We start from the raw sequence: 112,473 nt of genomic DNA on the forward strand, positions 1-112,473 counted from the left end.
TGAGAAGCGACATTTACTGAGCCTGGAAAGTGTCTAAGAAATCCGGGGCGATTCAGGGCTCGTTCATTGCTGTCGTAGATCACCGTATTGGCATAAACGATTACGGGTTGGCGCCGGGTTTTTCTTAGCGCTTCGAGTTGTTCGGCGGACACGTCTAGATCAATCCAGATCCAATCTCGGACAATGCAGTAATCAGGGTATCGAAAGCGCTCACGTACGATCCTGAGGGCTTCGTCTTCGGTTACCTGTGAGCCAGGCATGGGTACGCCCTCGCCGTAAAGAAGGTCGGTTATTTCTTGTAATTCGCTCACGTCATTAGTTCCCGAAATATCGTTGTATTGGGGCGGGGGCGGTGTAGATGACCACGTCAGAGCCACGCTCCACCTGATTCGCCATGAGCTCGATGGGGCCGCCGAATCTGAACACCCCGAACTTTGTATAAAGGCGGTGGAACAACTCTCCGCTCTTGGTTCGCTCTTCGGTGAGCTTGAAGACGTCCGCGATACCGACCCCCACGTTGTCAGGAAAATCGCAAGAGAACACGGTCTGAAAGCTCCTCACGTAAAGCCCCTCACCTGGCGCGGCGAGTGTCCGCTTAACGAGCTCGGAGTCGTTGGTTGAAATGGTGCTTACGACCGATCTCTCGGTTGAGCACGCGAGAGTGATATGCATCCAGGGCTCATTACCTTTCTTGGTGAGACTCCATCTGCCCGGCGCGTCAGAGCTGAACGCGAAGTCAGCATTGCCTTTTTGAGATCCCATTGTTCTGCTTCCCTCAGCTTCAAATTTCCGTCGTATCTCAAAGAAATCCCTTAAGGCAATCCTGCTCATCTGGATAAAGCGGAGCAAAAGTTGTGGCTCGATCTTTTTCGGGGCGCATATAGCAGGGCCTCTGGTTGGCATCTGGACTTAGGGGGTGACAGCTTGCTCTCGTCACTCCAAATGGATTTCTATTGGCATTTATTGACAGAGGTGCTAAGCAGTCTTTTGCGAAACAAGGTAATGCTATGACGACAGGATATGTCGCGTCAAAGCTGGCTTTATGCTTCCTTTTCTCGGCGCGATGAAGATGAGCTACGAAAAGGTGTTAGGAGGGGTGATTAGGGACATAAGATTACGTTCGGGCCTTACACACGACGCGTGTGCCGAAGTCATCAACGCAACTTACTTGCGTCAGATCGAGAAGGGCTTCAGCGTCATCAGAATCGACACTCTGGTTGCTCTCTGTGATGTGCTTGACGTTTCTCCAAGTCAGGTGCTGTTGATTGTCGAAGCACGTCGCGCTGGCAAGGGGGTTGAAGAGCATCTTGCTGCGAGCAGCAAACGACTTCTCACACTGCTTGATGCTGGGCGCTTTGAGCCTTTTGGCCAGGAGGACGTAGCTAGAGGAATTCGAGGTCAGAAAGCGGATGCTACTCGCGACGAGACGCGACGCTTGCAAGCTGACGGTCTGTCCAAGGCGGAGATTGCACGGAAGCTGGGCGTTACCGTCAGAACGGTTGAGCGATATTGGATAAAGCCGGCAGAGAGTGACTAAGACTCCCGCCCGGCTGCCTCGCGACTTCAACGCAAAATGGGCACTGTGCTTTCCAATGTGTGTGTTCCAGAGATGCGTACAGCCAATCCCTGCGAATGTGGCTCTGCCGATGCCGGCGAGGCCCTGTCCCCTCCACGGGTTGTGATCCCTCGTATTGGCGATTCGGGCCTCGCCTCGGAACCAATGATTTGAATTAATTTGTTACAAGTGTTTGGGGCCCAGCATTCACGCGGGATTGCGCTGATTTGAGCAAAATTCTGCGCACTAGATTCCTGCTACTTTCTCGCGCGACTCCCAAGGAATGCCACCTTCACTGCCCGCAGAGCCTGACTCGGTAGTTCAGCACGCATACTTGGCCCTTATTCACTCTTTGCAGGGATATGCACCATGAGTGGAAAACCCGCCGCCCGTCTTTCCGACCCAACAGCCTGTCCAGTACCTGGGCATGGCACCAATCCGATAGTCCAAGGGTCGCCCAACGTCATTTTCGACGGCCTGTCTGCGGCACGGCAGGGCGATAGTTCTGCATGTGGAAGTCCCATTGCTTCCGCTGTTTCATCGACTGTATTCATTAATGGCCAGCCTGCTGCAACTCTTGGCAGCGTTGGTGCGCACGGCAACGTGATCATCGGTGGTTCAGGCACGGTCATCATCGGCGATGTGTTCGCACCAGCTGCCTTCTCTTCAGTTGCGTCACTTGTCAGTAGCAAAGCGCCTTACTCTGGGCGCTTTCAACTTATCGATCAGGAAACAGGTAAGCCAGTTACCGGACGCAAAGTAAAAGTCTGGTCGAGCGGTGGTTGGAGTGTGCTTGACATCACTGATGCCGAAGGCCTGACATCGTGGGTCAATCACGATGCTTCGGAGTCCATCCATATCGATCTGGTGCTGGGGCGTGGAGCATGAGCGATCAGCCTAGCCTCTCGCAGGGTGGAATGAGCCCCAACGGCAAGATCAACCCTGTCGGCATCCTTGAGCCAAAGCTCGACCCGCAGGACAAGAAAGTGCTGTGCTCGGCAATCTGCTATTGCAGCACCACACCCAACGTCAGCCAGAATGGCAGGAATCTCAAGCAGTCCTGCGTGGCCCAGCGCTTGGGTGAGCTCGATGAAATTGTTCAGGGGCGCAGCCCTTACAAGCCCGAGGTCAGTTACGACATGACCAAGAATCCGCCGCAGCCAATCCTCGACAGCCAGACCGGTAATAACCCCCATGGCTGGATTCCAGGCTGGATCAGCAAGTACTGGGATGAAGACCCAGAGCATCCACCTTTTAAACCTGGGCGAGGGATGATTCGTCGGCCCGACGTGGTTATCGTCAAGGATCCCAATAAGCCGCCGACTCAAGACAACATCAAACAGGTAGTGGAGATGAAGTTTCCACCGGATCAGCGAAACGCGAGGCAGAGTGACGCCTACGGCACCATTGCCGGCAGTAAGAATAAGGTTGTTGAAATGCAGCCCTCCGATTGTGACTGCAACCAGGAAAATCAAGACTCCAAGATACCTGTGGAGAATCTCGGATGGGCTGCGGCTATTGCAGGCGCGGTAATGTATATCGTGACACGCGGTCGTTCTCCGAGACCGCCTATCCCCGCACCAGTCCCAGCCTATTAAATTGAAGGAAAATCTCATGGAGCAGGAATTTGACCTGGTCGAGGAACTGGCCAAGCAACCTCATTTGCTGGAGATGCCCGGCAACCTGCTGATGAAAGGTGGGGCCGAGGACTATATCGGTGCCGTGCTTTGCTTGCGGGGAACACTCTATTTTAAAGAGGCTCATACCCCCTTGGTGCGCGAGGCACTTTGTCAGTGCTTCGACGAGTTCAAGCGTATAGCCGAGCCCCATCTCACTTGGCTTTGGCGCGAGGAGCCGCCAGAGGGTAAGCCGTTGATGGCTTATGCTGATGCAAAGCCACTGCGTGAAATGCTGTCCAGCATGGATGAGGATTATCCGCTCAGCTTCTACTACGGCAGTGGCAAGCAGTCTATTGATGCCTGCGGCTGGCACTTTGAGATTTTTGGCCAATCTGCCTGGGAATCAAGGATCGGACGTGATCTAAGTGTGTTGGAGTTTTCCGTACCACTTCTGCATCAAGAGCAGCAGCCTCTGGATTTCCTACGTTTATTTTTGGATTTTGCACAGCGGCTGAGTCCGCAACAGGGCTATGCAGGTCATGCTTTAAACCTGTCGCCAACTAGGCGTGATAGCAACGAGCCAACCGAAGCCTTTATGGCGGAACGCATGCCGGGTTTGGATGTGGGAACAGCAGGCCTCCTGGCGAATACCCCAGAGTTCAAACCCACTAAGATCAAAACGGTTAGTTGGCTGACGCTGCTCGATCATGAGCGCTTGGGTCTGGTAGGTGGCCTGGGCGTGTTGCGTACACAACTGCCGTCGAGCCATTTCGCATTCTACGAATACGGTAACGGAGTGGTGATCCAGGCCGGAGCCTATCCGTACCTTGGCGGAGATGCCGAAGACCCAAAGCCTGCCTCTTACGTATTGCTGAATCATGTGCTCAAGGGCATCCGCTATGAGACGGTCGGCTCTCTACATGGCGGTTCCCATGACGGCGAATTGCGTCTGGTTGGCTGGTCGGCGGATCAGTGGCTGAAGCGTCTGGATGTGGATGAGAGTGAGATACCCGTCTGGCATGCCAAGTTGCTCAGCAACGAGCCTTACTTGGACACTGCCAATACATTAGTGAAGCGAATATAACTGTGGGTGGCTTTGCCACCCCTTAACCCATCGGTTGTCGACGTCTCCACTTCGGCCCTATTCTAGGCGCACGATCAGGGGGATTACCTCAAGACTAACTGCGGGGCGCTGGCGTGGAAGACACAGAGCAGCTGTACACGCTATTGGCCCAAAAGGACTGGGAAGCGATTGGTAAAATCATCTACAAGCACAAGAAGGCCAAGACGCAAGACCCCTTCTTGGCCCAGGTCACTACATACTTTGAGGCTGAGTTTTTCGCCTTCGCAGAGCCTTTGCAGGCGGCTGAGCGCGCAAAGCAGTTTGAGTTCACTAGCTTAATCATCGAGCTAGGTCAGCACGGCTTTAGCCAAGGCTTCGTGGATCGTTTTATAGATGAGCGTCTGAAGCTGATGCAGGAAACCAAGCACGCTGCACTCCTCAACTACGCCCAGTCGTATCAACACCGTCCCCTGGCCAAGCAGATCATCCAGTCTTTTTTGCAGACAAAGCCAGAAACGGTTGCCGCCAGTCTGCGTGAGAACATGACTATTCGCGCCACAGAAGTGGGAGTCGGCAAGGCAAAAACCATTCGCCTGTTCAAGTCTCGGCAGGAAGAGCACTTCTATGAGGCGGTGCGTCGGGTTTTTCCGACCTATCACCCTTACCCTAATGTCGCCTTAAGCTGTGTACTGGATTACCCGGCCATCAAAGATCAATTGTCCGAAGAGGCGAGGTCATAGTTCTTCCGGGCCATTATCGACAGCGTGGTGTTTGATGTGGGCAGTGGCTATGAGCCTAGGTACTTCATTGAGCTGGATAGCAGCTTCCATGATAAGGCTAGGGCTCAGGCCAATGACCAGTTAAAGGACTCCATTTTCCGAGCCGCAAACACCAAGCTCATTCGTATCCGGCCCTTAAATGCCAAGGCCTCGTCGGTCGAAGAGTTTGAAAAACTGGTACGTGAAGTGATGCGCCTGCTTTAAACGAAAAGCATTGAAAGGCCGGGAGCAGGCATGCGGCAAGCGACAATGATACGGGTTTGCAGATTGACGCCTTACTTTAAACCTCTGCTATGGCTGAAAGTAGGCGCTGGCGATGGGCTGGTAGTGGCCCAACGCGTCTCATCTCTTTCGACCAGCTCTCGCTGAGCTCAGTGGGTGCCAGAGTAATTTGTTAGAACTCATCTTGGGAGTGTCAGCATGAAGTTCTCAACAATTAAAAAAAGGCAGTCTGTAGGGTCTTCACCATGCTCGTTCAGGTGGTGCATCTCGCATACCTTTTCATCGTTAACGATAAGCATCAACTTGTCCTGGTAGCGCATGGCTCCCTTCGTCATTGCAGCCGCATGAGGTCTGCACCCATAGGCCGGAGATGTCTACGGGAGCGGGGGGAGTCCATTGCACTCGTGCAGCTGTCATTGCCTTGCAGGCAGAGGGACTGAGCAAAGAAGAGATTGCCCGGAAGCTCGGCGCGGGGCTTCGAACGGTGCACAGATACTGGATCAAGGCTGAGTAAAGGCAGAACCCTCGCGCGGGGTGTTCGGCGGGTTGATCATTCACGAATCCTCCCTGTTTCTTATGGCCGGCGAACAGAGGAGGTCAAAGCGACCGCTCGAAGGTGTATACGCATCTATGGCTGATTCGGCCAGTGGGGTTGACAAGGCTGTCTAATTGACTTAATCGCGCGTACTCTGTACCCTGAACTTATACGTTATGTAGGAACAAAAGAAATGAGCTACGCCCTGAAACCAACTGTCGTTGTGGGTTCTGCGCATGCAGGACAGGGTTACTCTGTTCCTGTGAAGCCCGTTAACCACGATCAGACACGCGAAGCGATGCGCGCAGCAATGTCCTCTGCAATGGCCTCGCTTTCCGCTCTCCAAGCGTCCCGCGTCGTACCGTCAGAGTCTCTAGATCGTCCCCTGAGCACCATTTAATCTGGGGCGCGATGTTTGAGCTTCGAACTACTGCCGTATTCCAGCGAAAACCTTCTTAGCTGTCTGCTTGATGGCTCCCAATATACGACTGACAATACCATTAGAGGCAGGCGCCACTTTGGTTACTTTCAGCAGTACTTTGATGAGTTGAAGGCTTGCACGATTGTGGTGGAAAACTACTACGTTGATCGTGACTATCTCCAAGACTACGCAGAATACTACGATAGATGTTTTTCTGATTATCCTCGTCGAACGCGTCGCCTGCACTTTTTCAGCTTGGACTTCTCGGCTGATGAGTTTGAGAGCGCTGTTATCAATACATCTGATAACGACATGCCTCTCAAGCTTTCTGAACATTACCTAGGCTTCATCGTAGTCAAGCCCCTACCTCAGACGATCATTGGGCGCACCTGCCTAAAAACATACTGCGATGATCTAGGGCGACGTAATTTCCCTTGTTTGCGCAGCTATCCGGTAAATCTCTATGGCCTTGAATTAGAGGTCAGCAGCCTAGCCTATCAAGAGCAGGATCAAGTTGTCGCAGCATGCGCTACTAGTGCCCTGTGGACATGTCTGCAAGGTACTGGGAAGCTGTTTCAGCACTCTATTCCTGCTCCGGTTGAGATCACAAAGTGGGCAAGCGACCAAATCCCTGACAATGTATTAGCTGTTGGTGCAAGGGCATTTCCAAGCAACGGATTGACCGCAAGACAGATGGCTCATGCGATCCGTCGGGTAGATCTTGAGCCGCAGATCATTCGGGCAAATGTTAAATATAATCTTGATAGCGCGCTCTATGCCTATCTAAAAGGGAAGATACCCTCGATTCTTTCTGCCCGATTGGTTCGCTATACTGACGGACAGCAGACTACCGTGGGAATGCATGCGGTAGCTATTACTGGATATTCACTTCGTGAAGATGCCAACTATGATTATTCATCTGACGACTTTAAGCTACGCGCATCAAAAATCGATAAGATTTATGTTCATGATGATCAGCTTGGGCCGTTTTGTCGTTTGGAGTGGGGGGCTCTCCCTTCTCCCGAGCGGATCGGTCAAGAAGAGCACTATTCAGGCCTGAGAACATCTCGGGGGGATTCGCACTATTACATTCCCGACTTCATCCTGCTGCCCCTGTACCACAAGATTCGGATACCTTTTTCGTTGATACATGACGAGATGCTCGCACTGAACTCGGTCATGACCGCATGGCGCAGTAACTTGAGGGCGGATACTACTTCGCCCGAGTGGGACATTTATCTCACTACTGTGAATGAGTACAAGGCCTCCATTCGAAAGGATTATCTGGAGCTCGGGGTTGACTACCGAGATTGCTTGTACGCCCGTATGCCCCGTTTTATGTGGCGTGTAACTGTCCGTAGGGATGCGGTCATCCAGATGGACTTTTTGTTTGATGCCACTGGCGTGGCTCAGCATAGCTTGCTGGTGAATGTCTTCTCTACAGCATGCGAGGACAAAGATATTCTTATCGGCATGGCTCAGCCTGAATATAAAGACGATATTGCAAACTACCCGCTACAGATGAAGGCTGTTATTGAGGCTTTTGCGTCTAGCAGCATGCGCTGAGAAGTTTCCCGGCAAGCCTAGGGAAGCACGCTCATAGGATATCTAAACAGGGTCAGCTAAAGCCAACCAGAGGTCGATTTCTTATTAACGATTCTTGGATGGGTTTGTCGCGAGCGTCAGCAGTGCATTGAGGTCAGAGTTATCTACGCCTGAGTAGCCATACGCTCCGGCTCCAGGACAGTGACTGTAGACTGCATTCTGCCAATCGGAGTGCGAGGGGCGAATCCCCTGATCACGAAGTGCCTGTATATCTCGCTTGATGGCGGCTAGTTGGTCGCCCGTAGGTTCGTAAGGCCCTAAGCCAAACTGCATCTTTAAGCTATGAGCAAGTTTCTGGTCATCTGTCATTTATATGTTCCTGGATCATTCGGGGATACATGCGCACAAATCTGCTGCTCGCAGCGAGCAGGGATTGCCGAATCATAGCTAGCAGGCCCTGCTTCTAGATCAATCACTGGCTTTGGGTCTGCTCAGTGGTCTGATGGCTCGACTGAGGCCCGGCGGCGGCAAAACCCTCTGGAGGATTGATCAGCCATACAAGGATGAATATGGCAACCGAACCACCAGCCACCAAGGTAAAGAGCTGTCCTAAGCTGGAAATCCTAACTTTCATCGACATGAAGCCAGGCACGCTGACAATCAATGATGATAGGCCCAATGCAAAGATCCCTCGGAAAATAAAGCCTTGGAATTCGGTTGGGTGCGGGAAGAAAATTGCAATAACGGCCATGCCGAACAATATAAAAATCCCGATAACCGTGCAGAGAACAATTTGCCAGGTGGGCAGTTTTTCTTTATTTGCGTGCGCAGCCACAGTAAACCCCTTTGTGGGTAAATTAGCGTCTCGAAACGCTTTGAATAGTTTTTTGAATTCTTCTTTAGTGCAGTAGGCTTTTACCATTCGCTGCATTCCAGCCATTGCAGTGTGGCCCGGTTCTACATCAACTCTGGTCAGGTAGGCGGCGTGATAGCGCAGGGTTGTAATATGGAATATATAACTTTCGAGAACAGCATGGCAATTCTCGGCAAAGTTGGTAATCCAGTTTCCCGTCTCATGCGCGCCCAGTAAATCGCTACTAGCGACATAGTTCTCGTAGTGATTAAAATAAGAATTTCCAAGCCGCTGACATTCTAGAAGTTCGTCCACTGTAAATTTTTGCCCGGTTGTATCGTGCGCAAGGGCTAAAGGACGAATGTAAGCCATGTAGGCTTGTTTTAGCTTCTCTGCCGCTTGCTCGGCCTCAACTACGGACTGTTCGTTGGTCATTTGGTTTTTGGCGGTTGCGCTGCCATAGCCAGAACAGCATTGAGGTCGGAGTTGTCTATCCCCTCTAGAGATATTCCCTCTTCGATCTCGCAAGCCTGGTAAATAATGGCCTTAAAGTCGTCTAGTGTTGACGGTGGGGTCTCATTAATGAGGCGTCGCACCTCAGCCACTTGGGAGGCTGTGGGCTCCCACCCAGAAATACCTACAAACTCAATGACTAATTGTTTAAGCCGCTCAAATTCCATTTTTGACTCCAGAGATGAGGCTAATCGGCAGTCATGATACCGATATGCTATCACCTATGTCGATTTTGATGTGCCGCTATTGCTGATCATCTTTGGGGCCGACCGGTGCGTGTGGTGCACGCGCCTGATCGGTGCCCGTCCAGTGCACAGCGGGTCTGATTACGTGTGCGGGGGGGGGGAGTCGTTCATCCAGTCGAGAGATGAAATCGCGTATGTGATCGTTGAAAAACCACAGAATGGAGTCGACCTGGTTTTCGCCGAAAGTGATCGGCTCGCCAGCTTCCAGGTTTTTCCACACATTAATCATGTGTTCCTTATATGCCGGGTTGAATGAGCCTTTGTCGTGCACGAACATATGCCGAAGGTTGATGATGCAGTTGATCCATCTCGATGAGTAATAGTCACAGATTCGCGAATCAAGATTGAGAGTGTTATTGGCGAGATGAGCAATTTTCAATGCGGCAGGCTTAACGACTACATCAGGCATGTGATTTTGTCTGATGATAACGGCCTTTTTTAACGCCTGATCATTTAGCTGCAAAAGTCGCCTTATCCCATCAAAGCAATCACCCAGCGCCGTAACCATGCTGACCACGATGAATGAACGTGACAGCTGATCATATCTCCCATCATGAATAAGTGCATGGATTTGGCTAATGGTTCGGATTGAAGTGGCGCTATCTTCAAAGTTGTCGCTCGCTCTAATGGTTGTGTCCTGATGTTCGTCAGAAAAGTTTGCATGTTTGCTAAGGACTACGGAGCTTAAATAGAAGATAAGTGATCTTTCTTGACTATGGAGGTATTCGTCATAGATTTTGGCCAGCTCTTGGCTTTTGAGGTCAACTTTCCAGCGATTCATAACGCTCCTGGCTGTAGGTTTACGTGTTTACGTGTTTACGTAGTTACGCATTCTGGTTGGTTTTTGTGAGCCATCGATAAATGGGTAGTGTCTCTTGCTGTGAGTGCTTGAGTTTTTATGGTGATTTTTATTCACTGGGAGATAGCTTTACTGTTTAAGGTAAAGTCCGCGTGTTTCGGGAGCTCGGACTAAGGTCATACTCGATATAATAATATCGTATCGTATACAACTTGAGCAGGATTCATGAGCGAGGCTGAGGGATCGCGTGGGCTGGGGTGTAGCGGGCTTTGGGTGGTTGCAATGCCTGGCGGGCTCTGTGTTGAATAGATCAGTCCTTTTCCTGGCTAACCTACGAGGCGGGTGATGAAGAAGTGGAGTCCAACGGAAAGCAAAGGGGTTGCGGCAGTTGCGACGGCTTGCGCTGAAGAGCTGGAGTGGATATTCAGGCCGACATCCTTGGCGGACGTGGGAATTGATGGGCAAATAGAGTTAGTTGGAGAGCGTGGGGCCACCGGAAAACTTATCGGCGTTCAGATAAAAGCAGGTGCTTCATATTTGAGGGAGACTACCAGGGGACTTGTGTACCATGGCAGGCAAAGCGACTTGGACTATTGGGCCGAGTACTCTCTACCCGTAATCATGGTTTTTCATATTCCCAATGAGAGAGTTACGTTTTGGGTGAATATAGATGATTCATCGATAACGCGTACCTCTGATGGCTGGAGCATCGTGATTCCAGCCGAGAATATCTTTGATCGAAGGTGTAAGGGCGAGCTTGAGAAAATATTCCGGTTAGGCTCCAACCATCTGCCCCTCAAACGCTCATATCGGGTAGGCCAGGATTCTTCTGATGCAGAGGATGTTCTCGATCTTGCTGATGACGTTGCTAGGAGCCTGGGGCTTAATTCTTGGTATGAGTGGATCGAGGGCGCTTGTTCCACACATATAGTTGTACTGCCTGAGACCTTCGTGGATGGTTTGAAGGTGGCGAGATTCAAAGCCCTGAAATCAATAATCCCAGTGGAGTATCTGCGCACCAAATACGCAATTATTAACTTGATTGAGCGCGCATCTGATTTAATCGATGAGTTCATGCCAAGGGCGGAATATATAAGGATTCAGAAGTCCTACCAAGGGAGTCACGCTTACAAGCGATTTGAAAATCCTAATTACGCACAGGATCGTGCAGAGCACGAAGCGTGGACGTTGGAGTGTGTGGCGTTGGTTCATGAGCTCGCAAAGGCAGCGAATCTCTTTGCCGATGTAGTCCGGGAGGAGATGGATAGAGGGTTCCTTCGGAGGTGCGGGCGTTTCTTGGTGAGTGAGGATTTCCAGTACGAGGGCTTTCCTCCCCAGTATTTGAGAAGCCAGAAATCTCAGATACTGAAAGAGCGGTCGAACCGTTCGCGAGTCCGTGATTAGGCCTGCCCAGCTCTCGGTAGGTGAGCTTCCTGTGATCTCCAAAGGCGCGGGTGCGCGGGGTTCTGGGGTGTTACGAGGCCGTAAGAATTCGCTGGTATCTCTGGCCGGCTATGGCATGAACGATGTTTCGGGGGGGGCGAGAAGCGGATGAGTGGATTTGTCGTCAAAGGTTGAAAAAAGAGCTTGCATAGGTTATGTGCATGTTTGATAATGCACACATAGATTATTCCAGTGAAGGCGTTCGCTCTTCACGTACTGTGCGAAAATCCGGGGCGGTGAAAGTGTTCGGGGTGCCCTTCAATATTGCCAGCTACGCCTTGTTGACCCTGATGGTGGCGCAGGTCTGCGATCTGCAGCCCGGTGAGTTCATCTGGAGCGGCGGCGACTGCCATCTGTATGCCAATCATCTGGAGCAGGCCGATCTGCAGATGACACGCGAGCCGCTTCCGTTGCCGACAATGAAGCTCAACCCGGCGGTGAAAGACCTGTTCGCCTTCCGTTTTGAAGATTTCGAGCTGGTCGGTTACGAAGCCCATCCGCTCATCAAGGCTCCCGTCGCGGTGTAAGGGCGGCCGGACGCCGCCTTCCGATCGTTTAACGCCAGCGTCATTTGCCGGACTCCGGGTTTAGGGGCTACGGAATGCGCAGGATGCAGGAAGGCCACAACGGAGCGCTCGAGGTCGACGGGATAGTGGTCAACCAGTTCTTGCCGAGGGCGGCGTTACAGCAACAGATGATCGATGAGCTATTTGACGAGGGCTTGCCCGTGTTGCCGGTGCACCTGATGAGTTCGGTGCGGATGCGCGAGTCGCATCAGGTCTGCCTCCGCTGATCCATTTCGACTCGCGGCATAAGTTGAGCCAGCAATTCGTTGCGCTGCACGGATGTCTCGAGGGCAGTGCCTGAGGTCACTCGGCCCTCGCGCGTTCGATCTTGCGGCCCAGGCGGGATGCATACAGCTCGCCGATGATGCCGCGGCGGAAGATCAATACGCAGACCATGAAGATGATTCCGGTGACCAGTGTGACCGGCAGCGACGAGGTTGCGAAGTAGTTGCCGAGACTGGTGACCAGCGCCGCGCCGAAAACCGGCCCCACCAGCGTGCCGATACCGCCAAGCAGCGTCATCAATACCACCTCGCCGGACATCTGCCAGCTGACGTCGGTAAGCGTGGCGAATTGAAAAACCAGAGCTTTCAGACCTCCTGCCAGCCCCGCCAGAGCCGCCGACATGACGAAGGCACCTAGCTTGTAGCGTGACACCGAATAGCCGAGCGAAATGGCACGGTTTTCGTTTTCACGGATGGACTTGAGGATCATGCCGTAGGGTGAGTTGATGATCCGCCAGATCGCCAACATGCCGATGAGAAACACACTCAGCACGAAGAAATACATGTGCAACGGCTCTTTGAGGTCGATCAATCCGAACAGGTGGCCGCGCGGAATGCCCTGAATGCCGTCCTCGCCATGGGTAAAAGACGCCTGTAGGCAGAAAAAGAAGAACATCTGCGACAGCGCCAGCGTGATCATCGTGGAGTAGATGCCTTGCCGGCGGATGGCCAGAAAACCTATCACTAAACCGAGAAACGCGGCGCCGACCACGCCAACGAGAATCCCCAGTTCCGGTGTCAGTCCCCACTCTTTGACGGCATGGGCGGTGAAGTAGGCGGCGCCACCGAAGAAGGCCGCATGGCCGAACGAAAGGATGCCGGTATAGCCGAGCAGTAAATTGAATGCGCAAGCGAACAGGGCGAAACACATCACCTTCATCAGAAACACGGGATAGAAATGCAGAGGCGCCAGTACCAGCGCGACGACACCAATGAGGATCAGGATCGTCTCTGCATTCCAGCGTTTGCGGGTTGCGGTTGCTTGCTGCATATCAGCCATCCTTTCCCATCAAGCCCGCCGGACGTACGAGCAGCACGATCGCCATGACCACGAAGATCACGATATTAGAGGCCTCGGGGTAAAACACTTTGGTCAACCCCTCGAGAATGCCGAGCATGTAGCCAGTGATGATCGCGCCCATGATCGAACCCATACCGCCGACCACCACCACGGCGAACACCACGATGATCAGGTTCGAGCCCATCAGCGGGCTGACCTGATAAATCGGTGCGGCAAGGATTCCGGCCAGTCCCGCCAGACCGGAACCGAGGCCGTAAGTGAACGTCAGCAGCAGCGGCACGTTGATGCCGAAGGTACGTACCAGCGTGGGGTTTTCGGTGGCGGCGCGCAGATAGGCACCGAGTTTGGTTTTCTCGATCAGCAGCCAAGTGCCCAGGCAAATCAGCAGGGACGCCAGCACCACCCAGGCGCGGTACTTGGGCAGAAACATGAAGCCGAGGTTGTAGCCGCCTGACAGCAGACTCGGCACCGCGTAGGGCTGGCCGGACGAGCCGTAGTAGTAGCGGAACGCGCCTTCCAGCGCGAGGGCCAGGCCGAACGTGAATAGCAGGCCGTAGAGGTGATCGAGGTTGTACAGCCGTGACAGCGCCAGCCGCTCGATTACCGCCCCGACGAGGCCAACGATCAACGGTGCCAGAATCAACGCCGGCCAATAACCGATGCCCAGCATCGCCAGCAGCAGGTAACCAGCGAAGGCGCCCATCATGTACTGCGCGCCGTGGGCGAAGTTGATCACTTTGATCAAGCCAAAAATGATCGCCAGACCAAGGCTGAGCATGGCGTAGAAGGAGCCATTGATCAGGCCGATCAACAATTGCCCGAGAAAGGCCTGGATGGGTACGCCGAAGATCTCCGTCATCAGACCCCCAGGGTTTCGTTGAGTATCGTCATGCGGTCTGGAAGTTCGCTGACGTGGAAGTTGTCGACGATCCGTCCGTGATCGACCAGATAAAAGCGGTCGGCGACTTTGCTGGCGAAACGGAAATTCTGTTCGACCAGCAGAATGGTCATGCCACGCTGTTTGAGCGTCAACAGCACATCGCCGATGCGCTGGACGATCACCGGTGCCAAGCCTTCGGTGGGCTCGTCGAGCAACAATAGCTTCGCTCCGGTACGCAAGATGCGCGCGATGGCCAGCATCTGCTGTTCGCCGCCGGAGAGCTTGGTCCCGGCGCTGTTACGGCGTTCCTTGAGGTTGGGGAACAACTGATAGATCTCGTCGGTGGACATACCGCCCTTGGCGATGATCGGCGGCAGAGTCAGATTCTCATCTACCGTCAGGGTGGCGAAAATGCCGCGCTCTTCCGGCACGAAACCCATCCCGGTGTGCGCGGTTCGATGCAAGGGCACGCGCATCATGTCGCGGCCATCGAACGCAATGGTTCCGCTGCGCTTGCGGATGATGCCCATGATCGAGCGCAGCGCCGTGGTTTTGCCGACCCCGTTACGCCCGAGCAGGGTGACGGTTTCGCCCTGATGAACATCCAGATCGATCCCATGTAGAGCGTGGCTCTCGCCATACCAGGCGTTGAGCTCACGAACACTCAGCAGCGGCGTCGCTTCACTCATCATCCGTCCCCATATAAGCCTCACGAACACGTGCATCCTGGCTCACGCTGCCGTAGTCGCCGGAAGTAAGAATCTCCCCTCGTTGCAGAACGGTGACCTGATCGCAGAGATCTGCCACGACCTTCAGGTTGTGCTCGACCATCAGAATGGCGCGGTCGCGAGCGACTTCGCGAATGATCTCGGAAACGATATGCACGTCCTCGTGGCCCATGCCCGCCATCGGCTCGTCGAGCAATAACACCTTGGGTTCCAGCGCCAGGGTGGTGGCGATTTCCAGCACCCGCTTGCGCCCGTAGGACAAATCCGCGGCTGGGCTGTGGCAAGCGTCCTGCAGTCCTACCGACTCGATCAGCGCCATGGCGCGCTCATTGAGCCGGTTAAGCGAACGCAGCGGCAGCCAGAACTGAGTGGCTAGCCCGCCGGGACGCTGCAGGGCGACTCGCACGTTCTCCAATACGCTCAGGTGCGGAAACACCGCTGAAATCTGAAACGAACGAACCAACCCCATGCGGGCCACCTTGGCCGGATCGGTACGGGTAATGTCTTGGTCGAGCAGCCGGATGCTGCCGCTCGACGGCTGCAGAAATTTGGTCAGCAAATTAAATACCGTGGTTTTACCCGCGCCGTTGGGCCCGATCAGGGCGTGGACGCGAGCGTGATGAACGTCCAGATCGACATTGTTCACCGCTACGAAACCACCAAAATCGCGGCGCAGCCCGCGCGCCGAAAGCACGACGCGCGGTTGCGATTCATCGCCGATGCCCGGCGAAGCCGCCGCTTCCCCGGGCACATTGCCGACGCTGGTCGCCATGCTTATTGCTTGACCAGATCGCAGCCGCTCTCGGCTGGTTTGATATAGGCCTCGTCACCCGGCACGGTGGCGAGCACCTTGTAGTAGTCCCAGGGCTCCTTGCTTTCTTCGGGTGTCTTCACTTCCATCAGATAAACATCGCTGATCAGCCGACCGTTGGCGCCCACCTTGGCATTGCGTGCGAAAAGGTCATTCACAGGCATCTCATGCATGGCCTTGGCCACCGCTTCCGTTTCGTCGGTGCCGACCTTGTCGATGGCCTTGAGATACTGCAGTACACCTGAGTATGTGCCTGCGTGAACCATGTTCGGCATGCGGCCGGTGCGTTCAAAGAAGCGTTTGCCGAATTCGCGAGATTGATCGTCACGATCCCAGTAGAAGCTTTCGGTCAGGGTCAGGCCTTGTGCCGCTTCCAGTCCTAGGCCGTGCACCTCCGACAGGGTGAACAGCAGCGCTGCAAGGCGTTGACCGCTGGCGACGATCCCGAACTCCGCCGCTTGTTTGATTGCATTGGCCGTGTCCATACCGGCGTTGGCCAGGCCGATGACTTCGGCGCCGGAGGCCTGTGCCTGTAGCAGGAAGGATGAGTAATCGTTGGTGGCCAATGGATGGCGCACCGCGCCCTTGATCTCGCCGCCCTTGGCTTTGACGAATGCGCTGGTCTGCTCTTCCAGTGAGTAGCCGAAGGCGTAGTCGGCGGTGAGGAAATACCAGCTATCCCCACCTTGGGAAACCAATGCGCCACCGGTACCGACCGCCAATGCATGGGTGTCATAGGCCCAGTGGAAGCCGTAGGGCGAGCATTGCTTGCCGGTCAGCTCCGCGGTCGCGGCACCGGTTACCAGGTCGATCTTCTTCTTTTCCTTGGAGATGCCCTGCACCGCGAGCGCAACGGACGAGGTGGTCAGCTCCATGATTGAGTCGACCTGCTCGCGGTCATACCACTGACGCGCGATATTGGAGGCGATATCCGGCTTGTTCTGATGGTCGGCCGTGACGATTTCGATCGGCATGCCCTGAACTTTCCCGCCGAAATCTTCAGCCGCCATTTTGGCCGCCTCAAAGGACCACTTGCCACCGAAGTCGGCATAGACGCCGGATTGGTCGTTGAGAATTCCGATTTTCACTTTTCCATCGGATATTTCCGCGGCCGACGCGGGGATCGCCGCTGCCGCACTCAGTACTGCCGTTGCAATTGCCAGAAGCTTCATCGCCTATCTCCTTGCAGGGGTTGACCGCTTACAGGACGGCCCATACGGGCTGCCACGGACTGGACGGTTCGGTGGGTAACGGGAAGCGGCAGACGAGGCTGCCGACGCTCACGATCTGACGCCGAAGTGCGCTGCGGTAATGATTCCGGGCGCGTTTCATGGGGCGTGTCGATTGCAAAAAATAAATATGGGCTGGTGCAGCAATTGGGATCGCGCCGGATGAAATAGTCTGTCGTCGTGCCGGTCAGGTACGAATAATCGATGGGCACCGGGGTTGTGTTCATTCGGCCTGACATATGACTTTTCTAGTTATTGTTTAGAACTAAACGTAGCAGGGGTTCGGCCAGACGCAACTGACCATTTCGGATGAATCGGTCAGGTTTGGCCGTGCCATTCGGCGCAGTGCGCGAGCTTGACGCAGCCGTTAAGGTTCGGCAGGCGAGAAAAAACAGACGCAACGCTGGTGCCGAGTGGCCGAGCCCATCCGAACAGGGCGCTGGCACCTGTGGTTTGAACTCGGCGAGGGGACCTTGGCTGCTGTTGGTGCTCGCCATTTGCAAGTTTCGGAGCCAACCGAGCGTCTTTCTCAGAAGGGAGCGCCAGATAAATGACAATCACCTGGCCAGGCGGAGTTAAAGTGCCACCCTGGCCGGCTGTGCTTTTTTCATCCGGCGGCTACCGCTATGCTGGCGGCCATTCAAGCAGGAGCGAGTGATGAGCAAGGTCAGTGTGCTGGTGGTGGATGATGCGCCCTTCATCCGTGATCTGGTCAAGAAGGGGTTGCGCAGCCACTTTCCTGGCATCCGCATCGAGGAAGCGGTAAACGGGCGCAAGGCCCAGCAGATGCTCGATCGCGAACGCTTCGACCTGATTCTCTGCGATTGGGAAATGCCAGAGATGTCCGGGCTCGAGTTGCTCACTTGGTGCCGCGCCCACGAGAAACTGAAGACCACGCCGTTCATCATGGTCACCAGCCGTGGCGACAAGGAAAACGTCGTGCAGGCGATCCAGTCCGGTGTGTCCGACTTCATCGGCAAGCCGTTCTCCAACGAACAGCTGACCACCAAGGTGCGCAAGGCCCTGGGCCGAGCCGGCAAGCTCGACGCACTGGCTGCCGGCGCACCGGCACGGCCGACGAACACCGGCATGGCGAACGATTCGCTGGCCGCGCTCACCGGCGGCAAGGCAGAGGTGGTAAGGCCTGCGTCCACCGCACCGGCCAGCTCTTCAGCGCCAACAGCCGCCGCACCGTTGATCCAGCCGAACGCGCCCAAACCCTCTGCGTCGAGCGGCGGGCGGGGTCAGGGCCAGTTGCGCCTGGCTTCCGGGACGCTCGCCTGTGTCATCAAGGCGCTGAGCCTCAAAGAAGGTCTGTTGGTGGTCAAGCGCAGCGAAACCCTGCCGCAGGTGTTGGAAAGTGCCGTGCTCGATCTGGAGCAGGGTGAGGGTGGCGAAGTGGCCCGCCTGAACGGCTACCTGCACGCTGTCGCGGCGCTAGAGCCGAAGCCCGACAGCGAGTGGCTGCAGCTGACCTTCCGTTTTGTCGACCGCGACCCGCAAAAGCTCGATTACCTGTCGCGGCTGATCGCCCGCGGCACCGCGCAGCGGCATTTCGTTCCGGGCGCCTGAGTCCGGCTCGGTCGGCCGTTGGCGACTCGATTCGGAGTAAAGCGTGTCCGTCCGTCCGGAAAAAACTTTATAGAAGGAACAATTTCACAGGCCGACGGTCGGTGGCTCGCGCCTGTCCCGTTGCGCTGCTAGTCTGCAGCCCTCTACGCACATAACCACATGAAGTCTGCCGTTATGTTGGGGCGCATCATTCTCTGTCTCGGGCTGTTCTGGCTGGCATCGCCCGCCTCGGCCTTGACCATTTACAAATACACCGACGCCAACGGCGTAGTCACCTATACCGACCAGGCCGCACCGGGCGCTGCCGTGTTCACGTTCAACGACCGCATGGTCGAGAAGCTCGATACCCAGGTGAAACTGGAAACCCGCAAACATGCGGGTGGTGAGACGCTGCTGGTGCGCAATGATCTGTTTGCACCGGTGGACATCGAACTCAAGCTGACCGGCGTGCAGAACGCCGTTGGGGTGCCGGACAAGCCGATTCGCTGGGTACTGCCACCGCGCAGTCAGATCCGCCTGGCGACCTTGGCTCCGCTCGATCCTTCCAAACCGCTGAAGTACACCCCCAAGCTGCGCCATGCCCTGGGCGACCCGCGTCTGCTGCCCAAGCCCTACAAATACCCGTTGCCCTGGCGCGGTGGGCCGTTCCGGCTGACCCAGGGCGCCAATGGCAAATACAGTCACTTCACTCCCAAAGGTCGCTATGCCGCAGATATCGCCATGCCGGAAGGCACATCGATCGTGGCGGCGCGCGGCGGCATGGTGGTCAAGATCGAGAACAGCCAGAGCGGGCGCGGTAACAACCCATCGGGCAACTTTGTGCGAATCATGCACGACGACGGCACCATGGGCGTCTACCTGCACCTGATGAAGGGGTCTGTGAGCGTCCGCGAGGGTCAGCGCGTCGAGACCGGCGCCCGCATTGCGCGTTCCGGCAATACCGGAAACAGCACCGGCCCGCACCTGCACTTCGTGGTGCAGCGCAACGTCGGACTAGCGATCGAGTCGATTCCCTTCGACTTCTCTCAGCCGGTCAACAGCCTGCCGAATTTCGCGGTTGGCGGGGATTAGGGCGGCTTCAGGCCTCAGGCTTCAGGCTTCAGGCTTCAGGAAAAAGCGGAAAAGCGGAAAAAGCGTTTGACGGCACCAGACGCCACACTAGGCTGATCCGCCTGCCGCCTGCCGCCTGCCGCCTGCCGCCTGCCGCCTGCCGCCTGCCGCCTTCTTATTCCTGCTTCAACACCTTGGCCAATACGATCTTCGGCCCGCGCATCTTCTTGATGACGATCTGCAAGCTCTCGATAACCAGCACTTCGTTTTCTTCCGGCACCCGCTTTAGCGTTTCGTAGATCAGGCCCGCAAGCGTGTCTGCCTCGATGTGGTCGAGGTCGATGTTCAGCAGGCGCTCGACCTTGAACAGCGGCGTGTCGCCCCGCACCAACAGTTTGCCGGGCTGATAGGCGAGGATGCCCCGCTCGGTTTTGCGATGCTCGTCCTGGATATCGCCCACCAGCACTTCGAGCACGTCCTCCATGGTCAAGAAGCCCACCACTTTATGGTCGCCTTCCTCCACCAGCACGAAATGCGCGCCGCCTTGACGGAACTGATCCAGCAACGCGTTCAGTGGCAGGTGTCGGGGCACCCGTTCCAGCGGTCGCAGCAGGGCGGTGAGGTCGAAATGCAGCGCCAGTTGCTCGTCGCCGGCCAGCGCCAGTAGCAGATCCTTGATATGCAGCAGACCGATGTAATCGCCCTGCTCGGCATCGTATACCGGGTAACGGCTGTATTTATGGCGACGAATCAGGTCGAGGATTTCCGACAGCGATGCGCTGTGTTCAAGCTGCAACAGGTCCTCGCGCGAGTTGGCCCAGTCGGCGACTTCCAGCTCGCTCATCTCAACGGCCGAGGCGAGCACCTTGATGTCCTGGTTGGCCGGGTCCAGCGCACGATTGGAATGCAGGATCAGCTTCAGCTCGTCGCGGCTGTAGTGGTGTTCGTAATGATCTCCCGGCTCACCTTGCCCGGCGATACGCAGAATCGCGTTGGCGCTGGCGTTGAGCAGGTAAATTGCCGGGTACATGGCCCAGTAGAACAGGTACAACGGCGCGGCCGTCCACAGCGACAGCAGCTCGGGTTTGCGGATCGCCCAGGATTTCGGCGCCAGTTCGCCAACGACGATGTGCAGATAGGAAATGATGAAAAACGCAGTGAAGAACGCGACGCCATGAACCACGGCCTGCGATTGCACGCCAACGGCTGCCAGCAGCGGTTCGAGCAGATGAGCGAAGGCTGGCTCGCCGACCCAGCCGAGGCCCAGGGATGCGAGTGTGATACCCAGCTGGCAGGCGGACAGGTAGGCGTCCAGCTGATTGTGAACCTTGCGCAGGATATGCCCGCGCCAGCCGTGTTCCTTGGCGATGGCTTCGACCTTGGTCGCGCGTAGCTTGACCATGGCGAACTCCGCCGCCACGAAGAAGCCGTTGAGCAGAACCAGGAACAGGGCAAAAAGAATCAGGCCGAAATCGGCGAAGTAGGAAGGTGCAACGTAGCTGGGGGAAGGGTCCATGAAGGTTTCGGATAGTTGATGACGGCCACAGGATGGGGCTCGACTCGGGTTATTTCAAGGAGCCGGTGATGGCGTTGGTCGGCAGTCGATTGGCAGCGCTTACTGCACCGAAGCCTGGGACAGCGGGAAATGGCAGGTAAATATGCTGCCTTTGCCCGGCGTGCTGTTCACGTCCAGGCGGCCTTGATGGCGCAACAGCACGTGCTTGACGATGGCCAGACCCAGTCCGGTGCCGCCAGTGTTGCTGGCGCGACTAGAATCGACCCGGTAGAAACGTTCGGTCAGGCGAGGCAGGTGCTTGGATTCGATTCCGATCCCGGAATCCTGCACGGCCAGATGCGCGCCGTGCTCGTTACACCACCAGCGGATCTGGATCTCGCCGCCAGCCGGGGTGTACTTCACCGCGTTGAATATCAGATTGGAAAACGCGCTGCGCAGCTCGGCCTCGCTGCCCTTGAGCAGCAAGGTGGGGTCGGCTTCGAGGCTGATGGCATGGTTGCACTCGGCGGACAGGGCCTGGGCGTCGCTCTTGATCGACTGCAGCAAGGCGGCGACAGCCACTGGCTGGGTATTGGTCGGCGGATTGGTGGCTTCCAGTTTCGCCAGCAGCAACAAGTCATTGAGCAGATGCTGCATGCGTCCAGCCTGCTGGTTCATCTGCTGCAGCGCTCGTGACCAGCGTGGATTCATCTCGTCGGTGTGTTCGAGCATGGTTTCCAGATAGCCAGAAATCACCGTCAACGGCGTGCGCAACTCATGGGAGACGTTGGCGACGAAGTCCTTGCGCATTTGCTCCAGCAGATGCAACCGCGTGATGTCGCGCACCACCATCAGGTGCTCGCTGTTGCCGTAGCGGGTAATGGTGACCTGCAGCCAGAGGCGATCATTGACCGGCGAGGAAAGCTCCAGCGGCTCCTCGTGCCGACCGCTGTCGAAGTATTCCTTGAAGCTCGGATGGCGGACCATGTTGGTGACCGGATGTCCGGTGTCCGGTTTCTTCAGGCCCAGCAGACGTTCTGCGGCGGGGTTCCACCACTCCAGATTGCCGTCGCTGTCGAGCATGATCACGGCATCCTTCAGCGCTGTCGTCGAGCCCTGAACGCGATCGATGACAGCCTGCAGTTGGCCGCGCAAACGCAAGTCCCTGCGCTGCAATTGATAGAGATTGTCGAAAATCTCGCCCCACAGGCCGTGACTGTCCGGCGGCGGCTCGTCGGGCTGACTGCGCTTGAGCCAGCGCTGCAGACGCCGCATCTGATGCAGGGTCCAGCCGACATACCCAGACAGGCCCACCACCAGAGCCCAGGCATATTCGCCGGTGATCAGGCCGATCAGCAGGCATCCCGCCAACAGCAGAAGCAGCCGGCGCACCAATGCGCCTTGCCAGTCTTGGTTCACCGCTAACGCTCCTTGAGACAGCTTGGGGCCGGCTGGAAATCATCTACAACGCCAGCTAAAGCCCGGCGGTTGCGGCTTTGTTCAGCTCTTGGTGGAAAAACGATAACCGGTGCCACGCACGGTCTGCACCAGGTTCTCATAGGTTTCGCCCAACGCCTTGCGCAGGCGCCGGATATGCACGTCCACGGTGCGCTCTTCGACATAGACATTGCCGCCCCAGACCTGATCGAGCAACTGCCCGCGGGTGTAGGCGCGCTCCTGGTGGGTCATGAAGAACTGCAGCAGGCGGTACTCGGTCGGGCCCATGTCCGCCGGCGAACCATCGATGGTGACTCGGTGGCTGATGGGGTCGAGCAGCAGTCCGCCAATCTCGATCGGCGTCTCGTTGTCGCTGGGCGCGGCACGTCGCAGCACTGCTTTGAGGCGCGCCACTAGCTCGCGCGGCGAAAACGGCTTGGTGATGTAGTCGTCGGCACCGACCTCAAGGCCCTGGATCTTGTTGTCCTCGGCATCCTTGGCGGTGAGCATGATGATGGGGGTGCTGGCGGTCATTTCGTCGCGCTTGAGACGCCGGGCCAGCTCGATTCCGGAGGTGCCGGGCAGCATCCAGTCGAGCAGGATCAGGTCCGGTTGGCGGTCGATGATCAGCGCGTGGGCCTGCTGGGTATTGTCCGCTTCGAGGCATTCGTAGCCGGCCATTTCCAGCGCCACCACGATCATCTCGCGAATCGGCGCTTCGTCATCGACGATCAGTATGCATTTGCCGTTCATGTCCGCTCTCGGTCCGTTTCTTGTCGCTCGGCATTAGATAACGGAAATGTTGCAGCCATATGACAAATTTGTCCGCTCAGCTATATCCCATATTTTGGGAGTGTAACTCGTATATTGAGATTGGCTGTCGTTGGGACTAAGGTGCGCTTCGTAGGAGACGCTCATGACTCAAGACAACAACAAAGAAGCTCCCCTCGGCGCGCAGGCGCTGTTTCGGGGATTGGCGGTAATCGATGCGGTGTCGCAGGGTGCGGATTCGCTTGCCGCGATCGGCGCCGCCATTGGCTGCACGCGCAGCACGACACACCGTCTGGTCGCGGCGCTGGTGCAGGCCGATTATCTGCGCAGCGAGGCGCAGGGCTATCGCCTCGGCCCGCGGCTGATCGAGCTGGGTTACAAGGCTCGCGCAGAGATGCCGTTGATCAAACTGGCGCGCCCTCATCTGCAGCGCCTGGCCGATCTGACGCAGGACACCATTCACCTCGGCGTCCGTGAAAGCGGTGACGTTCTCTATATCGATAAGTTGTCGAGCACGCGTGGCCTGGAGATGCGCTCGCGTATTGGTTTGCGCATGCCCCTTGCTCTGACCGGAATTGGCAAATCGCTGATGCTCGACCTACCCGCAGCCGACTGGCAGGCGCTTTACGAAGAAGGACTTCAGCGGCGAGCGGGGCAGAGCGGGTTGCGTGAGGAGTTCACGCCCTGGCAGGACTATCACGCACAGATGGCGGAATACGCGGCGGGTGGTTTCAGCTTCGACCTTGAGGAGAACGAACTCGGTGTGCGCTGCGTAGCGGCCCCTGTTCGCGATACGGGAGGGGAAATCATTGCGGCGCTGAGCGTCGCCAGTGCGATCCCCTACATGCCGGAAAGTCGCCTGGAAGAACTGCGGCCTGTGGTCATACGGTGCGCGGCCGACGTATCCGCCGAGCTGGGATGGAGAGGTCGATGAGCGAGCCCTGCCTGATCGGCCTCTACCGTGTGCGGAGCCTGGACAACCCCGACGTCGCCGATCTCCGGCAGGTCGCGCAAGCCGCCGGGCTGGTCGCAAAAGAGGAGATGCAGCGTGCTTGACTCATTCATGGCCCCGCTACCACTGGTAGCGATTCTGCGCGGCATTACGCCGGGGTCGATTCTCCCGGTGGGCCGGGCGCTTTACGAGAGCGGCTTCCGCCTGATCGAAATCCCGCTGAATTCACCGCAGGCACTGGTGAGTATCGAAATGCTCGCCGCGGATTTGGGTGCCGACTGCCTGATCGGTGCTGGCACGGTGCTCGATGTGGCGCAAGTGCAGGCGGTGGCCGAGGCCGGCGGTCGCCTTATCGTCTCCCCGAACATGCATCCGGACGTCATCCGTGCCACGCGTGCTGCCGGACTGATCAGCGCGCCGGGGGTGGCAACGCCGAGTGAGGGTTTCGCTGCGCTGGAGGCTGGCGCCCAGGTGCTCAAGCTGTTCCCAGCGGAGCAGTGCGGCCCCGCCGTGGTGAAAGCCTGGCGGGCAGTGTTTCCCAAGGAGTGCTGGCTGGTTCCGGTCGGCGGCATCACGCCCGACAACATGCATGTGTTCATGGAAGCCGGTGCGGATGGCTTCGGTCTGGGTTCTGCGCTCTACAGACCGGGACAGGATGCCGAGGCAGTGGCGCGTAGCGCCGCTGCTTTCGTTGCCGCCTGGGATCGACTGAAAACACAGCTGAAGTAACCCCGGCGCCCGTTTACGGGCCGGCAGCTGTAGAGCCGATCTGTGTATGTCATCGACCCGAATATGCAGATTGCTGCAGCCTCGCTGGCCTACGGGGCCGCCTATCGGTCTGGAAGTGGCTTGCTTATGTGCGCGTCGCGTAGTCGAGGATGATCCCGAGGAGGATCGCCAGCCCGGCCCAGTGGTTATGCAGGAACGCCTTGAAGCAGACCTGCGGCTTGCGCGAGCGGGTTTTCCAGAACTCCCAGGCGAAGCAGACGGCGGCGATGGTCAGGCCCAGGTGGAACCACTGGCCGAGTTCGAAGCGCACGCCAGCGAGAATCAGGCAGAACAACGCCAGGCCTTGCAAGGTCGCGATGATCACTCGATCGGCCTCGCCGAACAGGATGGCGGTGGACTTGATGCCGATCTTCAGATCGTCCTCGCGGTCGGCCATGGCGTAATAAGTGTCGTAGCCCACGGTCCAGACCACGTTGGCGATGAACAGCAACCAGGCTTCCGGCGGCAGGCTGCCGGTCTCGGCGGTGAAGGCCATCGGCATACCCCATGAGAACGCCGCGCCCAGCACCACCTGCGGGTAATAGGTGTAGCGCTTCATGAAGGGATAGAGCGCGGCAACCCCGAGCGCGCCGAAAGATAGCCAGATGGTTGCCGCGTTGGTCAGCAGCACCAAGCCGAAGCTCAGGGCGACCAGTACGGCGAAGAGAATCCAGGCTTCCTTGGTGGTGACCTTGCCGGTCGCCAGCGGGCGACCCTTGGTGCGGCTGACGTGGCCGTCGAAGTTGCGATCGGCGAAATCGTTGATCACGCAGCCGGCGGCGCGCATCAGGATTACGCCGAGAACGAAGATCACCACGTTCTTCACGCTGGGCGAGCCTTCACCGGCGATCCACAGCGCCCATAGCGTTGGCCATAGCAGCAGATAGGTGCCGATGGGCCGCTCCAGGCGCATCAGCTGAATGAAGTCCCAGGCGCGCGGATGCAGGCGATTGCTCGATTGCAGAAGCTTTTGGTACATCGGCGGGTCTCCAAGCGGTGAAGGGCGGTTATGGGGCAGTCTGTGCCGCGTTCAGGTCGTGATCCGTGCGGCCCGCCACAGGGCTGGCAGAAACACCTCAGCGACCAGCACGCGCAGATCGCCCTGGCTGAAACAGGAGCGGCGGGCCCAGAGCTGAGCCTGGCGGACATCCTGCGGAAGCCAGGCGTCGGGGTAGCGACGGGCTTCCAGTGGACCGCGAGCGAACGCCGGGTCGCTGAACAGCAACTCGCCCAGCGAACGGTTGCCCAGGTGCGGCAGATCCAGCCCGGACTCTTCCAGCGCGCTGCTGGCGGCGACACTACGGGCGAACACCCAAGGCTGCAGATGGCCGCGCAGGTAGACCTCACGAACCCAGCCCTGGCTGCCAATCGCCACCCCCAGCGCGGCACATTCGTCGTCGCGCAGCGTTTCCCAGCCTTCGGCCAGCGGAGTAACGCTGAAAGCACCTGCAGCCAGTTCGGTAAGGCGGCGGGTCAGCGAGCCTTTGTCGACGAACAGCCAATCATGCATGGCGGGATCAAGGGCAGTGGGAAGGCGGTCGGCGGTCAGCCAGTCGGGAAAGTCGGACACGGGGGTTTCGGCACAGCGGATGGAGCGGGCGAGTCTAGCATGGGTGCGGAGCGGCCGATAAAAGCGTCGGAGGCTGGAAAGCTGAACGAGCAAAAGCCTGGCAGCCGTTCCGCACAAGCCATCACACTGTCCAGCCTCCAGCCTCCAGCCTCCAGCCTCCAGCCTTTTTTACGTCCACCCCTCCAGCCGCATCGTCGCGCGAACCAGACGCTGTTCTTCCTGCTCGATCTCCTTGAGGTTGTCGCGAATGCTGTGGATGTGATCGCGAGCGGCGCGCTGGGCCTGGTCGGGGAGGCGCTCGGTGACAGCATGGAACAGTCGCGAATGTTGCCGGTCGATTTGCCGCTTCTGCGTGGGTCGGTGGTAGAGGTTGTTCACCGAGGCGAATACGGTAGAGAGCATCAGGTCGGTCAACGACTGCAGCGTGTGCACCAGTACCGGGTTGTGCGAGGCCTCGCTGACGGCCAGATGGAAGGCGTGATCGAGGCGCGCATGCTCGCGTGGGTCGCCGGCTTCCGCAGTGTGCGCGGCAAGCATTTCTTCGTAGCGGCGGCGCAGCAGGATGAAATCGGCGTCGGTACCGCGTAGCGCCGCCAGCCGTGCCGACTCACCTTCCAGTAGGGCGCGGACTTCAAGCAGGTCGAATAATGTGCGCGGCTGCGAGTTGAACAGATGCATGAGCGGGCTCGCATCCTGTTCGCCTGACAGCCTTGCCACGTGCGAGCCGCGGCCTTGCGCGGTTTCGATGATGCCGCGCCCACGCAGAATGCGCAGCCCTTCGCGCAAGGCCGAGCGAGAGATGCCCAGTTTTTCGCACAGACGTCGTTCCGACGGTAAAGCCTGGCCGACCTTGAGCACGCCATCGACGATCAAGCGCTCGATCCGCTCGGCGACCACGTCTGCCAGTTGACGGCGATCCTGGGGGTTTTCAATCAGCATTCAAGAGTCTCCTCACTGGTAGGACCAGTTTGGTCGAAGTCTACCGCATTGCCGGATAAAGGTGCTCCGGCCCCGGTATATGGCCATTTTGATCGTGGGTTATGAAAGCCTGCTGAAAGAAACTGGTAGGACCAGTGGTTTCGGCGGTGGACGAGGCGGCAATACAGGGCTAATGATGCGTCAATCCACCGCAGCTGGCTGTGCTGATGGTGAACAACGAGAGCACCGAACTGCATGAATATTCTCTACGACGAACGCGTCGACGGTGAGCTGCCGAAGGTTGACAAGGCGGCACTGCTCAGCGAATTGCAGACGCAACTGCCGGACCTGGACATCCTCCATCGCGGCGAAGACCTCAAGCCCTACGAGTGCGATGGTCTGTCCGCCTACCGCACGACGCCGATGCTGGTGGTGTTGCCCGAGCGCATCGAGCAGGTCGAGACGTTGCTGAAGGTTTGCCATCAGCGTCGCGTACCGGTCGTCGCCCGCGGTGCCGGCACTGGTCTTTCTGGCGGCGCGCTGCCGCTGGAACAGGGCGTGCTTTTGGTGATGGCGCGTTTCAACAAGATTCTCGAAGTCGACCCGGCCGGTCGCTTCGCCCGTGTTCAGCCCGGCGTGCGCAACCTGGCGATATCCCAGGCTGCGGCACCCTTCGATCTTTACTACGCGCCGGACCCGTCCTCGCAAATCGCGTGCTCCATCGGTGGCAACGTCGCTGAGAACGCTGGCGGCGTGCACTGCCTGAAGTACGGCCTGACCGTGCACAACCTGCTCAAGGTGGAAATTCTTACCGTCGAGGGCGAGCGCATGGTGCTCGGCTCCGACGCGCTGGACTCGCCGGGCTTCGACCTGCTGGCGCTGTTCACCGGCTCCGAGGGCATGCTCGGCATCGTCACCGAGGTCACGGTCAAGCTGCTGCCCAAGCCGCAAGTAGCCAAGGTCTTGCTGGCGGCCTTCGACTCGGTGGAAAAAGCCGGGCGTGCGGTCGGCGACATCATCGCTGCCGGCATCATCCCCGGCGGCCTGGAGATGATGGACAACCTATCGATCCGCGCCGCCGAAGACTTCATCCGTGCCGGTTATCCGGTGGATGCAGAGGCGATTCTGCTCTGCGAGCTGGATGGCGTCGAAGCCGACGTGAGTGATGATTGCGATCGCGTCAGTGAAGTCTTGCGGCTGGCAGGTGCCACCGAGGTGCGGCTGGCCAAGGACGAAGCCGAGCGTGTGCGCTTCTGGGCCGGACGCAAGAATGCTTTCCCGGCGGTCGGGCGCATCTCGCCGGACTACTACTGCATGGACGGCACCATTCCGCGCCGCGAATTGCCGGGTGTACTCAAAGGTATTTCCGACCTGTCCGACGAATATGGCCTGCGAGTCGCCAACGTGTTCCATGCCGGTGACGGCAATATGCACCCGCTGATCCTCTTCGATGCCAATCAAGAAGGCGAGCTGGAACGCGCCGAGGCGTTGGGCGGCAAGATTCTCGAACTCTGCGTCAAGGTCGGTGGTTCGATCACCGGTGAGCACGGTGTCGGTCGCGAGAAGATCAATCAAATGTGCGCGCAGTTCAATGCCGACGAGCTGACCCTGTTCCACGCGGTAAAAGCGGCTTTCGACCCGAGCGGCTTACTCAATCCTGGCAAGAACATTCCGACCTTGCACCGCTGTGCCGAATTTGGCGGCATGCATGTGCACGGCGGACAGTTGCCCTTCCCCGAATTGGAGCGCTTCTGATGTCCGTTTCCTACGACGCCAGCGAGCACTTGCTCGAACAGGTCAATCAGGCGTTGGCCAACAACACCCCGTTGCGTATCCAGGGCGGCGGCAGCAAGGCGCATATCGGCCGTGCGGTCAAGGGCACGCTGCTTGATACCCGCACGCATCGCGGCATCGTCAGCTATGACCCCACCGAATTGGTGATCACCGCGCGTGCCGGCACGCCGCTGGCGGAGCTGGAAGCAGCTCTCGACGAGGCCGGACAGATGCTGCCTTGCGAGCCGCCGCACTTCACCGAAGGCGCCACGGTCGGCGGCATGATCGCCGCGGGCCTCTCCGGCCCGCGTCGGCCCTGGTCCGGTTCGGTGCGCGATTTCGTGCTCGGCACACGGGTCATCACCGGCCACGGCAAGCACCTGCGCTTCGGCGGCGAAGTGATGAAAAACGTTGCCGGTTATGACCTGTCGCGCCTGATGGCCGGCAGCTTCGGCTGCCTCGGCGTGCTTACCGAGGTGTCGCTGAAAGTGCTGCCCAAGCCGCGTCTGTGCCGCAGCCTGCGGGTCGAGATGCCGGTTGACCGCGCGCTGCTCAAGCTTGCCGAATGGGGTCAGCAACCGGTGCCGATCACTGCGGCGAGCCATGACGGCACCGCGCTGCATTTACGCCTGGAAGGTGGTGAGGGCTCGGTCAATGCCGCCTGCGACCGTATTGGCGGCGAAGCCTTGGACTCCGGCTATTGGAATGACTTGCGCGAGCAACGCCTGAGCTTTTTTGCCGATGCGCGGTCTCTGTGGCGCCTGTCGCTGCCAACCAACACGGCTGAGCTGGCCCTGCCTGGCGAACAATTGATCGACTGGGCGGGCGCGCAACGCTGGCTGAGGTCAGACGCCGATGCGCAGAGCATCCGTGCAATCGTGGGCGAAGTCGGCGGTCACGCCATCTGCTTTACCGCCGGTGCCACCGCCAGCCCGTTCCAACCATTGAGCGAACCGCTGCTGCGCTACCACCGCCAGCTCAAGACGCAACTCGACCCGCAGGGGATTTTCAACCCCGGCCGTATGTATTCCGAGGTCTGATATGCAAACCAATCTCAGCGAAGCCGCGAAGAAGCTGCCGCGTGCCGAGGAAGCCGAGAGCATTCTGCGTTCTTGCGTGCACTGTGGTTTCTGCAACGCCACCTGCCCGACCTACCAATTGCTTGGTGATGAGCTGGATGGCCCGCGCGGGCGCATCTATCTGATGAAGCAGATGTTCGAGGGCGGTGAGGTCACCGAGAGCACGCAGACGCACCTGGATCGTTGCCTGACCTGCCGCAACTGCGAGACGACCTGCCCGTCCGGTGTCCAGTACCACAACCTGCTGGATATCGGCCGTGACTTCATGGAACAGCAAGTTCAGCGCTCGGCGGGCGAACGCCTGCTGCGCACTGGGCTACGCAACGTGATTCCGCGTCCGGGGCTGTTCAAGGCGCTGCTTGGTGCCGGTAATGCGCTGCGACCGCTGATGCCGGCGACCCTCAAGTCTCACATGCCGCGCCAGGTCACCCCGGCCAAGCCGCGCCCGCAGGTATTGCATGCACGTCGCGTGCTGATGCTCGAAGGTTGCGTACAGCCGAGCCTGTCACCGAATACTAACGCCGCTACCGCGCGCGTGCTCGACCGCCTCGGCATCAGCGTTTCCACAGCACGCGAAGCCGGATGCTGCGGCGCTGTGGATTACCACCTGAACGCCCAGCAGGCTGGCCTTGACCGCGCCCGACGCAACATTGACGCCTGGTGGCCTGCCATCGAAGGCGGCGCCGAAGCCATCGTGCAGACTGCGAGTGGTTGCGGCTCGTTCATCAAGGATTACGGTCATTTGCTGCGTGATGATCCGGCCTATGCGACCAAGGCTGCGCGGGTCAGCGCCCTGGCCAAGGATCTGGTGGAAGTGATGCGCAGCGCCGAGCTCGAGCGCCTGAACGTCAAAGCCGACAAGCGCATGGCGTTTCATTGCCCTTGCACGTTGCAGCATGCACAAAAGCTCGGTGGCGCGGTCGAAGACGTGCTCACCCGCCTGGGCTTCCAGCTCACCGCCGTACCGGACGCGCACCTGTGCTGTGGCTCGGCCGGCAGCTATTCGATCACTCAGCCGGAGCTGTCCAAGCAGTTGCGCGACAACAAGCTGACCGCGCTGGAAAGCGGCAAGCCGGAAGTCATCGTCACCGCCAACATCGGTTGCCAGACCCACCTCGACGGTGCCGGTCGGACGCCGGTGCGACACTGGATCGAGATCGTCGAGGAGGCGATGAGCTAAAGCAGGACGAGCCGGTAGGGTGGGCCGGGCGGCGTTCCGCTTCAGCCCACCAGGATGCTGAGCGTCCGATGAACGATTCCGGTGGGCTGAAGCCCACCCTACGAACTGAAGTGGAGCGCCGCCCGGCCCACCCTACGCCGACCGGTTTACGGATAGCGCAGTGAATAACCGAATTACAAAGACAGGAGAATCGAGATGAAAACCAAATCCATGCTGACCCAGACCGAAGTAACCGCCATCCTTGCCGCCGCCCGCACAGAAGCGCAGAACAACGGTTGGGCCGTAACGATCGTCGTCGCCGACGACGGCGGCCATCCGCTGGGCCTGGAGCGTCTTGATGGCTGCGCACCGATCGCTTCCTACATCGCCACGGAGAAGGCTCGTAGCGCTGCCGTCGGCCGTCGCGAAACCAAGGGTTACGAAGACATGGTCAATGGCGGGCGTAATGCCTTCCTGTCTGCGCCGGTGGTGTGCTCGCTGGAAGGCGGCGTGCCGGTGATCGTCGACGGCAACGTGGTCGGCTCGGTTGGGGTATCGGGCGTGACTGCCACGCAGGATGCGCAAGTGGCCAAGGCTGGCGTTGCCGCTGTCGGTTGAAGAACGAGAAAAGCGCTGGAGGCTGGAAAGAGGGGCGAACGGTAGCTGCACATACCGCGACATTTTCCGACCCCGGCGCGCGATGGGCAGCCATCCGCGGCTGGCTGAATAAAGAACAGAGAGGTTTTGTCATGAACGAACGCGTAACCCTGGGCCGTCTGCAAGTGGCGGCCAACCTGCAGCGTTTCATCGAAGACGAAGTGCTGCCTGGCACTGGCGTCGAAGCTGCAGCCTTCTGGAGCGGTTTCGATCAGCTGGTCCACGATCTGGCGCCGAAGAACCGCGCGCTGCTTGCCGAGCGCGACCGCCTGCAGGTGGAGCTGGATAATTGGCACCGCAGCAATCCCGGTCCGATCAGCGACATGCCGGCTTACCGCGCCTTCCTCGAGTCCATCGGCTACCTGCAGCCGGAGCCGGGCGATGTGAAGATCAGCACCAGTAATGTCGACAGCGAGATTTCCAGCCAGGCCGGCCCGCAGCTGGTGGTGCCGATCGGCAACGCCCGTTATGCGCTGAACGCCGCCAACGCCCGCTGGGGCTCGCTGTATGACGCGCTTTACGGCACTGACGCCATCAGCGAAGAGAACGGCGCGCAAAAGGGTCCGGGCTACAACGAGGTGCGCGGCGCCAAGGTCATCGCCTTTGCGCGTAACTTCCTCGATCAGGCCGCGCCGTTGGCCGAAGGCAGCCACGCCGATTCGGTCAGCTACCGTGTGCAGGATGGCCAGCTCAAGGTCACCCTGGAAAACGGCAACGTCACCGGTCTGAAGCAACCAGAGAAATTCGTCGGTCATCAGGGCGAAGCGGTCGAGCCGACGGCGATTCTGCTGAAGAACAACGGCCTGCACGTTGAGATCCAAATCGATCCGAACAGCCCGATCGGCCAGACCGACGCGGCTGGCGTGAAAGATCTGCTGGTCGAAGCGGCCGTGACCACCATCATGGACTGCGAAGACTCCACCGCCGCGGTCGATGCCGACGACAAGGTGCTGGTCTATCGCAACTGGCTGGGCCTGATGAAGGGCGACCTGGTCGAAGACCTGGAGAAGGGCGGCAAGCGCATCACCCGTCGTCTCAATGCCGACCGCGAATACACCGCCGCTGACGGCTCGAATCTGAAGCTGCACGGCCGCTCGCTGCTGTTCATCCGCAACGTCGGCCATCTGATGACCAACCCGGCAATCATCGACGGCGAAGGCCACGAGATTCCGGAGGGCATCATGGATGGCGTGATCACCAGCCTGATCGCCAAGCACGACCAGCAGCGCAAAGGCAACTCGCGCACCGGCTCGATGTACATCGTCAAGCCGAAGATGCACGGCCCCGCCGAAGTAGCCTTCACCGACGAACTGTTCGGTCGCGTCGAGGGCCTCATCGGTCTGCCGCGCTACACGCTGAAGGTCGGCATCATGGACGAGGAGCGCCGCACCAGCGTCAACCTCAAGGCCTGCATCGGCGCCGCGAAGAATCGCGTGGCCTTCATCAACACTGGCTTCCTCGACCGCACCGGCGACGAGATGCACAGCATCATGGAAGCGGGCGCCGTGCTGCGTAAGGGCGACATGAAGAGCACCGCCTGGATCCAGGCCTACGAGCGCAACAACGTGCTGGTCGGTCTGAATTGCGGCTTGCGTGGCAAGGCGCAGATCGGCAAGGGCATGTGGGCCATGCCGGACCTGATGGCCGCCATGCTCGAGCAGAAGATCGCGCACCCCAAGGCCGGCGCCAACACCGCCTGGGTACCGTCGCCGACCGGCGCCACGCTGCATGCGCTGCATTACCACCAGGTCGACGTGCAGGCCGTCCAGGCCGAGCTGGAAAAGATCGATCTGAGCGCCGAGCGCGAGCAACTGATCAACGATCTGCTGACCATTCCGGTGGCATCGGAACGCAACTGGTCCGCCGAAGCGATCCAACAGGAGCTGGACAACAACTGCCAGGGCATCCTCGGTTACGTGGTGCGTTGGGTCGAGCAGGGCGTGGGTTGCTCTAAAGTGCCGGACATCCATGATGTCGGCCTGATGGAAGACCGCGCAACGCTGCGTATCTCCAGCCAGCACTTGGCCAACTGGCTGCGCCACGGTGTGGTTGGCGAGGCGCAGGTCCGTGAGACATTGGAGCGCATGGCCAAGGTGGTCGACCAGCAGAATGCCGGTGATCCGCTCTATCGCCCGATGGCCGCCGATTATGCTCAATCTGCCGCTTTCCAAGCCGCTTGCGACTTGGTATTCAAAGGGCGCGAACAGCCGAGCGGTTACACCGAGCCGCTGCTGCATGCCTGGCGTCAACGCTTCAAGCAGCAGAACGGAGTTTGAAGGTATTCAGGAGATTGCTGATGGCTGGCGCAAGCCGGCCATTGGCGTAATTTGCAAGCCCCGGGCGCCTGATCGCGTCCGGGGCTTTCGAGCATGGGGGGCGGGTCGACGTGCCGGTCGATCAGCACCTTTGGGTGGCATGAGGCTGTGACATCCATGCGGGGCGCCGGGGCTTCCCGGAGAAAGAAGTGGTTCACAACAAAAAACAAGGAACCCAACAATGAGTCAGACACTGCTGTCCATACTGGCCTTCGTGCCACTGGTGTTGGCGGGCGTATTGCTGATCGGCTTTCGCTGGCCGGCCAAGTACGCGATGCCACTGGTTTTCGTGCTTACTGCGCTGATCGGGCTGCTGGCCTGGGACATGACCTTCAACCGGGTCCTGGCTTCCACGCTGCAAGGCTTGATTCTCACTGCCGCGATCCTCTGGATCATCTTCGGCGCCATCCTTCTCCTCAATACGCTGAAGCATTCCGGCGGCATCGCCTCGATTCGCCGTGGCTTCGCCAATGTCAGCCCTGACAAGCGCGTTCAGGTCCTTATCGTCGCCTGGCTGTTCGGCTGCTTCATCGAAGGTGCTTCGGGCTTCGGTACGCCGGCAGCCGTGGCCGCACCGCTGCTGGTCGCGCTGGGCTTCCCTGCGTTGACTGCCGTGGTGCTGGGCATGATGGTGCAATCGACGCCGGTGTCCTTCGGTGCGGTGGGTACACCGATTCTGGTAGGTGTCGCCGGCGGTCTGGATCAGGCCACGCTCGGCGGACAGCTGACTGCGGCGGGTAGCAGTTGGGACATATTCTTCCATCTGATCTTCTCCCGCGTGGCGATCATCCATGCGCTGTGCGGCATCCTCATGCCGCTGATCATGATCTGCATCATGACCCGCTTCTTCGGCCGCAACCGCTCTTGGAGCGAAGGCCTGAGCATGGCGCCGTTCGCCATCTTTACCGGTCTGGCGTTCGTGATCCCCTATGCCGCGGCTGGCGTGTTCCTCGGCCCGGAATTCCCGTCGATGATCGGCGCCCTGGTCGGCCTGGCCATCGTGGTTCCGGCCGCCAAGGCGGGCTTCCTGCTGCCCAAGAACAGCTGGGACTTCGCGCCTGCCAGCGAGTGGCCGGTGGAGTGGATGGGCAAGATCGAAATGAAGATCGACGATGTCGCCGGTCGCACACCGATCTCCGTGCCGATGGCCTGGGCGCCATACGTGCTGCTGGCGATCTTCCTGGTGATGTCGCGGATCTTCCCGCAGCTCAAGGCGGCATTGATGTCGGTGAGCTTCGGCTGGAAGGACATCCTCGGTGAAACTGGCGTCTCCGGGGCCCTGGAGCCGTTGTATCTACCTGGCGGGATTCTCTGCATGGTAGTACTGGTGACCTTCTTCCTGCATCGGATGAAGGCCAGTGAGCTGGGCGCGGCAATCTCCGAGTCGAGCAAGACCTTGCTCGGTGCCGGCTTCGTGCTGATCTTCACTATCCCCATGGTGCGGATATTGATCAACTCCGGCGTCAACGGCTCCGATCTGGTCTCGATGCCAGTGGCCATGGCGCAGCTGGTAGCTGACAGCGTCGGCGGCGTGTATCCGTTCTTCGCGCCTGCCGTGGGCGCACTGGGCGCGTTCATTGCGGGCTCCAACACCGTGTCGAACCTGATGCTGTCGCAGTTCCAGTTCAATACGGCTAGTCTGCTGGGTATTTCCGGGGCGCTGATGGTGGCGCTCCAGTCGGTGGGTGCCGCAGCGGGCAACATGATCGCCATTCACAACGTGGTGGCGGCCTCGGCTACGGTCGGCCTGCTCGGTCGCGAAGGCATCACCCTGCGCAAGACCATGCTGCCGACGCTGTACTACCTCGTGCTGGCCGGCAGCATCGGCCTGATCGGCTTTTACGTGATGGGCATCAGCGATCCGCTGGTGGGAGTCGCCGTCGCCAGCTAATGGCGTGCATGACCCGGACGGGCGGCTTAGGCCGCCCGTTTTCGTTTCTTTCTGAAATCCACTGGTATGAAAACCATTACACGCGGCGCCGATGTTTGGCGGACTGCTGCGTTCTGGTATAGCGTCAACGCAGTCGACAATGATCGAGGTAAGCAAATGAAGAAATGGCAATGTGTGGTGTGCGGGTTCATCTACGACGAAGCCGAAGGCTGGCCGGATGATGGAATCGCGCCGGGAACTCCCTGGGAGGATGTGCCTGAGGACTGGCTCTGCCCCGATTGCGGTGTAGGCAAGATGGATTTCGAAATGATCGCGATCGGCTGATATGAGCCGCGTACGCAAAGAGGAAAGCGAGATGGCGGCACCGGTAGTCATCATCGGCACGGGCTTGGCGGGTTATAACCTGGCGCGGGAATTCCGCAAACACGACAGCGAAACGCCGCTATTACTGATTACCGCCGACGATGGCCGCTCCTACTCGAAGCCGATGCTATCGACCGGTTTCGCCATGAACAAAGAAGCCGATGGCCTGGGCATGGCAACAGCCGGAGTGATGGCGATTCAGCTCAACGCCGAGATCCGCACCCATACGTCGGTGACGTGTCTCGATCCAGCCAACCGCCGCGTATGGATTGGCAACGAGTCGGTGGCTTATCGCGATTTGGTGATCGCCTGGGGCGCGCAGACTATCCAAGTGCCGGTCGCTGGCGACGCGCAGGACGCGATCTTCCCGATCAATGATTTGCTCGACTACGGCCGCTTTCGCGAAGCTGCCAGGGGCAAGCGGCGCGTATTGATCGTCGGTGCCGGGCTGATCGGTTGCGAATTCGCCAATGACCTGCTGCAGGGTGGCTACGACGTCGAACTGGTGGCGCCTTGCGAACAGATCATGCCGTCGCTTCTGCCAACCGAAGCTGCCGCGGCAGTGCAGCGCGGGCTGGAGTCGCTAGGTGCGCGTTTTCACCTGGGGTCGGTGCTGGAACGTCTCGATCGGCACGGTGAGGGGCTCGAAGCCCGGTTATCAGATGGCCAACGGTTGAACTGCGATCTGGTGGTCAGTGCGGTAGGCCTGCGCCCGCGCACCGAGCTGGCCGCAGCGGCAGGATTGGTGGTCAATCGCGGTATCAGTGTGGATCGCCTGCTGCAAACCTCGGCCGAACACGTCTATGCCTTGGGCGACTGCGCCGAGGTGGGTGGGCTCAATCTGCTTTATGTGATGCCGCTGATGAGTGGCGTGCGGGCGCTGGCGCAAACGCTTGCCGGTAAATCGACTTTCGTAACTTACGGACCGATGCCGATCACCGTGAAAACCCCTGTGTGCCCTTTGGTGGTATCGCCGCCGGCGGCTGGCAGCGAGGGGCATTGGGGCGTGGAAGGTGAAGGTAATGACATCAAGGCTCTATTCCGCAGCCTTGACGGAAACTTGTTGGGCTATGCGCTGACGGGCGCGGCTGTGCAAGAGCGGTTGGGGTTGAACAAGCAGTTGCCGCCAGTGCTGGCTGAACTGCCTCAAGTTCTGTCGCTAAAGTCGTCGGAATGATCCGGTAAAGCGTCGGCGAGGGCTGGCGCGAGTGCCATCAGCGTGCCATGCTCCTTCGAGGCGCTGCCGCAGCCTAGAGCAGTTGCAGCGCCTCGGAACGCTGTTCGGAGAACAGCGAACAAAAACAATAAAGTCTTAGAGGCTACCCATGCGCAAACCGGAACTCGCAGCCGCCATCGCCGACAAGGCCGATCTCACCAAGGATCAGGCCAACCGTGTACTCAATGCCGTTCTCGATGAAATCACCAACGCGCTCAACCGTAAGGACAGCGTGACCCTGGTTGGTTTCGGCACCTTCCTGCAGCGTCACCGAGGCGCTCGTACGGGCAAGAATCCCCAGACAGGCGAACCCGTTACCATCAAGGCCAGCAACACCGTGGCATTCAAGCCGGGAAAGATGCTGAAAGACGCGATCAATTGAGTTCGTGTCTCCCGGAGCCGGCCAGGCTCCGGGTGCCTTTGAATACTATTTATGGTTGAGTTACCTCGGCAAGTCGCTACAATCCGCGAAATTTCTCTATCTGCCGAGAACGTGCATGAAATTCCGCTTCCTTCTCTGGATGCTTGGTCGCTTGATGATCAAGGCCAGCCGCAACAACCCTGAATTCCAGAAACAGCTCGGCGACAAAGACCTCACCTTCCAGTTGCATACTCTCGACGGTAAAGTCGCTCGGCATTACGTAGTCAAGGATCAACGTGTCACCGCCCAAGGCGGTCCCGCCGTCGAGCCTGCTTTCACCATCGGCTTCAAGGACAGCGCCTACGGATTCGCCACCATGAACGCCAAGAACAAGCAACTGGCGTTCATGCAGGGCATCCAGAACAAGGCCATCCAGATCCAAGGCAACCCAGCGCTGGTGATGTGGTTTCAGGGCCTGACCAAATATCTCAAGCCGAGGAAGAAGAAGCCCGAGGCGGCTTGATTTGCGGAGGGTGCGCCTGGCCCCATGGGAGGCGGGCGCTAGCCTATAGACGCTCGGCAAGTGGGCATCTAATGCAGGCCCAACCATGAAGCATTCATTCAAGCCGGCCTAAGCTACCTCGATACTTCACTGGCTCACCCGTAGGCTGCCTGGTGAGGCCGGCGCTACCGCGCGGCCTCACCAGCTTCCGTAGGGAATGCCGTACTTTTCAACGTAGCGTTTCGATGCGTCGGATTGCGGATAGTAATGGCCCTCCGACTTTCCTAGGTGCGGGCCCAGTGGTTCTATCTCGCCCTGGCCGCGGGCAACCTTCACCGCATAGCCACAACTATTCACTACCCAAACTTGGACAATCCCGCCTGGAGCCAATCCTAGGTAAACCGAGGCCATATAGCGGGCCGTCCGCTCAGGTGTTTCTGGGCAGCGGTGGGATATGGATGTGTGCATGATCTGTCGAGCTTCTTCAGGGATTTCTACCCAGGCTCGGTAGGTTTTTGGCTCAACTGCCGACTGCCAGCGTACAAAGATGCGTTTTGGCAGATCCGCGCCAACAACCCCTCGTATGTTTCCGCCGACCCCGTCAACCCAGCCTCTAGCCGTTTCGGTTGCATATCCCGGGTTTCCGTTGCCAATGACGCCACCGCTGCCGTGATCGAAAGATTGGCCGTTGATATCTTCCACAATGCTCGACTCGACCCAGCCGGTCATGTAGTTAGGCCCGATAAATTCAAGGCTCCACCAACGGGCCTTCGGGTCGTTTTTTGCCGACAGATCAGTAGCTGTCTGGCAGCTGCTAACGAGTAGAGAGCAAAGGAACACTACGAGAATCTTCATCGACGTAACACCGTAATGCGTGGGTAGGCTGATAAAGCGGCCGCTTTGCCGAGGTCACCAACTACCGTAGGGAATGCCGAATTTTTCGATGTAGCGCTTCGACGCCTTTGGCTGGGGGGTAGTAATTGCCACCGGATTTTCCAAGGTGAGGCCCGAGTGGTTCCGTCTCGGCTTTGCTGCGAGCGACCTTAACCGGCTTGTGACATTGATCTAGTACCCGGACTTGAACGACTCCACCCGGCGCCAGACCCAGGTATAGCGAGGCTATATAGCTGGCGTTCTGCTCCGGCGTATCCGGGCACCATCGATGAGTTGCGTCGTACATGATCGTTCTCGCTTGGTCGGGTATATCGATCCAGGCCCGATACGTTTGGTGCTCCACCACGGATTGCCAGCGTACGTAAACGCGTTTCGGCAGTTCCGCACCTACGACGCCACGGATTCCGCTTCCCGCTAGTCCGTTAGGCCAGCCCCGAGCGAGCTCTTTTCACTTCCATAGTCGCCACTACCAATAACCCCGGCGCTGCCGTGATTGAAGAGCTTTCCGTGCACATCCTCCACGATGCTTGCTTCGACCCAGCCAGTCATATAAATGGGCGCAACGAATTCGAGGCTCCACCAAGGGTCTTTTGGAGCATGCTCGCCGGATAACGGATCAGTGGTTTGGCAGCCGAGTAGAAGCAGCACACTCAGTAGAACAGTCGAATCTTTGAGCAAAGGAAGGTCCAGCTAGTATTGGTGCGGAACGGGCGGGATCACCAGCTTCCATAAGGGACGCCGAACTTATCAACATAGCGTTTCGACGCATCAGGTTGCGGATAGTAATGTCCGCCTGATTTTCCGAGGTGTGGGCCCAGTGGTTCTATGTGGCCCTTTCCGCGAGCGACTTTCACCGCGTTGTGGCACTGGTCACGGACCCAGACCTGCACAGTGCCGCCCGGTGCTAGCCCTAAGTAGACCGCGGCCATGTAACGTGACCGCCCGGTATCTGCGCAGCGTTGGTGAGTGGAGGCATACATGATCTTGCGAGCTTCTTCAGGTATGTCGATCCATGCGCGGTATGTCTGCGGCTCCACTACCGATTGCCAGCGCACAAAGATTCGCTTGGGCAGATCGGCACCAACGACCGCACGCTGACCGCCTGCCAGTCCCTGCGGCCAGCCTCGGGCGAACTCGATTTCATAGCCGGATTCTCCGCTGCCGATGACTCCACCACTGCCGTGATTGATGAGACGGCTTTGGACATCCTCTACCAGGCTCGCCTCTACCCAGCCTGTCATATAGTTCGGCCCGATGAATTCGAGGCTCCACCATCTGTCCTTCGGGTCGTTCTCAGCCAGTAAAGGATCTGCAGTCTGACAACCAGCTAGAAGCAAGACGCTGAATAGGACGATAGAAAGCTTCATTAAAATAGCGTCCAATCTAGTACATGAGGGTGCTGTATGCGAATCCCGTCAGGACACGGAGCGTTGATATAGACCAACCTGAGATCGCTTCGCGATTGTTTCCCAAGCGGGTTGTTCCAATTCGCAGAAATGTGGAGGTAGCGACTCCTGAGGAGCGACTCCTCACTCGGTGTGGTCGTGTAGCTACCCGATGTGAATCGCTGACATAACGGTTCTAGCTCTGGCGGCGTGCCGATGTTTTGATCAAGCTAGCTCAAGGCTAATTCGAGATTCACTCTGAGGCTGCTGTCAGGGACGCCGGCTCTATCGCGCTTCTTTTTACCAGCTCCCGTAAGGGATGCCGTGTTTGTCAATATAGCGCTGGGATTTCTCGCTGATTTTGTAGGCGTAGCGGCCCTCTGTCAGGCCTTGGGAAGGGCCTAGTGGTTCAACTTCGGCTTGGCCGCGGGCAACCTCCACCGCATAGCCGCAGCTATTCACTACCCAAGCTTGGACAATTCCGCCTGGGGCCAATCCAAGGTAAACCGAGGCCATATAGCGCGAGGTCCGCTCAGGTGTTTCTGAGCAGCGGCGGTATATGGATGTACGCATGATTTCTCGGGCCGCTTCAGGAATTTCCACCCAGGCTCGGTAGGTTTGTGGCTCTACTATCGATTGCCAGCGCACAAAGATGCGTTTTGGCAGATCCGCGCCAACGACCCCTCTTATATTTCCACCGACCCCGTCAACCCAGCCTCTGGCAGCTTCGGTTGCATATCCCGGGTTTCCGTTGCCAATGACGCCACCGCTGCCGTGATCGAAAGATTGACCGTTGATATCTTCGACAATGCTCGACTCGACCCAGCCGGTCATGTAGTTAGGCCCGATGAATTCAAGGCTCCACCAACGGGCCTTCGGGTCATTTTCCGCGGACAGCGGATCTGCGGTTTGGCAACCATATAGAAGTAGCGTGCCCAGCAAGGCGATAAAAGGCTTTATCACAACAATGTCCAGTCAGGTACGTGGGGGTGCTGCCGCCGAATCCCATCAGGGCTCGGGGCGTTGATATAAATGAGGTTTAAACCGCTGGCGGATCGCTTTTTAAGCGGGTTGTTCCAATGTGCCGAGATATGAATATAACGGCGCTTCAGCAATTCTTCCTCGGCCAGGGTTGTGCTGTAATCACCTCCAGAAAATCGGTTACAAATAGATTCGAGCTCCGCTGGAATGAGATATTGCGGCTCGTCAGGAATGTCTTCGAACCGTACACCCCTTCGCTTGGCCAGTTCATACATGACGCGTAGATACACTCGCGATAGTTCTCCCCTCACCCGCCGTCTGAGCTGCAGCCCGGCATAGACGCGCTGTTGCCGAGGCGCCAGGCGATCCCGCGAAACAGGCAGTAATTTAGGCTCCGGTGTGACGATCTCTAGCATGGAGGCCGGCCAGCCTTCGGCAACCAAGCGCGCCTTGGCTTGTTCAGCGTCCCGGTAGATTGAGGTTGTCTGCACGTCAACGTCCTTGTTTACCGTCAACGCCTGCATGGGGCTGACCAGTACGCATTCTTCGGCATCGTTCAGATACCCGCCGCCGATATCGGAGTGCGCCCCTGGCACGGTGATTTCAGTGTGGTCTGGCTTCACTCGGCTCAACGGAAAGTTGGCGCGTACCTCGTCGCGAGCCGCAAGCTGAACCACATTGGTGAAGTATTTCCGAGGCAGGTACAGCTTTACCCAGGGTGCGATCGAACTACTAACATTACCCAGATTGGCCAGTCCTGCGACTGCTGCGACGGTATCGAACAGGCCGATAAAACCCATATTGATATCGCGCTGGTAGCGATCAATAAAGGTTGGACTGAAGGCTTTGCTATTGTCTTGCAGCACAGCTCCCAAAGGCCCTTGCGTGCCTCGAACAACTTCATTGGCAAAGTGCCTAGCCGCCGCCGCGCCTCGGCTGAAGCCGAAGCTATCGAAATTTAGCGAGCTGATTTCACAATCTGGGTTTCCTTTGTACAGGGTATCGATCAGGTCTTTGATACCGTTGAAGGCTTGCTGCACACGCCCGGCAATACCCGTATCGCCTCGGCCTGCGCCTGAACCTAAGACGCTGTCTTCCTTCCCTGCTTCGGTGCCGATCCCATCTATGTACAACTTACGAAAGGCTCGCTTTCGCTGGCCGGTGCCTTCCAGCGATGGAGGGGCCGAGTACAGCTCGCTGAGCTTCCTGATATTCGTCACGTCATTCCCATAACTGCTATTCGGATCAGCCATATACGGCTTGCAGCTGGCGTCCAGGTCTTCCTGTTGCACCGGATGATGCGCTCCGCAAGCCAGGCCTAGCGCGGTGTTGGTGGCGTTGTTGCCGGTGCCGTCGAAGAACACGCCGATCCGAAGAGCCAGCTTTATCTTCTCGGCTGGCTTGGCGGGTTGCTTTGCGTAACGTTCGTATTCCGCCCAGTGCTGGGCATGCAGGTCGACCGGCTCGACTTCTTTGAGCTCGGCTTCCCGCTTGGCCTTGGAAATATTGGGTACGTAACCACTCATTCTTTCTACCTGTCCCTGGTTGAAATACCTATGAGGCTTCGTGACTCGCTTGGATTGGCGCCGTTGAGCTACATCCTGTCTGCAAATGGCGTGATCGGTAGTAGGAAGGACAGGGGCTGGCGTTTCAAGCGGACTGTTCACAAAGTGCGCGGCTGGCGTCATTCATCCGAGTCGGAGGCGACGTTTCCGATTACGCCGCCGTCGTGCCTGGCTTACGCCTGCTGCGCCAGCCAGGTACGCGCTTCGCACAGCAACCAGTCGCGAAAGGCGTTCATGGCTGCCGACTCCACCCGCCGTTCGGGAATCATCAAGTGGTAGGCCTGCCCCTCGCGCCGGTATGAGTGGGGGTGCGCGATAATCAAGCGCCCTTCGGCCAGTTCACGTTGAATGAGGAACGGTGGGATCAGCGCTATGCCCATCCGATGTTCAGCGGCCTGGGCCAGCATCGAGAACAGTTCCAGGCGTGGCCCGGTCATGTCCCGCGCGACCTTCATACCCAGCGAATCGAACCACTGGCGCCAGGCATAGGGCCGGGTGGTCTGCTGCAGTAACGGCATTTCGGCGATAGCCTGAGCGCTCAACTGGCCCGCGTCGCCCAGCAGCGCGGGGCTGCACACGGGCAGCGAGTGCTCCGGCATCAAGGGGTGGGCGGCGGTACCGGACCATTCGCCGTCGCCGAAATAGATCGCCGCATCGAAATCGGTATCGGCGAAGAGAAACGGCCGAGTGCGGTTGGTCAGATTGACCGTTATTTCCGGATGCAACGCCTGGAATTGCTTAAGTCGAGGGAGTAACCATTGAGTGCCAAAGGTCGGCACCAGCGCCAGTTCGATGGTCATCGCGCCCTGCTGGCCCATCACCGATAGAGTGTCGCGCTCCACCGCGTCGAGCTGGGTGGCAACACGGCGTGCATAGGATTGGCCAGCTTCGGTCAACTTCACACCGCGGCGCGAGCGGCGGAACAGCTCAAGCCCGAGAAACTCTTCGAGGCCGCCGATCTGCCGGCAGATGGCGCTCTGGGTCAGCGCCAGCTCTTCGGCGGCGCGAGTGAAGCTCTGGTGGCGTGCTGCCGCTTCGAAGGCAACAAGCGCGGCAGTGCTGGGGATTTTACGGCGCATTATGCGACTGCCTCACTAATAAGTTGCGATTACGGTGGTTAAGCATACGCTGGAGTGCATAAATCGCACAGGTCGATGCGAATTACTCGTTTGCGAACGATGGATTCAGCTTCTAGGATCAATCCATCAATGCTGCACCGGGCGTCGCGCCCGGCTCACCGTCTACGACAAGAGGACCACCCATGGCCGGCAAAGCAAGCTTCAACTGGATCGACCCGCTGCTGCTCGATCAGCAGCTCACCGACGAAGAGCGCATGGTGCGTGACAGCGCCCAGCAGTTCGCGGACGACAAGCTGGCGCCTCGCGTGCTCGAAGCCTTCCGCCATGAGCGCACCGATGCGGCGATCTTCCGCGAGATGGGCGACACCGGCCTGCTCGGCGCGACCATTCCCGAAGCCTACGGCGGTAGCGGGCTGAACTACGTTTGCTACGGTCTGATCGCCCGTGAAGTCGAACGCATCGACTCCGGCTACCGCTCGATGATGAGCGTGCAGTCCTCGCTGGTGATGGTGCCGATCAACGAGTTCGGCAACGAAGAAACCAAGCAGAAGTACCTGCCTAAGCTCGCCAGCGGCGAATTCATCGGCTGCTTTGGCCTGACCGAGCCGAACCATGGCTCCGACCCGGGCTCGATGGTCACTCGCGCCAAAAAGGTCGACGGCGGCTACCGCCTCTCCGGCGCCAAAATGTGGATCACCAACAGTCCGATCGCCGACGTCTTCGTGGTCTGGGCGAAGGATGACGAGGGTGCGATTCGCGGCTTCGTGCTGGAGAAGGGCTGGGAAGGCCTGAGCGCCCCGGCGATCCACGGCAAGGTCGGCCTGCGCGCCTCGATCACCGGCGAGATCGTCATGGACAACGTGTTCTGTCCGGAAGAGAACGCCTTCCCCGATGTGCGCGGCCTGCGCGGTCCGTTCACTTGCCTGGATTCGGCCCGTTACGGCATCAGCTGGGGTGCCCTTGGCGCCGCCGAGTTCTGCTGGCACACCGCACGTCAGTACACGCTGGACCGTCAGCAGTTCGGCCGCCCACTGGCCGCGAATCAGCTGATCCAGAAGAAGCTCGCCGACATGCAGACCGAAATCACGCTGGCCCTGCAAGGTTGCCTGCGCCTCGGCCGGATGAAGGATGAAGGCACCGCGGCGGTGGAAATCACCTCGATCATGAAGCGCAACAGCTGCGGCAAGGCGCTGGACGTCGCTCGTCTGGCCCGCGACATGCTCGGCGGTAACGGCATCAGCGACGAGTTCGGTGTGGCGCGACATCTGGTCAACCTCGAGGTGGTCAACACCTATGAAGGCACCCACGACGTGCACGCGCTGATTCTCGGCCGCGCGCAGACCGGTATCCAGGCGTTCTTCTGAAAAACTGAAGAGCCGATAACGGCGGCTGAAGGCTGGAGGCTGAACGAAAAGACGCATGCGGCGACTCTTCGTTCAGCGCCCAGTCCGTAGGGTGGATGGCGCTCTTTCATCCACCTTTCAATGTCTGAGGCGGATGGGTAAAGCCCCATCACCCTACGGATTAGAACGGCCGAGAACAGCGGCTGGAAGCTGAACGCTGGATAAAAGACGTATGCGGCAGTGTTTTCTCGTTCGCCCTTTAACCCGATCGTATAGCTCGTAGATGGAATTACGCTCTTTCATCCACGTTTCGACGCTGAGCGGCGTACGGGTATAGCGCCATCCAGTCTACGGAGCAGCGCAGCCTGCAGCTTGAACGCTGGGCGGAAAGCGAATGCGGACGTCTCCTCGTTCAGCCTCCAGCCTCCATTTCCCGCTGATCGCTAAATATTGAGGAATTTTGCCATGCCCGGTGCGTTATCCCACATCCGCGTCCTCGACCTGTCGCGCGTGCTTGCCGGCCCTTGGTGCGGGCAGATCCTCGGTGATCTTGGCGCCGAAGTAATCAAGGTCGAGCGTCCCGGCACTGGCGACGATACCCGTCACTGGGGCCCGCCGTATCTGAAAGACCAACACGGAGAGAACACCTCGGAGGCCGCCTATTACCTGTCGGCCAACCGCAACAAGCAGTCGCTGACCCTGGATTTCACCCAGCCCGAAGGGCAGCGGATCATTCGCGAGCTGGTGGCGCAGTGCGACGTGCTGCTGGAGAACTTCAAGGTCGGCGGGCTAGCCGCTTACGGGTTGGACTATGTAAGCCTCAAGGCGATCAACCCGCGGCTGATCTACTGCTCGATCACTGGTTTCGGCAGCGACGGGCCTTATGCCCAGCGTGCCGGCTACGACTTCATGATTCAGGGACTCGGGGGCCTGATGAGCTTGACCGGGCGTGCCGAAGACGAGCCCGGTGCCGGCCCGGTCAAGGTCGGCGTGGCGCTCACCGATATCCTCACCGGGCTCTACGCGACCGTCGGTGTGCTGGCGGCGTTGAATCACCGCGAGCAGAGCGGCGTCGGCCAGCTTGTCGAGCTGGCGTTACTGGATGTGCAGGTCGCCTGCTTGGCCAATCAGGCGATGAATTACCTGACCACTGGCGTGGCGCCCAAGCGCATGGGCAACGCCCATCCGAACATCGTGCCTTACCAGGACTTCCCGACAGCGGACGGTGACATCATCCTCACCGTCGGCAATGACGGGCAGTTTCGCAAGTTCGCCGAGGTGGCCGGGCACCCTGAGTGGGCGACGGACCCGCGCTTCGCCAGCAACAAGGCGCGCGTTGCCCATCGTAAGGAGCTGGTGCCGATGATTCGTCAGGTCACCGTCTTCCGTACCACGGCAGAGTGGGTCGCAGTGCTGGAGCGTGCCGGCGTGCCGTGTGGGCCGATCAACGACGTTGCGCAGGTTTTTGCCGATCCCCATGTACAGGCCCGTGGCCTGCAAGTAGAGGTACCGCACCCGCTGGCCGGCAGCGTGCCGCAGGTGGCCAGTCCGATCCGACTCTCGGAGTCACCCGTCGAGTACCGCAAGGCGCCACCGCTGCTTGGCGAGCACAGCGAGGCACTGCTGCAGCGGTTGCTGGGTATTAACGCCGAACACATCGCGGCCCTGCGACAGGCAGCGGTTATCTGAACCTGACTTGAGGCGTCAGCGCGCCAGCCAACCAAGACGCCATGTCGGAGCGTGGGACCCATCATGGGATTGACCGAGTCGCGTCATCCTTGCACCACGCTCCGCTGAACTCTCGAGCCACCCGGCTATCCTTATCAGGTACCCTGATTTTTTGGATGGACGAGCGAATCATGCAGATGCAGCGTTATCGATTCACCTGGCAACTGACGGTAGTCATGGCCATGTCTTGGCTGCTGGCTGGCTGCGGTATCAATAACATTCCTCAATATGACGAGCAGGTGAAGTCCGCCTGGTCGCAGGTGGAAAACCAGTATCAACGCCGCGCCGATCTGATTCCCAATCTGGTCGAGACGGTCAAGGGCTTCGCCCGTCAGGAGCAGGACACCCTGACCGCGGTCACCGAGGCGCGTTCGAAGGCAACCTCGATCCAGATCAGTGCCGACGACCTGAACGATCCACAGAAGCTGCAGCAGTTTCAGCAGGCGCAGAATCAGCTGACCGGTGCCTTGAGCCGCCTGATGGCGGTGTCCGAACGCTACCCGGATCTGAAATCCAACCAGAATTTTCTGGCCCTCCAGTCGCAGCTCGAAGGCACCGAAAATCGCATTGCGGTGGCACGTCGCGACTTCATCGCCGCTGTCGAGCGCTACAACACCGAGATTCGGACCTTCCCCGGGCGTATCTGGCACAGCCTGATGTACAGCGACATGCCGATCCGCGAAAACTTCGAGGCGACGGCCGAAAACGCCGAGCAGGCGCCACAAGTGCAGTTTCAATGACGCGTACGCTACCTTTGTTGCTGGCACTGCTGTTTTGCGCCAGTGACTTGTTGGCCCAGGAGGCTGAAGTACCCGCACTGACCGGCCGAGTCGTGGATCAGGCCGAGTTGCTCGACACGCAGACCGAAGCGCGGCTGACCAGCATGCTTGCCGCCCACGAACAGGCCACAAGCGAGCAGGTCGTGGTGGTGACGCTGCCGGATCTGCAGGGTCGCAGCATCGAAGAAACTGGGCTGCAGCTGGGTCGCGAGTGGGGTATCGGTCAGGAAGGCGAAGACAACGGCGCGCTGTTGATCATTGCCCGAGACGACCGCCAAATCCGCATCGAAGTGGGGTATGGACTCGAGGGGCGCCTGACCGACGCTCAGTCCTCGGTGATCATCAACAGCATCATCGCTCCCGCGTTCCAGCAGGGTGACTTCGCTCGCGGCATTACCGAAGGCACCGAAGCGATCATTCAGGTGCTGGGCGGCGACCCGTTGCAAACTGCTGCTATGCGGCCGGCGATGCCCATGGGCGCGCAGGAACCGGGCGGCCTCGGCATTCTCGGTTTCTTTCTGATGCTGGTAGCCATCTTCGTCATCGGCGGTGGCCGCGGTCGCGGTGGTCGTGGGGCGGGACGCGCACTGCTGCTCGGCGCGCTGCTGGGTGGCATGGGACGCGGCGGCGGGGGCGGTGGCTTCGGTGGAGGCGGCTTCGGCGGGGGCGGCGGTGGTTTCGGTGGCGGAGGCGCCTCCGGTGGCTGGTGACAAATGCCCTTGAACCGGTGACCGCCGTAGGCTGGGTGAACCCATCGCTGCCCCTCATGGGTTTTTCACCAGCCTATGAGCGCATGCATCATTCGATCAGAACGACGAGACTCTTCATCAATGACGAACACGCCATGACCCTACTGACCGAAAGCGAGCTGCAACAGGTCGCCGAAGCAATCGGCCGTATCGAACGCGACACCGACGCCGAGCTGGTGACGGTGCTGGCGGCGCAGGCCGACGACTATCGCTACATACCGCTGCTCTGGGCCAGCCTGCTGGCGCTGCTGTTGCCCGGCGCGCTGCTGTTCTTTACCGGCTGGCTGACGGCCTGGCAGCTGCTGCTGGTGCAATGGCTGACCTTTATCGTATTGGCGTTGGTCTTTCGCCTGGAGGGCGTGACCAGCCGAATGATCCCTCGCTCGGTTCGTCACTGGCGTGCCTGCAACCTGGCGCGCCGGCAATTCATCGAGCTGAATCTGCACCACACGGCCGATGGCACTGGCATGCTGATCTTCGTCTCCGAAGCCGAGCGTTACGTGGAGATTCTGGTGGATCGAGGGATTTCCAGTCGCATCGATAACAGCGTCTGGGAGTCGATTGTCGCGAGTTTCACCGAGGACGTGCGCAACGGCCAGGTGCTGGAAGGATTCCTCGGTTGCATCGAAGCCTGTGGCTCGTTGCTCAAGCAACATGTCCCGGCCACTCATGAACGCAACGAGCTGCCGAACCATCTGGTGGTGTTGCCCTAAATCAAAGATGCCAGGATCGCTGGCATCTCTTGGTTTCAGTGCATGCTGCGCTGTCGGGCAAGCACTTCGCGTTCACGCAGCAGGGCACGGTTCAGGTTGTCTTGACCGCTGCGGCGTGCCGCGGCGATCAGCGTCTGGTCGATCAAATCACGTTGCGCATGACTGCCGCCGAACAAATGAGCCTGACTGCGTACCGGCCGCAACAACTCCACGCAACGCGCATATTGCCCATCGACGAACGCCGCTATTGCATCCACTCCCGGTGCACCGATCGCATGGGTGAAACGCGCATTATCGTCATCCTGCCGGCAGGCGCGTTGCTGCGCCTCACGCAGCTGGCCGAGTGAATCTTCGCGACCGCTGCTGGCAAAGGCCATCGCCGCGTGAAAGTCGTTGAAGGCGTAACGGCCGTCCGCAGCCATCGCCGCCCAACGCTCGGCCACGCCCGCCCAGCGATTGCCGACATTCGCCCCGCGCAGTTGCAGATGCCAGAGCATGGAGCTGGCATCGATCAGCTCCAGAGCCAGCGTGCCTTGATGGCCGTTGATCGGTCCATCGAAGAGCGCCAGCGCCGTATCGAAATCGTCCTGTTCCAGGTAATGCAACGCGAGGTGCCACCAGTTGTGCACGGCAAGCATGCTGTCCTGCTGCCAAGCCGGATTACCACGCATCCAGGCGATGCCCTCCTCGCGCCGGCCTTGCATTTCCAGCACATGTGCGACAGCGTGTTGCGCCCAGGCATCGTCAGGTTGCAGCGCTATCGCTTCACGACCAAAACGCTCGGCGAGTTGGTAGTCGCCGGTCTCTTCCAGGCCGAACGCATACATGCCGAGTAACGCGTGATAGCCAGGAACGACCATGGACCAATCCGGCAGCACCCGGGCGATGCGATCACGGAGCATGCGCGCATCCCCTGTAAAGAAGTCCAGCTGATGACCTGCCTGCAACGCCAGCAGATCATGCGGATAGTCGAGGCTGAGGTCTTCCAACGCGCGTCCCGATGCATGCCAGCGGCCATCGATCAGCAGTTGCAAGGCCTGAATATGGCGCGCCTCTCGGTCGTTGTGCGGCAGTGCCCGGGCGCGCTCAAGCGCAGCGGACGCAACCGGTACTGCAGCCGCTTCGGTGCCCAATAGGTACAGCCATGCATGCAGGACATAGCCCATCACCAACTCAGGGGAAGCCTCAAGAGCGGCTTCGGTGCTAGCCAGTGAATCGGTGCGCAGGCAGCGGAACTGCGACAGAGCCTGGTCGAGCAGGGTCTGCGCCTGGCCGTTGCAGCCGGTCAGTTGGTAGCCATGTGCGTCTTTCATTGTTCTATGCTCCATGAGTCCAGTTCGTTGGCAGAGGTCAACGGAGCTCATAGTCGGGGTATCGGGCAAGTCGGACTAAAGCCATCCTGGAAACAAAACGGCCATTTCCGCGATGACACGCTCAGATAATGCTGAATGCCTGTCACCCTTGATCGTTGCCCTCCTGGCGACACCGGACAGCACGGCTTCAACGCTGTTCGGCCTCTACGACCTGCTATTAGGCACCCGCCGCGACTGGCAGCAATTGATCAACCAGACCGATGTCGAATCACCCTTTTTGCCACTGATCGTCAGTCGCGACGGGCTACCGTTGCGCGCCTATAACAGCGTTCCGATACAACCTCACGCGAGTTTGAGCAGCGCTCCGCCGGTGGATGTAGTGATCATCAGCAACCTGGCGATCAGCCCTTTTGAACCGTTGGATGACCGCTATGACCAAGAGGCGCAGTGGTTGCGTGAGCGCTACGAGGCCGGTGCGACTCTGGCTGCGGCCTGTTCTGGGTCAATATTGCTGGCGCGAACCGGCCTGCTGAAAGGCTGCGAAGGCACCTCTCACTGGGGCTATTGCGACTGCTTGCGACGCGAATATCCAGAGGTCCATTGGCAGCCGGACAAAGCGCTAGTCACAGCCGGGGTCGGTCAGCGGCTGGTGATGTCCGGTAGCGGTAGTAGCTGGCACGCCCTGGCGCTGTTTCTCATTGCGCGCTTCGTCGGTGCCAGAGAAGCCATGGAAGTGGCGCGGCTGAACTTGTTCGACTGGGATGCCACCAGCCCACTGGCCTATGCCGCGATGATGCGCACCGGGCAGCTCGCCGATCCGGTTATTGCACGCTGCCAGGAATGGGCAGCACAGCATTACGAAGCCGAAGCACCGGTGGCGGCCATGGTGCGGATCAGCGGCCTGCCGGAGCGGACTTTTCAGCGCCGTTTCGCACAGGCCACCGGCCTGTCGCCGCTAGATTATGTACATACCCTGCGGTTGGAGGAGGCCAAGCAGCTACTGGAAAGCGGCGACCTGCCGGTTGAGGCGATCGCTTGGGAGGTGGGCTATCAGGATGCAGGATTCTTTGGTCGCCTGTTCCGGCGCAAGGTGGGCCTGACGCCGGCGCAGTATCGCCGACGTTTCGGTGTGCTGGCGCGGCGGCTGGCCGGTGTGGCGATTGCGTCTAGCGGGACCGCTGCCGCGGTCGGCGCCGTCTGAGCAGGCGCTGCGGACAGCAGACGTTACCGAGACCCGCCGCAGCAGCGTACGGCGGGGTGAGGCCTTAGACCATTCCCGGCCCGTCGTCCTCGGGCTGCTCTATCGGCGCCAGCTCGAAATGCTCGGCATGTTCCATGGCGCTGGCCGCGACGCGGTCGATGCTGCTCATGGCATGGCCGATGATGGAGCTGACGCTGGCCTCGTGATGATGCTCGGGCAGGCGCTCAATAGCAGCCAGCACCTCTTCGCCGGGCACGGTTTCCTCGGCCAGCAGGCGCTCGGCAATCTCGTTCAGCGCCGGCTTGAGTCGCTGTAGCAGCGCCATGCATTCGCGGTCGAGCTGCTTGAGCAAGTTATCCGCGGCACGAATCGAGTCGCCGGAATCGAACTCGATATGCGCATCGCGCACGGCCTGCAGGCTCAATAGCGAGCCGTTCGGGCCCATGCCCAGCGCGCCGACCATCGACAGGGCGATTTTCGAGGCCTCCTGCAAATCTTGGCCGGCACCGGATGACACCTCATTGAAATAAAGCTGCTCGGCGCACCGGCCGGCCAACAGCATCTGGATGCGGTGACGCAGCTCCGATTCCATATGCAGGCGCTTGTCTTCAACGGGTGTTACCAGCGTTACGCCCAGTGCCTGGCCACGCGGCAGAATGGTGACTTTCTCGACTCTGCCGACCTTGAGCTCGGCGGCCACCAGCGCATGACCGGCCTCGTGCACGGCGATGCGCTTGCGATCATTGGGCGACATCGGCGTGACGCCCGACGGCTGTTCGCCGATGCGGCAGGTTTCAACGGCGTCGATGAAGTGCGCCATGACCACAGTCTTCGCCGCGTCACGTGCGGCGAGCAGGGCGGCATGGTTGACGATGTAGGCGATAGCCGCTGGCGTGAGGCCGACGGTGTTGCGTGCCAGCTGGGCGAAATCCAGATTCTGCTCGGCGCGGATCTTGTCGGCATAGAGACGGAACAGTGCCTCGCGGTCGTTGAGCCCCGGCAGGCCAACGGCGATCGAGCGGTCGAAGCGGCCTTCGCGTACCAATGCCGGGTCCAGCGAGTTGGGGAAGTTGGTCGCGCCCAGCACCAGCACGCCGCTGGCACCGTCGAAGCCGTCCATCTCGGCGAGGAACTGGTTGATGATGCGGTTGCTTTCGGCATCGCTGGAACGCTGCTGTTCGGCGCGCTTGCCGATGCCGTCGATCTCGTCGATGAAGATGATGCACGGCGCCTGCTTACGCGCGGTGCGAAACAGCGCCTTGACCTTCTGGATGCCGACGCCGAAGTACATCGAGGAAAAGTCGCTGCCGGTGACCTGAATGAAGCTGGCGTCGGACTCGGTGGCCAGTGCCTTGGCCAGCTGGGTCTTGCCGGTGCCGGGCTCGCCGGTCAGCAAAACGCCCTTTGGCGGACGGGCGCCCAGCGCCGTGTAGGCAGCGGGGTCGCGCAAATAAGCGGTGACATCACTCAGTGCCTGCTTGGCTTCGCCGGCACCGACGACGTCATCGAAACTGATGCCGCTGCCCTTGCGCTGTATCTGGAAGGTCTGGCTCTTGATGGCCAGATAGCTGAGCGCGCCGGCCAGCAGGAGGATGAAAGGCGCATAGGGCACCAGAGCCTTATACCAGGGCGCCTCGCCATCGGTTTCGAACAGCGTCAGCGGGAACAGCTGGCCTTCGCTGCTGGCGTACTGGTCGAGCAGCAGCTGAGCCACGCGTCCGGACTGGTCCGGCACCCAGTAGCGCAGACCGTCGTGCAGGCTGATATAGATCGCATCCTTGCCCAGCGCGGCGCTGGCGATAGTCGAACCACGCAAATCGCCCATCAGTACGGAAAGATCGCGGCGGTTGGCCTGCCAGGCATCGGTGGAATCCTGCAGGGCTTCGAGCATGCCGGCAGCTGCGCCTGTCGCAGGGGTGGATGGCGCGGCAGGCTGGAGTTGCCAGAAGGTCACGCCAGCGGCGATCAACAGCAGCAGGAAAATGGAGAGTACAGGGCCGCGGCGACCTTGTAGCAGACGTGGTGTTTTCATTTCACATCCAATCGGGTAGCCCGACGTTCGACAAACAACCGCCTTGGGGGCGGACCACTGTTGTACGCGGGAAGCCCGCGACGCCAATCGTATGGCGTTGGCAGTACGGGCTCGTTGGATGCGATTTATATGCCGGACTGCGGTTCGGATCGTTCAGCTCCGATAGCCGGCGAGAATACGGCAAGTGCCACCATACGAGGGGCAACGCGACGAATGGCGCCTGGGTTTACGACGAATGACCGTTCGGTCGTAGAACTAAATGTCCCGGTAGGAGGCGTTGAGAACTGCCGGAGCGTGCCGGGAGGGGCGCTATCAGGCAAAACCTGCCTGCTCATTTTTCAAATCAAGCTTATGAAAAGGAGCGGTGAAGCTTTTTATGGGACCTGAGTTCAAGCGCTCTTATTTGCCAAGTGCAGGCTCGGACCATCCAGCCTAAAGTTGGCCCGCTGACACAGCTCAACACGCATCGGTAACACAGGAGCCCTATTAATCGCACCGGATTTGTCTGGATTGCTGCGCCAGAAGGCGAGGACATGATTCGAAAGGGCTTCGAAATTGAAAACTAGGGATTAGAAAGTGCCTATAAAAGATAAAAATCTTAGCTTCGTTCTGCTGGCTTTATTACTCGCGTTTTTACCTTCCGCTTTCGCCAACAGCGACGAGGTGAAAATCAACCTGCTAACGCAGAACTTCCCACCCTTCAGCATGGCCATCGACGGTAAGAACTTCGCTAGAGAAGAGTCGATTGACGGCATCGATGCCGATGTCGTGGCCGAACTCTTCAAACGGGCAGGCATCGACTATGAAATGACGCTTCGTTTTCCATGGAATCGTTTGCAGACATTAGCCGAGCAAAAGCCTGGGTTCGCCGTGTTCTCCCTTAGCCGCACGCCCGAGCGCGAGCCCAAATACAAATGGGTTGGCCCGCTGAGCGAAATCCAGATCGTGCTGTTGAAAATGCCTGGAAGCCCTATTCAGCTTGCCAATCTTGACGACGCGAAGAAGTACAGCATCGGGTCGAAGGACGGCAGCGTTGGCAGTCAGTATTTGATCAATCGCGGGTTTGAGCTTCATAACTCCTTGATCAAGGCGCCGGACAAACTCAAGGCTGGCAAATTCGACTTATGGGCGACAACCAATCCGTCCGGCGATTACGAAGCGATGCAAGCGGGCATCGGCGCTCTGGAGGTTGCGTTGACCCTTAACAGGGTCGACCTATACCTGGCGCTGAATAAAGAAACGCCCGACGAGGTCATCCAGAAGCTCCAGCGCACCTTGGATCAGATGAAACAAGAGGGACTGCTGCAAAAGGCTACGCAGCGCTACATGAACAACTGAGTCGGAAATAAGTCCACGCCGCCCAGGGGTCAGCCGTCTGGCTGGCCCCTGGGTTGGTTCAGGCCTCGATCACCTTCGGCAGCGCTGCTTGTGTCTCGCTGCTACGCAGGGACAGCCGCGCCGAGGCCCTCCGGGCAATGGTCAGGTAGGCCTGCGCCAGGCTGCCGCTGGGATCGCTGACGACGATGGGCTGGCCGTCATCGGCGCCAATGCGGATACGCATGTCCAGCGGCAATTCGCCGAGCAGCTCGCTGCCGTATTGATCTGCCATGCGCCGCGCGCCGCCGCTGCCGAAGATGTGCTCTTCATGCCCGCACTGACTACAGACATGCAGGCTCATGTTCTCAATGATGCCAAGCACCGGCACGTTGACCTTCTCGAACATGCGTAGCCCTTTGCGCGCATCGAGCAGGGCCAAGTCCTGCGGCGTGGTGACAATCAGCGCGGCGGAGACCGGCATCTTCTGCGCCAGCGTCAGATGGATGTCGCCCGTGCCAGGCGGCAGGTCGACGATCAGATAGTCCAGCTCCTGCCAGTGGGTTTCCTGCAGCAGCCGCGTCAGCGCCTGGGTGATCATCGGGCCGCGCCAGATCACCGGCGCCTCTTCATCCACGAGAAAGCCGATGGACATGCATTGCAGGCCGTGGCCGAGCATCGGCTGCATCTTTCCATCACGAGTGTCCGGCAGGCCGCTGAGGCCGAGCAGACGAGGCTGGCTCGGGCCGTAGAGATCGGCGTCGAGCATGCCGACCCGCGCGCCATCGGCGGCCAGGGCGAGCGCGAGATTGGTCGCGGTAGTGGACTTGCCCACGCCGCCCTTGCCCGAGGCGACCGCGATCAGGTGTTTGACGCCGGGCAGGGTTTGGTGAGTGATCGAGGCGGCGTTGACGGACCAGTCGATTTCCACCTCCACGGCGGTAGCCTGGGTGTGAGCCAGCAGCAAAGACTTCAATGCCCGGCTCAAGGCGTCCCGATAACCCTCGACCGGAAAGCCCAGAGCAAGGCTCAGATGCAGCTGCGAGCCGTCGACGCGCAGTTCGCGTACGGCGCCGGCACTGAGCAGGTCACAGCCGAGGCAGGGTTCGATCCACCGGGACAGAGATTGCTCGGCCTGCTGGCGCAGCCCGACGTCGGATGTCGCTAAGCGGTGAAGGGTCATGGCGTGCTCCTGGCGAATTCGATCATGCGGGGGTACAGGCTTTTTGAAGGAGCGCGAGCAAGCTCGCGCCTAGAGCTCAGCTATTTTTCAACGAAAGCGCGCTCGATCACGTAGTCGCCGGGCTCGCCCTGCTGCGCCGAGGGCTCGAAGCCCATGGCATCGAGCATGCCGGTCAGCGCGTCGAGCATCGCCGGGCTGCCGCAGAGCATCACCCGATCGCTGTCCTTGTTCAGTGGCGGCAGGCCGATATCGGTGGCGAGCTTGCCGGTTTCCACCAGGGTGGTGATGCGGCCCTGGTTGCGGAACGGCTCGCGGGTGACGGTGGGGTAGTAAATGAGCTTCTCGCGCACCTCATCACCGAGGAATTCGTGCTGCGGCAGTTCGTGGGTCAGGTAGTCGTGGTAGGCCAGTTCGCTCACCTCACGCACGCAATGCACCAGCACGATTTTGTCGAAGCGCTCATAAGCTTCGGGGTCGCGGACGATGCTCATGAAGGGCGCGAGGCCAGTGCCGGTGCCCAATAGATAGAGGTGCTTGCCGGGTCGCAGATCGTGCATTACCAGTGTGCCGACCGGCTTGCGGCTGACGATGATCGGGTCGCCGACTTTCAGGTGCTGCAGGCGTGACGTCAGCGGGCCGTCCGGGACCTTGATGCTGAGAAATTCCAGGTGCTCGTCGTGATTGGCGCTGACGATGCTGTAGGCGCGCATGAGTGGTTTGCTTGCTACTTCGAGGCCAATCATCACGAAATGCCCGTTCTCGAAACGCAGCGCAGGGTCGCGGGTGGTGGTGAAACTGAACAGGGTGTCGTTCCAGTGACGGACGCTGAGAACGCTTTCGGTACCGAGTGTAGCCATGGCAAAACCTCCAACAGTGGATACGGAAACGAGGCAGTAGAAATTGTCAGGGCGAGGCCATCGCCAACATCGCCATTGCGCTGAGCAGCAGGCCGCCGCTGAGCAGTACGAGCAGCAACATCGGGCGCCAGCCTTGGGCAAGCAGCTCGCCCAGAGTGGTGCGCATGCCGAGCGCCGCCATGGTCACCAGCAGGCAGGCATTGGACGCGGCGATCAGCCCTTCGCGCAGGCCGGCCGGCAGCCAGCCGAGGCTGTTCAGGCCGAACAGCGCGAGGAAACCCAAGAGAAACAGCGGGAACTCGGCCGTGCCGGATTCGCCCCGGCGCAGTAGGAAGCCGAGCAGCAAGACCAGTGGCGCCAGGAGCGCCACGCGCAACAGTTTGGTCAGGGTCGCGATATCGCCGGCGCTGTCGGAAACCAGATACCCGGCGCCAGCCGCCTGCGCCACGTCGTGAATGCTGGCGCCGAGCAAGAGGCCGCTTTCGATTTCGTCGTAACCGAGGGTGCTAAGTAGCGGCGGGTAGACGAGCATCGAGAGCGTGCCTAGCGCGGTGACGCCGACGACCACACCCAGCAATCGCCTGTCCTCCAGCCTGCCGGCAGGAATCACCGCCGCTACGGCAATCGCCGCCGACACGCCGCATATCGCCACCGCCACGCCAGCAACCAAGCTGTGCAGGGTCGGCAGGCCCAGCCAGCGTCCCAGCAGCAGCGCGCAGCCGATTACCAGCGGCACGCTGGTCAGCACCATCACCACGGGCAGGCTGCCAACGGTGAGCAATTGCTCCACGCCGATACGCGCGCCCAGCAGCGCTACGCCGATGCGCAGAATGTGGCGGCTGCAAAAGGTCACGCCGGCCTGCATCCGGGTATCCGCTGCCTGGGTGGAAAAACCGAAGCCCAGCAGCAGGACCAACATCAGCGCCGGCGCCGAATAGTGTTCTGCGAGAAAACTGCCCGCCAGCGCCAGTACCGCGCACAGCGCGGCCCCAGGATAGAGCCGGCGCAGTGTCGCGAAGGGCGGGGCGAGCAGTTGCTGGGTGCGCGTGTTCATTGCAGGCGCTCGCCCAGTTCGCGCAGATAGGCCCAGGGATACAGGCCACGGTAGTGACCATCGCTGAAGTGGAACTGCACGCCGCTGATGCCGGAGACTTCCAGCCGATCGACACCGACATCCGCATCGATCAGTGACAGGCTGCCGCGCTGCTGCGCCTGGGCGCACATCGAGCAAGCGCAGGATTTGCGCAGCGCGAGGCAACTCAATTGGCTGCGCACGCCGTCAGGCCAGAGGACTTCGAGCATCTTTTGCGCCTTGCGCAGGCGGATCTCCGTGGGCGGAGCGATCAGGGTCTGGGTAGTCATGGACAACTCCTCAACCAATCAGAAAGAAGGGGGCAGGCAGGCGCGGTGGGAAGCCGTCCGGAACGATCAGTGCGGGTGTTTCCGGCGTTCTGACGAAATGGCTCAGGCTCTCGACTGGCCGTGCGCTGCCGGTCAGGGCAGCACTGCCGATCACTAGCGCTAGCAGGGCGCAGCGAAAGCAACTCGTCATGACAAGTTCGGGCATGCCTCAGCGCTCCAGGAACTGCAGCTTGTCGCCCTGATCGACCCAGGTGTCGGCCTCGGCTAGCGGGCTGTTGGTCTGGGTGATCACCGGCCAGACTTCGGCCAGTTCAGCGTTGAGTTCGATGAAATGGGTCTGGTCGGCGGGCAGCGCGTTGCCGGCGAAGATCGCGTCGGCCGGGCATTCCGGTGCGCAGAGGCTGCAGTCGATGCAGGTCTCCGGGTTGATCACCAGGAAGTTCGGCCCTTCATGGAAGCAGTCCGCCGGGCAGACTTCGACGCAGTCGGTGTACTTGCAGCGGATACAGTTTTCGGTCACTACATAAGTCATGTCATTGGCTCCTCTGGTGCGCCTAGCCCCCTCACCCCAGCCCTCTCCCCGGAAGGGAGAGGGGGTAGGAGCGGCGCGGATCTCGACGGCGGTGCAGGGCGGCCCTTTGGTAGGCCCCGCACCGCCACGTCGAATCTGTAAATTGCTTAACGCGCCAAATCTGTAGGGCGGGCTTCAGCCCGCCGAACGTGCTCGACGGCAATACCGATCGGCGAATTGCTCGCCGCCCTACGTCTTGTCATTGGCTCCTCTGGTGCGTCTTGCCCCTCACCCCAGCCCTCTCCCCAGAGGGAAGAGGGGGCGGAAGCACAGCGCTGATCTCAGGCGGCGGCGTCGAGTTTCGACATGGCCCATCGCGCCAGCTTGCGGACGTCCGGGTCCGGGTCGTCCATGGCGGCTTCGACGAAGGGGCGGCCATCGTGATGACCAATGGCCCCGAGCGCGCCAATGGCGGCTTTGCGCAAGTTGCTCATGGGATCGCGCGCGCAGATGCCGAGCGCCGGGATGGCGCCGACGGAGCCGAGCTTGCCGAGGGCATCCACGGCTTTTTCGCGGACCTGCCAGAAGCTGTCATGCGTGGCCTCGACCAAAGGCTGCAGGGCCGCCTGGTAATTGAGCTTGCCGATGCTGACTGCCGCTTCGACGCGCACTTGCCAATGCGCGTCATGCAGCAGGCTGACCAGCGTCGGGCCGACCTGCTCGGGCGTGGCGTACACCAGCGCGCCGGTGGCGGCACGGCGGACTTCGGCGTCCTCGTCGTGCCCGGCGCGCTCCATCAGCGCGGGCAGGTTTTCGGTCTGCTTGAGCCAGCCGATCACCGCCACTGCTTCGCGGCGCACGCCGGGGTCTTCGGCCTGCATGCGCTGCAGCGCCGGGGCCTGGGCCGCCGGGTTGCGCAGCGGTTTGACCGCCCGCAGGATGCCGGCCACGACAAAGGGGTCGTCGGTGCCTTCCAGCGCTTCGAGCAGCGGCATGGCGGCGGCCGGGTCTTTCAGATCGGCCAGCGCATGGGCGGCAGCGTTGCGCACCACCTCGTTGCTGTCCTGCAGGGCGGCGATCAGCGCGTCGGCGATGTCCACCGCGTCGAATTCATCGACCACCTTGGCAGCTTCCTGGCGCACCGCAGGGTCTGCGTCGTTGAGTGCCAGGATCAGCAACTCGGCGGCTTCCGGCTCGCCGCAATCGACCAGCTCCAGTACGGCGACGCGGCGAATGCCGGGATCTTCGGACGCCAGGTTTACGGCAATCTGCTGCAGCATGGGATCGTCATAGGTCTTCATCAGCGGCTCCTCAGCGCAGCAGGTAGGGAATGTTCACCGTGACCGCATCGGTCGGGCAGTCGGTCTCGCAGGGCATGCAGTACCAGCATTCGTCGTATTTCATGTGGGCCTTGCCGGTGTCCGGGTTGATCCACAGGACGTCCAACGGGCAGACGTCGATGCAGACGCGGCAGCCCTTCTCGGCGATGCATTTGTCTTCGTCCACGACAACCGGGACGGCAGAGCGGTGGTTGGCTACGGGCATGGTGTATCTCCTCGGTTCCAGTCGAGCGGGGTTCGGGACGACCCGCTTCGCTGTAGGGGCGAATTCATTCGCCCGTTTGGCATCAGGTTTTGGCCGAGTGAATTCGGCCCTACGGGTCAGGCATTCGCGGCGCGTTTCACCCGTAGCTTGCTGTAGGCATCTTTCTCTTCGCCCAGCGGGACGACGTAGTCGGCGACCGGGCGTTTGCCGTGGGCCATCTGGCCGTTAGCGTCCTTGAACAGGCGGCTGTGGTAGAACCACTCCGCGTTGTCCTGCTCGGGAAAGTCGACGCGGTAGTGGTACAGGCCCCAACGCGATTCGGTGCGGTACAGCGAGGCGCGTGCGGCCATCTCGGCGCAATCGATGATCGACTGCACTTCCAGAGCGCGGAGCAGCTCGTGAGGATCGGCGGCGGACAGCATGTGCAGGTCGTTGCGAACGGCCATGATCCGCTCCAGGCCGATCTCCATCTTCTTGGTCACCTTCGGCGGCTGCAGGTAGTCATTCACCAGGCGGCGCACCTTGTATTCCATCTGCTCGGGCGGAATACCGTCCTTGACCAGCAGTGGCGCCTGGATGCGCGCCAGCTCGGCGGCGATAAAGGCTTCGTCGAGCTGCGGCTCGCTTCGATCCTTGACGAAGGCGGCGGCGCTTTCTCCGCAGATCTGTCCGTAGACGAAGGCGCCAAGCATGTAGTTGTGCGCCACCGAGGCCATGTCGCCGGCACCATAGAGGCCAGGCACGGTGGTCGCGCCAGTCTCGTCGGTCCAGACGCCCGAGGCCGAGTGACCGGAGCAGAAGCCGATCTCGGAGATGTGCATTTCCACCATGCGCTGGCGGTAGTCGACTTGACGGCCTTCGTGGAAGCGGCCGCGTGTCGGGCGTTCATTGGTGTGCAGGACGGTCTCGATTTCCTGGATGGTTTCCTCGGCCAGGTGATCGAGCTTGAGGAACACAGGGCCGGTGCCGGATTCCAGTTCCTTGAAGAACTCCAGCATCATCTGCCCGGACCAGTAGTCGCACTCGATGAAGCGCTCGCCGTAGGCGTTGGCGGTGAAGCCGCCGAGCGGGCCGGTGACATAGGCGCAGGCCGGGCCGTTGTAGTCCTTGAGCAGCGGGTTGACCTGGAAGCACTCCAGGTTCACCAGGTCGGCACCGACGTGGTACGCCATGGCGTGACCATCGCCGCAGTTGGCCGGGTTTTCGTAGGTGCCGAACAGGTAGCCGGAGTTCGGCAGGCCGATGCGCCCGGCGGCGCCAGTGGCCATGATTACCGCCTTGGCGCGGATGATGATGGGTTCAGCGGTGCGGGTGTTCACCCCGATCATGCCGGCGATGTTGCCGTCCGGGTCCTTCAGCAGGCGGGTGGCCTGGAAGCGGTTCTCGATCTCCACCCGCACGCGGCGCAGGCGGCGATAGAGGATTTTCTTGACGTTGTGGCCTTCGGGCATCGGCAGCACGTAGGTGCCCAGGTGATGCACCTTCTTCATGTCGTAGTCGCCGGTTTCATCCTTCTGAAAATGCACGCCCCACGAGTCGAGCTTCTCGATCATCGGAAAGGAACGCGTGGCGTAGGCCATCAGCGCCGGCTGGTGAACGATGCCGTCATTGGCGATGGTGATTTCCTTAACGTACTGCTCCGGCGTGGCGTGGCCGGGGACCACGGCATTGTTGAGCCCGTCCATGCCCATGGAGATGGCGCCGGAGCGTTTGACGTTGGCCTTCTCCAGCAGGATGACTTTGAGGGTCGGGTCCTGCTCTTTGACGGTCACGGCGGCCATGGGGCCGGCGGTGCCGCCGCCGATGACCAGTACGTCGGTGTCGATGACTGGGATGCCGTTGATAGTGGTCATGTTGCCTCCTATTTCCGATCCACTCGGAACTGGTATTTGAATGCGTCGCCGCGGTAGCAGAGGTATTCGAAGTCGATGGGGCGGCCGGCGCGGTCGTGCGTCAGCCGCTCGACGCGCAGGATGGGTTCGCCCGGCTTGAGGGCCAGGTAATGCTGGTGTTCCTCATCGGCCAGGGTGGCGTCGAGGCTGATGTCGGCGCGCCCCAGCGCGATGCCGAAGGCGTTTTCCAGTAGCGGGAAGATGTCGCCGGACAGGTCCAGGCCGAACAGCCGCCGGCCGATGTCGAGGGGGAAGTAACTGTTCTCGACGCAGACGGCTTCGCGGTTGAGGTAGCGCACGCGCTTGACCTCGACCACCTCTTCGCCTGCCAGCAGATGCAGCGCGGCGACCACGGCCTTGGGCGGCTTGCGCTCCTGAATCGACAGCAGCCGCGCGGTGGCTTCATAGCCCTGGGCAGCCATGGCCTCGCCGAAACCCTGCAGACGCTGCACGTTCTGCACAGCCTTGGGCTTGCTGACGTAAGTGCCTTTACCCTGGGCACTGAACACCAAGCCCTCGTTATGCAGGTCGCGCAGCGCCTGGCGAATGGTGATGCGGCTGACGCCGAAGGCGTTCATCAGCTCGTTTTCCGAAGGCAGACGCTCATGGATTACGTAGCTGCCCTCGAGAATCTTGCGCCGCAGGTTGTCGCGGATCTGCACGTACAGCGGCAGCGGCGACTGTCCCGGAGCGAGTGACCCGCTGCCTTTCATTGCAGGCGCTCCAGCCTGTCATGACAGGTCATGTCGAGCGTGGGCGCAAATATGCGTGGGTTGGCCATGGCTCAGCCTCCGTTCTGCTGCTGGAAGGCGCGCAAGGTTTCCTGACGGATCAGATCCAGGCACTGGCGCTTGTAGTCCATGAACGCGGCGCTGGTGAGTAGGCTCTGTTCGCGCGGCCGGGGCAGCGAAACCTTTATGTCGGCGATGATCCGGCCGGGGCTAGCGCTCATCACCACGATGCGGTCGGAGAGGAACACCGCCTCGTCGATGTCGTGCGTGACGAACACCACGGTGTTCTTGAACTCGCGCCAGATCTCCAGCAGGTTCTCCTGCATCATGATTCGCGTCTGCGCATCCAGCGCGCCAAAGGGCTCGTCCATCAGCAACACGCTGGGGTAGTTGGCCAGCGCGCGGGCGATGCCGACGCGTTGCTGCATGCCGCCGGACAGCGTGCCGGGGTAGGCATCCTCAAAGGCCGCGAGGCCGACCAGCGAAAGAAAGGTGCGCGCCACGCTGCAGGCCTCGTTGCGCGACGCACCGGCCATCAGCGGGCCGAAGGCGACGTTGTCGCGCACGGTTTTCCAGGGAAACAGCGAATGCTGCTGGAACACCATGCCGCGATCCGGGCTCGGCGTGTTGACCGCTTTACCGTCGATGGTCAGCTCGCCGCGAGTCGGATTGACGAAGCCGGCCATGGCGTTGAGCAAGGTCGACTTGCCGCAGCCGGACGGCCCGAGCAGGCAGACGAACTCACCGGGGCGGATCTCCAGCTGAGCATCCTGAACAGCGGCGCGCTTGCCGCCGTTGTGGTCGAACTCGATGTGCAGGTTGCGCACGCTGATGTGGCCGCGACCGTCGCTCTTGGCGTTGGTCTTTGCACGTAGCCGGCTGTGGTCGAGTACGGCGAGGCGGCTGTCCTGAACGGCGCTGTTCATGGCCGACCTCCTTTGGCCTGCCAGTGCAGCAGCGGGTTGCAGGCCTTGCGTACCAGCAGCGTGCACAGGGTGCCGAGGCCGCCGATGGTGAGCATGCCGATGATGATTTCCGGGTACTTGACCAGCGTGTATGACGTCCATGTGAAGTAGCCGATGCCGTACTGGCCGCTGATGATTTCGCCGGCCAGCAGCGAGAACCAGGCCACGCCCATGCCGATCGCCAACCCGGCGACGATGCTCGGCATGGCGCCGGGGATCACTACGTGCCAGAGGATTGCTTTCTTGCTGGCGCCGAGACTGCGGGCGGCGCGGACCAGTACGTCGGGCGTTTGCTCCACACCGTGCACCGTGTTGAGCACGATGGGAAAGAAGGCGCCGAGGAAGGTGATGAAGACGATGCTCGACTGCTCGGTGGGCAACATCAGGATCGCCAGGGGAATCCAGGCCACTGCCGGAATCGGCCGGAACAGCTCGATATACGGCAGGATGATGTCCTCCGCCCAGCGCGAGCGTCCGATCATTACCCCGGTCAGCACGCCCAGCACCACGGCATAGGCGTAGGCGATGGCGATCCGTTCCATGCTGTAGGCGATGTGCAGGTAGAACTCCGAGCTGGACAGCTGAGCCACCAGTGTCTGGCCCACCAGCAGCGGCGCCGGCACGTTCTCGAAATTAATGAAGAAGTTGAAACCGCTACTGGCTGCGAAATGCCAGATCACCAGTGCCATCAATAGTGCAGCGACGCGCACCATGTAGCGGCCGGTCATTTTCGGCAGGCGCCGTCGCGGCCGGTTTGTAATAGGCGCGTCTGGCGCAGCGGATGGACTGGGCGCGGCTGCAACTTCCAGCGCGGGTGCCGCAACTGCTACGGACACTGGCGTGGCGGAATCGAACACGGGGTTCGGCTTGACACTCATGGCTACGCTCCTCGGCTCAGGTTTGTTTTGCGCTCTGCGGCGCATGCGAGCGGATCAGGGCAACATCGCGACCGGTTGTGCGGCGCCCAGCGGTACGCCGCCGCTTTCGGCGATATGCCGCTCGGAATCGCTTTTCTTCATGAACGCGAGCACTTCACCGCTGGGGTCCTTGATCAGGTAGGCCGTCTTGCCGAACAGCTTCAAACCGGTGAGGTTGTCGTAGACGTAGGTGGCGTTGATCGCGGCGCCGTCGGCCTTGGCCTTCGCCTGGGCGGAGAGCATCTCGGCGGTGTCGTCATAGGCAACGATGCCTTTCTCAGCGAACCAGATCTCGGCAGGCTTGCGACCAGGCGCCCGTGGGGCGGGACTGACCACGCTTTGCACCATCGCGTCGTAGTCGAGGTTCGACGCGGCGTAGGCCTTCTTCAGATAGGAGTCGTCGATCCAGGCGGCGAAATCGAGGTCAGGAATCTGCATTTCCTTCTGCAGCAGCGCGTGGTCGTACTGCATCGCCTTGACCCACTGCGGCTTGATGCTGGCTTCCATGGTCGAGATGCCACCGTCGCTGAAATAGAGGTAGAGCACTTCCTTGTCGACGCCGGTCCACTCGGCCACTCGGGTGGCGGCGCGCATCGGGTCTTCGCTGATCCACTTCTGCGCGGCGAGCGTGGCTTTCAGCACGCCTTCCACGACCTCTGGGTATTGCTGTGCGAATTCCTCACGCACCACGATGCCGTGGAAGGTTGGGATGCCGGCCTCACTGCCGTCATAGATTTTTCGTCCGGTGCCGCGGAATTCCATGATTTCCGACCAGGGGCAAAAATCGGCATGGGCGTCGATCTTGCCAGCGGCGATGTTGGCCGCACCGACAGGCGGGCTCTGATTGACCAGGGTGACCTTGTCCGGCAGGCCGGCGTCGCGAAGCACCTTGAGCGTCATGCCCCAGGCGGCACTGCCAACGGGTGTGGACAGGCTTTTGCCGGCCAGATCCTGAAGACTCTGCACGGACGAAACCGCCGGCACCACGATGCCGTTGCCGGTGCCCTTGAGGTTGTAGCCGGTGACCGCGATGAACCGCGTTTGCTGTTTGCCGGTGGCCTGGAACTTGGCGCCGTTGACGATCAGCGGATAGTCGCCCATGACGCCGAAGTCGAGCTTGCCGGCGAGCATCTGGTTAGTAATCGGCGGGCCGGAATCATAGTCACGGAATTCGATCTGGTAGTCCGCATCCTTGTATTGGCCGGTCGTGGGCAAGTACTGGTCCAGCAGGCCGAGCTTTTCCAGCACGACGCCACCGGAAACGGTGTTAGTGACCATGCTCTGGTGGCCAATGCCAATACGGATCGTCTCCGCCGAGGCTTGGCCGCTGAACAACAGAAACGATCCAAAAAGTGAGGTGGCAAACAGGCTATTCCGGTTGTTCATTGTCTTCACCTTGTCGGTTGAGCAACTTGTACTAACAGGGCATAACGCCTGTCTTTGAAGTTGCACCGGCTGTGCCAGAACGCGACGGAATGAACCTATCCAGTTGTTTTTAGAGTAGTTTTCGCTGTGAGACAGATGGACTGGTAAACGCTGCGTGTACGCTTTGCGCGCTCGTCGATGGTGCGTATTCCTCGGGACGGTCCCAAGGCGGCGCAGCGGTAGATGACGCGCTTAGAACAAGTGGAACAACTCGGAGTATGGGAGCCGCGCGCACGGGTTGGCTGATGCCGGAGTGGCCGCCCGGTCGTTGCGCGGGCGGCGATAAATTCCGCCTGCGCCACGAAATCGAGGTGAAAACAGGGCGTTCCGATGAGTGGCCTGCTAGGCGTCGGCCATCGCGCGAAATTATTTGCGATCCGTAGTAAATAGCCTGTCCTCCGCATCCAGAGCAGTACCCGCACCATGTCCACCCTTACCGAGTTGGCGCAGCAGATCGCGGCGCTTTACCCCCTGCAAGACAAGGCCGCCGGCAAGCGCTATCGCATCGTCAGTCAGCTCGCCGGCATGACCGAGCTCGAAGAGATCAGTGGCGTGCCGCGCTATGTCGATACTTGCCAGCTCAACGACCAGGCGCTGTGGGACCGCGGCGTGCGCGCGGTCAACTGAATCGTTCGCTTCTGCATAGTCGAATCAGCCGGTCTGACAGCAGAACGGCCGCGGCCAAGTGGCCGCTCTGAGGCGCAGGTCTCGTAGCCATGCTTGTATTTGCTGAAGGTCATCCTGCATTCTGCGGCGAAGCCTGACGGCACGACGGTAGAAGTCGGCCTGCCGACCTGAGCGCTGGCTTCGGACGGCGATCGAAAAGGCTGATGGTTTGCTACGGAGACTGGAACGATGATGTACGGGAATCTTCTTGCCGCGCTTAAAGGCGCCCGACCTTTATTGATCGCCGGCTTATTGGCCCTGCCTCTGGTGAGCCAGGCGCAAGCGCTCCTTGATCCGATCGGCTACATCATGAAAGTGCAGGGTGAGGCGACCGTCACCAGTCGCGGGCAGACCATCGATGCACGCGCCGGTCAGGCGGTGGTGCTCGGCGCGGTGCTACGAACCGGCGCGCAAGGCTCGATGGGCGTCACTCTCAGCGATAACACGGTGATGTCCTTCGGTCCCAACAGCGAATTCACGCTCGATGAATATCAATTCGAACCTGCGCGCGAAGAACTAAGGCTGAGTGCACGCATCAGCCGCGGTACGCTGAACTTCATCTCCGGCGTCATCGCCAAGCTCAAGCCCGAAGCGGTCGAGCTGAAAACCCCCACCGGCACCATCGGCGTGCGCGGTACGCATTTCCTGGTGAAGGTCGGCGAGTGAGGCGGATGTTGCGAAACTCATGCGCACTGCTGTGTCTCTTCCTGCTGCTGTCGGGTTGCGTAACGGGTGATTACGTGGTGCTGCTGGAAAGCCCGGACGGCACCACCGGCGCGGTGCTGGTGGAAGATGCCAAAGGCCAGACACGACTTGATCGCAAGCATCAGGGCTTGGCCATCGGTACCAGAGCACTCGGCTCGGGGCCGTTCCATGTCGGCGAGCTGCGCATCGCCCATGACTTCTCCGCGGCACTGGCCGCCCAGCCGTCGCTGCCCCAACGCTTCCAGCTGTATTTCAAGCTCGGCAGTGCGGAACTGACCGAGGAATCGCAGCGGGCCATCGAACAGGTCATCGAGGCGATCCGTCTGCGCGGTCCGTCCGCTGTCTCGGTTATCGGTCATACCGATACGCTCAGTGGTCCGGGCTGGAACGAGCAGCTGGGCTTGATCAGAGCCCAGGCGGTTGCCGATATGCTGAGGAACCGTGCAGTCGAGCTGATCGATCTGACCGTGTCTTCGCATGGTGAGCGCAACCTGTTGATCAAGACGCGCGACGGCGTATCCGAGCCGCGTAACCGCCGGGTCGAGGTCAGCGTGCGCTGATCGGCTTCATTTCTCGGTCATCAGGATGCTTTCGCCGCGCTGGCCGTCGAGCAAGCGCTGCAGCTGGTAGTTGATTAATGCGTCATCCGGCCGCTGGGCGTGCAGCGTTTTGAACGCCTCGACGGCATCCGGATGCTCATCCGCGAGAAGGGCGTAGGCGGCGTCGTAGGCATTATCTGGATTCGTTTCGCAGGGTTCGTAGAGACGGACCGGCTGCTCCTTGCCTTTGAGCACGACGTTGCCGATCGCTCGCATTGGCGCGTTTGGATTGCCCGCGCGGATCGTCTCCGATACGCAAAGCTCCGTACCCAGGTAGCGGTTCAACCCTTCCAGCCGCGCGGCGGTATTCACCGCGTCGCCCAGCGCGCGGTAGTCGAACAGGGTGGCGCCGCCAAAATTGCCGACCACGACTTCACCGCTGTGCACACCGATGCGGGTGCGCCCCAAGGCGATGCCCGCGGCGTTCTGGGCGGCCGTGTGGGCCTGGGTGAAACGGCGGATCTCCAATGCGCAGGCCAGTGCGCGGACTGGGTGATCGGCCTGTATCAGGGGGGCCGAGAAGAGGATTGCCATGCCATCGCCAACAATGCGCTCGAGGGTGCCTTCATGACGGAAGGCGATTTGGATGACGCCTTCCAGATATTCGTTGAGCATGCCGACCACGTGTTCCGGTGATTGACGCTCCATCAGAGTGGTGAAATCGGTGATGTCGGTGAAGACGAAGCTGCAGCAACGGCGCTCGCCGCCGAGTTGCAGTTGCCCGGGATGGCGCACCAGATGTTCGACCAGGTTAGGCGAGATGTAGCGGGAGAAGGCGCTGCGAATCCAGCGTTGTTGGTGCTCACTCGCGCGGTGCCGCGCAAGGCTGGCGCCAAGGTAAGTCAGCGCCAGGCCGATCGAAGGCGTGAGCGCGTCGAACAGTAATCCGTAGCGCGAATAGGCCCACCAGGCGCCAGCATGCAGCGTGGCCAGCAATCCCACGGCGATCCAGGCGCCGGTAAACGCAGCGGTATTCAGGGCTATGCCGCAGAGCAGCAATCCGGCAAGTAACAAGACGAGAGCCTCGACCGGGCTGGCCCAGAAGGGGCGTTGCAGCGGTGTGCCGGTCAGGGCCTGTTCGATGGCCTGAGCATGCACTTGAACGCCGGGTACCATCCCGCCGAGCGGGCTGAAACGCAGGTCCTGCAGACCTTGGGCGGAGCTTCCAATCAGCACGATGCTGCCTTCTAACTGACCGTCTGGTGGGGCTTCTAACAACCGCCAGGCTGGCAGACTCTGCGCGCTCATGTCGGCGCGGTAATGCACCCAGAACTCGCCTCTGCGGTTGGTCGGTAGCGGCAACTGGCCGATACCGACCTGCTCGACCGATCCACTCATCGCCGTTTTGACACGGTACAGGCTCTGGTCAAGATAGACCCGCAGCGCTTCGGCCGTCAGCGAGGGCAGCAGATGCGCACCGACACGGATCATCAATGGCACACGACGCACCACGCCGTCTGCGTCCGGCTGGAAGGTCATGGCACCGCTGCCAACTGCGGCTGCTTCGAGCAGAGATAGTGCGTTGGTGGTTCCTGTGTAGGTGGGGAAATCGGGTGTTTCGGCATCCGCGCGAAGCTGCACACCGAAGCGGCTCAAGGGGGTTGCCTGCGAGTGCGAGCGAGTGGCCGCGAAGCCGAGAACGCTGGGTTGCCGTTCGAGCGCAGCGGCGAACAGCTGATCGTGATCCGGCAGGGTTGCGGCTTGTGCGGCCAGATGGGGAGGTAGTTGCAGCTGTTTAAGCAACTGTTGCGCAGAGCTGCGGTCCGGTTCGGCGAAGAGCACATCGAACACGACCACTGTGGCGCCGGCCTGGCGCAGGCGATCCAGCAGTTCTGCGAGCAGGTCGCGGGGCCAGGGCCATTGGCCGAGGCGCGCAAGGCTGGTCTCGTCGATATCTACCACCCGAACCGGGGTTTGCGTAGGTGCGGGTCGCGGCTGCCAGCGCTGGTATTGATCGAACAGGCTGTTGCGCAAGGTTTGCAGCATCAGCGGTTCGGCCAGATACAGCGCACAAGCGGCCAACAATCCGGCCAGGGCAATAATCAGACGCGGCGCCAGAACGTTGGGCGGTGCCATCAGTCGCGCTCCCTGCAACCGGTCGGGTGGCGGTTAGGCTGAGCGGTCGCGGTTCACTCGAGCACCATGATGGCGTCCATTTCCACCTGTGCCGCCTTCGGCAGCGCGGCGATGCCGATCGCGGCGCGGGCGGGGTAGGGCTGTTGGAAATAGCGGCTCATGACTTCGTTGACCGTGGCGAAGTTGCCCAGGTCAGTGAGAAAGATGTTCAGTTTGACGATGTCTTTCAGCGAACCGCCAGCGGCTTCGGCGACGGCCTTGAGGTTCTCGAACACCTGCACGGTCTGCGCTTCGAAGCCTTCTACCAACTCCATCGTCTTCGGGTCGAGGGGGATCTGTCCGGACATGTAGACGGTGTTGCCGGCTTTGATCGCCTGAGAGTAGGTGCCAATGGCAGCGGGCGCGTTGTCGGTATTGATGACGGTGCGGGGCATGGTAAAACTCCGTTTAGAAGACGATAAAAGCGCTGGGAGGCTGAAGGCTGAACGAATACGCGTCTTTCGTCCAGCTTCGAGCCTCCAGCGCTCTTCTTGGCTTTTAGGCTTTCATCCGCGTGATGCGCATGACGCCTTTGATTGCGCGCAGCTTCTTGATCACACGGGCCAGATGGACGCGGTCATGCACGCTGACCACCAGCTGAACGACGCTGATGCGGCCGTCGCGCTCGTCCATGCCGATCTTCTCGATGTTGCCGTCAGCGGCGTTGACGCTGCCGGCGAGCAGGGCGATCAGGCCCCGCTGGTGTTCCAACTCGACGCGCAGTTCAACGTTGAACTCTCCGGTAACGTCCTTGGACCAGGACAGCTGGATGCACTTGTCCGGGTTGTGGCGGACTTCGCTGATGTTCCGGCAGGTATCCAGATGCACCACTACACCTTTACCGGCGGAAAGGTGACCGACGATCGGATCGCCCGGAATCGGCGTGCAGCATTTTGCGTAGTTGAGTACCAGGCCCTCGGTGCCTCGGATGGCTAGCGGACCCTCGGCGCTTGGCGCTTGCTCGCCTTCGCTGGCCAGCAGGCGTCGCGCGATCACGTAAGCCATGCGGTTGCCCAGGCCGATGTCCTCAAGCAGGTCTTCGACGACTTCCATGTGATATTCGTTGAGCACCGCCCTGATACGCTCCTGGGAGACCTTCTCTAGGCTGGTTTCGAAGCCGGTGAGTACCTTGTTCAACAGGCGCTCGCCAAGATTGATCGACTCCGAGCGGCGTTGCAGCTTCAGCGCGTGGCGAATATGGGTTCGCGCTTTGCCGGTGACCACGAAATTAAGCCAGGCGGGATTCGGTCGCGCTCCGGGAGCAGTGACGATCTCCACGGTGCAGCCGCTTTCCAGTGCCTGCGACAGCGGCGCCAGGCGTCGGTTGACGCGGCAGGCGATGCAGGTGTTGCCGACGTCGGTGTGCACTGCATAAGCGAAGTCCACCGCGGTCGAGCCTTTTGGCAGCTCCATGATGCTGCCCTTGGGCGTGAAGACGTAGACCTCGTCCGGGAACAGATCGATCTTCACGCTCTCGATGAATTCCAGCGAATTGCCGGCGCGCTCCTGCAGCTCCAATACGCCCTTGACCCATTGCCGCGCGCGCGCATGGGTGCCTTTGGACGCTTCTTCGTCATCGGATTTGTACAGCCAGTGCGCTGCGATGCCGTTATTGGCCATCTCTTCCATTTCGCGGGTGCGAATCTGGATCTCGATGGGCACGCCATGCATGCCGAACAGTGTCGTATGCAGCGACTGGTAGCCGTTCGCTTTGGGAATCGCGATGTAGTCCTTGAAACGACCGGGAAGTGGTTTGTAGAGACTGTGCACTGCGCCGAGCACGCGGTAGCAAGTGTCGACTTTGTCGACCACGATGCGAAAGGCATAGACGTCCATGATCTCGTTGAACGCCTTGCGCTTGCCGCGCATCTTTTTATAGATACTGAACAGGTGCTTCTCGCGGCCCACCACCTCACCTTCGAGGCTTTCGCGCTCGAGGCAGTGAATCAGCGACTGCTCGATCTTATCGACGATTTCGTTGCGGTTGCCACGCGCGCGACGGACCGCCGCGCGGATGCGTTCCGAGCGCATCGGGTGCATCGCCTTGAATCCAAGGTCCTCGAATTCCACGCGCATCGCATGCATGCCCAGGCGATTGGCGATGGGGGCGTAGATTTCCAGGGTTTCCTTGGCAATGCGGCGACGCTTTTCGCCGGCCAATACCTCAAGCGTGCGCATGTTGTGCAGGCGGTCGGCAAGCTTGACCAAGATCACGCGGATGTCGCGTGCCATGGCCATGGCCATTTTCTGGAAGTTCTCTGCCTGCGCTTCGGCCTTGGTCTCGAACTTCATCTGGGTCAGCTTGCTGACCCCGTCCACCAGTTCGGCGACCGTCTCGCCGAACTGCGCGGTGAGCGCTTCCTTGGCGATGCCGGTGTCCTCGATGACGTCATGCAGCATCGCGGCCATCAGGCTCTGATGATCCATGTGCATGTCGGCGAGGATGTTGGCTACCGCGAGGGGGTGGGTGACGTAAGCTTCACCGCTACGCCGGCGCTGGCCGTCATGGGCCTGCTCGGCGTAGAAATAGGCACGGCGCACCTGATTGACCTGGTCGGCGCCGAGGTAGGTCGATAGGCGATCGGCAAGGGCGTCTATGGCTGGCAAAGTGTTGCTCCTTGCCGGCGGGGCGCTGTATCTGCAGTTCGACCTCGACCTGGCATTTAGTTAGAGGGCCTCGTTGGACTCTTCCTCGTACTGCACGAACAGCGGCTCATCGTCGACGATGTCGTCTTGTGCGATCACGTCATAATCCACCAGGCCGGATGCAATTTCACGCAGGGCAACTACAGTCGGCTTGTCATTTTCCCAAGCTACCTTGGGCTCTTTGCCGCCCGTGGCCAGCTGACGCGAGCGCTTGGTGGCGAGCATGACCAGCTCGAAGCGGTTATCTACGTTGTCCAGACAGTCTTCAACGGTAACGCGGGCCATGGTGTTCCTCATCAATAGCGGTAAAGCATGCCCAAATGGGCGAGCGGACGGAATAGTCTAAAAAATCACCAGCCAATAGGGAAGCAGTAAAAGTGAAAAGCAGCTGGAAGCAGGAAGCTAGAAGGAAAAGCTCACGGTAGATCGGGCCCCTTCATAGGACGTCATGAGCATATCGCCTACGTTGGCTTCCAGCTTTAAGCCAGCAACTGTTTAAGCAACCCATCGAATCGCTGCTGCTGAGCGCCTTGCAGCAGCTGATTGGCGCGGAAAATCGCCTGCAGGTCGATCAACGCGTGGGCAAAGTCGTCGTTGATCACCAAGTAATCGTATTCGACGTAATGGGTCATTTCGCTGACCGCCTCGCGCATGCGCTTCTGGATCACCTCGTCACTGTCCTGGCCCCGGTTGGTCAGGCGCTGGCGCAGCGCTTCCTGAGTGGGCGGCAGAATGAAAATAGATTTGGCCTGCGGCATCAGCCGACGGACTTGCTGGGCGCCCTGCCAGTCGATTTCCAGAATCAGGTCATAGCCATCTTTCAGGTTCTGTTCGAGCCAGCGCTGCGATGTGCCGTAGAGGTTGCCAAACACCTCGGCGTGTTCGAGGAATTCGCCGTGCCCCAGCCGCTCGAGGAATTCTGCGTGGTCGACAAAGTGGTAGTTGACGCCATCCACCTCGCCCGGGCGCATGGGGCGGGTCGTATGCGAGACCGAGACCCGGGTCTGCGGTTGCGCATCGAGCAGGGCCTTGACCAGGCTGGTCTTGCCGGCGCCGGAAGGAGCGGAAACGATGTAGAGCGTACCGGTGGAGGCTGACATGTGATTCTCTGAACGGTTACTGAATGTAGGCTTGGCGGCTGCGGTTCGAGGCCGATCCGTCATATAGCGCCAAGCGTCGTTGCTATTCGATGTTCTGGACCTGTTCGCGCATCTGTTCGATGAGCACCTTGAGGTTTACCGCCGCCTGGGTGCTACGCGTATCGAACGCTTTGGATCCGAGGGTATTGGCCTCGCGATTGAGCTCCTGCATGAGGAAATCCAGACGACGACCGGCGGCGCCGCCGGACTTCAGTACCCGGCGCACCTCGCTCACGTGTGTCGTCAGGCGATCCAATTCCTCGGCGACGTCGCTCTTCTGCGCCAGCATTACCATCTCCTGCTCGAGACGTTGCGGATCCAAGTCCACGCGCATCTCGGCGCAGCGGTCGAGCACCTTCTGCCGCTGTGCGGCGAGCATTTGCGGCACCTGAGAGCGAAGCGTGGCGGTTTCCTCGGTGATTGCATCGAGGCGCTCGCTGATCAGCCGAGCCAGTTCTTCGCCCTCGCGCTGGCGGCCATTCTTCAGCTCCTCCAGTACCCTGTGGAACAACGTTAAAGCCGCGCTGTTGAGCGCTTGGGGATCGACCGAGTCACCTACCAGTACGCCCGGCCAGGCCAGTATTTCCAATGGGTTGAGTGGCGCTGGTTGCTTGATCAAGGCGGCGACACTTTCCGCTGCGGTAATCAGCTGGCTGGCCCGCTGACTGTCCACCTGCATCGAGCGGCCTGCGACGTCTTCGGCAAATCGCAGCGTGCATTCGATCTTGCCACGCGACAATCCTTTTCGCAGTGCCTCTCGGACAGCACCCTCAAGGTCGCGGAAGGCTTCCGGCAGGCGCAGGTGCGGCTCCAGATAGCGGTGGTTCACCGAGCGGATTTCCCAGCTGAGGGTGCCGTGGTCGCCGGCCTGCTCGGCGCGTGCGAAGGCGGTCATGCTGTGGATCATTGGGTAACCCCTCGGTGCGATGGCGAAAGGCGACGGATTGTAAATCAAAAAGACGCGAAAGGTGCTCGAGGTCGGACGACGAAAAACAACGCGATGGCCAGCCCCCCGGTGCTTGTATGGCTTTTTGCCTCCAGCGCTTTTGTCCATCGGCCGACTGGCCGCGTAATTCTGCACCAAAGCCTCCTATAATGCCGGCACCAGAATCCATGAAGTAGGAAATTTCCCATGAAGCGTCCCAGTGGCCGCGCCGCCGATCAGCTACGTTCGGTCCGCATCACCCGCAACTACACCAAGCATGCCGAGGGCTCGGTATTGGTGGAGTTCGGTGATACCAAGGTGATCTGCACCGCCAGCGTCGAAAATGGCGTGCCGCGTTTCCTCAAGGGGCAGGGCCAGGGTTGGTTGACCGCCGAGTACGGCATGCTGCCGCGCGCCACAGGCGAGCGCAACCAGCGTGAAGCCAGCCGAGGCAAGCAGGGCGGCCGTACCCTGGAAATTCAGCGACTGATCGGGCGCTCGCTACGCGCATCGCTGGACATGAGCAAGCTGGGCGAGAACACCATCTACATCGATTGCGATGTGATTCAGGCTGACGGCGGCACCCGTACCGCCTCGATTACCGGTGCGATGGTGGCGCTGGTCGATGCCTTGAAGTTGCTTAAGAAGCGCGGTGGGCTTAAGGGTGGTGATCCGCTCAAGCAGATGGTCGCGGCTGTTTCAGTGGGTATCTATCAGGGCGAGCCGGTGCTCGACCTGGACTATCTGGAAGATTCGGCAGCCGAAACCGACCTCAACGTGGTCATGACCAGTGCAGGCGGTTTCATCGAGGTGCAGGGCACCGCCGAAGGCGCGCCGTTCCAGCCGGAAGAACTCAACGCCATGCTCGCGTTGGCACAGAGCGGCATGCAGGAATTGTTCGCGCTGCAGCAAGCTGCGCTCGCCGACTGACCCAGAGGAGAACGCCATGTCTGATCAGGAACTGATACCGCAACCTTCACCGCAAGCGCGGCAGTGGGCGATGTTCTGTCACTACTCGGCGTTCTTCTGGTTTTTGGTGCCGATGATCGGCAACGTACTGGGACCACTGATCGTCTGGCAGCTGAAGAAGGACATGGATCCCTTCGTCGATGAACAGGGCAAGGAAGCGCTGAATTTTCAGATCACGTTCAGCATTCTATTGATGATCTGCGGCGTGCTGGCGTGGATCCTGATCGGCTTTCCCCTGATGGCGCTGATCAGTGTGGTAGCGCTGGTGCTGGTAGTAATCGCCGGCATCCGAGCCAATGAAGGCAAGCCTTACCGCTATCCATTCTGCTGGCGGGTCGTCAAGTAGCTACAGGCTACAGGCTGCAGGCAGAAAAGGCCTGGCGGGGTTCTGGGCCTTTGCCGCCACCCTGAGCCGCCTGCCGCCTGCCGCCTGCCGCCTGCCGCCTACAGGCTCAGCGTCCAATCGTAGTCCACAACCAGCGGCGCATGCTGCGAGAATCGTGGCTGCCGAGGAAGGCGCGCGTTGCGTACAAAGCGGCGCATGCCCGAGGTGAGGATCTGGTAGTCGAAGCGCCAGCCCAGGTTGAGCATCTGAGCCTGTTCGGTATCCGGCCACCAGCTGTAAAGATCACCTTCTCGGCTCACTTCACGTAATGCGTCGACATAGCCCATGTTGCCGAAAATTTCGTCGAGCCAGGCGCGCTCCGGTGGTAGGAAGCCGGTGGCTTGCTGGCAGTCGCGCCAGTTCTTCACATCCAGTTTCTGATGCGCGACATACAGCGAGCCGCAATAGAGATATTCACGACGTTTGCGACGCTGCTTGTCGAGGTAATGGGCGAAATCGTCCATGAACTTGAATTTCTGGTTCAGCTCCTCGTCGCTGCCGCGGCCGGTAGGCAGGAGCAGACTGGCGATGCTGACCTTGTCGAAATCGGCCTGCAGGTAGCGGCCGTAGCGATCGGCCGTCTCGAAACCGAGGCCCATGATGACGGCCTTCGGCTGCAGTCTGGAATACAGCGCAACGCCGCCCTGTTCGGGGATTTCGGCATCTACGGTGTAAAGGAAATAGCCATCGAGCTGGTAGGCCGGATCGTCGAGTTCTACTACGGAGGCGCGGGTATCCTGCAGGCAGATGACATCGGCATTCTGCGCTTGCAGCCAGCTGAGTAGACCCCGCTGTGCCGCAGCTTGAATGCCATTCACGTTGACGCTGATGATCCGCATAAATGGCCCCTAAAAACACGTGCGTGTATGATAACCCAAGCTCTTCGCAATTAGCTAAGTCAGTGTCTTCCGGGAATATTCTTCATGCAGGCGTACCAGCGAGACTTCATTCGCTTCGCCATCGAGCGCGGGGTTCTGCGCTTCGGTGAGTTCACTTTGAAATCCGGGCGCACCAGCCCCTACTTCTTCAATGCCGGTCTGTTCAACAGTGGCTCGGCACTGGCTCAGCTAGGGCGCTTCTACGCAGCAGCAGTGGCCGATAGCGGTATCGATTTCGATGTGATCTTCGGCCCTGCCTACAAGGGGATTCCCCTGGCTGCGGCGACAGCGATTTCGCTGGCCGAGCACCACCAGCGCGACTTGCCCTGGTGCTTCAATCGCAAGGAGGCCAAGGATCACGGTGAAGGCGGTACGCTGGTCGGATCGCCGCTCACCGGACGTGTGCTGATTGTCGATGACGTCATTACCGCCGGAACCGCGATTCGCGAGGTGATGCAGATCATCCGTGCGGAAGGTGCTGAGGCCGCCGGTGTTCTTATCGCGCTCAACCGGCAGGAGCGCGGCCAGGGTCAGTTATCGGCCATTCAGGAAGTGGAACGCGACTATGGCGTGCCGGTGGTGAGCATTGTTTCCCTCACGCAGGTGCTGGAATTCCTGGCTCAGGATGAACAACTCAAACGGCACTTGCCGGCGGTTGAGGCTTACCGGGATCAATACGGGATATGAGCAGGGTTTGTTTCGAATAGGTGGCTGAGACAACGCCGCCATCCGCTATTGGGGCGTGATGCTTGAGTCCGATGTCCTGTTTTGCGTCAGCAACTGACGAATAGGGACGGATTCCTTATCTGCATATATTTGCGACGTTTACCGTGCTGCATGTTTTGGGTCTGTGTGGATTGAACGTTCTAAGCTACTCAAAATGACTTTCGCTGAGCGCCGTTGGTTTGACGGCGCCGCGCTTGGTCGCTGCGGTTGATGTTGCCGTACTGCCTGACCCTCTTGTTGGTGTGCTTATTGCTGCTCAAGTCTGGCTGGTTGTATAAGCTGGGCGCTGTCCGAACATAAAAAATAATAGGCGTTTCGAGTGGCTGTACCGAACGCACCGAATTACGGAAGAGGCTGAAGAATGCAGATAGGGAGCAGGGTGCTTTTGCTGTGTGGCTTGTTGGGTGCAATGGCTGCCCAGGCTGACCTGTATCGCTATGTCGACGATAAGGGCGTGGTGGTGCTCGATCGACACGGTGTCCCGCCCCAGCATATCGGCAAGGGCTATGAAGTGCTCAATGACCAAGGGCGGGTCACTCGAGTGGTGCCGCCAGCGCCGACGGCCGAAGAGCGCCAACGTTTGCTCGAAGCCAAGGCTCGCGCCGGGTCGGATGCGCAATTGCTGCGTCTGTATGCCAGCGTCAAGGATGTCGAGCGAGCCCAGGCGAGAAAGCTGTCGGAGCTGGACAGCGTAATCGGCATCACACGCGGCAATTTGCAGGCGCTGCGCACCCAGCAAGCCAATCTGCAAAGTCAGGCGGCGGGGCATGAGCGTGCCGGTCGCCAAGTGCCCCAACAGTTGCTGACGCAGATCGACAACCTCAACAAGGAGCAGGCCAGCCTGCGGCGCGATATCGAGCGTTACAAGCAGGCCCGCAATAAAGCCGAGGTTAGTTTTGGCAAAGAGCGAGAGCGAGTCGCCGAGCTGCTCGGCCAGTCCCAATAGGCAGACCTGCAAAAAGAAGCCCAGCTCTTCAAGTGGAAGGCTGGGCTTCTTCAGTTATGAACCGGAGTTTACTTGCGGTTGGTGATCAGGGTGCCGACGCCGATGTCGGTGAAAATCTCCAGCAACACCGCGTTGGGCACGCGGCCGTCGATGATGTGGGCGCTATGCACGCCACCCTGTACCGCTTCCAATGCGCAGCGAATCTTTGGCAGCATGCCGCCGTAAATGGTGCCATCGGCGATCAGCTCATCGACTTGCGCCGTGGTCAGCCCTGTGAGCACATGGCCCTGCTTGTCCATCAGGCCGGCAATGTTGGTCAGCAGCATTAGCTTCTCGGATCTCAGCGCCTCGGCAACCTTGCCTGCCACCAGATCGGCATTGATGTTGTAAGACTCGCCATCCGGGCCCACGCCAATCGGTGCGATGACCGGAATGAAGTTGCCACGAACCAGCATCTCCAGTAGTTCGGTGTTGATTCCGGTGACTTCGCCGACCTGGCCGATATCGATGATTTCCGGTGAGCTCATCTCTGCTGTCTGGCGGCTGGCCTTGAGCTTCTTGGCGCGGATCAGTTTGGCATCTTTGCCGGTCAGGCCGATGGCGCTGCCGCCGTGCTGGTTGATCAGGCTGACGATGCTCTTGTTGACCTGACCACCGAGGACCATCTCCACCACGTCCATGGTCTGGCTGTCGGTCACCCGCATGCCGTCGATGAACTGGCTTTCGATATTCAGGCGCTTGAGCAGATCGCCGATTTGCGGGCCGCCGCCGTGAACCACCACAGGGTTTATGCCCACTGCTTTCATCAGCACGATGTCGCGGGCGAAGCCGGTCTTCAGCTCCTCGCTTTCCATCGCGTTGCCGCCGTATTTGATGACCAGTGTCTTACCAACGAACCGGCGAATATAGGGCAGCGCTTCGGACAGAACCTGGGCGAATTGGGTGGCGGCTTCACGGCTGAGGGTCATGCAGGGCTCCGCAAATCAGATCAGAACGGCAGGGTGAGGTCTGGCGCGACAGTATAAAGCTGTGCGCGGAAGACTTCTTGTATGCGCTTGAGCTCGTCTTCGCTTTCCGCCTCGAAACGCAGCACCAGAACTGGCGTGGTGTTGGACGCGCGCACCAGGCCCCAGCCCTTCGGATAGTCGACACGAACGCCATCGAGCGTGGTGATATTGGCCTCGCCCCACTGAGCGTCACGGTGCAGTGCTTCGATGATGGTGAACTTGCTTTCCTCGGTGACCTTGATGTTGATTTCCGGTGTGGAAATGTCGTTCGGGAAGGCGGCAAAGACCTGCTCGGCAGGGCGCTTGTCCTGGCTGAGAATTTCCAGCAGGCGGACGGCGCTGTAAATACCATCGTCGAAGCCGTACCAGCGCTCCTTGAAGAAGATGTGTCCGCTCATCTCGCCGGCCAACAGTGCGCCAGTTTCTTTCATCTTCTTCTTGATTAATGAGTGACCGGTCTTCCACATCACCGGGCGTCCACCATAGCCACTGATCAATGGGGTCAGGCGGCGCGTGCATTTGACGTCGAAGATGATGTCTGCACCCGGATTGCGTGAAACCACGTCCTTGGCGAATAGCATCAGCAGACGGTCGGGATACACCACGGTGCCTGCATTGGTCACTACTCCGACACGGTCGCCGTCACCGTCGAAGGCCAGGCCCAGATCGGCATTTTCGGACTTGACCTTGGCAATCAGGTCTTCGAGGTTTTCCAGCTTGCCCGGGTCCGGGTGATGATTGGGGAAGTTGCCATCGACATCGCAGAACAACGGGATGACTTTGCAGCCCAGCGATTCGATCAGTTGCGGGGCGATGACGCCAGCGACGCCGTTGCCGCAGTCGACTACTACCTTGAGCGGTTTGGCTAGCGCGATGTCGTCGCGGATTCGCTTGAAGTAACTTTCCAGTACGTCGACCTGCTCGGCCTGACCGATGCCCTCTGCGAGGTCGCCAGTCTCGATGCGCTGGCGCAACGCCTGAATCTGCTCATTGGCCAAGGTGTCGCCGGCAATGACGATCTTGAAGCCGTTGTAGTCCGGCGGGTTGTGACTGCCCGTCAGCATCACGCCGGATTTGCCGGCCAGAACGTTGGCCGCATAGTAGAGCACCGGGGTCGGTACCATGCCGACGTCGCTAACACTGCAGCCGCTGTCAACCAGGCCCTGGATCAGGTGCTGGACCAGTTCCGGCCCGGACAGGCGACCATCGCGGCCGACCGAGACATTCGGTTCGCCCTGGGCGAGGCTCTCGGAGCCGACTGCGCGTCCAATCCAATAGGCGGTTTCGTTGGTCAAGGTATCGCCGACTACGCCACGGATGTCGTAAGCGCGGAAAATGCTGGCGGGCAATTGCGGGGCTTTGGGTGCGCTCATTGCGGTTTCTCGCTCCTTGGTATCGAGGCCAAGCCAGTCCTGGTCCTCGTCGAGAATGTCGATGTCGAGAATATCGGTGTCCTGGAACAAGGGATCGACGTACTCGGCGGATTGGGTTTGCCGTACAGCTGGCTGTGGCGTGGCCGGCGCTTTGGCCGCGGCCATCCCGGCGGTGCGGAGCGGCAGACGGACCAGGCTCTTGGCCAGCGCATTAAGCGCTGGCAGGCTCAAAGCCGGTGTTTTGATGGTCTTGCCGTTGGAGAGTTCCTGCACCATCTGACCCAAGTGCATGACATCTTCGCGAAGCCGCCGCTGCTGGGCGCTGAGCACCAGTTGCAAACCGAGCAGAAGACCGCAAAGTGCTGCCAGCGCCGCGGCGAGCAACAGAAGCGGTGACGGTGTCGCGGCGTCCAAGCTCGCGCCGGGCAGAAAACTGAGTTTCCAGTTCGGGTTACCGCTGGGCAGCGTTATCGTCTTGCTTTCCACTCCCGCGCCGCCCCGTTGTGTGAGCAACTGCGCGGGCGCGCTATTGAATTGCTGAACCAGGCGTAGCTGGCCGGCCTCGGCGGGCAGCTTTGGAAGTGTGGCCAGGAAGCGCTCCAGACTGGTGACCAGCAGCAGCGTGCCCTCGGCCGGCTGTTGCGGGGCCGAGCGTAGCGCGACGGCGCTGTAGAGCAGCCAGCGATTGCCGACCTTGAACGCTTCGGGCGCTGGGGGCTGGCCGTTTTCAGCACGTTGCAACAGGTCCAGCGCGGCGAAGTTCAGCGGTCCGGGACGGTCCGGGTTCTGCTGGGCCTGGCCGCGCAGACTGAGATGTGCATCGACTACGCCGTCGCGGTAGCCGAGCTCACGTTCAGCGGCACGTATCCGCTCGGGTTGTTCGCTGCGCAAAGCTTCGAGAAGTTGGGGGTCGCTGGCCGCCGCGCGGGTGTTTTCAGCGAGTTGACGAAGGGCCTGCTCGACCGCCGAGGCCTGGCTTTGACCCCAGGCCTGTACCAGCTCGGATGCATGCTGCTGCTGGCTGGCTTGGAGCGCGGTCCAGAGCAGAGCGCCAGCGATGGCGAGGCCCAGCAAGCCTGGCAGCAGCCCCGGCATCAGGGTTTTGAGTCCGACGCTACGGCGTGCCGGGGATGATGTAGTGTCGGCGGGATTGAGTACGCCGGTGTCCTTGGCGGTGCGCTTGAAGAGTTTCATGGAGCTCCTCGGATCGTCCTGAAAGGCGGGTCTGATTCAGTGGCTACCGGAGTGACCGAAGCCGCCCGCGCCGCGGTCGCTGCTATCGAAGTCGTTCACCAGTTCGAACTGTGCCTGGATCACCGGCACCAGCATCAGCTGCGCGATCCGTTCGCCAACCGCGATCTCGAATCGGGTCTGGCCGCGGTTCCAGCAAGAAACCATCAGCTCGCCTTGGTAGTCGGAGTCGATCAGGCCGACCAGGTTGCCCAGCACGATGCCGTGCTTGTGACCGAGCCCTGAACGTGGCAGCACCAGCGCCGCGAGATTCGGGTCGGCGATATGGATCGACAGTCCGGTGGGGATCAGTAGGGTCTGGCCCGGTTCGAGGGTGGCGTCGGCCGGCAGCATGGCGCGCAGATCGAGGCCGGCGGAACCACTTGTGGCATAGGCGGGCAGGGGAAAATCCCGGCCAAGGCGTGGGTCGAGAATCTTTGCTTGGAGTTTGTGCATGATCAGGCCTGATGAAAACGGTCGGCGATGAAGGCGATCAGCTGACGGGCGATATGCCCTTTGCTGGCCTGGCTGAAGCGGGTTTCGTGCTGCTGACGGTCGATGACCGTGACAGCATTTTCTTCGCTGTTGAAGCCGATGCTGGGGTTGGCAACGTCGTTGGCGACGATAAGGTCGAGATTCTTGTCACGCAGCTTGCGCGTGGCGTATTCCAGCAAGTTTTCGGTTTCGGCGGCGAAGCCGACGCTGAACGGGCGGTCTTCGCGTCCGGCCAGCGTGGCGAGAATATCGGGATTGCGGACCATCTGCAGAAGCAAGCCATCACCTTTGGTGGGGTCTTTCTTCAACTTATGCGGCGCGACCACTTCCGGCCGATAGTCCGCAACGGCGGCGGCTGCGATGAACAGGTCACAGGGCATCGCCGCTTCGCACGCGGCGAGCATGTCGCGGGCGCTGACTACATCGATTCGCTGGACCCTGTCGGGCGTCGGTAGAAACACCGGGCCGGCCACCAGCGTCACGCGAGCGCCGGCTTCGGCGGCGGCTTCGGCCAAGGCGAAGCCCATCTTGCCGGAGCTGTGGTTGGTGATATAGCGCACCGGATCGATGTTTTCTTGAGTCGGACCGGCGGTGATCAACAAGTGCTGGCCGGTTAGCAGGCGGCGCTCGAAGCAGTCGGCGGCGGCCTGGGCCAGATCATCCGCTTCCATCATCCGGCCCATGCCGACGTCGCCACAGGCCTGGCTGCCTGCCGCAGGACCGAACATGCGGATGCCTCTTTGCTGCAGCAGCGCGTGGTTCGCCTGAGTCGCCGGGTCGGCCCACATTGCCTGGTTCATCGCCGGTGCCAGCGCGACCGGCGCGTTGGTGGCCAGCACCAGCGTGGTCAGTAAGTCATTGGCGATGCCTTGGGCCAGGCGCGCCATGAGATCCGCAGTGGCGGGTGCGACCAGAATCAAGTCGGCCCAGCGCGCCAGCTCGATATGGCCCATGGCCGCCTCGGCCGCAGGGTCGAGCAGATCCAGATGAACCGGGTGACCGGAAAGCGCCTGAAGCGTCAACGGGGTGATGAATTCGCGCCCGCCGCTGGTCATCACGACACGCACTTCGGCGCCCTGATCGCGGAGCCGGCGAACCAGCTCGGCACTCTTGTAAGCGGCAATGCCGCCGCCGACGCCCAGGACGATGCGTTTACGATAAAGCCGCTGCATAGGCCTGCCTTGTTACGGGTGAGAACTGGTTCCGGCAGGGGCCGGTCGCCGTGGATAAAAGGCCGTTAAGATAGCACAGCGCCCACACGGAGTAGGGCGTTCGCTCGACATGGAGGTGACATGAGCATTCGTGACTGGCCCGCGGCGGAACGTCCGCGGGAAAAGCTTCTGGAGCAGGGCGCGGCGGCTCTGTCCGACGCGGAATTGCTGGCAATTTTTCTGCGCACCGGGGTCGCCGGCAAGAGTGCGGTGGATCTCGCTAGATACTTGCTCAGCGAGTTCGGCAGCCTGCGCGCGCTGCTCGAAAGCGATCTCGAACAGTTCAGCGGTCATCTAGGCCTGGGACCCGCCAAGTTCGCCCAATTGCAGGCGGTGCTGGAAATGGCCAGGCGGCATCTGGCCGAGCGCATTCGCCGCGATTCCGCACTGGAAAGCCCGCAGGCGGTACGCGATTACCTGAAGGCACGGCTGCGACATGAGCCGCATGAGCTCTTCGCCTGCCTGTTTCTCGATTCGAAGCATCGCGTGCTGGCCTTCGAAGTGTTGTTCCAAGGCACCATCGACGGCGCCAGTGTCTATCCGCGGCAGGTGGTCAAACGTGCGCTGGCACAGAACGCGGCGGCTGTCATCCTGACCCATAACCATCCCTCAGGCGTCGCCGAGCCGAGCCAGGCCGATCGGCAGCTGACCCGCAAGCTCACCGACGCATTGGCGCTGATCGACGTGCGGGTGCTCGATCACTTCATTGTTGGTGATGGCGAGCCGCTGTCCATGGCCGAATACGGCTGGATGTGAGCCGCGCTGCTCATGCCAACAGCGGTACCAGCAGCAGCGGTAGCAATACGCTAAGCACGAACCGGCCGTTCCAGCCGACGGCGATGCGCCAAGGTGACAGCTGGGCGTGGCGAGCCAGTAGAAGGGCTGAGGGCCCATAGGGCGAGAGCAGCATCGCCAGAGAGAAGCCGAACAGCAGCGCCACCGCCGGCTGCATCACCGCCACGCCCTGGCTCGCCAACTGTGCCAGCAAGGCCGCGCAGATGTTCAGCGAGATCAGCGGTGCAACGCCCAGCAGCGCCAGCGCCATGATTGCCAGCGTACCGAACGCACCCAGCCCGAACAGCACAAGGGGAGTGGCACCCAGATGATCGGACAGGTGATGCACCGGCAACACCGCGGCGACCAGCCCGGCCAGCAATGCCGAACTGGCGAAGATAAAGGTCTCGTTACGCATGCCAACGAGGGTGTCGCTGACCTCGCTGAACACCTGGTGTGGCGCAACCCGCTGCCAGAGCAGGATCGTGATCACGGCGAGCGGCACCAGCAGCATCGCTGCCTGAGTGGCGGAAAGCCAGGTCAATGCGGCTAACATGGCGATCAGCACGATACCGATCAAGCTGCCAAGAAGCAGGCCGCGAAAGCTCCCACTCGTCTGCTCGGAACGTGTCTGAGCTTCGGAAATAGAAGGGGTGGCCAGTTGCTGCAAGCGGCGATTCTCCGCTGGCCAGCCGAACAGCAATAAGAGCACGCCGCCGAGCAGCCCGAAGGGCAATAGCGCGCTCCAGCTCATACCCGGTATTTCGCGAGTGAGAATGGCCACCGCGACGCTGGTCGGCGCTAGCAGAGGCACAAGCGCGAAACCGCGCAGCGAGGTAACCATGACACCGCGTCGACCTTCGCGACGCTGGGTGTCGTTATAAGAGCGGCGTTCGAGATGGCGTTCCAACGAACCGCAGATCAGATTGAGCATGCCGAAGCTGAGGATCGAACTGATCGCGAAGGTGCTCATCAGATAGCCGGGATAAAGCCACGCACGTGGCCCTGCCAGCAACAGCCGATGCAGCTCGCTGAGTTGATGCAGTCGCTTGACCAGGCAATGCATCAAGCCCAATGCGCCGATGAACGCGGCGTAGTACGCCGCCGAAGACAACATGCGTGCAGCCTGTTGCCAATTAGCTTCACCGGACAGCAGCCAGTAGCCGAGCAATGCCAGGGTGACGACACCGAGCCGGCGCGGGTAAGGCATCAGCGAACGCCAGTGCCAGACGAAAAAAATTGCCAGCAGAGCACCGCTAACGACACTCAACAGCTGCAGCCGGGTCATCAGGGCCAGTAGCTCGAAGAGCAGTGCCAGCGGCAGTAGTGCGGTCATCAGGCCGGCAGCTCGCGGCGCAGGGCGCCACGTTTGAAAACGCCCTCACCGAATGCGACCAGTCGATCATCCTCATCCAGCAGATCGCAGCTGGCCATGAATACCTTGTGCCCAGCAGAGCGGCATGTGGCCACCGCTCTGATTCGGCTGCCAACGGCGGCTGGTGCGCTGAAGTTGATATTCATCGACAGCGTCAACGCGACCCTGCGTTCTGCCGGGTCTGCTTCCCAAGTACCGCACAGGCCCATGGCGACATCCATCATCGTCGCCATGACACCACCGTGCATGTTGCTAGCATTGTTCAGATGCCGGGGCAGCAGCTCCAGCGCAAGAGCGGCGTGGCCCGGGCCGTAAGCCAGCAGCTCGCAGCCGATGCCCTGAAAGAAGCCGGTAACGGAGGCTTGGATCTGTTGCAGCAGGGCGGGGGAATAATCGGACGTATGCATGGCGTTCGGTCACGGATGGCTTGCGTAGGAGACTGGCAGTCTTTAGGCTTTCGGTCAATTAAGGTGGAATATCATTTCGCTCTGCGGAACCGATGTTGAGATAACGATCCAAGACAGACGCACTCAAAACAGACGCAACGCCATCCATTCGAGGAGGTTCGCATGTTTTCCCGTATCGGCATCATTGGCGCAGGCGCCATGGGGCGCGGCATCGCGCAGTTGTTCGCCAGCGCCGGCCAGCAGGTCTGGCTGTACGACAGTCGTCCCGAAGCCATCGATCAGGCGCTGCAGTTCAATAGTGAGCTGCTCGAACGCAGCGTTGCCAAGGGGCGTTTGAGTGCCGACGAGTTATCGGCAATTCAGGGGCGCATGCAGCCTGCACATCGATTGGTTGAGTTGTCAGGCTGCGATCTGCTGATCGAAGCCATCGTCGAAAATCTCGAGGCCAAGCAGAGCCTGTTCGTCGAGCTGGAAGGCTTGATCGCTGCCGACGCCGTGCTCGCGACCAATACTTCATCGCTGTCGGTGACCCGCATCGCCAGCGCCTGTGCGCGTCCCGGGCGGGTAGCTGGGTTTCACTTCTTCAATCCGGTGACGTTGATGAAGCTCGTCGAGGTGGTCCGCGGCGAGCGCACCGATCCTGCCGTCGTCGAGCGGCTGGTTCAACTGGCCGAGCATGCCGGACATTTCCCGGCGATCACGCCCGACACCCCTGGGTTTCTCGTCAATCACGCCGGTCGCGCCTATGGCACCGAGGCTCAGCGGATCCTCAGCGAAGGTATCGCCACGCCGGAACAGATCGACCGCATCCTCCGCGACGGTCCGGGTTTTCGCATGGGGCCTTTCGAGCTGTTCGATCTGACCGGTCTGGACATTTCCCACGCGGTGATGGAGTCGGTGCATGACCAGTTCTACTACGATCCGCGCTATACGCCGTCCTACCTCGCCGCGCAGCGGGTTGCGGCGGGGTTGCTCGGACGCAAGACCGGTCAGGGCTTCTATCGTTATCAGGACGGCCAGCAGATTCGCTCGCCGGAGCCTCGCGTCGAACCGGTGACCATCGATAGGCCATTCTGGCTCGACAGCATCGAGCCCGAGCTTCGCGGACGCGTCGGCGCGATTCTGCAGCAAGCCGGCGCCATGCTCGAAGACGGCGCAGAGCCATCGGACCAGGCCATCTGCCTGATCACGCCATTGGGTGAGGATGCCAGCAACTGCATCGAGCGACTGGCGCTGCCGGCGGTGCGTACCATTGCGCTGGATACGTTCAGCGACTTCGACAAGCGCCGCGTACTGATGCGTCAGCCAGCGCTCGATCCTGCTCTGGAAGCACAGGCGCGTCAGGCGCTGGGCGTCGATGGCGTGCCGGTGGAAGTGATCAATGACTCGCCGGGCTTTGTCAGCCAGCGAATCGTCGCCAGCATCGTCAACCTTGGCTGCGAAATTGCGCAGAAGGGTATCGCCTCGCCGGACACCCTCGACCGCGCCGTGCAGCTTGCGCTGGGCTATCCGAAGGGGGCGCTGGGGTTTGCCGAACACTACAATCCGGCGCGCATCCTCACCATTCTCGAAGCCATGCAGGCCTGCTACGGCAACGAGCCACGCTATCGATCGAGCCCTTGGTTGCGCCGGCGCGTGCAGCTTGGCCTGCCGCTGGCCGCGCCGGATATGCCGCGCTGAGTCACGCCGCGGGCTCGATGCGTTTCTGCAGGACGGGGGATTTAAGCTTCGCAATGTGCTGCCGCTAACCCGGTAAACCCGGCTGTGCAGGCCATTTGCTACCAAGTACTGTTCATTGGTAGCGGAGATGGGTACAACAGCTTTTTACCGGACGACAACAAGAGGCCATCGATGCGCCCTGCCTTCCGTCTTCACCCCAAAGCCTGTCTACTCCACGCAGCGGCACTGTTGGGGCTGCTGCTGTTTCATGGCTGGATGGAGCTGCCGTTCTACCTGACCGCGATCTCGGTTCTGCTGCTCGGTCTGTGGCCCTGGTTCGGTCCGTGGCGCCCTCAGCCCCGCGAGCTGACGACTGCCGGTTCCGATGTTCAGCGCTTTAACGACCTGAGCAAAAACCTCTCGCGACACACGTGTCACAACGCACTCGCCGCCGCTCAGGTGTCTTTCAGTGCTGAGCAGCTCGCCACGCGCCTGCAGTCACAGCTGGCGGCGATCAGTGAAATTGCCAGCGGTGCCGAGGCGATGACCGCAACCGAGCAAGACAGTGCCGCCCGTGCGCGGCAGGCATTGGAAGCGGCTGAAGCAGTACGGCGCAACAGCGACGGCGGGCGTGCCGGACTGCAGCATGCGATCGAGCGCATGCAACAGCTCAGCGAGCAGACCGAAGCCAGCCGCGGATTGCTCGACGGGCTTTCGGCACGTACCGAAGAGATTCGCCGGATCACCGAGGTGATCCAGTCCATCGCCAGCCAGACCAACCTGCTCGCGCTCAATGCCGCCATCGAGGCGGCCCGTGCCGGCGACGCCGGGCGCGGCTTTGCGGTGGTGGCCGACGAGGTGCGCAACCTCGCCGGCCGCACCAGCAGCGCCACCGACGAAGTCGGAAGGATGATCAGCGATATCGGAGAACAGAGCGCGGCGGTGGTCAGCCATATCCGGAAGCAGGCCAGCGAGCTCGACGAAGCCGCAGCGCAGATAGCCGAGACCGGAACCCAGCTCACCGGCATCGCCGACCTGGCCGGAAATGTCGAAACCCAGGTGGCGAAAATCACCTCAGGCACTGCAAGTAATCACGAGCGGCTTGCGCAGCTATTTGTCGCTCTGGACCAGCTGCGCGGCGACGCTCTCGACAGCGAGACTCAGACCCGTCAGCTGGAGCAGGCGGCGGAGAAACTCGTCGGTCAGGCCGAAGCCGTCAGCGAACAGCTCGCCGAAGTGCAACTCGCCGACTATCACCAGCGCATTTTCGACTTGGCGCGTGACGGCTCGTCAGCCATCAGTGCGCGCTTCGAGGCCGATCTGGACGCCGGTCGGCTGACGATCGACGACCTGTTCGACCGCAATTACAAGGCCCAGCCAGGCACTAATCCGACCCGATATCACACGCGCTTCGACCGCTACGCCGATGAAGTCCTGCCGGCGATCCAAGAACCTCTGCTCGGACGTAACGATGCGCTGATTTATGCCATCGCCACCACGCCGAACGGCTACGTGCCGACCCACAATCGTGCCTTCAGCCAGCCGCCGGTGGGCGACCCGGCGATCGACATGGTCAAAAGCCGCAGCAAACGCTTGTTCAATGACCGCACTGGCGCTCGCTGCGGCAGTCACGAGCGCAAGGTGCTGTTGCAGACCTACAGTCGCGACACCGGCGAGCTGATGCACGATATCTCGGTGCCGATCATGGTCCGCGGGCGTCACTGGGGTGGTCTGCGTCTGGGCTATCGCCCCGAGCCATAGCTCGAATTCGCGAGGATGAGGCGCGTTGGCAAAAGCGCCTTGATCTTTGGCACTCGCCCGCCACTCATGGCCGCCCGGTGCGCCGACAAGCTGGCTAAGCTTGTAGCTGAAGCCACCCGGAGCTAGTCATGAAAACGCTGACCGATCACCTGGCGCAATACGCCGCCTATCACCGCGACCCGCGCAATCTGCTCAGCCATTTCATCGGCATTCCGATGATCGTGCTGGCGGTCGCGGTGTTGCTGTCGCGTCCCGGCATGGAACTGTCCGGTATCTGGATGAGCCCGGCGGCGCTGGTCGCTCTGGCGGCGGCGTTGTTCTATCTGCGGCTCGATCTGCGTTATGCGCTGCTCATGAGTCTGGTGCTGCTGCTCTGCGTCTGGGTGGGCGCATTGCTGGCGCAGCAGTCGTCGACCATCTGGCTGAGCATGGGGATCGGGTCATTCGTGGTGGGCTGGGTCATCCAGTTCGTCGGCCATTACTTCGAAGGACGCAAACCGGCTTTCGTCGATGACCTGACCGGGCTGATCATCGGGCCGCTGTTCGTCGCGGCCGAGCTGGGCTTTCTGCTCGGCTTGCGCGAGCCGCTGCGTCAGGCCATCGAGGGGCGGGTTGGACCGGTGCGGCTGCGCCAACGCCCGATCGATGCCTGACGTGTCAGGGGGCGAGCGCCATCCATTGATCGCTGAGGCTGCGCGCGTGACGATCGACCATGATCGGCGCGAAGGCTCGTCCTGAGGCGGTATTGAAGCTGTTGTTACCGCTGTTCATATCCTCGAGCGCGACCTTGAGAAAGTCCCAGCGAGTTTTCAGTTTGGCGACGGCCGGATTCGATTTGTCGTCCAGTGCCGCGAGCTGCTCGTCGATCGAGGGCACCAGGCGTCGCTCATCCTGGCCGAGGTAGGTGTCTGGCTGCTCGCGGGCGGTTTCGAAGGAGCCGACATAGGCGCGACTCAAGTACTGCACAGCGAGGTATTCCACTTTGGCTGGTAACTCGGCGCGGAAATCGGCGCCTTGCTGGCTGCGCACCGCGGTAAGGAAGTCACGCAGCGCCTTGCTCATTTGCAACGGCCAGCCCCACGGCATGTCGTCTTCTTCGTAACCGAATCCTGCGCCTTCGCGCAGCGTGGCCTGAAGAATCTGATGCAGTTCCCGCAATTCTTTGCTGGCGCCAGGGAAGCCCGCTACCGTGGCGTCTAGCGCTTGGAGGTCGCTTTCCATGCGCGCTAGATGCGCTTTCTGAAAGCCCTCGCCGCGGTAGAGCAGGAAACTGCTGGTGGCGCGGTTGGCATGTATTTGCATGCTTTCCAACGCGGTGAACGATTGAGCTTGGGCGGAGTTGAGCAATGCAGGGAACCAGCTCGCCAGCAAGGCCAACGTCCATATCCATTTGCGAAGAGGCATGTCGCGCTCCTTATTTATTTTTATAGAGCAAGTGCCGTATGCGACGGCAACACGCGGTAGCCTAACCAGCTGATGGCACGCCGGTATCACACCAAAGAATGAATTAAGTTGGAGCGGCCAGTTGGCAGGCTGCCTTGGCCTTTTTGCCACCAAGTATGGCCGTTCCGGCTGGCTAGAGCATGCGCTCCAGCCCGATCACCTGGCTGAACCAGGCATTGAAACGACGCCAACTGCCGCCCGGCTCATCTAATAGAACCTTTCGTTGGCCCTCGTCTTCGGCGATCCAGATCAGCTGTTCGCGGCCGTTGCGCTCGATCAGCCGCACCTCGTAACTGATTGCCGGTGAGGTGCCTTCGAGGGTCAGGCGCTGTACTTCACGGGCTAGTTCGGGGCTGTGAATCAAAATGCCGACTTCAGTGTTCCAGAGTACCGAGCGGGGGTCCAAATTCAGCGATCCGAGAAATACGTTCTCCTGGTCAAATACAGCGGCCTTGCTGTGCAGGCTGGACTCGGATTCGCCGATCAGGTTGTAGGACGTTTCCTGGTCCGGCTGGCGGCGCAGTTCGAATAGCCGGACCCCGGCCTTCAATAACCTGACTCGGTAGGGCGCGTAACCACCATGGACGGCAGGGACGTCAGTAGCTTCTAGGGAGTTGGTCAGTATCTTTATGGCAACGCCGTCCCGGGCATGCCCGGCCAGATAGTCGACGCCCTCGTCGGTCGGCACGAAATAGGCCGAAACCAGGGTCATCGAGCGCCGGACCGCATCCATGCTTGGTTGCAACTGGGTGGTAAGCAACAGCTTATCGTCCGGGATGCCGGGTGCTTCGATCTTGTCCGGGTGGTCCCATAGCGCCTCGCCTGGCGCCCAAATCAGCTCGTCCAGCCAGCTATCGAGCAACGGTTTCTGCAGTGTTCCCATCAGGTGTCGATAACGCTGACTGTCCTTGTCCCGCTCGCTTCGCAGATATCCTGCGATCTGCCGACGCGCCTCGTTCAGCTCGTCGACATTGGGCGGATGCCGGAGAAAGTGCTGAATCGGTACGCTCAGGTCATGGTTCCAGTACAGGTCGAAACTGCCCGCCAGCTGTTCGGCGACCGGACCGGCGGCGAGCAGGTCGATGTCTGTGAAATTGAAGCGCTGATCGGCATCGAAATATTCGTCGCCCAGGTTGCGACCGCCGACGATCGCCAGGCTGCTGTCGGCTAGCATGAGCTTGTTATGCATGCGCCGATGTTGCTGTGAGAGATGAAGCAGGCGGCCGAGGGAACGAGTGACGATGTTGCTGCGCCCGATATGCAGCGGATTGAAGACACGGATGAGAATGTTCGGGTGAGCTGCGAGCGTCGCGATCTGGTAATCGCTGCCATCGCTGGTGGTGTCATCGAGTAGCAGTCGGACCCTGACGCCGCGGTCTGCGGCCTTGATCAACTCATCGATCAGCGCACGGGTGCTGAGGCCGTCGTGGACGATGTAGTACTGCACGTCGAGGCTCGTCTCGGCCTGGCGAATCATTTCCATGCGCGCGGAAAAGGCTTCGGAGCTGTCAGGCAACAGACGAAAGCCGGAATCGTCCGTCGGCTGATCGGCTGCAATCGCCTCGATTCGTTGGGCCAGTGCCGAGCCTTGGTTCGGTAGCCTATAGGACGGGGTCGTGGGGACAACGTGTCCGGCGCAGCCAGCCAGCAACAGCATCGCCACAAGCAGCAGACGCATGCGCAAGGTCACTCCTGTCGATGGTTATCGTTCCTTGGCAATTGGACGTCAGCGCAGCGGCGAAATTCAGAGTTGATCCTTGAGTCGATACCAGAGCATGCCCAACGCCAGCAATGGCGAGCGCAAGCGCTGGCCGCCGGGGAAGGTGGGGTGAGGTACACGCGCAAACAAATCGAAGCGACCCTGGATCTTTCCGCTGATAGCCTCGGCTAGCAGTCGGCCTGCCAGGTGTGTGGCGTTCAGTCCATGCCCGGCATAGGCCTGGGCGTAATAGACGTTGGGCTGGTCCGGCAACCGGCCAATCTGTGGCAGCCGATTGGCGCCGATGCCGATCATGCCGCCCCACTGAAAGTCGATTCTGGTGCCCTGCAGCTGTGGAAATACCTCGAGCATCTTCGGCCGCATATACGCGGCGATATCCTTCGGATCTCGACCCGAGTAATGACAGGCGCCGCCGAACAGCAGGCGACCATCGGCGGAAAGACGAAAGTAATCCAGCGCCACCCGTTGATCGCATACCGCCATGTTTTGCGGCAGCAGTTCGCGCCCGAGCGCCTCGGGCAGCGGCTCAGTGGCGATGATGTAACTGCCGGCCGGCAGCACCTTGCCCGCGAGCGTTGAATTCAGCTTCCCCAGATAGGCATTGCAGGCCAGCACCAGCTGCCCGGCGCGAACGCTACCCTGAGCCGTATGCACCCGCACTTGGGCGCCGTAATCGATGCGCTTCACCGCCGATCGCTCGAACAATCGGATGCCCAGCGACTGTGCTGCGGCGGCTTCGCCCAGCGCCAAATTGAGCGGATGTAGATGGCCCGAGCCCATGTCGATCAAACCACCGAGATAACGATCGGAGCCGATCACCGCGCGCATACCGTCTTTCGGCACGCGGCGCAGTGGGTGCGGATAGCCGAGGCGCTTGAGGTCGGCGTAGTCCGCTTCGAACCCATCGACGTGCCGCTGCTTGGTCGCCAGGTCGCAATAACCCCAGGTGAGGTCGCAATCGATGCCGTAACGCTCGATGCGCTGGCGCACGATGTCGACCGCCTCGAACCCCATGCGTTTGAGCGTATCGACGCCCTCATCGCCAAGCACCGGCTGAAACTGTTCGACGTCATGCCCGACACCGCGAATCAGCTGGCCGCCGTTTCGACCGCTGGCACCCCAACCGATCCGGTGGGCTTCCAGCAGCACCACCGACAGGCCGCGCTCGGCCAGTTCGATGGCGGTATTGAGACCGCTGAAACCGCCGCCGACGATGCACACATCGGCCTGCTGCTCGCCCTGCAACGGCGCGAATTCGAGGTTCCGATTGACGCTGGCGGCGTAATAGGAAGCGGCGTGATCTTGTACGAGAGCGGGTGTTGGGCGGGTAGACATGGCTCAGCCTTGGACGGTTGGACTGGCTGGAGGGTAGACCGGAGATCAGACGCGACGCAAAAAAGCTGAAGTGCCGACGAGAGGCGCTGGACGCTGGAAGCTGGACGAGAAAAGCAGTTCCAGTGCCGCCTCACACTTTTCAGGCTGCAGCCTGCAGCCTCCAACTGCTCAGTCCGGCACCGGCATTTCCAACGATTCCTTCACTTCCTCCATGACGATGTAGCTTTTCGATTCACGCACATGGGGCAGTTTGAGCAGGATGTCACCCAGCAGCTTGCGGTACGACGCCATCTCCGAGATCCGCGCCTTGATCAGATAGTCGAAGTCACCCGAGACCAGATGACACTCCTGCACATGGGGCAACTTGAGCACGGCGCGCCGGAACTCTTCGAAAATATCGCCAGACTTGTAGGCCAGGCTGATCTCGACGAAGACCAGCAGCCCGCCCTTAAGGTGTTGCGGATTCAGCCGGGCCGAGTAACCCATGATGATCCCCTCGCGTTCCAGCCGCCGTACGCGCTCGGTGCAGGGCGTGGTGGACAGGCCAATGCGTTCGCCCAGTTCGGTGAACGGCATGCGCCCTTGCGCTTGCAGCAGGCGGAGGATTTGTCGGTCGATTTTGTCCAGTTCGCGACGGACTTGATGCTTGGTCCGCATAGGCGTATCGCCTCCAGATAAGCGGTTTTTGGCGTGAATAAATCGCAAAGATAGCGGTTTATATGGTGAAAGCCACTACCCAGCGCTTTTTATACTCCGCACTAATGGTGACTCGGAAAGCCGGTAAACCGGGTGGGAGGCAACGATGCGTGTCTTGGTGATGGGTAGCGGCGTGATCGGCACAACCAGTGCCTACTATCTGGCTCGGGCTGGGTTCGAGGTGGTGGTCGTCGACCGTCAGCCCGCCGTGGCGATGGAGACCAGTTTCGCCAATGCCGGCCAGGTCTCGCCCGGCTATGCGTCGCCCTGGGCTGCACCTGGCGTGCCGCTGAAGGCCATCAAGTGGTTGTTGCAGCGCCACGCACCGCTGGCCATCAAACTCACCGGTGACATCCAGCAATACCTGTGGATGGCGCAAATGCTGCGCAACTGCACGGCGGCGCGCTATGCGGTAAACAAGGAGCGCATGGTGCGGCTATCCGAATACAGCCGCGACTGCCTGGACGAACTGCGTACTGAAACCGGCATCGATTACGAAGGCCGACAGTGCGGCACCACTCAGCTGTTCCGTACCCAGGCCCAGCTGGATAACGCCGCCAAGGACATCGCCGTGCTGGAAGCCTCGGGCGTTCCCTACGAGCTGCTCGATCGCGCCGGCATCGCCCGCGCCGAGCCGGCGCTCGCTCGCGTGTCTGACAAGCTCAGCGGCGCGCTGCGCCTGCCCAACGACCAGACCGGCGATTGCCAGATGTTCACCACCAAGCTGGCCGAGATGGCGCGCGAGATGGGTGTGGAGTTCCGCTTTGGTCAGGATATTCAGTACCTGGCGCATTCCGGTGATCGTCTCGACGGCGTGTGGATCGACGGTAAGTTGGAAACGGCCGATCGCTACGTACTGGCGCTGGGCAGCTACAGCCCGCAGATGCTCAAACCACTGGGTATCCGCGCTCCGGTCTATCCGCTCAAGGGCTATTCGCTGACTGTGCCAATCAGCGATCCGTCCATGGCGCCGGTATCCACTGTGCTGGACGAAACCTACAAGGTCGCCATCACCCGCTTCGATCAGCGCATCCGCGTCGGCGGCATGGCGGAGATCGCCGGCCACGACCTGTCACTGAATCCGCGTCGACGCGAAACCTTGGAAATGGTGGTCAGTGATCTATTCCCGCTGGGTGGCGATCCGAGCAATGCGGAACTCTGGGCCGGGTTACGACCGGCGACTCCCGACGGCACACCGATCATCGGCGCCACCGCCTATCGCAATCTGTTTCTGAATACCGGGCACGGTACGCTGGGCTGGACCATGGCCTGTGGTTCCGGTCGTTTACTGGCTGACATGCTGGCAAAAAAACGAACCCAGATCAGTACTGACGGCCTGGATATCTTCCGTTACGGCCCGACCAAGGAGTCGCACAAACATGCCCATACAGCGCCTGCGCACTAACGCCCGCATGAGCCAGATCGTCATCCACCGTGGCACGGTTTATCTGGCCGGTCAGGTGGGCGATGACATGAGCGCGGGTGTGGAACAGCAAACCCGCGAGACGCTTGCGCATATCGAACGGCTGCTGGCCGAGGCGGGTACCGACAAGCAGCACATTCTTTCGGTCACCATCTACCTGAAGAATATCGATGCCCATTTCGCCGGCATGAACGCCGTTTGGGATCAGTGGCTATCTGATGGGGTCGCCCCGGCACGCGCTACGGTGGAGGCCAAGCTCTGCGAGCCGGAGATTCTCGTCGAGTTATCGGTCGTGGCGGCGTTGCCTGAATGACCGGGGCTTTTTCGCGTTTCGTCCCGTTGTGTTGAAAATACTGAACGCCATTGCCATCATAGCGGCCTCTTCACTCCGCTCTTGATTGGGGGCTCCCGTATTGGACGTTGGCGTTCGACTGCAAACCATCCGCAAACTCAAGGGCCTGTCCCAGCGTGAACTCGCCAAACGTGCAGGCGTTACCAACAGCACGATTTCGATGATCGAGAAAAACAGCGTTAGCCCCTCCATCAGCTCGCTGAAAAAAGTGCTGAGCGGCATTCCGATGTCTTTGGTGGAATTTTTCTCGCCTGATTTCGAACAAGATGGCGACACCCAGGTGGTCTACAAGGCGAGCGAGCTGATCGATATTTCCGACGGCGCGGTAAGTATGAAGCTCGTCGGCAAGGCCCATCCGGGGCGGGCTATCGCGTTTCTCGCGGAAACCTATCCGCCCGGCTCCGATACCGGCACCGACATGCTTTCGCACCAGGGCGAAGAGGCTGGGATGCTGGTTGAAGGGCGCCTGGAGCTGACGGTGAACGGTCAGACCTACGTGCTCGAAACCGGCGATAGCTATTACTTCGAGAGCAGCAAGCCGCATCGTTTCCGCAATCCGTTCGATGCGCCTGCCAAGCTGATCAGCGCGACGACACCGGCGAATTTTTAAGCCTGACGATCAGTCTCAGCACTGGGCGAACTGGCGATGCGACACAGCGTCGCTGGCGAGGCCCGCGCAACACGGGTTGTTTCGGCAAGCATGGCTTGCCGCTATACTAACCGCCGCTCGCGTAACCGTGGCCGCGGGCATGTCTAGCCACATGAGGGTGTAAGGTGAACCTGATTAAGAAGATCCTGGTAGCGCAGACTGCCGTAGTGGCCCTGTGGGCAATGAGTGCTCAGGCTGCGACCAACGACGACATCGCCGAGCGACTCAAGCCGGTGGGCGAAGTATGTATTCAAGGTGAGGAATGCGCGGCTGCTGGCCCTGCGGCGGCTGCCGCTGGCGGCGCTGCCCGCAGCGGTGAAGCCGTGGTTGGCCAGTTTTGCAACGCCTGTCATGGCACTGGCCTGCTGAACTCGCCGAAGATCGGTGACGCTGCTGCATGGCAAGCGCGCGCTGATAAAGAGGGTGGCTTAGATGGTCTGCTGGCCAAAGCCATCACCGGCATCAACGCCATGCCGCCGAAAGGCACCTGTGCCGATTGCTCGGATGACGAACTGCTAGCCGCCATCAAGCATATGTCCGGCCTCTAAGTCTCGGCCGGTCAGACAAGGCCGCCTTCGCAGACTGTGTGAAAACTACTACGCTCTGTTAGGCCGCGTTAAAAACAGGCTCGGAATGCTCATTTACAACTCGTAAACTCCGCTTCCTCGCCTGTTTTTGCCTTGCCTAACCTTCGCTCGCTACGTTTTCACACGGTCTGTTCGGGCGGCTTTGTCGTTTCTGGCGGGAGTAAAGCCGCGCGGCATTGGGTCGAAACTTCAAACCCTTTCGAAGGCCGCACACAACGGCTCTTGGTACAGCGAGAAAAATGCCCATGCCCAGTTCCGCCCCACAACCCGAGCAGCTGCATTTCGCCAGTGATGGCCGCACACCGAACAGCCCGCATCCGGTGCTGGTATACCGCCAGTTGCCCTTGGCCGATCCGGACTATGCCGCTGCCTTCGAGAGTCTGTTCGACAGCCATTTATGGCCGGCGCAATGGCGCGCCGGTGTCTATGACTATCACCACTATCATTCCACCGCCCATGAAGTGCTCGGCGTCTCGCGAGGTTCGGCGCGGCTGATGCTCGGCGGAGAAAGCGGCAGTGAGGTCGAAGTGACGGCGGGAGACGCACTGGTGTTACCCGCCGGCACCGGCCACTGTCAGCTGAGCGCCAGCGATGATTTCGAGGTGGTGGGCGGTTATCCGGTGGCTCAACAGTACGATCTGCTGCGCCCGGACGAGCGCAGCCACGACGAAGCGCGTGCGCGTGCCGAGCGGGTCGGCGTACCGGTGAGTGATCCGGTCGCCGGGACCCAGGGCGCGCTGGTATCGCTTTGGCGCAGGGAGTGAAGCGGACGCTTACTCGACGAAAACGACCTGGCCGTCGCTGAGCGCCGCCACGCGGGCCAGCGACTCGACACGGAAACCGGCTTCTTCAAGCTCCTGGCGACCGACCTGGAACGATTTCTCGATGACGATACCCAGCCCGGCGATGCTTGCGCCTGCCTGCTGAATGATCGAGATCAGGCCCTTGGCGGCTTTGCCGTTGGCCAGGAAGTCGTCGATGATCAGTACCCGGTCGGCGGCGGACAGATGGTTGGTGGAAATCGCGATGGTACTTTCGACCTGCTTGGTGAACGAGTACACCGAGGCGGTCAGCAGGTGGTCGGTGAGCGTCAGCGACTGATGCTTACGGGCGAAGATCACCGGTACGCCGAGCTCCAGTCCCGCCATGATCGCGGGCGCGATGCCGGAGGCCTCGATGGTGACGATCTTGGTGATGCCTTCATCGCGGAACAGCCGGGCGAATTCCCGACCGATCTGCTGCATCAGTACAGGGTCGATCTGATGGTTCAGAAAGGCATCGACCTTGAGTACTCGGTCGGAGAGTACGATGCCTTCATTGCGGATCTTCTGTTTCAGCTGTTCCACAAACGCGCTACCTCAAGCGTGGGCGGCCCGGTACGTCTGACGATTCGCCGTCCCGAAAGCCAACCGGGCGCTGCGCCATCATGGCGAGCGCCCAGCCCGTTTTCGATCTTGCTTCCACCCGCCAGCGTGTTCCGCAGCCTGGAAAGCGGCGCATTCTCGCTCAATTCGGCCCGTTGGTCCAAGAGGACCGTTCAGTCCAGTGTTTCGATCGACAAGCGGCGAAAGTGTGCCGCCTCGCCATGGTGCTGCAGCACGATATGGCCCTCGGCTGCCTGGGCGAAGCGTGGGAATCCGGCGAATTTGCTTTGGGCGATCCGCGCTCGCAGGGCCGGATCGTCGAGCTGATAGCTGACCACTCGCCGGCCGCGCAACCAGTGCTCGACGCTGCCATCGCGCACGATCAATGCCGCTTCGACGAACACGTCCGGTTCGATGTGCGTGGCCGGCTCTGGCGCCAGCAACCCGTACAGCGCGCCGTTTCGTGTGGTCGGCTCATGGCCGTCGGGGTGCCCGGCATCGTCGAGCAGCTGCATCTCCGGCCCGCTGTGCCAGCTGAATTCGACGTCTTCTTCCACGCGACAGAGCACGCCGGAGTTGCCGGCGACGGGCAGGGCAAACTCGAAACGGAAGACAAAATCCCGGTAGCGCTGCAGCGACACCAGATCGACTCGCGCGGCGCCAGCGATAGCCAAGACTTCGTCTCCGGCGCTTCGCCAGCTATCGGTGGGAAAGCCCTCGACTCGCCATCCACGCCATTGCGTGACGTCCAATTCGCGTTTCATCCCCTACCCGAACAATTGTTGCTTACGGCGCAGCCAGCGGTAGCCGTAGCCGTTCAGGTGTATTCGCAGCGGGTGCCCCTCGGGCTGTTCGTATTCGCTATCGGCCAGCACGTCGACCATGTCCTGCAGATCCTCGGCGGCGATCTCGACGTCGAGCGCTCGGTCCGCCAGGTTCACCAGCATCAGCACGGTTGAGTCATTGTCATGACGAATGGCGAACACCGATGGACAATTCGTCTCGACCGGGCGGTGCTGGCCACCGCCGATCTCGCGCAGGCCGATACGGGTGCGGATCATGTTGCCGGTTTTGGCCAGCAAGGAATCATCGCGCAGGGTTTGGGCGTAGACGTTTCTTTGCTGATAGCCGAACGTCCCCTCGTCGATCAGCGGCGCCGCAAGCTGCGGCGTGCCCACGCAGGAGAACCCTGCGTTGGGTTCGTTGGACCATTGCATCGGGGTGCGCACCGCCAGGCGCTCGGGCCGCGACAGGTCGTCGCCCATGCCGATTTCTTCGCCGTAACGGACAATCGGTGTGCCGGGCAGCGCGAACATCAATGCGTGAGCCATGGCGATGCGCCGCTCATGGCCTTCGAGCATGGGTGCCAGGCGTCGCCGTATGCCGCGGTTATACGCGCGCATATCGGGTTCGGGCGCGAAGGCTTGCATGACTTCCTCGCGTTCGTCATCGCTCAGCCGTTCCAGATCCAGTTCGTCGTGATTGCGTAGCCAGATAGCGTACTGGGCACGCTCGGGCGGGCCCGGTTGGCGTTCCAGTGCACGATGAAGGGGTTCCGCCTCGCTGCGTGCGAGCGCCAAAAAGAAGTGGTTGTTGGCCCAGAAGTTCAGCAAAAGCGTCAGCCGATCACCTTCGCCGAAATAGTCGCGGTATTGCTCGGGCTCTACATCGACCTCGCCCAGCAGCACGGCTTCGGGCCGGCGCAGCGTGACGAAGTCGCGCATGTGTTCGAGCAGCCAGTAGCCGTCGCTGTCGCCGCTGCCGGCCTGCTCTACCAGATGTGAAGCGGCGTCGACGCGAAAACCCGACACACCCAGACGCAGCCAGAACGCCATGATGCGTTCGATTTCCTTGAGCACTTTCGGGTTGCCCAGGTTCAGATCCGGCTCATGGCTGTAGAACAGGTGGCGGTAGTACTGTCCGGCTTCGTCGTCCCAGGTCCAGACGCTTTTTTCCACGGTGGGAAAGATCGGCTCGATGCTGTCATCCGGTTCGTCTGCCCAGAGGTAGAAGTCCCGGTAGGGCGATTGCCGGTCGCGCCGTGCTTCCTGAAACCAGCGATGATCGCTGGAGGTGTGCTGAACCACCAGCTCGATCATCACATGCAGACCCAGCTCCTCGGCCTTTTCCAGCATATACACGACATCGGCGAGGTCGCCGAAGCGTGGGTCGACCTGCAGGTGATCGCTGACATCGTAGCCGGCGTCGCGAAACGGCGACTGGTAGAACGGCATCAGCCAGATGGCCGTGGCGCCCAAGCCGCGGACATAGTCCAGGCGCTCGGTGACGCCGCGCAGATCGCCGCATCCGTCACCATTGATGTCGAGAAACAACGACGGGTCGATCTGATAGATCACCGCGTTTCGGTACCAGAGTGGTCGCATATCAGTGTTCCTTAGCGCAGAGGAGCAACGCCTGGCCTGCCGCCAGTTCGCCGGAATAGGGTTCGTCTTCGCCCTGAGCGTCGCTGGCGATTTCGATTCGCCAGTCGCCATTGATCGGGAAGGCGTGGGGCTCGTCGGCGAAGTTCAGGCAGATCACCCGTTGGTCATCGCCGAGTTGCCGACGGTAGGCCAGGACGTTGGGGTGCGACGGCAATTCTTCCCAGTCACCGTGAAGCAGTGCGGGGCTGCGTTTGCGCGCGGCGATCAATCGGCGATAGAGCTCAAGGGTCGATCCTGCTGCATGCAGTTGTCGTTCGGCGGCCAGTTCATCGCTTTCCGGCGGAAACGGAAGCCAGGGCGTATTGCCTTCCCAGCCGTGAGGCGGCGCTGCCAGCCAGGGGATCGGCGCGCGGCAGCCATCGCGGCCGCCGGGATCGATCTGTGTTTCCGGCGTGATCAAGGCATCTTCCAGGCCCAGCTCCTCGCCCTGGTAGATGAACGGCGTGCCGCGCAGCGTCAGCAGCAACACCGCGGCGGCTTGTGCGCTGCGCAGCGAGCCCTGATAGCGGCTGCGCTGGCGATGGTTATCGTGGTTGGACAACACCCAGGTCGGCCAGGCGTCGGCCGGTTTCAGCAGCGCTTCGACGTCGCGGATGCAGGTGCGGAACATCACCGGGTCCCAGGGCGCATCCAACGGCTGAAAGTTGAACGACATATGCAGCTCATCGCTGGCTCCGTAGTACTGCAACACCCGTTCGGTGGAGCGGATGTTCACCTCACCGACCAGCACGCGCTCGCCGGGATAGCTATCGACCAACCGCCGCAGGCCACGCAGCACCTCATGGCTGTAGGGCTGATCGTTGAAATCGGCCAGCGGTTGGCCGGACAGGCAGCGCGGATCGTCGGCGAAGCTCAGGTCTTTGCCGGTGCAATGGATGACATCGATGCGGAACCCGTCGACGCCGCGATCAAGCCAGAAGCGCAGCACGTCATGCATCGCCTCGACTACCTCCGGGTTGCGCCAATTGAGGTCCGGCTGTTCGGGCAAGAACAGATGCAGATAGTACTGTTGAGTAGGCTCGTCCCAGGTCCAGGCGCTGCCGGCATTTAAGGCGGCGCGCCAGTTATTGGGCTCATCACGCCAGATGTACCAATCGCGCTTGGGATTGTCCCGCGAGCGGCGCGACTCGACGAACCAGGGATGTTGATCAGAGGTGTGGTTGGGCACGAAGTCCAGCAGCAGGCGCATGCCACGGGCGTGCGCCTCGGCGATCAGCTGGTCGATGTCTGCCAGCGAGCCGAACAGCGGGTCGATGTCGCAGTAGTCGCTGATGTCGTAGCCGGCGTCGGCCATCGGCGAACGGAAGATCGGAGACAGCCACAGGGCGTCGACGCCCAGATGCTGCAGATGATCCAAGTGGCGCAGCACGCCGTTGAGGTCGCCAATGCCGTCGCCATTGCTGTCAGCGAAGGATCGCGGATAGATCTGATAGACGGTGGCGCCTTTCCACCACGGTGGCTGGGTTGACTCGCTCATGCTCGTGCCCCTTTTCCGGTGTGCGGCAGGCCCGGTGCAGCGGACCTGTCTGGTTACGACTGGCGAGCGGCGCCTGGGTTCGCCATTTCATTGATCCCTCACGGATACCGATGAACGCCAGCGCAGATACTCCACCTAAGCTAAAAGCCTCAATGACCCAGGAGAGCGCCATGTTGCGTATTGCCATCAATGGTTACGGCCGTATCGGCCGAGCCGTATTGCGAGCCCTGTTCGAGCGAAAGCTGGAGAACCAGATCCACATCGAGGCGATCAATGACCTCAGCAACAGGACGGCGATGGCTCATCTGACGCGGTTCGACACCACGTTCGGGCGTTTTCAAGAGCAGGTCGATCTTCACGATGACGTGATGCAGATTCGTGGTCAGTCGATTCGCCTGTTGCAGGAGCGCGATCCCAGCCAGCTGCCGTGGAAGCAGCTGGGGATTGATGTGGTACTGGAGTGTTCGGGTAAGTTCAAGCAGCGCGGAATGATCGAACAGCACCTGCAGGCGGGTGCCCAGCGGGTATTCGCCTCGCATCCACTGGATGGCGCTGACCTGACCGTGGTCTATGGCGTCAACCATCACCTGCTGGGCAGTCAGCGGGTGGTTTCCAATGCGTCCTGTACCACCAACTGTCTGGCGCCGCTGGCCAAGGTGTTGCACGAGGCGGTAGGCATTCGCCAAGGGCTGCTCAACACCGTCCATTCCTATACCAACGACCAGAATCTGCTGGATAAGGCGCACAAGGATCTCTACCGCGCCCGTGCCGCCGCGCAATCGATGATTCCCTCGACTACCGGTGCGGCCAAGGCCATCGGCCTGGTGCTGCCGGAGCTGGCCGGGCGCCTGGATGGCCTGTCGGTGCGGGTGCCGACGCCCAACGTCTCTCTGGTCGATCTGACTTTCACCGCCGAACGCCCACCGGCCAGTGTCGAGGCGATCAATCGGATATTGCTCGAAGGCTCACGGAACATGCCATTGGGCGTGATGGAGTGCAACGACCGGCCTTTGGTATCCAGCGATTTCAATGGCTATCCGGTTTCCTGCGTAGCCGATCTCAGCCACACCCGAGTGCAAGGCGACCTGATCAAGGTGCTGGCCTGGTATGACAACGAATGGGCGTTCTCCAATCGCATGCTCGACGTGCTGTTGGCCTGGGGCGACGGCACCGCGCTCGCCAGCTAGCAAGAGGTATCGACATGAGCGCAGCTGCCAGCGTCTGGACACAGAGCCTCGCCGCCTTTCGGAATGCCACCGCAGCCAACCAGCCTACGCCTGGCTGCGGTGCTGCGGCGGCGGTCACCGCTGATATCGGTCTGGCTCTGGTGCTCAAGGGGCTGCGAATCAGTGAGGATCACGAATCCGTCGCGGCGCGCCTGCGTCTGGTGCAATCGGCTGAAGCATTGCTGGGTAGGCCGGGCGCCTTTGCCGACGATGACATGCAGGCGTTCGGTGATTATCTGAGCGCTGCTCATGAGGGCCAGCCCGAGCAGCAGCAGGCGACGTCTCGTCAGGCCTGTGCCGTGCCGCTGGCGTTGGCGCACTGCTGCGTGCAAGCGCTCAGCCTCGCGGTCGCCGCCTGGCCGCAGGTGGTGCCGATGGTGCGCAGCGATGTGCAGGCTGGCGGTGTGCTTATTCATGCCGCGCTCAGCGCCGCGCTGATCAATGTCGATGCCGACCTGCCAATGGTCGAGGACGCATCCGAGCGCGATCAGGCGGGACAGGCGCGTCGACGGCTGCAGGAGCAGGCCGATGAGCTACTCGATCAAGTTCAACAGGCTGGCTTGGGCTCCGACTGAACCGGTCGCGGAGCGATTCGACGTCGCCGTGATTGATCGCGCCGCGTCTAAGCTCCGAGCAGGAACGATGATTTCTAATTCGAGAAAAAATGTCTCATTTTAGGTTGACGCCTGCCGCTTGCTCTTCCTACTCTGAACGCAGTAATGAGACATATGGTTCCAAAATAACAACGAGACCCTGAGGTCACCCTTTGCAATCGCTGCGTGCACACACGCTTCCCCGCCGGCGGATAAACCGTCTTGTCGGGCGCCTGGACCTCGCGGCCGCACCTGGAGAAACCCATGAGCCATCGCATCGTCCTGCCGCGCCTGATGGAAGTCGGCGCCGGCGCCAGCCAGCAAATCGTCTCCGTGCTGGATAACCTGGGCTGCAAGCGTCCATTGATCGTCACCGACCGGATGATGGTCGAGCTCGGCTATGTGGCGCGGATCAGCGAGATCCTGGCCAAGGCCGACATTCCCAATGACTGCTTCGCCGATACCCTGCCCGAACCCACCGCAGCGTCCATTCATGCAGGGGTGGAGATGGTCCGCCAGGGCAACTACGACTCGATCATCGCGCTCGGCGGCGGCAGCCCGATCGACTCGGCCAAGGCCATCGGCATCCTCGGCAAGTTCGGCGGCGAGATGCGCGACTACCGCTTCCCGCGCGATGTCAGCGAGGCCGGTCTGCCGCTGATCGCCATTCCCACCACAGCCGGCACCGGCTCCGAGGCGACCCGTTTCACCATCATCACCGACGAAACCAGCGACGAGAAAATGCTCTGCGCCGGCCTTGGCTTCATGCCGGTGGCCGCGCTGATCGACTACGAGCTGACCCTCTCGCTGCCGCCGCGGGTAACCGCCGATACCGGTATCGATGCGCTGACCCACGCCATCGAGGCCTACGTCAGCCGCAAGGCCAGCCTCTACAGCGATGCCCAGGCGCTGCAGGCCATGCGTCTGCTGGCGCCTAATTTGCGCGCGGCCTATCACGAGCCGGGCAACCGCGACGCACGTGAGGCGATGATGCTCGGCGCAACGCTCGCCGGTATCGCCTTTTCCAACGCCTCGGTAGCGCTGGTGCACGGGATGAGCCGGCCGATCGGTGCGTTCTTTCACGTGCCGCACGGCCTTTCCAATGCGATGTTGCTGCCAGCCATTACAGCCTTTTCGATCCCGGCGGCACCCGAGCGCTACGCCGATTGCGCCCGTGCCATGGGTGTGGCGGGCGAGGGCGACAGCGTGGATGTGGCCAATCAAAAGTTGCTGGCCGAACTGCGCGCGATCAATAAGGAATTGCAGGTGCCCGGACCCGAGCAGTTCGGCATCACCCGTGAGCGCTTCTTCGAGCTGCGCGAAACCATGGCGAAGCAGGCGCTGGCCTCTGGCTCGCCGGGCAACAACCGGCGCGTACCCAGCGAAGCGGAAATCATCGACCTCTACGAAATCGTCTGGAACCAGGAGTAACCCCATGCAGACCCTCGGCAACCTGATCAACAACGAGGCCGTCGCTGGCCGCTCCGAACGCCACGCGACAGTATTCAACCCGGCCACCGGCGAACCGCGCCTTTATGTCTCGCTGTCGTCGGCGGACGAAACCCGCGAGGCCATCGCTGCCGCCCAGGCCGCTTTCGAAGGTTGGTCGAAGACGCCGCCGCTGGTGCGCGCGCGGGTAATGTTCCGCTTCAAATCGCTGCTCGAAGCGCGGCGCGACGATGTCGCGCGGCTGATCTCGCTGGAGCACGGCAAGGTGTTCTCCGACGCCCAGGGTGAAGTGACTCGCGGTCTGGAAGTGGTGGAATTCGCCTGCGGCATCCCGCACCTGCTCAAGGGCGAGTTCTCGTCCAACGTCGGGCGCGACATCGATTCCAACTCGCTGATGCAGCCGCTGGGCGTGTGCGTCGGCATCACCCCGTTCAACTTCCCGGCCATGGTGCCGCTGTGGATGCTGCCGGTGGGCATTGCTTGCGGCAATACTTTCGTCCTCAAGCCGTCGGAGAAGGACCCGAGCGCGACCATGCTGCTCGGTGAGTTGCTGGCCGAAGCCGGACTGCCGGCAGGCGTGCTAAATATCGTCAACGGCGACAAGGAGGCGGTGGACGTACTGCTGACCGACGAGCGCGTGCAGTCGGTGAGTTTCGTCGGCTCGACGCCTATCGCCGAGTACATCTACAGCACCGCGTCGGCGCATGGGAAACGCTGCCAGGCGTTGGGCGGGGCGAAAAACCACATGGTGATCATGCCCGACGCCGATCCGCAGCAAGTGGTCAGTTCGCTGATGGGCGCCGCCTACGGCTCGGCGGGTGAGCGCTGCATGGCGATCTCGGTGGCGGTGTGCGTCGGCGATGTTGTCGCGGACAATCTGGTCGAGATGCTCAAGGGCGAGATTGCCGGGATGCGTACCGGGCCGGGTACGGGCGTCGAGCCCGAGCCGCATATGGGGCCGCTGGTCACTCGTGAGCATCAGCAGAAGGTGTCCGGCTATATCGACCTGGGCGTGGAAGAGGGCGCAACGCTGGTCTGCGACGGACGCGGGCTGAAGGTCGAGGGTTACGAGAATGGCTTCTACGTGGGCCCGACCCTGTTCGACCGGGTCACGCCGCAGATGCGCATCTATCAGGAAGAAATCTTCGGCCCGGTGCTCGTGGTGGTGCGCGTCGACTCGTTCGATGAGGCATTGAAACTGGTCAACGACCACGAGTACGGCAACGGCACCTCGATCTTCACCCGCGACGGTGATACGGCGCGGCAGTACGAGGAAAACGTCAAGGTCGGCATGGTCGGCGTCAACGTGCCGATTCCGGTGCCGATGGCGTTTCACTGTTTCGGCGGCTGGAAGCGCTCGATCTTCGGCCCGCTGAACATGCACGGCCCGGACGGCGTGCGCTTCTTCACCCGGATGAAGACCGTAACTCGGCGCTGGCCGACCGGCATTCGCGCTGGCGCGGACTTCTCGATGCCGACGATGAAGTAAGGCCGGGGATGTGCCGGGAGGCGTTTCGCTTTGGCATTGCGGGTGATTATCTGGTGGGCTTCAGCACTGTAGGGTGGGCTTCAGCCCACCGATTGGCAGCGGCAAAGCGTAACTGCTGACGAAGCGCGCTCGTTCTGATTCGCTGCCGATTCGAATGCTGTGCGCGCAGGCGGTGGGCTGAAGCCCACCCTACGGATGCGGCAGCTAAACGAACCCCTGTAGGGTGGCCCCGCCCTACAAGGACCAGCTCGGCTCTCGCGTTTCAATTAAACTTTGCCGCCGCTTGGGCGGTTGTTTCTTCACTTACCGCAACGGGCATCGCCATGCGCAGTACCCCCCGTGAAAAAGGCTCCTCCATTACCCGCGTGCTGGAAATCATCGAGGCGGTGGCTGGCGCGACGGAACCGCTGTCGCCCAGCGCCCTGGCGGAAAAGCTCGATATTCCCAAGGCCAGCGCTCATCGGCTGGTGCAGACACTGGAAAAGGAGGGCTTCCTGCAATTTGGCCTGCGTGGCGGTTTGCTGCCGGGTGATCGGCTGCACGCGACGGCAGTGAACATCCTCGGTAGTGGTCGGCACAAGGCGCTGCGTCAGGCGATCCTGCGACAGCTGTCCGACGAGATCGGCGAAACCTGCGGCCTGTCGGTTCCCGATGGCCTGGACATGCTTTATTTCGACCGGGTGCAGACCAACTGGCCGCTGCAGATCAACCTGCCCATCGGCAGCCACACACCGCTCTGGTGCACCGCCAGCGGCAAGCTCTATCTCGCATCGCTGCCGCCCGATCAGTTGGAAAGGATCTTGCCGCGACTGCCAATCCAGCGAGTGGCGCGCAACACCATCACCGACCTCAGTGCCTTGCGTGACGATCTCGCGCGGATTCGCGAAGAGGATCTGGCCACTGACTCGGAGGAATTCATCGACGGCATGGTCGCCTGCGCAGTCCCGGTGCGCGATGGCCGCGGCGAACTGACCGCCTGCCTGTTCACCCACGCCCCGGTGATTCGCTGTGCGATGGATCCGCTGCTGGCGTTCGTCCCCCGGTTGCGCGCGGCGGCGAAGGAGCTGGAGGCGATTGTCAGCGGTTGAAGCGGCGTAAGGAGCCTCACGTGTTGTCGGGTGGTTTTTGCCTAGGTGCGTTTGCCCACCCCTGGTTTCAGCCTTTTTGGCAATCCTTCGGGCTGCATCGCCGCGGGGGTGCGCGTCCCACAGGGAGAGTGGTGTGCAGAGGACGCTTTGGTGGGAGGCCCGACCTCGGGGCGATGCTTTTCGGGGCGTCAGGCGGTAATTCTGAAGCCGTTCGTGCTTCGCCCGCTGCCGGCTTTTTTAACGCTTGAGCATGGCCCGCATCGCGGCCAAGGCATCGTTGCCACGAGCGGCCTTCACTTCCACCGGCGCATCATCCTGGCCTTCCCATTCCAGGTCTTCCTGCGGCAGTTCGTCGAGGAAGCGGCTGGGCATGCATTCGATAATTTCGCCGTATTGCTTGCGCTTGGCGGCGAAGGTCATCGCGAGGTTCTGCCGGGCACGGGTAATGCCGACGTAGGCCAGGCGGCGCTCCTCCTCGATGGTGTCGGCTTCGATGCTGGAGCGGTGCGGGAGAATTTCCTCCTCCATGCCGAGGATGAACACATAGGGGAATTCAAGGCCCTTGGAGGCGTGCAGGGTCATCATCTGCACGCCTTCGGCGCCTTCTTCCTCTTCCTGCTGGCGTTCGAGCATGTCGCGCAGTACCAGCTTGGCGATGGCTTCCTCGATGGTCATGCCGCCTTCTTCGTCGCGCTCCAGGGTGTTTTTCAACGCGTCGATGAGGAACCAGACGTTACCCATGCGGAAGTCCGCGGCCTTGTCGCTGGAGGTTTGTGCGCGCACCCAGGTCTCGTAGTCGATGTCCATGACCATGCTGCGCAGGGCGGCGATCGGGTCGTTCTGCGCGCATTGCTGGCGCAGGTTGTCCATGTAGCGCTTGAAGCGCGACAGTCTATCGGTGAAGCGGCTGTCCAGATGTTCGCCCAGGCCAATCTCGTCGCAGGCGTTGTACATCGAGATCTTGCGTTCGGTGGCGTAGTTGCCGAGCTTTTCCAGTGTGGTGGAGCCGATCTCGCGACGCGGCACGTTGATCACGCGCAGAAAGGCATTGTCGTCGTCCGGATTGACCAGCAGACGGAAGTAGCTCATCAAGTCCTTTACTTCCTGACGACCGAAGAAGCTGGTGCCGCCGGACAGGCGATAGGGAATCTGGTGATGCTGCAGTTTCAGCTCGATCAGCTTGGCCTGGTAGTTGCCTCGATAGAGGATGGCGAAGTCGCTGTACGGCCGTTCGGTCTTCAAGTGCAAGGTGAGGATTTCCATCGCCACGCGCTCGGCTTCGGCTTCCTCGTTGCGGCAACGGATCACACGGATCGCGTCGCCGTGGCCCATCTCGCTCCACAACTGTTTTTCGAATGCGTGCGGGTTGTTGGCGATCAGCACGTTGGCGCATTTGAGGATGCGGCTGGTGGAGCGGTAGTTCTGCTCCAGCATCACCACTTTCAGCGAGGGGAAATCATCCTTGAGCTGCATCAGGTTTTCCGGTCGCGCGCCACGCCAGGCGTAGATCGACTGGTCGTCATCACCCACCACGGTGAAGTGCGCGCGCTCCTGCACTAGCAATTTCACCAGCAGATATTGGCTGGCGTTGGTGTCCTGGTACTCGTCCACCAACATGTAGCGGACCTTGTTGCGCCACTTTTCCAGTACGTCGGGGTTGTCCTGAAAGAGCTTCACCGGCTGCATGATGAGGTCGTCGAAGTCGACCGCGTTGTACGCCTTC

The 112,473-nt window shown here is 60.6% G+C and carries 110 protein-coding genes and 2 pseudogenes (1 of these 112 only partly in view); 53 read left to right on the top strand and 59 right to left on the bottom strand.

Annotation, left to right across the window (positions count from 1 at the left end):
- Positions 1–311, bottom strand: a 311-nt coding sequence (locus tag AC2LD7_RS00005) for a DUF6957 family protein (RefSeq protein ID WP_484595810.1), incomplete at its 3' end; no start/stop codon positions are given.
- Positions 312–315: 4 nt separating this feature from the next.
- The gene (locus tag AC2LD7_RS00010; RefSeq protein ID WP_484595811.1) at positions 316–849 is read right to left on the bottom strand and encodes a hypothetical protein; all 534 of its coding nucleotides are present in this window, start codon (positions 847–849) and stop codon (positions 316–318) included.
- A 193-nt stretch (positions 850–1,042) separates the two neighbouring features.
- On the opposite strand from AC2LD7_RS00010, the gene AC2LD7_RS00015 reads away from it, so the two are divergent.
- From AC2LD7_RS00015 to AC2LD7_RS00045, 7 genes are all read left to right on the top strand, one after another.
- The gene (locus tag AC2LD7_RS00015) at positions 1,043–1,537 is read left to right on the top strand and encodes a helix-turn-helix domain-containing protein (RefSeq protein ID WP_484595812.1); all 495 of its coding nucleotides are present in this window, start codon (positions 1,043–1,045) and stop codon (positions 1,535–1,537) included.
- 387 nt (positions 1,538–1,924) lie between these two features.
- On the top strand, positions 1,925–2,443 hold the full coding sequence (locus tag AC2LD7_RS00020; protein WP_484595813.1) for a PAAR domain-containing protein: 519 nt from the start codon (positions 1,925–1,927) through the stop codon (positions 2,441–2,443).
- A complete protein-coding gene (locus tag AC2LD7_RS00025; protein WP_484595814.1) occupies positions 2,440–3,153 on the top strand; it encodes a VRR-NUC domain-containing protein in 714 nt (237 codons plus the stop codon). Before AC2LD7_RS00020 ends, AC2LD7_RS00025 begins: the two co-directional genes overlap by 4 nt.
- Before the next feature lie 16 nt (positions 3,154–3,169).
- On the top strand, positions 3,170–4,258 hold the full coding sequence (locus AC2LD7_RS00030) for a type VI immunity family protein (protein ID WP_484595815.1): 1,089 nt from the start codon (positions 3,170–3,172) through the stop codon (positions 4,256–4,258).
- Positions 4,259–4,371: 113 nt separating this feature from the next.
- Complete coding sequence (locus tag AC2LD7_RS00035) at positions 4,372–4,977, top strand: DUF2726 domain-containing protein (protein ID WP_484595816.1); 606 nt, start codon at positions 4,372–4,374, stop codon at positions 4,975–4,977.
- Positions 4,978–5,608: 631 nt separating this feature from the next.
- A complete protein-coding gene (locus AC2LD7_RS00040; RefSeq protein ID WP_484595817.1) occupies positions 5,609–5,752 on the top strand; it encodes a helix-turn-helix domain-containing protein in 144 nt (47 codons plus the stop codon).
- 436 nt (positions 5,753–6,188) lie between these two features.
- Complete coding sequence (locus AC2LD7_RS00045; protein ID WP_484595818.1) at positions 6,189–7,760, top strand: hypothetical protein; 1,572 nt, start codon at positions 6,189–6,191, stop codon at positions 7,758–7,760.
- Between the two features lie 451 nt (positions 7,761–8,211).
- Here the strand turns inward: AC2LD7_RS00045 and AC2LD7_RS00050 are convergent, their stop codons facing one another.
- The 3 genes from AC2LD7_RS00050 to AC2LD7_RS00060 form a co-directional block, all read right to left on the bottom strand.
- Complete coding sequence (locus AC2LD7_RS00050; RefSeq protein WP_484595819.1) at positions 8,212–9,027, bottom strand: hypothetical protein; 816 nt, start codon at positions 9,025–9,027, stop codon at positions 8,212–8,214.
- Positions 9,024–9,272 carry a hypothetical protein gene (locus tag AC2LD7_RS00055; protein ID WP_484595820.1) on the bottom strand — a complete coding sequence of 83 codons (249 nt, stop codon included), beginning with the start codon at positions 9,270–9,272 and terminating at the stop codon, positions 9,024–9,026. Before AC2LD7_RS00055 ends, AC2LD7_RS00050 begins: the two co-directional genes overlap by 4 nt.
- A 76-nt stretch (positions 9,273–9,348) precedes the next feature.
- Positions 9,349–10,131 (bottom strand): hypothetical protein, encoded by a 783-nt coding sequence (locus tag AC2LD7_RS00060; RefSeq protein WP_484595821.1) that lies wholly within the window; start codon positions 10,129–10,131, stop codon positions 9,349–9,351.
- Between the two features lie 363 nt (positions 10,132–10,494).
- Here AC2LD7_RS00060 and AC2LD7_RS00065 point away from each other — a divergent pair, with 363 nt between their 5' ends.
- The 3 genes and pseudogenes from AC2LD7_RS00065 to AC2LD7_RS00075 all read left to right on the top strand — a co-directional run.
- A complete protein-coding gene (locus tag AC2LD7_RS00065) occupies positions 10,495–11,553 on the top strand; it encodes a DUF4365 domain-containing protein (RefSeq protein ID WP_484595822.1) in 1,059 nt (352 codons plus the stop codon).
- 200 nt (positions 11,554–11,753) lie between these two features.
- Positions 11,754–12,119, top strand: a complete 366-nt coding sequence (thyA, locus tag AC2LD7_RS00070; RefSeq protein ID WP_484595823.1) for a thymidylate synthase — start codon at positions 11,754–11,756, stop codon at positions 12,117–12,119.
- 89 nt (positions 12,120–12,208) lie between these two features.
- Positions 12,209–12,459: pseudogene (locus AC2LD7_RS00075) on the top strand (ParA family protein); the annotation flags it as partial.
- Positions 12,460–12,461: 2 nt separating this feature from the next.
- Here the strand turns inward: AC2LD7_RS00075 and AC2LD7_RS00080 are convergent.
- The 5 genes from AC2LD7_RS00080 to AC2LD7_RS00100 are packed head-to-tail and all read right to left on the bottom strand — an operon-like array spanning position 12,462 to position 17,054.
- Positions 12,462–13,433, bottom strand: a complete 972-nt coding sequence (locus tag AC2LD7_RS00080; RefSeq protein WP_484595824.1) for a branched-chain amino acid ABC transporter permease — start codon at positions 13,431–13,433, stop codon at positions 12,462–12,464.
- 1 nt (position 13,434) lies between these two features.
- On the bottom strand, positions 13,435–14,322 hold the full coding sequence (locus tag AC2LD7_RS00085) for a branched-chain amino acid ABC transporter permease (protein WP_484595825.1): 888 nt from the start codon (positions 14,320–14,322) through the stop codon (positions 13,435–13,437).
- Complete coding sequence (locus AC2LD7_RS00090) at positions 14,322–15,032, bottom strand: ABC transporter ATP-binding protein (RefSeq protein ID WP_484595826.1); 711 nt, start codon at positions 15,030–15,032, stop codon at positions 14,322–14,324. The genes AC2LD7_RS00085 and AC2LD7_RS00090 overlap by 1 nt, the downstream gene beginning before the upstream one ends.
- A complete protein-coding gene (locus AC2LD7_RS00095; protein WP_484595827.1) occupies positions 15,025–15,843 on the bottom strand; it encodes an ABC transporter ATP-binding protein in 819 nt (272 codons plus the stop codon). Before AC2LD7_RS00095 ends, AC2LD7_RS00090 begins: the two co-directional genes overlap by 8 nt.
- A 2-nt stretch (positions 15,844–15,845) precedes the next feature.
- On the bottom strand, positions 15,846–17,054 hold the full coding sequence (locus AC2LD7_RS00100; RefSeq protein ID WP_484595828.1) for an ABC transporter substrate-binding protein: 1,209 nt from the start codon (positions 17,052–17,054) through the stop codon (positions 15,846–15,848).
- A 714-nt stretch (positions 17,055–17,768) separates the two neighbouring features.
- Between AC2LD7_RS00100 and AC2LD7_RS00105 the strand changes: the two genes are divergently transcribed.
- A complete protein-coding gene (locus tag AC2LD7_RS00105; RefSeq protein WP_484595829.1) occupies positions 17,769–18,683 on the top strand; it encodes a response regulator in 915 nt (304 codons plus the stop codon).
- 174 nt (positions 18,684–18,857) lie between these two features.
- Positions 18,858–19,754: a peptidoglycan DD-metalloendopeptidase family protein gene (locus tag AC2LD7_RS00110; RefSeq protein ID WP_484596037.1), complete on the top strand. Its 897-nt coding sequence runs from the start codon at positions 18,858–18,860 to the stop codon at positions 19,752–19,754.
- A gap of 154 nt (positions 19,755–19,908) precedes the next feature.
- On the opposite strand, the gene AC2LD7_RS00115 is transcribed toward AC2LD7_RS00110, so the two are convergent.
- The 3 genes from AC2LD7_RS00115 to phoB form a co-directional block, all read right to left on the bottom strand.
- Complete coding sequence (locus tag AC2LD7_RS00115; protein ID WP_484595830.1) at positions 19,909–21,249, bottom strand: hemolysin family protein; 1,341 nt, start codon at positions 21,247–21,249, stop codon at positions 19,909–19,911.
- Between the two features lie 99 nt (positions 21,250–21,348).
- Positions 21,349–22,647: a phosphate regulon sensor histidine kinase PhoR gene (gene phoR / locus AC2LD7_RS00120; protein ID WP_484595831.1), complete on the bottom strand. Its 1,299-nt coding sequence runs from the start codon at positions 22,645–22,647 to the stop codon at positions 21,349–21,351.
- Positions 22,648–22,728: 81 nt separating this feature from the next.
- Complete coding sequence (gene phoB / locus AC2LD7_RS00125) at positions 22,729–23,418, bottom strand: phosphate regulon transcriptional regulator PhoB (RefSeq protein ID WP_484595832.1); 690 nt, start codon at positions 23,416–23,418, stop codon at positions 22,729–22,731.
- Positions 23,419–23,581: 163 nt separating this feature from the next.
- Between phoB and AC2LD7_RS00130 the strand changes: the two genes are divergently transcribed.
- The 3 genes from AC2LD7_RS00130 to AC2LD7_RS00140 are packed head-to-tail and all read left to right on the top strand — an operon-like array spanning position 23,582 to position 25,117.
- Positions 23,582–24,370, top strand: a complete 789-nt coding sequence (locus tag AC2LD7_RS00130; protein WP_484595833.1) for an IclR family transcriptional regulator — start codon at positions 23,582–23,584, stop codon at positions 24,368–24,370.
- Positions 24,367–24,492, top strand: a complete 126-nt coding sequence (locus AC2LD7_RS00135; RefSeq protein ID WP_484595834.1) for a hypothetical protein — start codon at positions 24,367–24,369, stop codon at positions 24,490–24,492. Before AC2LD7_RS00130 ends, AC2LD7_RS00135 begins: the two co-directional genes overlap by 4 nt.
- Positions 24,485–25,117 (top strand): 2-dehydro-3-deoxy-6-phosphogalactonate aldolase, encoded by a 633-nt coding sequence (locus tag AC2LD7_RS00140; protein WP_484595835.1) that lies wholly within the window; start codon positions 24,485–24,487, stop codon positions 25,115–25,117. Before AC2LD7_RS00135 ends, AC2LD7_RS00140 begins: the two co-directional genes overlap by 8 nt.
- A gap of 124 nt (positions 25,118–25,241) precedes the next feature.
- Here AC2LD7_RS00140 and ubiA read toward each other — a convergent pair whose 3' ends face one another.
- The 3 genes from ubiA to glcC form a co-directional block, all read right to left on the bottom strand.
- Positions 25,242–26,135, bottom strand: a complete 894-nt coding sequence (gene ubiA, locus AC2LD7_RS00145) for a 4-hydroxybenzoate octaprenyltransferase (protein ID WP_484595836.1) — start codon at positions 26,133–26,135, stop codon at positions 25,242–25,244.
- 51 nt (positions 26,136–26,186) lie between these two features.
- The gene (locus tag AC2LD7_RS00150) at positions 26,187–26,726 is read right to left on the bottom strand and encodes a chorismate--pyruvate lyase family protein (RefSeq protein ID WP_484595837.1); all 540 of its coding nucleotides are present in this window, start codon (positions 26,724–26,726) and stop codon (positions 26,187–26,189) included.
- A gap of 168 nt (positions 26,727–26,894) precedes the next feature.
- On the bottom strand, positions 26,895–27,665 hold the full coding sequence (gene glcC, locus AC2LD7_RS00155; protein WP_484595838.1) for a transcriptional regulator GlcC: 771 nt from the start codon (positions 27,663–27,665) through the stop codon (positions 26,895–26,897).
- Positions 27,666–27,899: 234 nt separating this feature from the next.
- On the opposite strand from glcC, the gene glcD reads away from it, so the two are divergent.
- The 10 genes from glcD (at position 27,900) to AC2LD7_RS00205 (ending at position 38,981) form a co-directional block, all read left to right on the top strand.
- Positions 27,900–29,399, top strand: a complete 1,500-nt coding sequence (gene glcD, locus AC2LD7_RS00160) for a glycolate oxidase subunit GlcD (protein ID WP_484595839.1) — start codon at positions 27,900–27,902, stop codon at positions 29,397–29,399.
- The gene (gene glcE / locus AC2LD7_RS00165) at positions 29,399–30,457 is read left to right on the top strand and encodes a glycolate oxidase subunit GlcE (protein WP_484595840.1); all 1,059 of its coding nucleotides are present in this window, start codon (positions 29,399–29,401) and stop codon (positions 30,455–30,457) included. Before glcD ends, glcE begins: the two co-directional genes overlap by 1 nt.
- Position 30,458: 1 nt before the next feature.
- Entirely contained in the window at positions 30,459–31,676 is a 1,218-nt protein-coding gene (glcF, locus tag AC2LD7_RS00170; RefSeq protein WP_484595841.1) for a glycolate oxidase subunit GlcF, read from the top strand.
- A gap of 195 nt (positions 31,677–31,871) precedes the next feature.
- Positions 31,872–32,273, top strand: a complete 402-nt coding sequence (locus tag AC2LD7_RS00175) for a heme-binding protein (RefSeq protein ID WP_484595842.1) — start codon at positions 31,872–31,874, stop codon at positions 32,271–32,273.
- A 131-nt stretch (positions 32,274–32,404) separates the two neighbouring features.
- Positions 32,405–34,588, top strand: coding sequence for a malate synthase G (locus AC2LD7_RS00180; protein WP_484595843.1), 2,184 nt, complete (start codon positions 32,405–32,407; stop codon positions 34,586–34,588).
- Between the two features lie 220 nt (positions 34,589–34,808).
- Positions 34,809–36,518, top strand: coding sequence for an L-lactate permease (locus tag AC2LD7_RS00185; RefSeq protein WP_484595844.1), 1,710 nt, complete (start codon positions 34,809–34,811; stop codon positions 36,516–36,518).
- A 156-nt stretch (positions 36,519–36,674) separates the two neighbouring features.
- Entirely contained in the window at positions 36,675–36,842 is a 168-nt protein-coding gene (locus AC2LD7_RS00190; RefSeq protein WP_045160361.1) for a rubredoxin, read from the top strand.
- A 31-nt stretch (positions 36,843–36,873) separates the two neighbouring features.
- Positions 36,874–38,058: an NAD(P)/FAD-dependent oxidoreductase gene (locus tag AC2LD7_RS00195; RefSeq protein WP_484596038.1), complete on the top strand. Its 1,185-nt coding sequence runs from the start codon at positions 36,874–36,876 to the stop codon at positions 38,056–38,058.
- Positions 38,059–38,206: 148 nt separating this feature from the next.
- Complete coding sequence (locus AC2LD7_RS00200; RefSeq protein ID WP_158187095.1) at positions 38,207–38,479, top strand: HU family DNA-binding protein; 273 nt, start codon at positions 38,207–38,209, stop codon at positions 38,477–38,479.
- Positions 38,480–38,594: 115 nt separating this feature from the next.
- Entirely contained in the window at positions 38,595–38,981 is a 387-nt protein-coding gene (locus AC2LD7_RS00205; protein WP_484595845.1) for a helicase, read from the top strand.
- Between the two features lie 177 nt (positions 38,982–39,158).
- Here AC2LD7_RS00205 and AC2LD7_RS00210 read toward each other — a convergent pair whose 3' ends face one another.
- The 6 genes and pseudogenes from AC2LD7_RS00210 to AC2LD7_RS00235 form a co-directional block, all read right to left on the bottom strand.
- Positions 39,159–39,815 carry a DUF2931 family protein gene (locus tag AC2LD7_RS00210; protein WP_484595846.1) on the bottom strand — a complete coding sequence of 219 codons (657 nt, stop codon included), beginning with the start codon at positions 39,813–39,815 and terminating at the stop codon, positions 39,159–39,161.
- A 54-nt stretch (positions 39,816–39,869) separates the two neighbouring features.
- Positions 39,870–40,532 (bottom strand): annotated as a pseudogene (locus AC2LD7_RS00215) (DUF2931 family protein).
- A gap of 38 nt (positions 40,533–40,570) precedes the next feature.
- Positions 40,571–41,221 carry a DUF2931 family protein gene (locus AC2LD7_RS00220; protein ID WP_484595847.1) on the bottom strand — a complete coding sequence of 217 codons (651 nt, stop codon included), beginning with the start codon at positions 41,219–41,221 and terminating at the stop codon, positions 40,571–40,573.
- 318 nt (positions 41,222–41,539) lie between these two features.
- Positions 41,540–42,199 (bottom strand): DUF2931 family protein, encoded by a 660-nt coding sequence (locus tag AC2LD7_RS00225; RefSeq protein ID WP_484596039.1) that lies wholly within the window; start codon positions 42,197–42,199, stop codon positions 41,540–41,542.
- Entirely contained in the window at positions 42,199–43,746 is a 1,548-nt protein-coding gene (locus AC2LD7_RS00230) for a phospholipase effector Tle1 domain-containing protein (protein WP_484595848.1), read from the bottom strand. Before AC2LD7_RS00230 ends, AC2LD7_RS00225 begins: the two co-directional genes overlap by 1 nt.
- 212 nt (positions 43,747–43,958) lie before the next feature.
- Positions 43,959–44,864 (bottom strand): LysR family transcriptional regulator, encoded by a 906-nt coding sequence (locus AC2LD7_RS00235; protein ID WP_484595849.1) that lies wholly within the window; start codon positions 44,862–44,864, stop codon positions 43,959–43,961.
- A gap of 182 nt (positions 44,865–45,046) precedes the next feature.
- Here AC2LD7_RS00235 and AC2LD7_RS00240 point away from each other — a divergent pair, with 182 nt between their 5' ends.
- From AC2LD7_RS00240 to AC2LD7_RS00260, 5 genes are all read left to right on the top strand, one after another.
- Complete coding sequence (locus AC2LD7_RS00240; RefSeq protein ID WP_073302831.1) at positions 45,047–46,228, top strand: acyl-CoA dehydrogenase; 1,182 nt, start codon at positions 45,047–45,049, stop codon at positions 46,226–46,228.
- 444 nt (positions 46,229–46,672) lie between these two features.
- The gene (locus tag AC2LD7_RS00245) at positions 46,673–47,896 is read left to right on the top strand and encodes a CaiB/BaiF CoA transferase family protein (RefSeq protein ID WP_484595850.1); all 1,224 of its coding nucleotides are present in this window, start codon (positions 46,673–46,675) and stop codon (positions 47,894–47,896) included.
- 170 nt (positions 47,897–48,066) lie between these two features.
- Entirely contained in the window at positions 48,067–48,675 is a 609-nt protein-coding gene (locus AC2LD7_RS00250) for a LemA family protein (RefSeq protein WP_484595851.1), read from the top strand.
- Entirely contained in the window at positions 48,672–49,424 is a 753-nt protein-coding gene (locus AC2LD7_RS00255; protein ID WP_484595852.1) for a TPM domain-containing protein, read from the top strand. Before AC2LD7_RS00250 ends, AC2LD7_RS00255 begins: the two co-directional genes overlap by 4 nt.
- Before the next feature lie 134 nt (positions 49,425–49,558).
- Positions 49,559–50,176, top strand: coding sequence for a TPM domain-containing protein (locus AC2LD7_RS00260; protein ID WP_484595853.1), 618 nt, complete (start codon positions 49,559–49,561; stop codon positions 50,174–50,176).
- 35 nt (positions 50,177–50,211) lie between these two features.
- Here AC2LD7_RS00260 and AC2LD7_RS00265 read toward each other — a convergent pair whose 3' ends face one another.
- Positions 50,212–51,489 (bottom strand): tetratricopeptide repeat protein, encoded by a 1,278-nt coding sequence (locus tag AC2LD7_RS00265; protein ID WP_484595854.1) that lies wholly within the window; start codon positions 51,487–51,489, stop codon positions 50,212–50,214.
- Between the two features lie 112 nt (positions 51,490–51,601).
- Between AC2LD7_RS00265 and AC2LD7_RS00270 the strand changes: the two genes are divergently transcribed.
- Entirely contained in the window at positions 51,602–52,690 is a 1,089-nt protein-coding gene (locus AC2LD7_RS00270) for a GlxA family transcriptional regulator (RefSeq protein ID WP_484595855.1), read from the top strand.
- 64 nt (positions 52,691–52,754) lie between these two features.
- Here AC2LD7_RS00270 and AC2LD7_RS00275 read toward each other — a convergent pair whose 3' ends face one another.
- Positions 52,755–54,722, bottom strand: a complete 1,968-nt coding sequence (locus AC2LD7_RS00275) for an AAA family ATPase (RefSeq protein WP_484595856.1) — start codon at positions 54,720–54,722, stop codon at positions 52,755–52,757.
- Between the two features lie 576 nt (positions 54,723–55,298).
- Here AC2LD7_RS00275 and AC2LD7_RS00280 point away from each other — a divergent pair.
- Positions 55,299–56,060 carry a substrate-binding periplasmic protein gene (locus tag AC2LD7_RS00280; protein WP_484595857.1) on the top strand — a complete coding sequence of 254 codons (762 nt, stop codon included), beginning with the start codon at positions 55,299–55,301 and terminating at the stop codon, positions 56,058–56,060.
- A 58-nt stretch (positions 56,061–56,118) separates the two neighbouring features.
- Here the strand turns inward: AC2LD7_RS00280 and apbC are convergent, their stop codons facing one another.
- The 13 genes from apbC to AC2LD7_RS00345 all read right to left on the bottom strand — a co-directional run bounded on the left by apbC (position 56,119) and on the right by AC2LD7_RS00345 (position 67,385).
- Positions 56,119–57,219, bottom strand: coding sequence for an iron-sulfur cluster carrier protein ApbC (apbC, locus tag AC2LD7_RS00285; RefSeq protein WP_484595858.1), 1,101 nt, complete (start codon positions 57,217–57,219; stop codon positions 56,119–56,121).
- A gap of 80 nt (positions 57,220–57,299) precedes the next feature.
- Positions 57,300–58,076 carry a ferredoxin--NADP reductase gene (locus tag AC2LD7_RS00290; RefSeq protein WP_484595859.1) on the bottom strand — a complete coding sequence of 259 codons (777 nt, stop codon included), beginning with the start codon at positions 58,074–58,076 and terminating at the stop codon, positions 57,300–57,302.
- A 46-nt stretch (positions 58,077–58,122) separates the two neighbouring features.
- Positions 58,123–59,130, bottom strand: coding sequence for a YeiH family protein (locus AC2LD7_RS00295; RefSeq protein ID WP_484595860.1), 1,008 nt, complete (start codon positions 59,128–59,130; stop codon positions 58,123–58,125).
- Entirely contained in the window at positions 59,127–59,438 is a 312-nt protein-coding gene (locus tag AC2LD7_RS00300) for a gamma-butyrobetaine hydroxylase-like domain-containing protein (protein ID WP_484595861.1), read from the bottom strand. The genes AC2LD7_RS00295 and AC2LD7_RS00300 overlap by 4 nt, the downstream gene beginning before the upstream one ends.
- 10 nt (positions 59,439–59,448) lie before the next feature.
- Positions 59,449–59,643, bottom strand: coding sequence for a hypothetical protein (locus tag AC2LD7_RS00305; protein WP_484595862.1), 195 nt, complete (start codon positions 59,641–59,643; stop codon positions 59,449–59,451).
- A 3-nt stretch (positions 59,644–59,646) separates the two neighbouring features.
- Positions 59,647–59,970 carry a ferredoxin FdxA gene (gene fdxA, locus AC2LD7_RS00310; protein WP_484595863.1) on the bottom strand — a complete coding sequence of 108 codons (324 nt, stop codon included), beginning with the start codon at positions 59,968–59,970 and terminating at the stop codon, positions 59,647–59,649.
- 320 nt (positions 59,971–60,290) lie between these two features.
- Positions 60,291–61,250, bottom strand: a complete 960-nt coding sequence (locus AC2LD7_RS00315; RefSeq protein WP_484595864.1) for a HEAT repeat domain-containing protein — start codon at positions 61,248–61,250, stop codon at positions 60,291–60,293.
- Positions 61,251–61,260: 10 nt separating this feature from the next.
- The gene (locus AC2LD7_RS00320; RefSeq protein WP_484595865.1) at positions 61,261–61,494 is read right to left on the bottom strand and encodes a 4Fe-4S dicluster domain-containing protein; all 234 of its coding nucleotides are present in this window, start codon (positions 61,492–61,494) and stop codon (positions 61,261–61,263) included.
- 116 nt (positions 61,495–61,610) lie between these two features.
- Positions 61,611–63,347 carry a fumarate reductase/succinate dehydrogenase flavoprotein subunit gene (locus tag AC2LD7_RS00325; RefSeq protein WP_484595866.1) on the bottom strand — a complete coding sequence of 579 codons (1,737 nt, stop codon included), beginning with the start codon at positions 63,345–63,347 and terminating at the stop codon, positions 61,611–61,613.
- 8 nt (positions 63,348–63,355) lie between these two features.
- Positions 63,356–64,099, bottom strand: coding sequence for a GntR family transcriptional regulator (locus tag AC2LD7_RS00330; RefSeq protein WP_484595867.1), 744 nt, complete (start codon positions 64,097–64,099; stop codon positions 63,356–63,358).
- A 71-nt stretch (positions 64,100–64,170) separates the two neighbouring features.
- Positions 64,171–65,043, bottom strand: coding sequence for an ABC transporter ATP-binding protein (locus AC2LD7_RS00335; protein ID WP_484595868.1), 873 nt, complete (start codon positions 65,041–65,043; stop codon positions 64,171–64,173).
- Positions 65,040–65,960, bottom strand: a complete 921-nt coding sequence (locus AC2LD7_RS00340) for an ABC transporter permease (protein WP_484595869.1) — start codon at positions 65,958–65,960, stop codon at positions 65,040–65,042. Before AC2LD7_RS00340 ends, AC2LD7_RS00335 begins: the two co-directional genes overlap by 4 nt.
- A 54-nt stretch (positions 65,961–66,014) precedes the next feature.
- A complete protein-coding gene (locus AC2LD7_RS00345; RefSeq protein WP_484595870.1) occupies positions 66,015–67,385 on the bottom strand; it encodes an ABC transporter substrate-binding protein in 1,371 nt (456 codons plus the stop codon).
- A 462-nt stretch (positions 67,386–67,847) separates the two neighbouring features.
- Here AC2LD7_RS00345 and AC2LD7_RS00350 point away from each other — a divergent pair, with 462 nt between their 5' ends.
- The 3 genes from AC2LD7_RS00350 (at position 67,848) to AC2LD7_RS00360 (ending at position 69,355) form a co-directional block, all read left to right on the top strand.
- Positions 67,848–68,051: a hypothetical protein gene (locus AC2LD7_RS00350; RefSeq protein ID WP_484595871.1), complete on the top strand. Its 204-nt coding sequence runs from the start codon at positions 67,848–67,850 to the stop codon at positions 68,049–68,051.
- 228 nt (positions 68,052–68,279) lie between these two features.
- Complete coding sequence (locus tag AC2LD7_RS00355) at positions 68,280–68,756, top strand: FecR family protein (protein ID WP_484595872.1); 477 nt, start codon at positions 68,280–68,282, stop codon at positions 68,754–68,756.
- A gap of 5 nt (positions 68,757–68,761) precedes the next feature.
- Positions 68,762–69,355 carry an OmpA family protein gene (locus tag AC2LD7_RS00360; RefSeq protein ID WP_484595873.1) on the top strand — a complete coding sequence of 198 codons (594 nt, stop codon included), beginning with the start codon at positions 68,762–68,764 and terminating at the stop codon, positions 69,353–69,355.
- 6 nt (positions 69,356–69,361) lie between these two features.
- Here the strand turns inward: AC2LD7_RS00360 and AC2LD7_RS00365 are convergent, their stop codons facing one another.
- From AC2LD7_RS00365 to AC2LD7_RS00390, 6 genes are all read right to left on the bottom strand, one after another.
- Positions 69,362–71,470: a CHASE2 domain-containing protein gene (locus AC2LD7_RS00365; protein WP_484595874.1), complete on the bottom strand. Its 2,109-nt coding sequence runs from the start codon at positions 71,468–71,470 to the stop codon at positions 69,362–69,364.
- Positions 71,471–71,523: 53 nt separating this feature from the next.
- Entirely contained in the window at positions 71,524–71,904 is a 381-nt protein-coding gene (locus AC2LD7_RS00370) for a RidA family protein (RefSeq protein WP_484595875.1), read from the bottom strand.
- 103 nt (positions 71,905–72,007) lie between these two features.
- Complete coding sequence (gene spoT / locus AC2LD7_RS00375) at positions 72,008–74,116, bottom strand: bifunctional GTP diphosphokinase/guanosine-3',5'-bis pyrophosphate 3'-pyrophosphohydrolase (RefSeq protein ID WP_484595876.1); 2,109 nt, start codon at positions 74,114–74,116, stop codon at positions 72,008–72,010.
- A gap of 60 nt (positions 74,117–74,176) precedes the next feature.
- On the bottom strand, positions 74,177–74,440 hold the full coding sequence (rpoZ, locus tag AC2LD7_RS00380) for a DNA-directed RNA polymerase subunit omega (protein ID WP_025240123.1): 264 nt from the start codon (positions 74,438–74,440) through the stop codon (positions 74,177–74,179).
- 194 nt (positions 74,441–74,634) lie between these two features.
- On the bottom strand, positions 74,635–75,255 hold the full coding sequence (gene gmk, locus AC2LD7_RS00385; protein ID WP_484595877.1) for a guanylate kinase: 621 nt from the start codon (positions 75,253–75,255) through the stop codon (positions 74,635–74,637).
- Positions 75,256–75,337: 82 nt separating this feature from the next.
- Entirely contained in the window at positions 75,338–76,201 is an 864-nt protein-coding gene (locus AC2LD7_RS00390) for a YicC/YloC family endoribonuclease (protein WP_484595878.1), read from the bottom strand.
- A 225-nt stretch (positions 76,202–76,426) separates the two neighbouring features.
- Here AC2LD7_RS00390 and rph point away from each other — a divergent pair, with 225 nt between their 5' ends.
- A complete protein-coding gene (gene rph, locus AC2LD7_RS00395; RefSeq protein WP_484595879.1) occupies positions 76,427–77,149 on the top strand; it encodes a ribonuclease PH in 723 nt (240 codons plus the stop codon).
- Between the two features lie 16 nt (positions 77,150–77,165).
- Positions 77,166–77,534: a DUF4870 domain-containing protein gene (locus tag AC2LD7_RS00400; RefSeq protein ID WP_484595880.1), complete on the top strand. Its 369-nt coding sequence runs from the start codon at positions 77,166–77,168 to the stop codon at positions 77,532–77,534.
- 98 nt (positions 77,535–77,632) lie between these two features.
- Here AC2LD7_RS00400 and AC2LD7_RS00405 read toward each other — a convergent pair whose 3' ends face one another.
- Positions 77,633–78,412 carry an exodeoxyribonuclease III gene (locus AC2LD7_RS00405; RefSeq protein ID WP_484595881.1) on the bottom strand — a complete coding sequence of 260 codons (780 nt, stop codon included), beginning with the start codon at positions 78,410–78,412 and terminating at the stop codon, positions 77,633–77,635.
- A gap of 84 nt (positions 78,413–78,496) precedes the next feature.
- Here AC2LD7_RS00405 and pyrE point away from each other — a divergent pair, with 84 nt between their 5' ends.
- Entirely contained in the window at positions 78,497–79,138 is a 642-nt protein-coding gene (pyrE, locus tag AC2LD7_RS00410; RefSeq protein WP_484595882.1) for an orotate phosphoribosyltransferase, read from the top strand.
- A gap of 400 nt (positions 79,139–79,538) precedes the next feature.
- Positions 79,539–80,123, top strand: a complete 585-nt coding sequence (locus tag AC2LD7_RS00415; RefSeq protein ID WP_484595883.1) for a DUF4124 domain-containing protein — start codon at positions 79,539–79,541, stop codon at positions 80,121–80,123.
- 68 nt (positions 80,124–80,191) lie between these two features.
- Here the strand turns inward: AC2LD7_RS00415 and argB are convergent, their stop codons facing one another.
- The 4 genes from argB to coaBC all read right to left on the bottom strand — a co-directional run bounded on the left by argB (position 80,192) and on the right by coaBC (position 85,400).
- Positions 80,192–81,091, bottom strand: coding sequence for an acetylglutamate kinase (gene argB, locus AC2LD7_RS00420; protein ID WP_484595884.1), 900 nt, complete (start codon positions 81,089–81,091; stop codon positions 80,192–80,194).
- 20 nt (positions 81,092–81,111) lie between these two features.
- Positions 81,112–82,503, bottom strand: a complete 1,392-nt coding sequence (gene algC / locus AC2LD7_RS00425) for a phosphomannomutase/phosphoglucomutase (RefSeq protein WP_484596040.1) — start codon at positions 82,501–82,503, stop codon at positions 81,112–81,114.
- A 1,230-nt stretch (positions 82,504–83,733) separates the two neighbouring features.
- Complete coding sequence (dut, locus tag AC2LD7_RS00430; RefSeq protein WP_484595885.1) at positions 83,734–84,189, bottom strand: dUTP diphosphatase; 456 nt, start codon at positions 84,187–84,189, stop codon at positions 83,734–83,736.
- A gap of 2 nt (positions 84,190–84,191) precedes the next feature.
- Positions 84,192–85,400, bottom strand: coding sequence for a bifunctional phosphopantothenoylcysteine decarboxylase/phosphopantothenate--cysteine ligase CoaBC (coaBC, locus tag AC2LD7_RS00435; RefSeq protein ID WP_484595886.1), 1,209 nt, complete (start codon positions 85,398–85,400; stop codon positions 84,192–84,194).
- A gap of 120 nt (positions 85,401–85,520) precedes the next feature.
- Here coaBC and radC point away from each other — a divergent pair, with 120 nt between their 5' ends.
- The gene (radC, locus tag AC2LD7_RS00440) at positions 85,521–86,195 is read left to right on the top strand and encodes a RadC family protein (RefSeq protein ID WP_484595887.1); all 675 of its coding nucleotides are present in this window, start codon (positions 85,521–85,523) and stop codon (positions 86,193–86,195) included.
- A 10-nt stretch (positions 86,196–86,205) separates the two neighbouring features.
- Here radC and AC2LD7_RS00445 read toward each other — a convergent pair whose 3' ends face one another.
- Together AC2LD7_RS00445 and AC2LD7_RS00450 are read right to left on the bottom strand one after the other, a co-directional pair.
- A complete protein-coding gene (locus AC2LD7_RS00445; RefSeq protein ID WP_484595888.1) occupies positions 86,206–87,549 on the bottom strand; it encodes a hypothetical protein in 1,344 nt (447 codons plus the stop codon).
- Positions 87,549–87,995, bottom strand: a complete 447-nt coding sequence (locus tag AC2LD7_RS00450) for a PaaI family thioesterase (protein WP_484595889.1) — start codon at positions 87,993–87,995, stop codon at positions 87,549–87,551. Before AC2LD7_RS00450 ends, AC2LD7_RS00445 begins: the two co-directional genes overlap by 1 nt.
- 162 nt (positions 87,996–88,157) lie before the next feature.
- Between AC2LD7_RS00450 and AC2LD7_RS00455 the strand changes: the two genes are divergently transcribed.
- The 3 genes from AC2LD7_RS00455 to AC2LD7_RS00465 all read left to right on the top strand — a co-directional run bounded on the left by AC2LD7_RS00455 (position 88,158) and on the right by AC2LD7_RS00465 (position 92,068).
- The gene (locus AC2LD7_RS00455; protein ID WP_484595890.1) at positions 88,158–89,675 is read left to right on the top strand and encodes a 3-hydroxyacyl-CoA dehydrogenase; all 1,518 of its coding nucleotides are present in this window, start codon (positions 88,158–88,160) and stop codon (positions 89,673–89,675) included.
- A gap of 171 nt (positions 89,676–89,846) precedes the next feature.
- On the top strand, positions 89,847–91,415 hold the full coding sequence (locus AC2LD7_RS00460) for a methyl-accepting chemotaxis protein (protein WP_484595891.1): 1,569 nt from the start codon (positions 89,847–89,849) through the stop codon (positions 91,413–91,415).
- 128 nt (positions 91,416–91,543) lie between these two features.
- The gene (locus AC2LD7_RS00465) at positions 91,544–92,068 is read left to right on the top strand and encodes an Mpo1 family 2-hydroxy fatty acid dioxygenase (protein ID WP_484595892.1); all 525 of its coding nucleotides are present in this window, start codon (positions 91,544–91,546) and stop codon (positions 92,066–92,068) included.
- 4 nt (positions 92,069–92,072) lie between these two features.
- On the opposite strand, the gene AC2LD7_RS00470 is transcribed toward AC2LD7_RS00465, so the two are convergent.
- From AC2LD7_RS00470 to AC2LD7_RS00485, 4 genes are all read right to left on the bottom strand, one after another.
- Complete coding sequence (locus AC2LD7_RS00470; RefSeq protein WP_484595893.1) at positions 92,073–92,819, bottom strand: hypothetical protein; 747 nt, start codon at positions 92,817–92,819, stop codon at positions 92,073–92,075.
- A gap of 172 nt (positions 92,820–92,991) precedes the next feature.
- Entirely contained in the window at positions 92,992–94,542 is a 1,551-nt protein-coding gene (locus tag AC2LD7_RS00475; RefSeq protein ID WP_484595894.1) for a phospholipase D family protein, read from the bottom strand.
- Positions 94,543–94,602: 60 nt separating this feature from the next.
- Positions 94,603–95,913 (bottom strand): NAD(P)/FAD-dependent oxidoreductase, encoded by a 1,311-nt coding sequence (locus AC2LD7_RS00480; protein ID WP_484595895.1) that lies wholly within the window; start codon positions 95,911–95,913, stop codon positions 94,603–94,605.
- Between the two features lie 168 nt (positions 95,914–96,081).
- Positions 96,082–96,570: an Lrp/AsnC ligand binding domain-containing protein gene (locus tag AC2LD7_RS00485; RefSeq protein ID WP_484595896.1), complete on the bottom strand. Its 489-nt coding sequence runs from the start codon at positions 96,568–96,570 to the stop codon at positions 96,082–96,084.
- Between the two features lie 145 nt (positions 96,571–96,715).
- On the opposite strand from AC2LD7_RS00485, the gene dadA reads away from it, so the two are divergent.
- The 5 genes from dadA to AC2LD7_RS00510 all read left to right on the top strand — a co-directional run bounded on the left by dadA (position 96,716) and on the right by AC2LD7_RS00510 (position 100,384).
- The gene (dadA, locus tag AC2LD7_RS00490; protein WP_484595897.1) at positions 96,716–98,014 is read left to right on the top strand and encodes a D-amino acid dehydrogenase; all 1,299 of its coding nucleotides are present in this window, start codon (positions 96,716–96,718) and stop codon (positions 98,012–98,014) included.
- Positions 97,989–98,345 (top strand): RidA family protein, encoded by a 357-nt coding sequence (locus AC2LD7_RS00495; RefSeq protein ID WP_484595898.1) that lies wholly within the window; start codon positions 97,989–97,991, stop codon positions 98,343–98,345. The genes dadA and AC2LD7_RS00495 overlap by 26 nt, the downstream gene beginning before the upstream one ends.
- Before the next feature lie 100 nt (positions 98,346–98,445).
- On the top strand, positions 98,446–98,994 hold the full coding sequence (locus AC2LD7_RS00500; RefSeq protein WP_484595899.1) for a cupin domain-containing protein: 549 nt from the start codon (positions 98,446–98,448) through the stop codon (positions 98,992–98,994).
- 164 nt (positions 98,995–99,158) lie between these two features.
- Complete coding sequence (locus AC2LD7_RS00505; RefSeq protein ID WP_484595900.1) at positions 99,159–99,581, top strand: c-type cytochrome; 423 nt, start codon at positions 99,159–99,161, stop codon at positions 99,579–99,581.
- A 284-nt stretch (positions 99,582–99,865) separates the two neighbouring features.
- Complete coding sequence (locus AC2LD7_RS00510; protein ID WP_484595901.1) at positions 99,866–100,384, top strand: cupin domain-containing protein; 519 nt, start codon at positions 99,866–99,868, stop codon at positions 100,382–100,384.
- Positions 100,385–100,393: 9 nt separating this feature from the next.
- Here the strand turns inward: AC2LD7_RS00510 and xpt are convergent, their stop codons facing one another.
- The 4 genes from xpt to AC2LD7_RS00530 all read right to left on the bottom strand — a co-directional run bounded on the left by xpt (position 100,394) and on the right by AC2LD7_RS00530 (position 104,905).
- Positions 100,394–100,966 (bottom strand): xanthine phosphoribosyltransferase, encoded by a 573-nt coding sequence (gene xpt, locus AC2LD7_RS00515; protein WP_484595902.1) that lies wholly within the window; start codon positions 100,964–100,966, stop codon positions 100,394–100,396.
- Positions 100,967–101,157: 191 nt separating this feature from the next.
- The gene (locus AC2LD7_RS00520; RefSeq protein ID WP_484595903.1) at positions 101,158–101,748 is read right to left on the bottom strand and encodes a 3-keto-disaccharide hydrolase; all 591 of its coding nucleotides are present in this window, start codon (positions 101,746–101,748) and stop codon (positions 101,158–101,160) included.
- A 3-nt stretch (positions 101,749–101,751) separates the two neighbouring features.
- The gene (locus AC2LD7_RS00525) at positions 101,752–103,368 is read right to left on the bottom strand and encodes an alpha-amylase family protein (RefSeq protein ID WP_484595904.1); all 1,617 of its coding nucleotides are present in this window, start codon (positions 103,366–103,368) and stop codon (positions 101,752–101,754) included.
- A gap of 1 nt (position 103,369) precedes the next feature.
- Positions 103,370–104,905, bottom strand: coding sequence for an alpha-amylase family glycosyl hydrolase (locus tag AC2LD7_RS00530; protein WP_484595905.1), 1,536 nt, complete (start codon positions 104,903–104,905; stop codon positions 103,370–103,372).
- Between the two features lie 170 nt (positions 104,906–105,075).
- On the opposite strand from AC2LD7_RS00530, the gene gap reads away from it, so the two are divergent.
- From gap to AC2LD7_RS00555, 5 genes are all read left to right on the top strand, one after another.
- A complete protein-coding gene (gene gap, locus AC2LD7_RS00535) occupies positions 105,076–106,092 on the top strand; it encodes a type I glyceraldehyde-3-phosphate dehydrogenase (protein WP_484595906.1) in 1,017 nt (338 codons plus the stop codon).
- 14 nt (positions 106,093–106,106) lie between these two features.
- Entirely contained in the window at positions 106,107–106,706 is a 600-nt protein-coding gene (locus AC2LD7_RS00540; protein WP_484595907.1) for a cyclodeaminase/cyclohydrolase family protein, read from the top strand.
- A gap of 282 nt (positions 106,707–106,988) precedes the next feature.
- On the top strand, positions 106,989–108,155 hold the full coding sequence (locus AC2LD7_RS00545) for an iron-containing alcohol dehydrogenase (RefSeq protein ID WP_484595908.1): 1,167 nt from the start codon (positions 106,989–106,991) through the stop codon (positions 108,153–108,155).
- 4 nt (positions 108,156–108,159) lie between these two features.
- A complete protein-coding gene (locus AC2LD7_RS00550; protein WP_484595909.1) occupies positions 108,160–109,662 on the top strand; it encodes a CoA-acylating methylmalonate-semialdehyde dehydrogenase in 1,503 nt (500 codons plus the stop codon).
- Positions 109,663–109,985: 323 nt separating this feature from the next.
- Positions 109,986–110,750: an IclR family transcriptional regulator gene (locus tag AC2LD7_RS00555; RefSeq protein ID WP_484595910.1), complete on the top strand. Its 765-nt coding sequence runs from the start codon at positions 109,986–109,988 to the stop codon at positions 110,748–110,750.
- A 237-nt stretch (positions 110,751–110,987) separates the two neighbouring features.
- Here AC2LD7_RS00555 and rep read toward each other — a convergent pair whose 3' ends face one another.
- Positions 110,988–112,473, bottom strand: partial view of a DNA helicase Rep gene (gene rep / locus AC2LD7_RS00560; protein WP_484595911.1) — the 3' portion only. The gene runs 524 nt beyond the window's last position; the window shows 1,486 of its 2,010 coding nt (coding positions 525–2,010); its start codon lies off the right edge, out of view; it ends in the stop codon at positions 110,988–110,990.

The sequence above is a fragment of the Stutzerimonas sp. genome (assembly GCF_982611455.1).

Coding starts and splice junctions, on each gene's coding strand:
- AC2LD7_RS00015 (WP_484595812.1), top strand. CDS start 1,043: ATGCTTCCTTTTCTCGGCGCGATGAAGATGAGCTACGAAAAGGTGTTA.
- AC2LD7_RS00020 (WP_484595813.1), top strand. CDS start 1,925: ATGAGTGGAAAACCCGCCGCCCGTCTTTCCGACCCAACAGCCTGTCCA.
- AC2LD7_RS00025 (WP_484595814.1), top strand. CDS start 2,440: ATGAGCGATCAGCCTAGCCTCTCGCAGGGTGGAATGAGCCCCAACGGC.
- AC2LD7_RS00030 (WP_484595815.1), top strand. CDS start 3,170: ATGGAGCAGGAATTTGACCTGGTCGAGGAACTGGCCAAGCAACCTCAT.
- AC2LD7_RS00040 (WP_484595817.1), top strand. CDS start 5,609: ATGTCTACGGGAGCGGGGGGAGTCCATTGCACTCGTGCAGCTGTCATT.
- AC2LD7_RS00050 (WP_484595819.1), bottom strand. CDS start 9,027: ATGACCAACGAACAGTCCGTAGTTGAGGCCGAGCAAGCGGCAGAGAAG.
- AC2LD7_RS00055 (WP_484595820.1), bottom strand. CDS start 9,272: ATGGAATTTGAGCGGCTTAAACAATTAGTCATTGAGTTTGTAGGTATT.
- AC2LD7_RS00060 (WP_484595821.1), bottom strand. CDS start 10,131: ATGAATCGCTGGAAAGTTGACCTCAAAAGCCAAGAGCTGGCCAAAATC.
- AC2LD7_RS00065 (WP_484595822.1), top strand. CDS start 10,495: ATGAAGAAGTGGAGTCCAACGGAAAGCAAAGGGGTTGCGGCAGTTGCG.
- thyA (WP_484595823.1), top strand. CDS start 11,754: ATGTTTGATAATGCACACATAGATTATTCCAGTGAAGGCGTTCGCTCT.
- AC2LD7_RS00080 (WP_484595824.1), bottom strand. CDS start 13,433: ATGCAGCAAGCAACCGCAACCCGCAAACGCTGGAATGCAGAGACGATC.
- AC2LD7_RS00085 (WP_484595825.1), bottom strand. CDS start 14,322: ATGACGGAGATCTTCGGCGTACCCATCCAGGCCTTTCTCGGGCAATTG.
- AC2LD7_RS00090 (WP_484595826.1), bottom strand. CDS start 15,032: ATGAGTGAAGCGACGCCGCTGCTGAGTGTTCGTGAGCTCAACGCCTGG.
- AC2LD7_RS00095 (WP_484595827.1), bottom strand. CDS start 15,843: ATGGCGACCAGCGTCGGCAATGTGCCCGGGGAAGCGGCGGCTTCGCCG.
- AC2LD7_RS00100 (WP_484595828.1), bottom strand. CDS start 17,054: ATGAAGCTTCTGGCAATTGCAACGGCAGTACTGAGTGCGGCAGCGGCG.
- AC2LD7_RS00105 (WP_484595829.1), top strand. CDS start 17,769: ATGAGCAAGGTCAGTGTGCTGGTGGTGGATGATGCGCCCTTCATCCGT.
- AC2LD7_RS00110 (WP_484596037.1), top strand. CDS start 18,858: ATGTTGGGGCGCATCATTCTCTGTCTCGGGCTGTTCTGGCTGGCATCG.
- AC2LD7_RS00115 (WP_484595830.1), bottom strand. CDS start 21,249: ATGGACCCTTCCCCCAGCTACGTTGCACCTTCCTACTTCGCCGATTTC.
- phoB (WP_484595832.1), bottom strand. CDS start 23,418: ATGAACGGCAAATGCATACTGATCGTCGATGACGAAGCGCCGATTCGC.
- AC2LD7_RS00130 (WP_484595833.1), top strand. CDS start 23,582: ATGACTCAAGACAACAACAAAGAAGCTCCCCTCGGCGCGCAGGCGCTG.
- AC2LD7_RS00135 (WP_484595834.1), top strand. CDS start 24,367: ATGAGCGAGCCCTGCCTGATCGGCCTCTACCGTGTGCGGAGCCTGGAC.
- ubiA (WP_484595836.1), bottom strand. CDS start 26,135: ATGTACCAAAAGCTTCTGCAATCGAGCAATCGCCTGCATCCGCGCGCC.
- glcC (WP_484595838.1), bottom strand. CDS start 27,665: ATGCTGATTGAAAACCCCCAGGATCGCCGTCAACTGGCAGACGTGGTC.
- glcD (WP_484595839.1), top strand. CDS start 27,900: ATGAATATTCTCTACGACGAACGCGTCGACGGTGAGCTGCCGAAGGTT.
- glcE (WP_484595840.1), top strand. CDS start 29,399: ATGTCCGTTTCCTACGACGCCAGCGAGCACTTGCTCGAACAGGTCAAT.
- glcF (WP_484595841.1), top strand. CDS start 30,459: ATGCAAACCAATCTCAGCGAAGCCGCGAAGAAGCTGCCGCGTGCCGAG.
- AC2LD7_RS00175 (WP_484595842.1), top strand. CDS start 31,872: ATGAAAACCAAATCCATGCTGACCCAGACCGAAGTAACCGCCATCCTT.
- AC2LD7_RS00180 (WP_484595843.1), top strand. CDS start 32,405: ATGAACGAACGCGTAACCCTGGGCCGTCTGCAAGTGGCGGCCAACCTG.
- AC2LD7_RS00185 (WP_484595844.1), top strand. CDS start 34,809: ATGAGTCAGACACTGCTGTCCATACTGGCCTTCGTGCCACTGGTGTTG.
- AC2LD7_RS00190 (WP_045160361.1), top strand. CDS start 36,675: ATGAAGAAATGGCAATGTGTGGTGTGCGGGTTCATCTACGACGAAGCC.
- AC2LD7_RS00195 (WP_484596038.1), top strand. CDS start 36,874: ATGGCGGCACCGGTAGTCATCATCGGCACGGGCTTGGCGGGTTATAAC.
- AC2LD7_RS00200 (WP_158187095.1), top strand. CDS start 38,207: ATGCGCAAACCGGAACTCGCAGCCGCCATCGCCGACAAGGCCGATCTC.
- AC2LD7_RS00205 (WP_484595845.1), top strand. CDS start 38,595: ATGAAATTCCGCTTCCTTCTCTGGATGCTTGGTCGCTTGATGATCAAG.
- AC2LD7_RS00210 (WP_484595846.1), bottom strand. CDS start 39,815: ATGAAGATTCTCGTAGTGTTCCTTTGCTCTCTACTCGTTAGCAGCTGC.
- AC2LD7_RS00220 (WP_484595847.1), bottom strand. CDS start 41,221: ATGAAGCTTTCTATCGTCCTATTCAGCGTCTTGCTTCTAGCTGGTTGT.
- AC2LD7_RS00230 (WP_484595848.1), bottom strand. CDS start 43,746: ATGAGTGGTTACGTACCCAATATTTCCAAGGCCAAGCGGGAAGCCGAG.
- AC2LD7_RS00235 (WP_484595849.1), bottom strand. CDS start 44,864: ATGCGCCGTAAAATCCCCAGCACTGCCGCGCTTGTTGCCTTCGAAGCG.
- AC2LD7_RS00240 (WP_073302831.1), top strand. CDS start 45,047: ATGGCCGGCAAAGCAAGCTTCAACTGGATCGACCCGCTGCTGCTCGAT.
- AC2LD7_RS00245 (WP_484595850.1), top strand. CDS start 46,673: ATGCCCGGTGCGTTATCCCACATCCGCGTCCTCGACCTGTCGCGCGTG.
- AC2LD7_RS00250 (WP_484595851.1), top strand. CDS start 48,067: ATGCAGATGCAGCGTTATCGATTCACCTGGCAACTGACGGTAGTCATG.
- AC2LD7_RS00255 (WP_484595852.1), top strand. CDS start 48,672: ATGACGCGTACGCTACCTTTGTTGCTGGCACTGCTGTTTTGCGCCAGT.
- AC2LD7_RS00260 (WP_484595853.1), top strand. CDS start 49,559: ATGACCCTACTGACCGAAAGCGAGCTGCAACAGGTCGCCGAAGCAATC.
- AC2LD7_RS00265 (WP_484595854.1), bottom strand. CDS start 51,489: ATGAAAGACGCACATGGCTACCAACTGACCGGCTGCAACGGCCAGGCG.
- AC2LD7_RS00270 (WP_484595855.1), top strand. CDS start 51,602: ATGACACGCTCAGATAATGCTGAATGCCTGTCACCCTTGATCGTTGCC.
- AC2LD7_RS00275 (WP_484595856.1), bottom strand. CDS start 54,722: ATGAAAACACCACGTCTGCTACAAGGTCGCCGCGGCCCTGTACTCTCC.
- apbC (WP_484595858.1), bottom strand. CDS start 57,219: ATGACCCTTCACCGCTTAGCGACATCCGACGTCGGGCTGCGCCAGCAG.
- AC2LD7_RS00290 (WP_484595859.1), bottom strand. CDS start 58,076: ATGGCTACACTCGGTACCGAAAGCGTTCTCAGCGTCCGTCACTGGAAC.
- AC2LD7_RS00295 (WP_484595860.1), bottom strand. CDS start 59,130: ATGAACACGCGCACCCAGCAACTGCTCGCCCCGCCCTTCGCGACACTG.
- AC2LD7_RS00300 (WP_484595861.1), bottom strand. CDS start 59,438: ATGACTACCCAGACCCTGATCGCTCCGCCCACGGAGATCCGCCTGCGC.
- AC2LD7_RS00305 (WP_484595862.1), bottom strand. CDS start 59,643: ATGCCCGAACTTGTCATGACGAGTTGCTTTCGCTGCGCCCTGCTAGCG.
- fdxA (WP_484595863.1), bottom strand. CDS start 59,970: ATGACTTATGTAGTGACCGAAAACTGTATCCGCTGCAAGTACACCGAC.
- AC2LD7_RS00315 (WP_484595864.1), bottom strand. CDS start 61,250: ATGAAGACCTATGACGATCCCATGCTGCAGCAGATTGCCGTAAACCTG.
- AC2LD7_RS00320 (WP_484595865.1), bottom strand. CDS start 61,494: ATGCCCGTAGCCAACCACCGCTCTGCCGTCCCGGTTGTCGTGGACGAA.
- AC2LD7_RS00325 (WP_484595866.1), bottom strand. CDS start 63,347: ATGACCACTATCAACGGCATCCCAGTCATCGACACCGACGTACTGGTC.
- AC2LD7_RS00330 (WP_484595867.1), bottom strand. CDS start 64,099: ATGAAAGGCAGCGGGTCACTCGCTCCGGGACAGTCGCCGCTGCCGCTG.
- AC2LD7_RS00335 (WP_484595868.1), bottom strand. CDS start 65,043: ATGAACAGCGCCGTTCAGGACAGCCGCCTCGCCGTACTCGACCACAGC.
- AC2LD7_RS00340 (WP_484595869.1), bottom strand. CDS start 65,960: ATGAGTGTCAAGCCGAACCCCGTGTTCGATTCCGCCACGCCAGTGTCC.
- AC2LD7_RS00345 (WP_484595870.1), bottom strand. CDS start 67,385: ATGAACAACCGGAATAGCCTGTTTGCCACCTCACTTTTTGGATCGTTT.
- AC2LD7_RS00350 (WP_484595871.1), top strand. CDS start 67,848: ATGTCCACCCTTACCGAGTTGGCGCAGCAGATCGCGGCGCTTTACCCC.
- AC2LD7_RS00355 (WP_484595872.1), top strand. CDS start 68,280: ATGATGTACGGGAATCTTCTTGCCGCGCTTAAAGGCGCCCGACCTTTA.
- AC2LD7_RS00360 (WP_484595873.1), top strand. CDS start 68,762: ATGTTGCGAAACTCATGCGCACTGCTGTGTCTCTTCCTGCTGCTGTCG.
- AC2LD7_RS00365 (WP_484595874.1), bottom strand. CDS start 71,470: ATGGCACCGCCCAACGTTCTGGCGCCGCGTCTGATTATTGCCCTGGCC.
- AC2LD7_RS00370 (WP_484595875.1), bottom strand. CDS start 71,904: ATGCCCCGCACCGTCATCAATACCGACAACGCGCCCGCTGCCATTGGC.
- rpoZ (WP_025240123.1), bottom strand. CDS start 74,440: ATGGCCCGCGTTACCGTTGAAGACTGTCTGGACAACGTAGATAACCGC.
- gmk (WP_484595877.1), bottom strand. CDS start 75,255: ATGTCAGCCTCCACCGGTACGCTCTACATCGTTTCCGCTCCTTCCGGC.
- AC2LD7_RS00390 (WP_484595878.1), bottom strand. CDS start 76,201: ATGATCCACAGCATGACCGCCTTCGCACGCGCCGAGCAGGCCGGCGAC.
- rph (WP_484595879.1), top strand. CDS start 76,427: ATGAAGCGTCCCAGTGGCCGCGCCGCCGATCAGCTACGTTCGGTCCGC.
- AC2LD7_RS00400 (WP_484595880.1), top strand. CDS start 77,166: ATGTCTGATCAGGAACTGATACCGCAACCTTCACCGCAAGCGCGGCAG.
- AC2LD7_RS00405 (WP_484595881.1), bottom strand. CDS start 78,412: ATGCGGATCATCAGCGTCAACGTGAATGGCATTCAAGCTGCGGCACAG.
- pyrE (WP_484595882.1), top strand. CDS start 78,497: ATGCAGGCGTACCAGCGAGACTTCATTCGCTTCGCCATCGAGCGCGGG.
- AC2LD7_RS00415 (WP_484595883.1), top strand. CDS start 79,539: ATGCAGATAGGGAGCAGGGTGCTTTTGCTGTGTGGCTTGTTGGGTGCA.
- argB (WP_484595884.1), bottom strand. CDS start 81,091: ATGACCCTCAGCCGTGAAGCCGCCACCCAATTCGCCCAGGTTCTGTCC.
- algC (WP_484596040.1), bottom strand. CDS start 82,503: ATGAGCGCACCCAAAGCCCCGCAATTGCCCGCCAGCATTTTCCGCGCT.
- dut (WP_484595885.1), bottom strand. CDS start 84,189: ATGCACAAACTCCAAGCAAAGATTCTCGACCCACGCCTTGGCCGGGAT.
- coaBC (WP_484595886.1), bottom strand. CDS start 85,400: ATGCAGCGGCTTTATCGTAAACGCATCGTCCTGGGCGTCGGCGGCGGC.
- radC (WP_484595887.1), top strand. CDS start 85,521: ATGAGCATTCGTGACTGGCCCGCGGCGGAACGTCCGCGGGAAAAGCTT.
- AC2LD7_RS00445 (WP_484595888.1), bottom strand. CDS start 87,549: ATGACCGCACTACTGCCGCTGGCACTGCTCTTCGAGCTACTGGCCCTG.
- AC2LD7_RS00450 (WP_484595889.1), bottom strand. CDS start 87,995: ATGCATACGTCCGATTATTCCCCCGCCCTGCTGCAACAGATCCAAGCC.
- AC2LD7_RS00455 (WP_484595890.1), top strand. CDS start 88,158: ATGTTTTCCCGTATCGGCATCATTGGCGCAGGCGCCATGGGGCGCGGC.
- AC2LD7_RS00460 (WP_484595891.1), top strand. CDS start 89,847: ATGCGCCCTGCCTTCCGTCTTCACCCCAAAGCCTGTCTACTCCACGCA.
- AC2LD7_RS00465 (WP_484595892.1), top strand. CDS start 91,544: ATGAAAACGCTGACCGATCACCTGGCGCAATACGCCGCCTATCACCGC.
- AC2LD7_RS00470 (WP_484595893.1), bottom strand. CDS start 92,819: ATGCCTCTTCGCAAATGGATATGGACGTTGGCCTTGCTGGCGAGCTGG.
- AC2LD7_RS00480 (WP_484595895.1), bottom strand. CDS start 95,913: ATGTCTACCCGCCCAACACCCGCTCTCGTACAAGATCACGCCGCTTCC.
- AC2LD7_RS00485 (WP_484595896.1), bottom strand. CDS start 96,570: ATGCGGACCAAGCATCAAGTCCGTCGCGAACTGGACAAAATCGACCGA.
- dadA (WP_484595897.1), top strand. CDS start 96,716: ATGCGTGTCTTGGTGATGGGTAGCGGCGTGATCGGCACAACCAGTGCC.
- AC2LD7_RS00495 (WP_484595898.1), top strand. CDS start 97,989: ATGCCCATACAGCGCCTGCGCACTAACGCCCGCATGAGCCAGATCGTC.
- AC2LD7_RS00510 (WP_484595901.1), top strand. CDS start 99,866: ATGCCCAGTTCCGCCCCACAACCCGAGCAGCTGCATTTCGCCAGTGAT.
- AC2LD7_RS00520 (WP_484595903.1), bottom strand. CDS start 101,748: ATGAAACGCGAATTGGACGTCACGCAATGGCGTGGATGGCGAGTCGAG.
- AC2LD7_RS00525 (WP_484595904.1), bottom strand. CDS start 103,368: ATGCGACCACTCTGGTACCGAAACGCGGTGATCTATCAGATCGACCCG.
- AC2LD7_RS00530 (WP_484595905.1), bottom strand. CDS start 104,905: ATGAGCGAGTCAACCCAGCCACCGTGGTGGAAAGGCGCCACCGTCTAT.
- gap (WP_484595906.1), top strand. CDS start 105,076: ATGTTGCGTATTGCCATCAATGGTTACGGCCGTATCGGCCGAGCCGTA.
- AC2LD7_RS00540 (WP_484595907.1), top strand. CDS start 106,107: ATGAGCGCAGCTGCCAGCGTCTGGACACAGAGCCTCGCCGCCTTTCGG.
- AC2LD7_RS00545 (WP_484595908.1), top strand. CDS start 106,989: ATGAGCCATCGCATCGTCCTGCCGCGCCTGATGGAAGTCGGCGCCGGC.
- AC2LD7_RS00550 (WP_484595909.1), top strand. CDS start 108,160: ATGCAGACCCTCGGCAACCTGATCAACAACGAGGCCGTCGCTGGCCGC.
- AC2LD7_RS00555 (WP_484595910.1), top strand. CDS start 109,986: ATGCGCAGTACCCCCCGTGAAAAAGGCTCCTCCATTACCCGCGTGCTG.